Origin of the sequence: Brevibacillus laterosporus DSM 25 (assembly GCF_002706795.1) — a bacterium.
In the GTDB taxonomy this organism is placed as follows: Bacteria; Bacillota; Bacilli; order Brevibacillales; family Brevibacillaceae; genus Brevibacillus_B; species Brevibacillus_B laterosporus.
Genome location: NZ_CP017705.1, coordinates 461373 through 576715, shown reverse-complemented (window position 1 = coordinate 576715; position 115343 = coordinate 461373). Strand labels below are relative to the sequence as shown.

General features: G+C 41.1%; 115 protein-coding genes, 1 other RNA gene, 1 pseudogene and 1 riboswitch (1 of these 118 only partly in view). Of the genes and pseudogenes, 78 read left to right on the top strand and 39 right to left on the bottom strand.

Features of this window, described 5'->3' with window-relative positions; genetic code table 11:
* The first annotated feature begins 49 nt into the window (after positions 1 to 49).
* From BrL25_RS02755 to BrL25_RS26360, 4 genes are all read left to right on the top strand, one after another.
* Positions 50 to 1243, top strand: a complete 1194-nt coding sequence (locus BrL25_RS02755) for an amidohydrolase (RefSeq protein WP_018671831.1) — start codon at positions 50 to 52, stop codon at positions 1241 to 1243.
* 24 nt (positions 1244 to 1267) lie between these two features.
* A complete protein-coding gene (locus BrL25_RS02750; protein ID WP_018671830.1) occupies positions 1268 to 2518 on the top strand; it encodes a M20 family metallopeptidase in 1251 nt (416 codons plus the stop codon).
* 253 nt (positions 2519 to 2771) lie between these two features.
* Positions 2772 to 3206 carry a hypothetical protein gene (locus tag BrL25_RS02745; protein ID WP_018671829.1) on the top strand — a complete coding sequence of 145 codons (435 nt, stop codon included), beginning with the start codon at positions 2772 to 2774 and terminating at the stop codon, positions 3204 to 3206.
* 136 nt (positions 3207 to 3342) lie between these two features.
* Complete coding sequence (locus BrL25_RS26360) at positions 3343 to 3426, top strand: putative holin-like toxin (RefSeq protein WP_018671828.1); 84 nt, start codon at positions 3343 to 3345, stop codon at positions 3424 to 3426.
* Between the two features lie 198 nt (positions 3427 to 3624).
* Here BrL25_RS26360 and BrL25_RS02740 read toward each other — a convergent pair whose 3' ends face one another.
* Both BrL25_RS02740 and BrL25_RS02735 read right to left on the bottom strand, forming a co-directional pair.
* A complete protein-coding gene (locus BrL25_RS02740) occupies positions 3625 to 4107 on the bottom strand; it encodes an NUDIX domain-containing protein (RefSeq protein WP_018671827.1) in 483 nt (160 codons plus the stop codon).
* A 1-nt stretch (position 4108) separates the two neighbouring features.
* Complete coding sequence (locus BrL25_RS02735; RefSeq protein ID WP_018671826.1) at positions 4109 to 5023, bottom strand: NAD(P)/FAD-dependent oxidoreductase; 915 nt, start codon at positions 5021 to 5023, stop codon at positions 4109 to 4111.
* Positions 5024 to 5234: 211 nt separating this feature from the next.
* On the opposite strand from BrL25_RS02735, the gene BrL25_RS02730 reads away from it, so the two are divergent.
* The 16 genes from BrL25_RS02730 to pyrE all read left to right on the top strand — a co-directional run bounded on the left by BrL25_RS02730 (position 5235) and on the right by pyrE (position 26080).
* Positions 5235 to 7496 carry a DNA topoisomerase III gene (locus tag BrL25_RS02730; protein ID WP_018671825.1) on the top strand — a complete coding sequence of 754 codons (2262 nt, stop codon included), beginning with the start codon at positions 5235 to 5237 and terminating at the stop codon, positions 7494 to 7496.
* A gap of 53 nt (positions 7497 to 7549) precedes the next feature.
* On the top strand, positions 7550 to 8728 hold the full coding sequence (locus BrL25_RS02725) for a DUF418 domain-containing protein (RefSeq protein WP_018671824.1): 1179 nt from the start codon (positions 7550 to 7552) through the stop codon (positions 8726 to 8728).
* Between the two features lie 95 nt (positions 8729 to 8823).
* Positions 8824 to 9012: riboswitch (Lysine riboswitch) on the top strand.
* A gap of 222 nt (positions 9013 to 9234) precedes the next feature.
* Positions 9235 to 10635 carry an amino acid permease gene (locus tag BrL25_RS02720; RefSeq protein ID WP_372486631.1) on the top strand — a complete coding sequence of 467 codons (1401 nt, stop codon included), beginning with the start codon at positions 9235 to 9237 and terminating at the stop codon, positions 10633 to 10635.
* Between the two features lie 325 nt (positions 10636 to 10960).
* Entirely contained in the window at positions 10961 to 11620 is a 660-nt protein-coding gene (locus BrL25_RS02715) for a DUF4912 domain-containing protein (RefSeq protein ID WP_018671822.1), read from the top strand.
* 188 nt (positions 11621 to 11808) lie between these two features.
* Complete coding sequence (locus BrL25_RS02710) at positions 11809 to 13236, top strand: phosphoglucomutase/phosphomannomutase family protein (RefSeq protein WP_018671821.1); 1428 nt, start codon at positions 11809 to 11811, stop codon at positions 13234 to 13236.
* Positions 13237 to 13464: 228 nt separating this feature from the next.
* Positions 13465 to 14142, top strand: a complete 678-nt coding sequence (locus BrL25_RS02705; protein ID WP_018671820.1) for a serine/threonine protein kinase — start codon at positions 13465 to 13467, stop codon at positions 14140 to 14142.
* Between the two features lie 98 nt (positions 14143 to 14240).
* Complete coding sequence (gene lspA, locus BrL25_RS02700) at positions 14241 to 14708, top strand: signal peptidase II (protein WP_018671819.1); 468 nt, start codon at positions 14241 to 14243, stop codon at positions 14706 to 14708.
* 42 nt (positions 14709 to 14750) lie between these two features.
* A complete protein-coding gene (locus BrL25_RS02695) occupies positions 14751 to 15683 on the top strand; it encodes an RluA family pseudouridine synthase (protein WP_018671818.1) in 933 nt (310 codons plus the stop codon).
* Positions 15684 to 15955: 272 nt separating this feature from the next.
* Positions 15956 to 16495, top strand: coding sequence for a bifunctional pyr operon transcriptional regulator/uracil phosphoribosyltransferase PyrR (gene pyrR, locus BrL25_RS02690; RefSeq protein WP_018671817.1), 540 nt, complete (start codon positions 15956 to 15958; stop codon positions 16493 to 16495).
* 162 nt (positions 16496 to 16657) lie between these two features.
* The gene (locus tag BrL25_RS02685; protein WP_026315169.1) at positions 16658 to 18022 is read left to right on the top strand and encodes a solute carrier family 23 protein; all 1365 of its coding nucleotides are present in this window, start codon (positions 16658 to 16660) and stop codon (positions 18020 to 18022) included.
* Between the two features lie 39 nt (positions 18023 to 18061).
* Entirely contained in the window at positions 18062 to 19006 is a 945-nt protein-coding gene (locus BrL25_RS02680) for an aspartate carbamoyltransferase catalytic subunit (RefSeq protein WP_018671815.1), read from the top strand.
* On the top strand, positions 18973 to 20256 hold the full coding sequence (locus BrL25_RS02675) for a dihydroorotase (RefSeq protein ID WP_018671814.1): 1284 nt from the start codon (positions 18973 to 18975) through the stop codon (positions 20254 to 20256). The genes BrL25_RS02680 and BrL25_RS02675 overlap by 34 nt, the downstream gene beginning before the upstream one ends.
* Positions 20257 to 20275: 19 nt before the next feature.
* A complete protein-coding gene (locus tag BrL25_RS02670; protein ID WP_018671813.1) occupies positions 20276 to 21373 on the top strand; it encodes a carbamoyl phosphate synthase small subunit in 1098 nt (365 codons plus the stop codon).
* A complete protein-coding gene (gene carB, locus BrL25_RS02665) occupies positions 21357 to 24569 on the top strand; it encodes a carbamoyl-phosphate synthase large subunit (protein ID WP_018671812.1) in 3213 nt (1070 codons plus the stop codon). The genes BrL25_RS02670 and carB overlap by 17 nt, the downstream gene beginning before the upstream one ends.
* Before the next feature lie 101 nt (positions 24570 to 24670).
* Complete coding sequence (gene pyrF, locus BrL25_RS02660) at positions 24671 to 25423, top strand: orotidine-5'-phosphate decarboxylase (RefSeq protein WP_018671811.1); 753 nt, start codon at positions 24671 to 24673, stop codon at positions 25421 to 25423.
* Positions 25424 to 26080, top strand: a complete 657-nt coding sequence (pyrE, locus tag BrL25_RS02655) for an orotate phosphoribosyltransferase (protein WP_018671810.1) — start codon at positions 25424 to 25426, stop codon at positions 26078 to 26080. It abuts the gene before it with no gap.
* A 144-nt stretch (positions 26081 to 26224) separates the two neighbouring features.
* Here pyrE and BrL25_RS02650 read toward each other — a convergent pair whose 3' ends face one another.
* From BrL25_RS02650 to BrL25_RS02625, 6 genes are all read right to left on the bottom strand, one after another.
* Complete coding sequence (locus BrL25_RS02650; protein WP_018671809.1) at positions 26225 to 27907, bottom strand: hypothetical protein; 1683 nt, start codon at positions 27905 to 27907, stop codon at positions 26225 to 26227.
* Between the two features lie 7 nt (positions 27908 to 27914).
* Positions 27915 to 28367 carry a divergent PAP2 family protein gene (locus tag BrL25_RS02645; protein ID WP_018671808.1) on the bottom strand — a complete coding sequence of 151 codons (453 nt, stop codon included), beginning with the start codon at positions 28365 to 28367 and terminating at the stop codon, positions 27915 to 27917.
* Positions 28368 to 28389: 22 nt separating this feature from the next.
* Positions 28390 to 28686, bottom strand: a complete 297-nt coding sequence (locus BrL25_RS02640; protein WP_236848089.1) for an SMR family transporter — start codon at positions 28684 to 28686, stop codon at positions 28390 to 28392.
* Positions 28687 to 28774: 88 nt separating this feature from the next.
* Positions 28775 to 29686 (bottom strand): decaprenyl-phosphate phosphoribosyltransferase, encoded by a 912-nt coding sequence (locus BrL25_RS02635; protein ID WP_018671806.1) that lies wholly within the window; start codon positions 29684 to 29686, stop codon positions 28775 to 28777.
* Between the two features lie 644 nt (positions 29687 to 30330).
* Complete coding sequence (locus BrL25_RS02630) at positions 30331 to 30804, bottom strand: CcdC family protein (RefSeq protein ID WP_018671804.1); 474 nt, start codon at positions 30802 to 30804, stop codon at positions 30331 to 30333.
* A 138-nt stretch (positions 30805 to 30942) separates the two neighbouring features.
* Positions 30943 to 32100 (bottom strand): MFS transporter, encoded by a 1158-nt coding sequence (locus BrL25_RS02625; protein WP_018671803.1) that lies wholly within the window; start codon positions 32098 to 32100, stop codon positions 30943 to 30945.
* Positions 32101 to 32355: 255 nt separating this feature from the next.
* Between BrL25_RS02625 and BrL25_RS02620 the strand changes: the two genes are divergently transcribed.
* Positions 32356 to 33075 (top strand): CPBP family intramembrane glutamic endopeptidase, encoded by a 720-nt coding sequence (locus BrL25_RS02620; protein WP_018671802.1) that lies wholly within the window; start codon positions 32356 to 32358, stop codon positions 33073 to 33075.
* Between the two features lie 79 nt (positions 33076 to 33154).
* Here BrL25_RS02620 and BrL25_RS02615 read toward each other — a convergent pair whose 3' ends face one another.
* Positions 33155 to 33679, bottom strand: a complete 525-nt coding sequence (locus BrL25_RS02615; protein ID WP_018671801.1) for a DUF309 domain-containing protein — start codon at positions 33677 to 33679, stop codon at positions 33155 to 33157.
* A gap of 101 nt (positions 33680 to 33780) precedes the next feature.
* On the opposite strand from BrL25_RS02615, the gene BrL25_RS02610 reads away from it, so the two are divergent.
* Positions 33781 to 34029, top strand: coding sequence for a hypothetical protein (locus tag BrL25_RS02610; protein ID WP_018671800.1), 249 nt, complete (start codon positions 33781 to 33783; stop codon positions 34027 to 34029).
* Between the two features lie 98 nt (positions 34030 to 34127).
* Here the strand turns inward: BrL25_RS02610 and BrL25_RS02605 are convergent, their stop codons facing one another.
* Positions 34128 to 34298: a YjzC family protein gene (locus tag BrL25_RS02605; RefSeq protein ID WP_081621611.1), complete on the bottom strand. Its 171-nt coding sequence runs from the start codon at positions 34296 to 34298 to the stop codon at positions 34128 to 34130.
* 194 nt (positions 34299 to 34492) lie between these two features.
* Here BrL25_RS02605 and BrL25_RS02600 point away from each other — a divergent pair, with 194 nt between their 5' ends.
* Together BrL25_RS02600 and ssrS are read left to right on the top strand one after the other, a co-directional pair.
* Positions 34493 to 34735, top strand: a complete 243-nt coding sequence (locus BrL25_RS02600; protein ID WP_018671798.1) for a hypothetical protein — start codon at positions 34493 to 34495, stop codon at positions 34733 to 34735.
* Between the two features lie 248 nt (positions 34736 to 34983).
* A non-coding RNA gene (gene ssrS, locus BrL25_RS02595) (6S RNA) lies at positions 34984 to 35175 on the top strand.
* A 66-nt stretch (positions 35176 to 35241) separates the two neighbouring features.
* Here the strand turns inward: ssrS and BrL25_RS02590 are convergent.
* Both BrL25_RS02590 and BrL25_RS02585 read right to left on the bottom strand, forming a co-directional pair.
* Positions 35242 to 35730: a hypothetical protein gene (locus BrL25_RS02590; RefSeq protein ID WP_018671797.1), complete on the bottom strand. Its 489-nt coding sequence runs from the start codon at positions 35728 to 35730 to the stop codon at positions 35242 to 35244.
* Between the two features lie 113 nt (positions 35731 to 35843).
* On the bottom strand, positions 35844 to 37574 hold the full coding sequence (locus tag BrL25_RS02585) for an Rqc2 family fibronectin-binding protein (protein WP_018671796.1): 1731 nt from the start codon (positions 37572 to 37574) through the stop codon (positions 35844 to 35846).
* A 171-nt stretch (positions 37575 to 37745) separates the two neighbouring features.
* Between BrL25_RS02585 and BrL25_RS02580 the strand changes: the two genes are divergently transcribed.
* The 4 genes from BrL25_RS02580 to rpoZ are packed head-to-tail and all read left to right on the top strand — an operon-like array spanning position 37746 to position 39747.
* On the top strand, positions 37746 to 38624 hold the full coding sequence (locus tag BrL25_RS02580; protein ID WP_018671795.1) for a YicC/YloC family endoribonuclease: 879 nt from the start codon (positions 37746 to 37748) through the stop codon (positions 38622 to 38624).
* Positions 38625 to 38642: 18 nt separating this feature from the next.
* Entirely contained in the window at positions 38643 to 38903 is a 261-nt protein-coding gene (remA, locus tag BrL25_RS02575) for an extracellular matrix/biofilm regulator RemA (RefSeq protein WP_018671794.1), read from the top strand.
* The gene (gmk, locus tag BrL25_RS02570; protein WP_018671793.1) at positions 38896 to 39540 is read left to right on the top strand and encodes a guanylate kinase; all 645 of its coding nucleotides are present in this window, start codon (positions 38896 to 38898) and stop codon (positions 39538 to 39540) included. The genes remA and gmk overlap by 8 nt, the downstream gene beginning before the upstream one ends.
* Before the next feature lie 3 nt (positions 39541 to 39543).
* A complete protein-coding gene (gene rpoZ, locus BrL25_RS02565) occupies positions 39544 to 39747 on the top strand; it encodes a DNA-directed RNA polymerase subunit omega (protein WP_018671792.1) in 204 nt (67 codons plus the stop codon).
* 174 nt (positions 39748 to 39921) lie between these two features.
* Here rpoZ and BrL25_RS02560 read toward each other — a convergent pair whose 3' ends face one another.
* Complete coding sequence (locus tag BrL25_RS02560) at positions 39922 to 40338, bottom strand: jacalin-like lectin (protein ID WP_018671791.1); 417 nt, start codon at positions 40336 to 40338, stop codon at positions 39922 to 39924.
* A gap of 766 nt (positions 40339 to 41104) precedes the next feature.
* Here BrL25_RS02560 and coaBC point away from each other — a divergent pair.
* From coaBC to spoVM, 17 genes are all read left to right on the top strand, one after another.
* Entirely contained in the window at positions 41105 to 42361 is a 1257-nt protein-coding gene (gene coaBC, locus BrL25_RS02550) for a bifunctional phosphopantothenoylcysteine decarboxylase/phosphopantothenate--cysteine ligase CoaBC (protein ID WP_018671789.1), read from the top strand.
* 6 nt (positions 42362 to 42367) lie between these two features.
* Positions 42368 to 44848 (top strand): primosomal protein N', encoded by a 2481-nt coding sequence (priA, locus tag BrL25_RS02545; protein ID WP_018671788.1) that lies wholly within the window; start codon positions 42368 to 42370, stop codon positions 44846 to 44848.
* A gap of 48 nt (positions 44849 to 44896) precedes the next feature.
* Entirely contained in the window at positions 44897 to 45376 is a 480-nt protein-coding gene (def, locus tag BrL25_RS02540) for a peptide deformylase (RefSeq protein ID WP_018671787.1), read from the top strand.
* Positions 45377 to 45380: 4 nt separating this feature from the next.
* Complete coding sequence (gene fmt / locus BrL25_RS02535) at positions 45381 to 46334, top strand: methionyl-tRNA formyltransferase (protein ID WP_018671786.1); 954 nt, start codon at positions 45381 to 45383, stop codon at positions 46332 to 46334.
* A 4-nt stretch (positions 46335 to 46338) separates the two neighbouring features.
* A complete protein-coding gene (gene rsmB / locus BrL25_RS02530) occupies positions 46339 to 47700 on the top strand; it encodes a 16S rRNA (cytosine(967)-C(5))-methyltransferase RsmB (RefSeq protein ID WP_018671785.1) in 1362 nt (453 codons plus the stop codon).
* Between the two features lie 200 nt (positions 47701 to 47900).
* Complete coding sequence (gene rlmN / locus BrL25_RS02525) at positions 47901 to 48971, top strand: dual-specificity RNA methyltransferase RlmN (RefSeq protein ID WP_018671784.1); 1071 nt, start codon at positions 47901 to 47903, stop codon at positions 48969 to 48971.
* Positions 48972 to 48977: 6 nt separating this feature from the next.
* Positions 48978 to 49766 carry a Stp1/IreP family PP2C-type Ser/Thr phosphatase gene (locus BrL25_RS02520; protein ID WP_018671783.1) on the top strand — a complete coding sequence of 263 codons (789 nt, stop codon included), beginning with the start codon at positions 48978 to 48980 and terminating at the stop codon, positions 49764 to 49766.
* Positions 49748 to 51754, top strand: a complete 2007-nt coding sequence (pknB, locus tag BrL25_RS02515; RefSeq protein WP_018671782.1) for a Stk1 family PASTA domain-containing Ser/Thr kinase — start codon at positions 49748 to 49750, stop codon at positions 51752 to 51754. Before BrL25_RS02520 ends, pknB begins: the two co-directional genes overlap by 19 nt.
* Before the next feature lie 18 nt (positions 51755 to 51772).
* Positions 51773 to 52672 (top strand): ribosome small subunit-dependent GTPase A, encoded by a 900-nt coding sequence (gene rsgA / locus BrL25_RS02510; protein ID WP_018671781.1) that lies wholly within the window; start codon positions 51773 to 51775, stop codon positions 52670 to 52672.
* Positions 52666 to 53313 carry a ribulose-phosphate 3-epimerase gene (gene rpe / locus BrL25_RS02505; protein WP_018671780.1) on the top strand — a complete coding sequence of 216 codons (648 nt, stop codon included), beginning with the start codon at positions 52666 to 52668 and terminating at the stop codon, positions 53311 to 53313. The genes rsgA and rpe overlap by 7 nt, the downstream gene beginning before the upstream one ends.
* A gap of 198 nt (positions 53314 to 53511) precedes the next feature.
* Positions 53512 to 53925, top strand: a complete 414-nt coding sequence (locus BrL25_RS02500; protein WP_018671779.1) for a YjdF family protein — start codon at positions 53512 to 53514, stop codon at positions 53923 to 53925.
* A 588-nt stretch (positions 53926 to 54513) separates the two neighbouring features.
* Entirely contained in the window at positions 54514 to 55326 is an 813-nt protein-coding gene (locus BrL25_RS02495; RefSeq protein ID WP_018671778.1) for a transporter substrate-binding domain-containing protein, read from the top strand.
* A gap of 56 nt (positions 55327 to 55382) precedes the next feature.
* On the top strand, positions 55383 to 56054 hold the full coding sequence (locus BrL25_RS02490; protein WP_018671777.1) for an amino acid ABC transporter permease: 672 nt from the start codon (positions 55383 to 55385) through the stop codon (positions 56052 to 56054).
* Positions 56047 to 56769 carry an amino acid ABC transporter ATP-binding protein gene (locus BrL25_RS02485; protein WP_018671776.1) on the top strand — a complete coding sequence of 241 codons (723 nt, stop codon included), beginning with the start codon at positions 56047 to 56049 and terminating at the stop codon, positions 56767 to 56769. Before BrL25_RS02490 ends, BrL25_RS02485 begins: the two co-directional genes overlap by 8 nt.
* A gap of 263 nt (positions 56770 to 57032) precedes the next feature.
* Positions 57033 to 57749, top strand: coding sequence for a thiamine diphosphokinase (locus BrL25_RS02480; RefSeq protein WP_018671775.1), 717 nt, complete (start codon positions 57033 to 57035; stop codon positions 57747 to 57749).
* A 224-nt stretch (positions 57750 to 57973) separates the two neighbouring features.
* Positions 57974 to 58150: a hypothetical protein gene (locus BrL25_RS24630; RefSeq protein ID WP_018671774.1), complete on the top strand. Its 177-nt coding sequence runs from the start codon at positions 57974 to 57976 to the stop codon at positions 58148 to 58150.
* A 23-nt stretch (positions 58151 to 58173) separates the two neighbouring features.
* The gene (gene spoVM / locus BrL25_RS02475) at positions 58174 to 58260 is read left to right on the top strand and encodes a stage V sporulation protein SpoVM (protein ID WP_035292591.1); all 87 of its coding nucleotides are present in this window, start codon (positions 58174 to 58176) and stop codon (positions 58258 to 58260) included.
* Between the two features lie 279 nt (positions 58261 to 58539).
* Here the strand turns inward: spoVM and rpmB are convergent, their stop codons facing one another.
* Positions 58540 to 58728 carry a 50S ribosomal protein L28 gene (gene rpmB, locus BrL25_RS02470; RefSeq protein ID WP_003341540.1) on the bottom strand — a complete coding sequence of 63 codons (189 nt, stop codon included), beginning with the start codon at positions 58726 to 58728 and terminating at the stop codon, positions 58540 to 58542.
* A 229-nt stretch (positions 58729 to 58957) separates the two neighbouring features.
* Here rpmB and BrL25_RS02465 point away from each other — a divergent pair, with 229 nt between their 5' ends.
* From BrL25_RS02465 to recG, 13 genes and pseudogenes are all read left to right on the top strand, one after another.
* Positions 58958 to 59323 carry an Asp23/Gls24 family envelope stress response protein gene (locus BrL25_RS02465; protein WP_018671773.1) on the top strand — a complete coding sequence of 122 codons (366 nt, stop codon included), beginning with the start codon at positions 58958 to 58960 and terminating at the stop codon, positions 59321 to 59323.
* 12 nt (positions 59324 to 59335) lie between these two features.
* A pseudogene (locus BrL25_RS02460) lies at positions 59336 to 61068 on the top strand (DAK2 domain-containing protein).
* 18 nt (positions 61069 to 61086) lie between these two features.
* Positions 61087 to 61944 (top strand): DegV family protein, encoded by an 858-nt coding sequence (locus BrL25_RS02455; protein ID WP_018671772.1) that lies wholly within the window; start codon positions 61087 to 61089, stop codon positions 61942 to 61944.
* A gap of 254 nt (positions 61945 to 62198) precedes the next feature.
* Positions 62199 to 63107 carry a phosphoenolpyruvate mutase gene (gene aepX, locus BrL25_RS02450; protein ID WP_018671771.1) on the top strand — a complete coding sequence of 303 codons (909 nt, stop codon included), beginning with the start codon at positions 62199 to 62201 and terminating at the stop codon, positions 63105 to 63107.
* Complete coding sequence (gene aepY / locus BrL25_RS02445; protein WP_018671770.1) at positions 63108 to 64286, top strand: phosphonopyruvate decarboxylase; 1179 nt, start codon at positions 63108 to 63110, stop codon at positions 64284 to 64286.
* On the top strand, positions 64274 to 65401 hold the full coding sequence (locus BrL25_RS02440; RefSeq protein WP_018671769.1) for a 2-aminoethylphosphonate aminotransferase: 1128 nt from the start codon (positions 64274 to 64276) through the stop codon (positions 65399 to 65401). Before aepY ends, BrL25_RS02440 begins: the two co-directional genes overlap by 13 nt.
* A complete protein-coding gene (locus tag BrL25_RS02435) occupies positions 65401 to 66135 on the top strand; it encodes a YheC/YheD family protein (RefSeq protein ID WP_018671768.1) in 735 nt (244 codons plus the stop codon). The genes BrL25_RS02440 and BrL25_RS02435 overlap by 1 nt, the downstream gene beginning before the upstream one ends.
* Positions 66136 to 66390: 255 nt before the next feature.
* The gene (locus BrL25_RS02430; protein ID WP_018671767.1) at positions 66391 to 67941 is read left to right on the top strand and encodes a spore germination protein; all 1551 of its coding nucleotides are present in this window, start codon (positions 66391 to 66393) and stop codon (positions 67939 to 67941) included.
* The gene (locus BrL25_RS02425; protein ID WP_018671766.1) at positions 67925 to 69034 is read left to right on the top strand and encodes a GerAB/ArcD/ProY family transporter; all 1110 of its coding nucleotides are present in this window, start codon (positions 67925 to 67927) and stop codon (positions 69032 to 69034) included. Before BrL25_RS02430 ends, BrL25_RS02425 begins: the two co-directional genes overlap by 17 nt.
* The gene (locus tag BrL25_RS02420) at positions 69018 to 70175 is read left to right on the top strand and encodes a Ger(x)C family spore germination protein (protein ID WP_018671765.1); all 1158 of its coding nucleotides are present in this window, start codon (positions 69018 to 69020) and stop codon (positions 70173 to 70175) included. Before BrL25_RS02425 ends, BrL25_RS02420 begins: the two co-directional genes overlap by 17 nt.
* Positions 70176 to 70267: 92 nt before the next feature.
* Positions 70268 to 70933: an L-serine ammonia-lyase, iron-sulfur-dependent subunit beta gene (gene sdaAB, locus BrL25_RS02415; RefSeq protein ID WP_026315162.1), complete on the top strand. Its 666-nt coding sequence runs from the start codon at positions 70268 to 70270 to the stop codon at positions 70931 to 70933.
* A gap of 98 nt (positions 70934 to 71031) precedes the next feature.
* Positions 71032 to 71922, top strand: coding sequence for an L-serine ammonia-lyase, iron-sulfur-dependent, subunit alpha (gene sdaAA, locus BrL25_RS02410; RefSeq protein ID WP_018671763.1), 891 nt, complete (start codon positions 71032 to 71034; stop codon positions 71920 to 71922).
* Entirely contained in the window at positions 71915 to 73969 is a 2055-nt protein-coding gene (gene recG, locus BrL25_RS02405) for an ATP-dependent DNA helicase RecG (RefSeq protein ID WP_018671762.1), read from the top strand. Before sdaAA ends, recG begins: the two co-directional genes overlap by 8 nt.
* A 271-nt stretch (positions 73970 to 74240) precedes the next feature.
* Here recG and BrL25_RS02400 read toward each other — a convergent pair whose 3' ends face one another.
* Positions 74241 to 75527, bottom strand: coding sequence for a hypothetical protein (locus BrL25_RS02400; protein ID WP_018671761.1), 1287 nt, complete (start codon positions 75525 to 75527; stop codon positions 74241 to 74243).
* 273 nt (positions 75528 to 75800) lie between these two features.
* Here BrL25_RS02400 and BrL25_RS02395 point away from each other — a divergent pair, with 273 nt between their 5' ends.
* The gene (locus BrL25_RS02395; RefSeq protein WP_018671760.1) at positions 75801 to 76232 is read left to right on the top strand and encodes a hypothetical protein; all 432 of its coding nucleotides are present in this window, start codon (positions 75801 to 75803) and stop codon (positions 76230 to 76232) included.
* Between the two features lie 258 nt (positions 76233 to 76490).
* On the opposite strand, the gene BrL25_RS02390 is transcribed toward BrL25_RS02395, so the two are convergent.
* From BrL25_RS02390 to BrL25_RS02375, 3 genes are all read right to left on the bottom strand, one after another.
* Positions 76491 to 77156, bottom strand: a complete 666-nt coding sequence (locus tag BrL25_RS02390) for an MBL fold metallo-hydrolase (RefSeq protein ID WP_018671759.1) — start codon at positions 77154 to 77156, stop codon at positions 76491 to 76493.
* A gap of 292 nt (positions 77157 to 77448) precedes the next feature.
* The gene (locus BrL25_RS02380) at positions 77449 to 78498 is read right to left on the bottom strand and encodes a YncE family protein (protein ID WP_018671757.1); all 1050 of its coding nucleotides are present in this window, start codon (positions 78496 to 78498) and stop codon (positions 77449 to 77451) included.
* Positions 78499 to 78682: 184 nt separating this feature from the next.
* Positions 78683 to 79222: a MarR family winged helix-turn-helix transcriptional regulator gene (locus tag BrL25_RS02375; protein ID WP_026315161.1), complete on the bottom strand. Its 540-nt coding sequence runs from the start codon at positions 79220 to 79222 to the stop codon at positions 78683 to 78685.
* 283 nt (positions 79223 to 79505) lie between these two features.
* On the opposite strand from BrL25_RS02375, the gene dinB reads away from it, so the two are divergent.
* Positions 79506 to 80708, top strand: coding sequence for a DNA polymerase IV (gene dinB, locus BrL25_RS02370; RefSeq protein WP_051088590.1), 1203 nt, complete (start codon positions 79506 to 79508; stop codon positions 80706 to 80708).
* Positions 80705 to 81124, top strand: coding sequence for a YhjD family protein (locus tag BrL25_RS02365; protein WP_018671754.1), 420 nt, complete (start codon positions 80705 to 80707; stop codon positions 81122 to 81124). Before dinB ends, BrL25_RS02365 begins: the two co-directional genes overlap by 4 nt.
* A 46-nt stretch (positions 81125 to 81170) precedes the next feature.
* Here BrL25_RS02365 and BrL25_RS02360 read toward each other — a convergent pair whose 3' ends face one another.
* Both BrL25_RS02360 and BrL25_RS02355 read right to left on the bottom strand, forming a co-directional pair.
* Complete coding sequence (locus BrL25_RS02360) at positions 81171 to 82439, bottom strand: MFS transporter (RefSeq protein ID WP_018671753.1); 1269 nt, start codon at positions 82437 to 82439, stop codon at positions 81171 to 81173.
* 12 nt (positions 82440 to 82451) lie between these two features.
* Positions 82452 to 82898 (bottom strand): MarR family winged helix-turn-helix transcriptional regulator, encoded by a 447-nt coding sequence (locus BrL25_RS02355; RefSeq protein WP_018671752.1) that lies wholly within the window; start codon positions 82896 to 82898, stop codon positions 82452 to 82454.
* A 132-nt stretch (positions 82899 to 83030) separates the two neighbouring features.
* Here BrL25_RS02355 and BrL25_RS02350 point away from each other — a divergent pair, with 132 nt between their 5' ends.
* Both BrL25_RS02350 and BrL25_RS02345 read left to right on the top strand, forming a co-directional pair.
* Positions 83031 to 83381: a YolD-like family protein gene (locus BrL25_RS02350; protein WP_018671751.1), complete on the top strand. Its 351-nt coding sequence runs from the start codon at positions 83031 to 83033 to the stop codon at positions 83379 to 83381.
* Between the two features lie 266 nt (positions 83382 to 83647).
* On the top strand, positions 83648 to 83929 hold the full coding sequence (locus tag BrL25_RS02345; protein ID WP_003341509.1) for a hypothetical protein: 282 nt from the start codon (positions 83648 to 83650) through the stop codon (positions 83927 to 83929).
* Between the two features lie 340 nt (positions 83930 to 84269).
* Here the strand turns inward: BrL25_RS02345 and BrL25_RS02340 are convergent, their stop codons facing one another.
* The 4 genes from BrL25_RS02340 to BrL25_RS02325 form a co-directional block, all read right to left on the bottom strand.
* Entirely contained in the window at positions 84270 to 84887 is a 618-nt protein-coding gene (locus BrL25_RS02340) for an ImmA/IrrE family metallo-endopeptidase (RefSeq protein WP_018671750.1), read from the bottom strand.
* Between the two features lie 171 nt (positions 84888 to 85058).
* On the bottom strand, positions 85059 to 85700 hold the full coding sequence (locus BrL25_RS02335) for a GTP pyrophosphokinase (protein WP_018671749.1): 642 nt from the start codon (positions 85698 to 85700) through the stop codon (positions 85059 to 85061).
* A gap of 289 nt (positions 85701 to 85989) precedes the next feature.
* A complete protein-coding gene (locus BrL25_RS02330; protein WP_018671748.1) occupies positions 85990 to 86376 on the bottom strand; it encodes a DUF2500 domain-containing protein in 387 nt (128 codons plus the stop codon).
* A gap of 73 nt (positions 86377 to 86449) precedes the next feature.
* A complete protein-coding gene (locus BrL25_RS02325; RefSeq protein ID WP_018671747.1) occupies positions 86450 to 87076 on the bottom strand; it encodes a stage II sporulation protein M in 627 nt (208 codons plus the stop codon).
* A gap of 447 nt (positions 87077 to 87523) precedes the next feature.
* On the opposite strand from BrL25_RS02325, the gene BrL25_RS02320 reads away from it, so the two are divergent.
* On the top strand, positions 87524 to 88150 hold the full coding sequence (locus BrL25_RS02320) for a hypothetical protein (RefSeq protein WP_018671746.1): 627 nt from the start codon (positions 87524 to 87526) through the stop codon (positions 88148 to 88150).
* An 8-nt stretch (positions 88151 to 88158) separates the two neighbouring features.
* Here the strand turns inward: BrL25_RS02320 and BrL25_RS02315 are convergent, their stop codons facing one another.
* From BrL25_RS02315 to BrL25_RS02300, 4 genes are all read right to left on the bottom strand, one after another.
* Positions 88159 to 89208, bottom strand: a complete 1050-nt coding sequence (locus BrL25_RS02315) for a TolB family protein (protein WP_018671745.1) — start codon at positions 89206 to 89208, stop codon at positions 88159 to 88161.
* Between the two features lie 25 nt (positions 89209 to 89233).
* Positions 89234 to 90070 carry a permease prefix domain 1-containing protein gene (locus tag BrL25_RS02310; protein ID WP_018671744.1) on the bottom strand — a complete coding sequence of 279 codons (837 nt, stop codon included), beginning with the start codon at positions 90068 to 90070 and terminating at the stop codon, positions 89234 to 89236.
* The gene (locus BrL25_RS02305; protein ID WP_018671743.1) at positions 90067 to 90393 is read right to left on the bottom strand and encodes a PadR family transcriptional regulator; all 327 of its coding nucleotides are present in this window, start codon (positions 90391 to 90393) and stop codon (positions 90067 to 90069) included. Before BrL25_RS02305 ends, BrL25_RS02310 begins: the two co-directional genes overlap by 4 nt.
* A 267-nt stretch (positions 90394 to 90660) precedes the next feature.
* A complete protein-coding gene (locus BrL25_RS02300; RefSeq protein ID WP_018671742.1) occupies positions 90661 to 91866 on the bottom strand; it encodes a S8 family peptidase in 1206 nt (401 codons plus the stop codon).
* 1224 nt (positions 91867 to 93090) lie between these two features.
* Here BrL25_RS02300 and BrL25_RS02290 point away from each other — a divergent pair.
* The 5 genes from BrL25_RS02290 (at position 93091) to BrL25_RS02270 (ending at position 98596) form a co-directional block, all read left to right on the top strand.
* Positions 93091 to 94083 carry an ornithine cyclodeaminase family protein gene (locus tag BrL25_RS02290; protein WP_018671739.1) on the top strand — a complete coding sequence of 331 codons (993 nt, stop codon included), beginning with the start codon at positions 93091 to 93093 and terminating at the stop codon, positions 94081 to 94083.
* 527 nt (positions 94084 to 94610) lie between these two features.
* Complete coding sequence (locus BrL25_RS02285) at positions 94611 to 94919, top strand: transposase (RefSeq protein ID WP_099327224.1); 309 nt, start codon at positions 94611 to 94613, stop codon at positions 94917 to 94919.
* On the top strand, positions 94916 to 95794 hold the full coding sequence (locus BrL25_RS02280; protein ID WP_236848055.1) for an IS3 family transposase: 879 nt from the start codon (positions 94916 to 94918) through the stop codon (positions 95792 to 95794). Before BrL25_RS02285 ends, BrL25_RS02280 begins: the two co-directional genes overlap by 4 nt.
* 163 nt (positions 95795 to 95957) lie before the next feature.
* Positions 95958 to 96569, top strand: coding sequence for a YhcN/YlaJ family sporulation lipoprotein (locus tag BrL25_RS02275; RefSeq protein WP_018670757.1), 612 nt, complete (start codon positions 95958 to 95960; stop codon positions 96567 to 96569).
* Between the two features lie 350 nt (positions 96570 to 96919).
* On the top strand, positions 96920 to 98596 hold the full coding sequence (locus BrL25_RS02270; protein WP_018670758.1) for a GGDEF domain-containing response regulator: 1677 nt from the start codon (positions 96920 to 96922) through the stop codon (positions 98594 to 98596).
* A gap of 157 nt (positions 98597 to 98753) precedes the next feature.
* Here the strand turns inward: BrL25_RS02270 and BrL25_RS02265 are convergent, their stop codons facing one another.
* A complete protein-coding gene (locus BrL25_RS02265) occupies positions 98754 to 99203 on the bottom strand; it encodes a MarR family winged helix-turn-helix transcriptional regulator (RefSeq protein ID WP_018670759.1) in 450 nt (149 codons plus the stop codon).
* A 318-nt stretch (positions 99204 to 99521) separates the two neighbouring features.
* Here BrL25_RS02265 and BrL25_RS02260 point away from each other — a divergent pair, with 318 nt between their 5' ends.
* The 4 genes from BrL25_RS02260 (at position 99522) to BrL25_RS02245 (ending at position 102859) form a co-directional block, all read left to right on the top strand.
* Positions 99522 to 99914 (top strand): VOC family protein, encoded by a 393-nt coding sequence (locus tag BrL25_RS02260; protein ID WP_026315083.1) that lies wholly within the window; start codon positions 99522 to 99524, stop codon positions 99912 to 99914.
* Positions 99915 to 100093: 179 nt separating this feature from the next.
* On the top strand, positions 100094 to 100813 hold the full coding sequence (locus BrL25_RS02255; protein ID WP_018670761.1) for a GGDEF domain-containing protein: 720 nt from the start codon (positions 100094 to 100096) through the stop codon (positions 100811 to 100813).
* Positions 100814 to 101244: 431 nt separating this feature from the next.
* The gene (locus BrL25_RS02250) at positions 101245 to 101862 is read left to right on the top strand and encodes a DUF47 domain-containing protein (RefSeq protein ID WP_018670762.1); all 618 of its coding nucleotides are present in this window, start codon (positions 101245 to 101247) and stop codon (positions 101860 to 101862) included.
* Positions 101855 to 102859 carry an inorganic phosphate transporter gene (locus BrL25_RS02245; RefSeq protein ID WP_018670763.1) on the top strand — a complete coding sequence of 335 codons (1005 nt, stop codon included), beginning with the start codon at positions 101855 to 101857 and terminating at the stop codon, positions 102857 to 102859. Before BrL25_RS02250 ends, BrL25_RS02245 begins: the two co-directional genes overlap by 8 nt.
* Positions 102860 to 102892: 33 nt before the next feature.
* Here BrL25_RS02245 and BrL25_RS02240 read toward each other — a convergent pair whose 3' ends face one another.
* From BrL25_RS02240 to BrL25_RS02225, 4 genes are all read right to left on the bottom strand, one after another.
* Positions 102893 to 103132 carry a hypothetical protein gene (locus BrL25_RS02240; RefSeq protein WP_018670764.1) on the bottom strand — a complete coding sequence of 80 codons (240 nt, stop codon included), beginning with the start codon at positions 103130 to 103132 and terminating at the stop codon, positions 102893 to 102895.
* Between the two features lie 162 nt (positions 103133 to 103294).
* Positions 103295 to 104089: a prolipoprotein diacylglyceryl transferase gene (gene lgt / locus BrL25_RS02235; protein WP_018670765.1), complete on the bottom strand. Its 795-nt coding sequence runs from the start codon at positions 104087 to 104089 to the stop codon at positions 103295 to 103297.
* A 132-nt stretch (positions 104090 to 104221) separates the two neighbouring features.
* Positions 104222 to 105118 (bottom strand): non-homologous end-joining DNA ligase, encoded by an 897-nt coding sequence (ligD, locus tag BrL25_RS02230; RefSeq protein WP_018670766.1) that lies wholly within the window; start codon positions 105116 to 105118, stop codon positions 104222 to 104224.
* 31 nt (positions 105119 to 105149) lie between these two features.
* Positions 105150 to 105725 carry a pyridoxamine 5'-phosphate oxidase family protein gene (locus BrL25_RS02225; RefSeq protein ID WP_018670767.1) on the bottom strand — a complete coding sequence of 192 codons (576 nt, stop codon included), beginning with the start codon at positions 105723 to 105725 and terminating at the stop codon, positions 105150 to 105152.
* A gap of 144 nt (positions 105726 to 105869) precedes the next feature.
* Between BrL25_RS02225 and pdxR the strand changes: the two genes are divergently transcribed.
* Positions 105870 to 107333, top strand: coding sequence for a MocR-like pyridoxine biosynthesis transcription factor PdxR (gene pdxR / locus BrL25_RS02220; protein WP_018670768.1), 1464 nt, complete (start codon positions 105870 to 105872; stop codon positions 107331 to 107333).
* Here pdxR and BrL25_RS02215 read toward each other — a convergent pair.
* The 3 genes from BrL25_RS02215 to BrL25_RS02205 are packed head-to-tail and all read right to left on the bottom strand — an operon-like array spanning position 107328 to position 109744.
* Positions 107328 to 108266: an ATP-dependent DNA ligase gene (locus BrL25_RS02215; protein WP_018670769.1), complete on the bottom strand. Its 939-nt coding sequence runs from the start codon at positions 108264 to 108266 to the stop codon at positions 107328 to 107330. The two genes, pdxR and BrL25_RS02215, sit on opposite strands and share 6 nt — an antisense overlap.
* 56 nt (positions 108267 to 108322) lie before the next feature.
* Positions 108323 to 109045, bottom strand: a complete 723-nt coding sequence (locus BrL25_RS02210; RefSeq protein ID WP_018670770.1) for a polymer-forming cytoskeletal protein — start codon at positions 109043 to 109045, stop codon at positions 108323 to 108325.
* Positions 109046 to 109744 (bottom strand): YhbD family protein, encoded by a 699-nt coding sequence (locus BrL25_RS02205; protein WP_181021676.1) that lies wholly within the window; start codon positions 109742 to 109744, stop codon positions 109046 to 109048.
* A 105-nt stretch (positions 109745 to 109849) separates the two neighbouring features.
* Between BrL25_RS02205 and BrL25_RS02200 the strand changes: the two genes are divergently transcribed.
* Positions 109850 to 110395 (top strand): glutathione peroxidase, encoded by a 546-nt coding sequence (locus BrL25_RS02200; RefSeq protein WP_018670772.1) that lies wholly within the window; start codon positions 109850 to 109852, stop codon positions 110393 to 110395.
* 71 nt (positions 110396 to 110466) lie between these two features.
* Here the strand turns inward: BrL25_RS02200 and ku are convergent, their stop codons facing one another.
* Positions 110467 to 111444 (bottom strand): non-homologous end joining protein Ku, encoded by a 978-nt coding sequence (gene ku, locus BrL25_RS02195; RefSeq protein WP_018670773.1) that lies wholly within the window; start codon positions 111442 to 111444, stop codon positions 110467 to 110469.
* 80 nt (positions 111445 to 111524) lie between these two features.
* The gene (locus BrL25_RS25045) at positions 111525 to 111728 is read right to left on the bottom strand and encodes a hypothetical protein (protein ID WP_140575135.1); all 204 of its coding nucleotides are present in this window, start codon (positions 111726 to 111728) and stop codon (positions 111525 to 111527) included.
* Positions 111729 to 112093: 365 nt separating this feature from the next.
* Between BrL25_RS25045 and rsmD the strand changes: the two genes are divergently transcribed.
* Complete coding sequence (gene rsmD, locus BrL25_RS02190) at positions 112094 to 112660, top strand: 16S rRNA (guanine(966)-N(2))-methyltransferase RsmD (protein ID WP_018670775.1); 567 nt, start codon at positions 112094 to 112096, stop codon at positions 112658 to 112660.
* A gap of 1 nt (position 112661) precedes the next feature.
* Complete coding sequence (gene coaD, locus BrL25_RS02185) at positions 112662 to 113156, top strand: pantetheine-phosphate adenylyltransferase (protein ID WP_018670776.1); 495 nt, start codon at positions 112662 to 112664, stop codon at positions 113154 to 113156.
* 92 nt (positions 113157 to 113248) lie between these two features.
* On the opposite strand, the gene ylbJ is transcribed toward coaD, so the two are convergent.
* A complete protein-coding gene (gene ylbJ / locus BrL25_RS02180) occupies positions 113249 to 114466 on the bottom strand; it encodes a sporulation integral membrane protein YlbJ (protein ID WP_018670777.1) in 1218 nt (405 codons plus the stop codon).
* 133 nt (positions 114467 to 114599) lie between these two features.
* Between ylbJ and BrL25_RS02175 the strand changes: the two genes are divergently transcribed.
* Positions 114600 to 115343 carry the 5' portion of a patatin-like phospholipase family protein gene (locus BrL25_RS02175; protein ID WP_018670778.1) on the top strand. Its footprint extends 90 nt past the window's final position, so only the first 744 of its 834 coding nucleotides appear in the window; it begins with the start codon at positions 114600 to 114602; the stop codon falls past the right edge of the window.

Below are 115343 nucleotides of genomic sequence, written 5' to 3'. Positions count from 1 at the left end.
CATATAGTAAAAATGGAGCAAAAATTTTAATGAAAAGGGGAGTATACATATGTCAGCAACAGTAACTATCATTACGAACGCAACAATCATCTTGGGTGATGGACAGCAAATTGATTCAGGTACCATTTTATTGGCAGAAGGCAAAATTAAGGCGGTAGGTACAACAGAAGAGGTTGCAGAGCAAATCAATCAGATAAAAAATCAATATAAAGAGGTAGTTACCATCAACGCAGAAGGTAAGTATGTTACACCAGGAATCATTGATGTACATACCCATCTTGGTGTCCATGAGGAAGGTATCGGAAGGGAAGGGCATGACTATAATGAGACGAGCTCCCCAGTGACACCTTATGTGAGAGCATTAGATGGAATTAATCCTTTTGAGAGAGGTTTTCTTGAGGCTCGAAAAGCAGGTGTAACAACTGTTCAATCCATGCCAGGTAGCGCTAATGTAATTGGTGGCGAGATGGTTGTCCTCAAGACGGTTGGTACGATTGTAGATCAAATGATTGTGCGAGAGCCGTCTGGAATGAAAGCAGCTTTCGGTGAAAATCCCAAGCGTGTCTTTGGCGCTAAAGACAAGGCACCTGTTACGCGCATGGGGACTGCTGCATTGTTCCGACAAGAATTTATTAAAGCGAAAGAATATTTGGAATCTAAAGAAAAAGGAGAAGCCGTGAAACGAGATTTAGGCCTAGAAAATCTAGTAAAGGTGTTGAAGCGAGAGATTCCCCTACGTGCTCATGCTCATCGTGCTGATGATATTGTAACAGCACTTCGTTTAGCGGAGGAATTTGATATTGAAATCACAATAGAGCATTGCACAGAAGGGCATAAAATCACGGATTTCTTACTAGAAAAAGGGGTTCGCGTTTCCGTGGGACCTACTCTTTCCTCGCGGTCCAAAATTGAGCTAGCAGATAAAGGCTTCCATACACACCTTGCCTTAGCAGAAGCAGGTGTACCTTTTAGCATTACCACAGATCATCCTGTGGTAGGAATTGAGTACTTAGTGACGAGTGTAGCTCACGCCGTAAGCGATGGTTTGGATGAAGCGTTAGCATGGCAAGCCATCACACTACATGCTGCCCAACATCTGGGTGTAGAAGACCGTGTTGGCTCTTTGGAGGTTGGGAAGGATGCTGATGTGGTTATTTGGAGTGGACATCCGTTTCAAATACAAAACAAAGTAGAAAAGACATTTATCAATGGCGAAGTGGTGTATGAACGTGTAGAAAAATAAGCAAAATGAAGCAGGTGGATTATTATGACAGTAGATCAGACAAAGGGCATCCAAGTGGGGACGAATGTAACTCAGTCAGAGTTGGAAAATAGAATCATTACCTACGTAGAACAAAACAAGCAGCAATTTATTTCTGTTAGTCATGCCATTCATGAGCATCCAGAGATTGGCAATGAGGAAGTGTATGCGCAAGGGTTGTTAACTACTTTATTGGAAGAGGCGGGCTTTCAGATAGAAAAAGGGGTGGCTGGTCATGCTACAGCTTTTCTTGCACGTAAAAAGTTAGGGCAGAAAACAGGACCTACTATTGGTTATTTAGCTGAATATGATGCTCTACCAGGTCTAGGTCATGCGTGTGGACATAATATTATCGGTACAACAAGTGTGCTTGCAGCCATTGCGTTGGGTGAAACCCTTCAAGAGACTGGGGGAGAGGTTGTAGTGCTAGGAACGCCGGCAGAGGAGGGCGGTCCAAACGGTAGTGCAAAAGGTAGCTTTGTTAAACATCACTTGCTGACAGGGATTGACGCATGTATGATGGTGCACCCATTTAGCCACAATCGTATTACGGGGACAACCCTTGCTGTCATCCCTCTTGATTTTGAATTTATCGGGAAGGCGGCTCACGCAGCGGCTGCACCAGAAGAAGGAATTAACGCACTAGATGCAGTCATTCAATTGTTCAATGGGATCAATGCCCTACGTCAGCATGTGACTGCGGATGTTCGCATTCATGGAATCATTACCCATGGTGGTGACGCACCTAATATTGTACCTGAATATGCTAAGGCTAGGTTTTATATTCGTGCGGCTACGCGTCATAGATGCTTGGAAGTGACGGAACGCATCAAGCACATCGCTCAAGGAGCGGCATCTATGACAGGCGCGACAGTCAATATTATCGCTTTTCAAAATGAAGTAGATGATATGGTGCTAAATCGAACATTCGATGGAGTGTTTCAAGCGCAAATGGAACGGTTTGGTTATACGGTCGATACTCGACATCAGGCTGGACTAGGTTCTACCGATGCAGGAAACATCAGTTATGTAGTTCCAACTATTCATCCATACATTAAGATTGGGTCAGAAGAGCTGGTTTGCCATACAGATGCGTTTCGTGAAGCTGCCAAATCCTCGGAGGGTGACGCAGCACTGATCGTTGGCGCTAAGGTATTGGCTTTGACAGGTTTTACTTTACTGACGAATGAGGCTGTGTTAACAGAGATTAAACAGGAGTTCTCTCAACGAAAACAGGAGTTAGCTCAACAGTCGTAAACGGCTGGGGGGCAGCTCCTGCTTTTTTGTATCTATAGGCTATTCCTGAATTGGGAAATCGTAGGTATTTCATTATAATTCAATAATACAAGTAGACTACCAATTAGATTTCTTTTTCTAAAGTTAGAACACGCAAAGTGGAAGGGTATAGAAAATATTTGTAAAATTTACTGTTTTTTAGAAAGGTGGATGTTAAGATGAAAGGAAAAAACACTTTAAATATTCACATTTCAGGTCTGTAGAGGTGATGTATGTGTTATTGGTCAGGAGAGTAATAGTTGCCTGTCTATCGGCATTTATCTATACATTCTTATTTACTTTTATAAATGAGCTAATTCAAGGTCAATCAGCTGACCCATCTCGTACTATGGTGTTAAGATTTGAATCTATTTATTCAATCGTACTTTTGTTATTTATCACATTCGGACTGTTCAGCTCATTTGTGTTCGATTGGGTGGTGGGACTTGCTCGAGTGGAGAAACAATCTTCTTACCTGTCAAGCCTTGTGGTTTATGCAATTGGTGGTTTGTTTGTTTCACTTCTGATGGAGCTTATATTTTTTAAAAAGCTTGAACTACCATTCTTGTCCTTATTAGCTTTTGGTGTTGCCCCTAGTCTGGTGTTTTATCACATTGATTTGATTTTATTAAAATTCATGCCAATCCTGACAAAAATTACGCAAAAATAAATTTCCTCAAAAAATACGAAGAAATGTAATCCTGTTGTGATGGGGATATGTTATAATTTTCCTTACTACAATAGCCTATTAACTCAAAAGTGGTCGGCTCACCCCTAGATAAGATACGCCAGAAGGGGGTGAGAACATGGAGGTTTATCAAGCGCTGTCCCTGATGTTCATGTTTGGGATGTTCTTGTTAGCTTTGTTAACCTACCTGAAAAAGAAATGACCTCATGCTGTGCACAAAGCACAGGAGGTCATTTCTTGTCTATTGCTGATGAGCTGATCCACCGAAGGGAACCAACTATTGTAGAGGGCTGTGAGTGCGGCAACACTCACGGCTTTTTCTATATTACCATATGCAAGTAACTACATTTTAACACAAAAGGGACAAGGTGACTAAGCCTGTCCTTAAAAGACGTTCAGCTCAGATTTTTGCGATGTAGCCTAAGTCGCGTAATCGAGCGATGGTCAGTGGATAGACCTCATCTTTTAAAAAAGCACTATACCGTCCATCTGAGCGCAACTCCTCGGCAGTTGGAAGTTCATTAGCGAGAAATGCCCCACCAACCGATCCTTCTATAATAGTAGCGACCTGTCGTTCCGCTTCCGCTACATAAATATCTTTGACAATCGAATCTCCGACCGTATACTGACCGATTTTAATGATGGAGGATAAGTGATAGCCTGTCTCTTCATATGTCTCTCTAATGGCCGCAGCAATGCTTGATTCACCAGGTTCTACTTTCCCTCCAGGAAGCTCATACCCTCGTTTAGTATGGATGGTGAATAAAAGCTTGCCTTGATAAAAAGGAAAAACGAGGACGTGCTTAGCCTGTTCCTCCCGAAATTCCGCTGGATCAAAGCTTAACGTCATGGGTACGCCTGTCGTATCGTAAAAATTGTCCATATTAGGCCTCCTTGGCATGTAAAGCAATGTGTTTTGCGGTTTTCATAGCCTGACCGATGGCAAGTGAAAGACTAGCATAATCACTTCCATTTGTAATGTCTCCAATGGCGTATACCCATTCATGAGAAGTACGCAAATGCTCATCAACTGTTAAAAATCCGCCCATTTTATCCACTAATTCGACCACTGGCATACTGTTAGCAGCGATACCAATACGAGGTAAAATCCAGTCCACTTGCAAGCGACGTGTCTCTTTCTGATTCGTTTGTAAGTGAACAGAGCATCTATAGCCTTCCGATTGCGTTGCTTTTACTTCCGTTTCCATCCAAATGGTCACGTTAGGTAATGAAGTGGCTTTTTGCACCCATTCCTGTCTGCCACGAAACTGATGATTACGGACGGCAAGCCAAATATGACGCGCGTAAGCTGACAGATTACAAACACTTTCTAATGCACGATCGCCACCGCCAATAACCAGAATATCCTTTTGATCTAATAAATGAGCCTCCGAGGATGTAGAAAACTCTGGTCCTAACACATGGGTAGGGACATCTGCAAGCTGCGGCAAATGAACAGGACTCACTCCTGTGGCAACGACTATATAATCCGCTTGATACGAGGTTTGATCTGTATGTATAATTTTTGTTTGATAATCAATGCTACGCAGGCTTTCTTGGTAGTGAATTGGTATTTGTAACACCTGCACACTTTCACGCAAGTCGGTCAGCAATTCCTCTCCATTTGCATATAGTTTGGGGGGAAGGTCCCAGATGCGATTATGAATATAGTGAATTTGGCCACCAAGCGTATCGCTTTTTTCTATTACGAGGCAAGAAAGCCCAAGCCGTTTGCACCAAATCGCAGTGGAAATACCTGCCATCCCAGCGCCTGCGATCAGCACTTGAACACGTTTCATTTCATTTCCCCCGCTTCTTGCTAAGATGGTTGCTTCTTTTCATTATAACAAATATCACTGAGCTGGGGGATACATTAAGCAAGTATGACCTTAAACCACAAAGGATTCCTCCTACACAAGATTGTATAAGCGGGCAAAACACGGTAAACTAGAAAACAGTTTTTTTACTAGATCAGAAGAATAAAGCTATTGATAAAAGGGAGTCATTTACATGAAAGTCATTATCGCTGAAAAACCTGATCAGGCATCAAAGCTCTCGGGCCCATTTACACATAAAAAACAACAAGGATATATTGAAATCGCTCCCCATCGCTTATTTCCAAAAGGAGCATTGGTGACTTGGGCTGTAGGTCATATTTGCGAATTAGTTCCACCCGAAGAATACAATCCTACGTGGAAAAAATGGAGCATACAGACACTTCCTATGATACCGGAACGATTTCGCTATCAGGTAATGAGATCAAAGGCCAAGCAATTTACGATTATTAAACAATTGCTAAAACGGACAGATGTCACAGAAATTATCCATGCGGGGGACGCAGGGCGTGAGGGTGAACTCATTATCCGTACGGCTATAGAGCTTGCTGGTGTAAAAAAACCAATGAAAAGACTATGGATTTCTTCCTTAACGGACCGTGCAATTGTGGAAGGCTTTGAGCAATTATTAGATGAAACACACACGCGTAATCTATATTATGAAGCGTACAGTCGCTCCTGTGCAGACTGGCTAATTGGTATGAATGCTTCTCGGATTTATACGATCCTCTTTAAGCAAAAGGGTGTTTCGGATGTGTTTTCTGCAGGACGTGTACAAACACCTACTCTAGCGCTCGTTGTCAAAAGAGAGAAAGAAATTGCCAATTTCAAATCCGAGCCATTTTGGGAAGTGATGGCTTCCTTTAACATAGAAGGAAAGAAATATGAAGGTATTTGGCAAAAGAACGGAGAGTCACGCCTATTTGATGAGCAAATGGCTATTCGCATAGCTCAATTCTGTGAGAAAAAGCCTGTTAGTGTACAGGAGGTCAAGAAAGAACGCAAGGAATTTTTACCACCTTTCCTATTTAATCTTTCCTCCTTACAGGCAACCGCTAATAAGATTTTTAAGTTTTCGCCTAAAAAGACGTTGGATGTAGCCCAGCAATTATATTTGAAGGGATTTTTGTCCTATCCGCGTTCCGACTCCAGCTTTGTTACACCGGGAGAAGCCAAGAGTTTTCCAGAAATTTTGTCCAAGCTCTCTAAAAAGAAGGAGTTTCAATCATTCTTTCCTACACCAATCCAATCAGTAGCGAATAACAAACGCTATGTGAATGAGAAGAAAGTGACGGACCACTACGCCATTATTCCTACGGAGCAAGTGCCCCAGTTGTCCAAGCTCTCTGCTGACGAACGCCATATCTATGATTTAGTGGCACGTCGTCTGATTGCTGCCCATTATGAGCCGGCGATTTTTGACTATACCACCATTACCACTTTAGTGGATGGGCGAGCAACATTTATAAGTAAAGGGAAATGCCAAGTACAAGCAGGCTGGCGAACGGTTTTATTTCAAGGTCAAGAAGAGGACGATAAGGATAAAGACGAAGAAAAACTCCTACCACCTGTTGAAAAGGATGAAATAGGGAAGGTAAGTCGTGTAAAAGTTAAAGCGGGAAAAACACAACCGCCTAAACGCTATACAGAGGGCCAGTTAATTACGCTAATGAAGACCGCAGGTAAGCATTTAGAGAATAGTGAGTGGGAAAAAGTCTTGTCTAAAACGGAGGGACTAGGTACCGAAGCTACACGAGCTGGTATTATTACAATGTTAAAAGATCGAAAGTATATCGAGGTGAAGAAAAACCAAGTATTTGCCTTAGAGAAGGGAAGCCTTTTAATTGATGCCATTGGAGATAAGATTCTCGCCTCTCCAGAGATGACGGCTCGCTGGGAACAACGGTTAGCAGAAATTGGACAGGGACAGGCTTCTGCGCAGGAGTTTATGGAGCAAGTCAAAAAACTTGCTCATAAGATTGTTCAGGATGCTACAGAGCAATCTACTACATGGGATTTTACTGGCATGGATATTGAGGCAATGCCTAAGCAAGCATCCAAGTTTACTGTAGGTAAAAAGGTAGCGATATGTGCTGGCTGTAAAGGCTCTATTGTAGATAAAGGAAATTTCTATGGGTGCGATCAGTATAACAAAACTGGTTGTAAAATTACTCTGCCGAAAAAATTACTTGGTAAATCATTGTCTGCCACCAATGTAAAAAAACTGATGGAAGAAGGAAAAACCGGATTAATGAAAGGCTTTAAAAAAGGTGACAAGACATTTGATGCCTATTTGAAATGGGATTTGGAGAAAGCACAATTTCAGTTTGAATTTGAAGCAAAAACAGCTTCTTCGGATGCAAAGGAGTATAAAAAGGCAGGCTCAAGAGCACCGAAAGGGAAAAGGATTACAGAAGCGCTATATTCTACTGAGTAGAAAAGAATAAAACAAGGCAAAGTAACAAACAAGAAAGGAAGGGGGTGTGATGTATGAATCAAGCAAGACCGATTTCCGTTAACGATCGAATAACATCGATCGATACAGTTAGAGGCATTGCTATCTTGGGTATATTTCTGGTGAACTTCCCAGCTATGCTAGGAATTCAACCTCTAGACACAAGGGGATATACCCAAGGCATGGATGCAGTGTTTCGGTTTGGCTATGACTTATTTATCCAGACAAAATTCTACTCTTTGTTTGCCTTTTTGTTTGGATTGGGGTTTTATCTATTTATGAGTAGAGCAGAAGCGAAGGGATACGCGATGAGAACCCTGTTTTCCAGGCGTCTAACTGTGCTGTTCCTTCTGGGATGCTTACATTTTCTTCTGTTGTGGTATGGTGATATTTTACATATGTATGCATTAGTGGGACTTTTACTGTTATTTTTTTATCGTCAAAAGGCATCAGCATTGTTTGTTTGGAGTATTTTTTTAATGGCTCTGTTTATGTTATTTATCTGGTTTGCTTTTTCCGGTGATGTTGATTTAGGTCAAACCGTTTTATTGGAAGCTCCTTGGTTTAATGGACTAGAAGACTATACACAAAAAGTAAGTCAACGCTATGAAATGTTGAGTGGAATCCAGATACTCAATGTAATCATCTATATTCCTGAATTACTAGGACTTTTTTTGCTGGGATTGTGTGCAGGAAAGATCAACTTTTTTCAACGTGTCCATGAATGGAAACGTGGATTGCGCATCACTCAGATCGTGAGTCTAGTAGTAACGATTCTGTTATTTATTCCGATGTTCCGTTATTATTTCAGCCATGATGTCTATGTGTCTGAAGAAATTCAAAAGTACATTCAATTGACAGGAAAAACGCTGTTTGTCTTTTATCTCGTTTCTATCGTTCTGTTGCTGGAAAACAAACGTTTTCGAGAAAAAATGCAAGGTTTTACATATGTGGGACGAATGGCATTAACCAATTATTTATTGCAGACATTGATAACAGTCATATTGTTTTCCCTGTTTATTCCCAATACGGCAGGTATTCCACTGTGGATTGGATTTATATATTGTATTACGATCTATCTATTACAGGTGATGTTTAGTAAGTGGTGGTTATCTCAGTACGCTTTTGGACCAATGGAATGGCTGTGGAGATGCGCAACTTATATGCAAAAGCAGCCTTTACGGCTGAAAGAACAAAGTCATGGTAGATCATAGTCAATAGAAGGCTATAAAAACTAGTTGAAAACTACTGCTTTATCATCTATAATTACATTATCTTTTTTAATAAAATAGCAAATCCTCATCATATCTGGTGAGGTAGAGGTTGCGGTATTTAAGAGTATGCTGGACGAGACACAGAGAAGTTGTAGACTCCATCAGAAAGGAAAGACCGCCGAAGTTTGTACAAAGACTCTGTAATGTACAGGCTGGGGCTGTTTCCGAAAGGGGCAGAACTGTCACGTTTATTTGCCGAATAAGCGTGTTGTGCTATCTTCATGGAAGGTATGATGCGGGTCATGTATAAATCCGTCGTCAGGTTTTGATTGGCGGATTTTTTATATTCCCACTCCTTCCTTGCATGTATCTATGAACAGACAAAGGAGTGTTTTTTTATGCCACAAGCAACATCAAGGAACGAAAGGTCAACAAACACATCGGCTACTAGAGACGGGGGACAACCACAAGAACTGAAGCGTGGTCTAAAGGCTCGTCACCTTACTATGATCGCTCTTGGCGGTTCTATCGGTACAGGGCTATTCCTTGCAAGTGGTGGAGCCATTTCCCAAGCAGGTCCTGGTGGCGCGATTTTAGCATATTTGGCTATTGGTATTATGGTGTATTTCTTAATGACTAGTTTGGGTGAGATGGCGGCTTTTATGCCAGAGTCAGGCTCTTTTAGTACCTACGCAACCAAGTTTGTAGATCCTGCTCTTGGCTTTGCGTTAGGTTGGAACTATTGGTATAACTGGGCCATTACGATTGCAGCCGAATTATCTGCGGCGACGCTTTTAATGAAATTTTGGTTCCCGGATAGTTCGTCAATGTTGTGGAGCGGTTTATTTTTAGCCTTGATGTTTGGTTTAAACTATCTATCTGTAAAAGGTTACGGGGAGTCTGAGTTCTGGTTCTCTATGATTAAAGTAGCAACGGTTATTATTTTTCTAATAGTTGGTATCTTAATGATTTTTGGTATTATGGGTGGAGAGGCTGTTGGCTTTAAGAACTTTACCGTTGGTGATGCACCATTCCACGGAGGCTTTATGGCAGCCCTTGGGGTGTTTATGATTGCCGGCTTTAGTTTCCAGGGCACGGAATTAATCGGGGTAGCAGCAGGAGAGAGCGATGATCCACGTAAAAACATCCCGAAAGCTATCAAGCAAGTATTCTGGCGTATTCTGTTGTTCTATATTTTGGCGATCTTGGTTATTGGTTTGTTAGTTCCGTACACCAGTCCGAATTTGGTGGGTGGCGATATAGATACGATTGCAATTAGTCCGTTTACGATGGTATTTGAAAAAGCAGGTTTGGCTTTTGCCGCTTCTGTGATGAACGCTGTTATTTTATCCGCTGTACTGTCTGCGGGTAATTCCGGTATGTATGCTTCTACACGTATGCTGTGGGCGATGGCGAAGGATGGGAAAGCACCTAAATTTTTTATGAAACTAAACCGTCGCGGTATTCCGATCTACTGCCTATTGATGACAGCATCAGTTGGTATGGTTGCTTTCTTCGCTTCTCTTTTCGGTGATGGAGTTGTATATACATGGTTACTTAACGCTTCTGGTATGTCTGGTTTTATTGCCTGGTTGGGTATTGCCATTAGCCATTATCGCTTTCGTCGGGCGTTTGTGGCGCAAGGGCATAGTTTAAGTGAATTGCCGTTTAAAGCAAGATGGTTCCCATTCGGTCCGCTGTTTGCTTTTATACTATGTATGGTTGTTATTTTGGGACAGAATTACGAGGCATTTATTGGAGATCAAATTGATTGGAACGCCATGCTGGTATCCTATATCGGTATTCCAATCTTCCTTGCCTTATGGTTGGGATACAAATGGACCAAGAAAACAAAGATTGTAAAATTAAAAGAATGTGATTTTAGCAGTGCGCATGTAAGAGACTAGTATATAGAAATTTTTCATAGCATGATAGATAAATACAGGAAAACCACTTACCAAGCATGAGGGAGAAATTCTGAAGCTTGTGAGTGGTTTTTTGTATATATGTGGGTTCTAAGGAGTCTTTTACCCACTTGGATACCTCGCCTTGCCCTTTTTTAAAAAATTTAGTGAAGATAAAAAGTTTGTCGAACGACCATTCTCTATGCCGAACGTTTTAGATGGTATCGACAAAAGAAGAAAAGTTATGCGTTCAGCGTTCGACATGATTTTAAGATAAGCTCTTTTATACTTAAGAGCAATGAGTTAAGCAGAAAGGAGCACAACCTTCATGATTACAAGAATCCTACAAATGCGAGCGCAGTCCCTATCACTACAAGAGATCGCTACAAGGTGCGAGATGACCATTGGCCAAGTGAGATACCAACTTCACAAATTTGGACTGAAGTCGCAGGCTAACAAAGAGAGCAGCAACGGCGTAGCAGAGGAGTCCTTCGTTAATTTGTTCATGGGAAAGGTTGTAAGCCCACCTTTTTATCCTGCTGTCTATCCATTGGAAACGGACAGAGGGGAGAGCTATACAACTCAGGCGAAAGATTTTTTAGCAGAACAAGCGCAGGGGAGAGCTGCCGATGATGAAAAACGAGTCCCTATCATAGCTGTTATCCCAACGGCACCTGATACTGTGTATATCCATTGGTATATTTCTAAATATCGCCTGCATATGATTGCAGGGTACCTAAATGAAGATTGGGCGAATATTACACAAGGAATTCGTCTTTATGAAGTGGAGGAAAGCATGTCATCTAGTAGGGAAGTGGGGTATAAAGACGTGTACATGAAAGAAGAAGCAGAATCTTGCTATGTTGAACATTTGCAAACCGGCAAACAGTATGTAGCAGAATTTGGGCTTTATGCTTCTGGCCAATTTTGTCCGATCATGCGGTCTGAAGGCGTGACATTGACAGCTTACCGGTACGCTGCATGGTAAAGAATCAGGGGAGGGCACCCCCGATGTCTAGAGAAGAAATAGAGAATACATACATTTATTAAAGGCGGCCAGCGTGCCGCTTTTTTATTTGTTTATGTGCTAAAACCTTCTATCCTACTATTTCCCTTCATAAAGTATAAATGGAGTATTTGACCCGACTATTACTTGTCTAGTGTGGAGGGAATCAAATGGAAAAACAGATTATTTTTGGAACAGATGGCTGGAGAGCTGTGATGGCAGATCAGTTTACGATGGAAAATGTACGGACAGTGGCAAAAGCAATTGCCTGTTATACAGAGGAGAATGGATGGATAGATCGGGGAATAATTGTGGGCTATGATACTCGTTTTATGGGACGAATGTTTGCCCAAGAGGTTGTACGTGTGTTGACAGCTCACAGCATTCTTTCTTTTTTGGTAAGTGAGCCGACACCAACCCCTGTCGTTGCCTTTGGGGTAAAGCATTTTGGAGTAAGCGGGGCGGTGATGTTGACAGCTAGTCACAATTCCGCAGAATACAATGGAATCAAATATATTCCCGAATATGCAGGGCCAGCTTCTCCTGATATTACCCAACGTTTAGAGGTATTGATTCAACAGATTGAGGTGAGTGGAGAACAGGTACAGACACGCTCCATCGAGGAGGCTAAAAATGGTAAGCTATATCAACCCATTCACTTGAAGCCTCACTATGAGGCGCACATTCGCAGGCTTATTCGAATGGATGTATTACAGCGAGCAAACCTAACTGTAGTCGTAGACGCCATGCATGGGGCAGGGAGTGGGTATATGAGTGCTCTATTACAGGAGGCTGGAGTTACGGTTAAAAGCATCCGTGAAGAAAGAGATCCGTTATTTGGCGGAGGTCTACCAGAGCCAAATGAACATCATTTAGCAGAATTGTCTCGTCAAGTGTTGGTCGAGAATGCGGATTTGGGTGTAGCCAACGATGGAGATGCAGATCGGTTTGGAGTCGTGGATCGACAGGGGAGGTATCTATCTCCAAATGAAGTGCTTACGCTACTGACTTATCATATGGTTAAAAACCGAAATGGTCAGGGTAAAGTCATTCGGACGGTAGCAACCACTCATCAACTAGATCGCATTTGTGAACATTATGGATTGGAATTAATCGAGACACCTGTTGGGTTTAAATATATTGGGGCACAAATGCTCAGAGGCAATGTGCTTATTGGCGGTGAGGAGAGCGGAGGAGCGAGTATTCTGGGGCATATTCCTGAGAAGGATGGAATCTTAATGAATTTATTAATTGCGGAAATGTGTGCAGTCGAGGGGAAGAGCTTAGACGAGATTAAAGCGGATATCCACGGCCAATTTGGACGTATGTATAGTAGTAGGCTAGACATTCGCTTTAAACAAAAGGAAGCTTTTTTACTTCGTTTTAAAGAGAAGCCTCCACACACGATCGCCGGGTATGCGGTCGAAGCTATTCATACACAGGATGGGTTTAAGCTCTTACTAGAAGGTGGACACTGGGTATTAATACGCCCATCTGGCACGGAGCCATTATTACGGATTTATTGTGAGGCAACGGGGTCAGAAGAGTTAGAACGGCTGAAAGAGGCTGTGAGGGATTGGTTTGAGGAAACTAATTAATTGACCAAACAGAAGCTTTTAACCACAGATAAGAAAAAATGATTTGAAAGAAACCGGCTTCTAGTGAGTTGGTTTTTTTCTCATGTCAGTAAAAAGTATGCAGGTCAAATGAAATGCATGGCGAAAAGTTCTTTCTAGAAAAAATTACTCTGATAAAAGGAACAATGTTTCTCGCATCTTTCTTTGTTACAATAACAGTTAAGATGTGAAGATGAAGAGAGGGTACCGATGAAATTGGAGCAGGTTCTTTTAGAACGTTTTTTAGAAGAAGTAGTATTGGACTCACCTTCTCCCTATGACCCTGTTCAAGTCCTTTATGCTCCTCATCCCTGGGAGATTGTTGGAACTGGTAATTACGCAGGTGTATTCTGTCATCCTGACTATCCTGACGTTGTTGTTAAACTATATGCACCAGGAAAGCCAGGAATTGAAGAAGAGAGTGAGGTATATCGTCGGCTAGGTGAATCAAAGTATTATCCGATTTGTTATGAGAAGGGGGAAAATTATCTAGTAATCAAGCGTATGAGAGGAATCTCGTTGTTTGATTGTGTACGCTATGGAATCCCTATTCCTGAAAATGTAATAAAAGAAGTAGACGAGGCACTAGATGAAGCGAGAGCGAAGGGATTATACCCTCAAGATGTGCATGGTAAAAATGTTCTGATGTATCAAGGACATGCCTATATCATAGATGTGAGCGACTATATCCATCCGGGGGAAGATCGCAAATGGAAGGATATTAGAAGTGCCTATTATCGTATTTATTACCCTTATCTTAAAGATCGGCGTATCAAAATTCCATTGTGGACGCTTGATCTGGTACGCAAAGGGTATCGCTTTTATCGGAAGCTGAAAGGTTTGACTTCCATGAAACATAAAGAAAGACATAAAAAGAGCTCTATCTAATAAACAAGCAGGAAGTTATTGAAAAAAATTGCCCAACTGATTTTGCCTGTGGTACAATTTGCGGTGTTACTCTACGCCATTTATGTAAGGAGGCTGTTATGTATATATACTACATAATTGCGCTCGCGGTTATTGCCTTGGATCAATGGACCAAGCATCTCGTGGTGAAGTACATGGAATATGGAGAATCAATTCCGTTGATTGAAAATGTGTTCCACCTAACTTCACACCGTAATATGGGTGCTGCGTTTGGCATGCTCCAGAACCGTCGCGTGTTCTTTATTATTATCACTACGCTAGTTGTAATTGGGATTATCTATACTCTTTACAAACAAGGAAAAAGCAATCCGCGTATGTCCATTGCCTTATCACTCGTATTGGGTGGAGCCATCGGTAACTTTATTGATCGGGTTTCAACGGGACAAGTAGTGGACTTTTTACACGCTGTCATTATCAACTTCCCAATCTTTAATGTAGCCGATATGGCAATTACATTTGGTGTGGCCGTGATGCTGATTGATATTTTTATGGAATCTCGCAAGCCATCACATTCTTCCAGCAAGTAAGAGCATACTACAATTAGAATGAATACATTTAGGAGCTTATAGATGACAGAGCAAACTTTTGAACGTTATGATTGGACAGTGGAAAAAGAAGAAGCAGGGGAACGCATTGATAAATTTTTGACCATGCAAGAAGGAGAATGGTCTCGTTCTCAAGTACAAGCATGGGTAAAAGATGGAAGAGTTACGGTCAATGATGCTCCGATTAAAAATAATTATAAGGTAGCAGTGGATGATGAGATCAGTTTGCGTGTGCCACCTCCAAAAGAGTTGAAGATCGAAGCGCAAGAGATGGATTTAGATATTGTCTATGAAGATTCTGATGTCGTGGTTGTAAATAAACCACGTGGTTTAGTCGTGCATCCCGCGTTGGGTCATTATACAGGAACGTTAGTAAATGGCCTCATGTACCATTGTAAGGATTTATCTGGCATTAATGGTGTGATGCGCCCAGGTATCGTTCATCGTATTGATAAAGACACATCTGGGTTATTAATGATTGCCAAGAACGATAAGGCTCATGCGAGTTTGGCTGCTCAATTAAAGGAACATACCGTTAATCGTAAATATGTGGCGCTTGTTCACGGGGAAATCCCACATGAGATGGGAACTATTGATGCGCCAATCGGACGCGATCCCAAAAATCGTCAACAGATGGCAGTTGTTTTTGGTAATAGTAAGCCTGCTGTGACGCACTTTGTCGTGCTGGAGCGGTTGAAGGATTTTACCGTTGTGGAATTAAAGCTAGAGACAGGACGCACTCATCAGATACGTGTTCATATGAAATATATTGGCTATCCGTTAGCTGGTGATCCAAAATATGGACCTCGAAAAACACTGGATATCAATGGTCAAGCCTTGCATGCGAAAACACTAGGATTCATTCATCCAAGTACAGGTGAATACATGGAATTCGAGGCACCAACGCCAAAGGAATTGCAAGCAGAGATTCAGTTCTTACGTGAGCAAAAAAGTTAAATGTGTTGACAGATATAAAAAGGTATGACATAATCATTCGTAACAAAAGGTAACCTTTAAATCCAGTCCCGTGAGGCTGGCAAGGGCGACGGTGAATAACGTAGATATGGTTGGGATAATTATGCCCTTCTTTATGTACGCACGAAGCTTCTTGTCAGTGAGACAAGAAGCTTTTTTTGTGTGTCAAACCACCAAGAAGAACACAAGCTAGCAGATAGTAGCCTCCCGTGTCTTGTAAAGGTCATCTACTTCTGCTGAAAGGAGCAACTCCAATGAACGAAAAAAGCATTATGATGGATGAAGCAGCTATTAGACGAGCCTTAACTCGCATTGCTCACGAAATTATTGAACGTAACAAGGGCGTAGAGGACTGTGTGATCATCGGCATTAAAACTCGCGGTATTTATTTGGCAGAACGCTTAGCCAAACGAATCGAGCAAATTGAGAATGTACAGCTTCCATTTGGTGAATTGGACATTACCCTGTACCGGGACGATTTGACACACAGGTCATCGGAAGCAATTGTTCATGGTGCGAAACTACCTGAGATTACAGGAAAAAAGGTCATCTTGGTGGATGATGTGCTGTATACAGGTCGTACTGTCAGAGCTGCTCTGGATGCCTTAGTGGATCAAGGACGCTCGACGATGATTCAACTCGCTGTATTAGTGGATCGTGGACACCGTGAATTGCCCATCCGACCTGATTATGTGGGCAAAAACATGCCAACGTCCCGTTCTGAAATTATTGCTGTACAATTACAAGAAGTAGATGGAACGGATAAAGTTTCGCTGATGCAAAAAGAAGAATGAATCGACAACTATATATCGCCTCTTTAAGGCTAATCCCGTGAGGTTAGCAAGGGGACACGATCTAACGCTGGAGGTATGCGTACCTCTGTGCTTGGACCTGCCTCTTTGTGTACACACGAAGAGGTTTTTTTGTGCAAAAAATACCAGAAAGCAGGGGAGATAATGAGCAAACAAGACTTTGTAGACGTACATGAAACACCAGCTTTGACTCGTTTATTACCACTTAGTATTCAACACCTATTCGCAATGTTTGGCTCCACAGTACTAGTCCCAATCTTAACCGGTTTAGATATATCAGCTGCATTGATCGCGAGTGGTTTAGGTACTCTAATTTTCATGATGATTACAAAAGGAAAAATTCCTAACTATCTTGGATCTTCCTTCGCTTTCATCGGACCAATCATTACGGTGACTGCAACATACGGGCAAGGAGTTGCCTTATTGGGCTGCTTTTTATCGGGTCTGGTATATATGCTAGTAGCAGCAATGGTACGAAAATTTGGGGTAGGCTGGCTAGATCGATTACTCCCTCCAGTTGTGATTGCATCCATCATCGTGGTTATTGGTTTGAGCTTGGCCGGAGTAGCTGTCGATATGGCTACAAAAGTAACAGTAGAGGGAAAGTCAGTAATCTCGCTCACTTCTATTGAAATCTCTTTAGTTTCACTGCTGGTAACAATTATCGCTGCGGTTATGCTACGTGGATTCTTATCACTGATTCCCATCTTGCTTGGAATCATTGGTGGATACGGCTATACAGCCCTACGACATGCTGAATTGATTGACTGGGCTTCCATTACAAATGCCCCACTTTTCATCAGCTTACCGGAAATGTTTACGCAACACTTGCATGTAGGCTTGCTAACAACTGCCATGATGGATAAAGGAGCATGGTTGTCGGCCCTAATTATTGCACCGATTGCATTTGTCTCCTTAACAGAACATCTGGGTCATTTATTAGTAACAAGTAAAATTATGAATCGTGATTTAATGAAGGAACCTGGCTTGCACCGAAGCTTACTAGGTGATGGTGTAGCTACCGCGGTTGCCGCCTTTATCGGTGGACCACCTAGTACGACTTATGGCGAGAACATGGGTGTTCTAGCAATCACCCGAGTCTATAGTCGAGCAGTCATTGGCCTAGCGGCAGTGTTCGCGATCTTATTCTCCTTCTGTGGAAAAATTAGCGCGTTTCTCTTAACCATTCCAACGCCGGTACTTGGTGGAGTCTCGATCGTACTGTTCGGGATTATCGCATCCCAAGGGTTCCGGATGTATGTTGAAAATAAAGTAGATTTTTCAAATAAACGTAACATGATTATTGCCGCCTCCATTCTAGTAACAGGAATCGGTGGATACAAAATTAGCTTTGAGGGAGTTACCTTCTGGCAAAGCTTCCTGACGAACTTAACGATTGATAATGTAGCATTTGCTACTTTCATAGGAATTTTCCTACATGCGATCTTACCTGGAAAAGAATCTGCGATGGGTGAGGCGCACAAGGATCAAGTAGAGTCGGCAGCATAAGCATTATGACAGACCAGACAGGCGAAGGAGTGGAGGATAATGAAGAATCTGCTGGGAATAAAAAACCTTAGTAAAGGTGATATCGAAGCAATCTTGCGAGAAGCGGAATACTTTGCAGCAAGGCCAAACGAAAATATCAATCTATTGCAGGGACGATTCATAGCTAACCTATTTTTCGAAGCAAGTACGCGAACCCGCTTTTCCTTTGAAGTAGCGGAAAAACGTTTGGGTGCTCACGTATTGAATTTTAGTGATAGCAGCTCTTCCACTACCAAAGGTGAGACAATCTATGATACTTTGCGAACACTTGAATCGATGGGGGTAGAGACAGCTGTTATTCGCACAGGACAAAATGGATTATTCACTGAGCTTGCTAACGAACAAAACTTGAACATGCACCTTGTAAACGCAGGGGAAGGCACGATGGAACATCCAACTCAATGCTTACTGGATTTACTGACAATGAAGCAGCATCACGGGGGCATTCAAGGGTTACAGGTAGCGATCATTGGTGATTTGCGCCATAGCAGAGTGTTCGGTTCGCACTTGGATGCACTACCTAAGCTTGGCGCTAAACTTATGATTTCAGGACCAGATCAGTTGTTGCGTGATCAGACAGCCTTGCCAGAAGGTGTAAGAGTGGTGGGGATGGAGGAAGCCATAGCAAAAGCGGATGTGGTAATGATGCTACGGGTACAACTAGAACGTCATACTGGTCAGCTCTTTTCATCCAAGGAAACGTATCATCAGGCTTATGGACTTACGTTGGAACGAGCTGCCATGATGAAGACAAATGCAATTATTATGCATCCGGCTCCTTTTAATCGAGGAGTGGAGATTGATGGACAACTGGTAGAAAGTAAGAAGTCGGTTATTTTCCCCCAAGTTACAAATGGGGTGGCTGTACGCATGGCCGTAATCGCTAAAATGATGACAGGAGGAATGAGCACATGGGAATCATCCTTAAAAATGGCAAACTGCTAAACGAACAAGGTGAACTTTCGATCAAGGATTTGTTAATTGTAGAAGATCGCATTGTTAAAATCGAGAGTAACATCGAGGTAGAAGCAGATCATGAAGTGGTGGAATTGAATGGACACTTCGTAGCCCCAGGTCTAGTGGATGTACATGTGCATTTCCGTGAGCCAGGATTTGAAGCTAAAGAAACGATTGAAACGGGAGCACGTGCAGCAGTGGCGGGTGGCTACACCACGGTATCCTGCATGCCAAATACACGCCCAGTGATCGACAGTGTTGAAACCGTAGAATTCGTCCTCAATAAAGCAAAGCAAGCGAACATGGCACGTGTTTTGCCTTACGCTGCCATTACAGTACGGCAACTTGGTTTAGAGCACACAGACTTTGCGGCCTTACAACAAGCCGGAGCCTTTGCCCTGACTGATGATGGGGTAGGAGTGCAATCTACTAAAATGATGGTAGAAGCAATGAAACGGGCTAAAGCATTAGGAATGTCCGTCGTTGCACACTGCGAAGACAACGATTTGTTGCCTCCGGGTGCGGCTTTACATGACGGGGTGACAGCAGCCAAGTATGGGCTACCAGGTATCCCGTCTGCATCAGAATCCGTGCATGTCGGCCGAGATATTCTACTAGCAGAAGCAACGGGGGTTCACTATCATGTATGTCATATCAGCGCAAAAGAATCGGTGCGCCTTGTACGCGATGGTAAACGTGCAGGCATCAACGTTTCAACGGAAGTAACTCCACACCATCTGTTGTTATGTGATGAGGATATTCCAGACAGTCTAGATTCTAACTGGAAAATGAATCCACCACTTCGCTCCCGTGAGGATCGTGAAGCTTTGATCGCTGGACTAAAAGAAGGAAGCATTGACATCATTGCTACCGATCATGCACCACATACATCAGAAGAAAAAGCAAAAGGATTGGAGCGTGCTCCATTCGGAATAGTCGGACTAGAAACGGCATTTCCACTCCTTTATACGCATCTTGTAGAAAAAGGAATTTTAACTCTTGCTGAGTTGGTAGACAAAATGGCTACAAAACCAGCCGAACTGTTTGGACTACCCTATGGAAAATTAGAAGTAGGAGCAATTGCTGACTTGGCAGTATTTGATCTTACGACTGAGAGAAGCATTAATCCCGATCATTTTAAAAGTAAAGGCAAAAATACACCATTTGCTGGTTGGGTATGTAGGGGATGGACTGTACTCACGATGGTAGATGGAGAAATTGTATACAACAACAAGTAGGGATAAGGGGGATAACGGCATGAAAGCACGTTTGATATTAGAAGACGGAACGATTTGTATAGGGAAAGCGATGGGGGCCACCAATGAAAGCATTGGTGAGGTGGTATTTAACACTGGATTGACAGGCTACCAAGAGGTATTATCCGATCCTTCTTATTGTGGACAGATCGTCGTCATGACGTATCCCTTGATTGGTAACTATGGGATTAACCGCGATGATTTAGAAGCGGTTCGTCCGTTTATCCATGGCTTTGTTGTACGAGAGCATTGCGATATGCCAAGCAATTGGCGCTCGACACAAACCTTAGATGAACTATTACAGGCCTATGAAATTCCGGGTATTTCAGGTGTAGATACACGAATGTTAACACGTAAAATCCGTCATTTTGGAACCTTGAGAGGATTAATCACTACCAGCGAGCGACCAGCCGAGGAATTGATTGCTCAGTTGAAAAGTACGGATGTAATGACCAATCAGGTTGCCCAGGTATCAACAAAGAGTATTTACTCAAGTCCAGGTAGTGGTGACCGTGTGGTTTTAGTAGATTTTGGTTGCAAGCATGGCATTATGCGGGAATTATCCAAGCGAGGATGCGACATGGTAGTGGTTCCACATAACGTCACTGCAGATGAAATTCGCCGACTGCAACCAGATGGCATATTGCTGTCAAACGGCCCAGGTGACCCTAAAGATGTACCGCAAGCTATTCAGATGGTGAAAGAAATCCTTGGTGAATACCCATTATTTGGAATATGTTTAGGTCATCAGCTGTTCGCTCTTGCAAGCGGAGCTGACACGGAAAAATTGAAATTTGGTCACCGTGGAGGCAATCATCCTGTAAAAGAATTGCTAACCGGACGTACATATATCACGTCCCAAAACCACGGCTATGCTGTAAACGAATCTTCTATTATCGGAACAGAATTAGAAGTAACACATCTCGCGCTTAATGACGGTACCATTGAAGGATTGCGTAATGCTGAAAAGCAAGCTTTCTCTGTTCAATACCACCCAGAAGCAGCACCTGGTCCATACGATTCAGGCTATTTATTCGACCAATTCTTAGACATGATGAAACAATCCAAGGGGGAGAAATGGTATGCCAAAAATAGATAATCTGAAAAAAATTCTGGTGATTGGCTCTGGTCCTATCGTAATTGGACAGGCGGCGGAGTTTGACTATGCAGGAACGCAAGCCTGCGAAGCATTAAAAGAAGAGGGGATGGAGGTGGTTCTAATCAACTCCAACCCAGCTACGATTATGACGGATACCAATATGGCTGACAAAGTATACATTGAGCCAATTACACCTGAGTTCGTAGCTCGGGTCATTCGTAAGGAAAAACCAGATGGATTGTTACCAACATTGGGCGGACAGACAGGATTAAATATGGCAGTAGCTCTAGCAGACATGGGTGTACTTGAAGAAGAGAATGTAAGGCTATTGGGAACAAAACTGACCTCAATTAAACAAGCGGAAGATCGCGACTTGTTCCGCTCTCTTATGCAAGAGCTAAATGAACCAGTACCTGATTCCGCGATTGTTAGTACGGTGGAAGAGGCGCTTGATTTTGCCAATGAAATTGGGTACCCAATCATTGTTCGTCCCGCCTACACGCTCGGTGGAACAGGCGGAGGTATTTGTGAAGATGAGGCTTCGTTGATCGAAATCGTCACAAGTGGTTTAAAATACTCCCCGATTACTCAATGCTTGGTTGAAAGAAGTATTGCAGGAATGAAAGAAGTAGAATATGAAGTGATGCGTGATGCTAACGACAACTGTATCGTAGTCTGCAACATGGAAAATATTGACCCAGTTGGTGTACACACAGGTGATTCTGTTGTTGTCGCTCCAAGTCAAACGTTATCTGATCGTGAATATCAGATGCTGCGCTCTTCTGCATTGAATATTATCCGTGCCTTACAAATTGAGGGTGGATGCAATGTTCAGTATGCGCTCGATCCCGTTAGCTTTCAATATTATGTCATTGAGGTAAATCCACGTGTCAGCCGTTCCTCGGCATTAGCGTCCAAAGCCACAGGATATCCGATTGCTAAAATGGCGGCAAAAATCGCTATTGGCTATACCCTAGATGAGCTAAAGAATCCGGTAACTGGCCAAACCTACGCTTGTTTTGAACCAACCCTAGACTATGTAGTTAGCAAAGTTCCTCGCTGGCCTTTCGATAAATTTCAATCAGCCAATCGCCGTCTTGGTACGCAGATGAAGGCAACGGGCGAAGTCATGGCGATTGGACGTAGCTTTGAAGAATCTATGATGAAAGCGATCCGCTCCTTAGAGATCGGAAGCTACCATTTGGAAATACCAGAGGCAAAAGAGCTTACTGATGAAGAATTAGAACAACGTCTGGTGATTGCAGATGATGAACGCCTTTTCTTACTAGCAGAAGCGATGCGCCGTGGCTATCATATCTCACGAATTCATCAGTTAACCAAGATTGATCTTTTCTTCTTACACAAATTCTGGAATATTGTTGCTTATGAAACAACACTAGCCGAATCTGGCTTGACTCAGGAAGCTCTGTATGAAGCAAAGCGACTTGGCTTTACCGATCGGAAAATCGCAGAATGTACGGGACAAAAAGAAGAGGAGATTTATAATCTACGTACACAATGGGGAATGAAGCCTGTATATAAAATGGTAGATACTTGCGCTGCCGAATTCGAAGCGCAAACACCGTACTATTACTCGACCTACGAGCAAGAAAATGAATTTGTTGATACAGGTAAAAAACGCGTAATCGTGCTAGGCTCTGGTCCAATCCGCATTGGGCAGGGAATTGAATTCGATTACTCTACAGTCCATGCGGTCTGGGCTTTGAAAGAGGCTGGATACGAGGCCATTATTGTCAATAACAACCCTGAGACGGTATCGACAGACTTTAATACCTCTGACCGGCTTTACTTTGAACCTTTGTATATAGAGGATGTCATGCACATCATCGACCAAGAGAAACCAGAAGGTGTCATTGTTCAGTTTGGAGGACAAACAGCGATCAATCTTGCTGATAAGCTTGCTAAACGTGGTGTCAAAATCCTGGGTACAAGCCTAGAAAATATTGATGCAGCTGAGAACCGTGAGAAGTTTGAAGCTCTGCTGCGAAAGCTTGATATAGCTCAACCACCTGGGAAAACAGTGACCTCTGTAGAAGAAGCTGTGGTTGCTGCTGACTCATTAGGCTTCCCTGTGCTAGTTCGCCCTTCCTATGTATTGGGAGGACGAGCGATGGAAATTGTTTATAACGAAGAAGAGCTAATCTCTTATATGAAAAAAGCAGTAAAAGTGAATCCAGAGCATCCTGTACTAATTGATCGCTATATGCTAGGGATTGAGGCAGAAGTAGATGGGATTTGCGACGGAGAGAACGTTTTGATTCCAGGTATCATGGAACACATCGAGCGTGCAGGGGTTCACTCAGGTGACTCTATTGCAGTATATCCGCCGCAATCCTTATCAGAGACAGTGAAGACAGAGATCATCGACATGACTACAAAGCTAGCGCGTGCTCTCTGCATCAAGGGCTTACTCAATATCCAGTTTGTCATCTATAAAGGCAAGCCTTATGTCATCGAGGTCAACCCACGCAGCTCCCGTACAGTTCCATTCTTGTCTAAGGTAACAGGAATTCCAATGGCGAACATTGCGACGAAAGCCATTCTTGGTTACAGCATTCTCGACCAAGGATTTACTACAGGCTATCATCCTGAAGAAAAGATGGTTTCTGTAAAAGTTCCTGTCTTCTCCTTCACAAAACTACGCCGTGTGGACATCACTTTAGGCCCAGAGATGAAATCCACCGGGGAAGTAATGGGACGTGAGACTACCCTAGCTAAAGCTCTTTACAAAGGTTTGCTAGCGGCTGGCATGAATATTCCAACCAAAGGAACTCTTTTGGTAACAGTAGCTGACAAGGATAAGGAGGAAGCGTTGTCGATCACAAAGCGTTTCCAACAGCTTGGTTTTAATCTACTAGCGACGGATGGAACTGCTGACTACTTAGAGCAGGCAGGCTTATCGGTCCGTCGTGTACAAAAGCTATCGGAAGGCACTCCGAACTTGCTAGATGAAATCCGTACAGGTCAAGTAAATCTTGTGCTTAACACCTTAACGAAAGGCAAAACACCACAGCGTGATGGGTTCCGCATTCGTCGTGAGGCCGTGGAGAACGGGGCAGTATGTCTGACATCTCTGGATACAGCAAGCGCTATCTTGCATGTATTGGAAACAATCACATTCTCTACAGAGGCAATGCCGAAACAACAGATGGGAAAGGTACTGGCAACACAGTAATAGAAAAATTGAGTTGACTTAGAACGGGGACGTGCTTATCAAGAGCACTCCCTTCCTGTATGTGGACAATGAGTGGACAACAAAGGAGAGGAGTTTCACACATGGAATCATCCTTAACTCAAAATCATTTGTTATGTAAAGCGGACGAACGGATTATTCTAGCGCTGGATTTTCAAACAAAAGCAGAGGTAATGAACTGCCTTGCTAGCTTAGAAAATCAGGTACGCTACGTGAAAGTTGGCTTGGAGCTTTTTTATGCAGAAGGATCAGCAATTGTATCACTATTGAAGGAACAGGGATTAAAAGTGTTTGTTGATTTGAAAATCCATGATATTCCCAATACTGCTAAAGGCTCGATGAAAAGTTTAGCTAAGCATGGCGCTGATATGGTGAATCTGCATGTAGCAGGCGGCCTAGCTATGATGGAAGCGGCACGAGAGGGATTGGAGCAAGGCGTCTCTGCCGGTAGTAAATCCCCATTACTGATCGGTGTAACCATGCTGACGAGCAGCAGTCAGCAGATGATGAATGAACAAATTCTCATTCCTGGTAGATTGGACGAGACGGTTTCTCACTATGCATCCTTGGCATGTCAAGCAGGTCTGGATGGCGTTGTTGCTTCTCCCTTGGAAGTACCAATCATTAAACAAGCTACTAGAACGGATTTTTTGACCGTAACACCAGGAATTCGTACCGTTGGATCTGCTTTTGGCGATCAAACACGAGTAACTACCCCAGCAAAAGCATTTGAACTGGGTACAGACTATATCGTTATCGGGAGATCCATTACGCAGGCTGAAGAACCAGCCAAAGTATGGGCTGACATGATGGTAAGTATACGGGAGGGAAAATAGATGAGTACAACAATTGCAAAACAAGTAGCACAGCATCTCTTACGAATTGGAGCTGTACATCTTCGTCCAGAAGAACCGTTTACCTGGACATCCGGGATTATATCTCCCATTTATTGCGATAACCGTATTACAATGACGTACCCAGAGGTTCGTAGCTATTTAGCAGATGCTTTTGTTCAGGTAATTCGTGAGCGTTTTCCTGAAGTAGAAGTTATTGCTGGTACAGCGACAGCAGGAATTCCTCATGCAGCATGGATTGCTGATCGTATGGGGTTGCCAATGATTTATGTCCGTGATAAGGCAAAGGGTCACGGTCGTCAAAATCAGATTGAAGGGCATATTGCTGCTGGTCAAAAGGTAGTCGTTATTGAAGATTTAATTTCTACAGGTGGAAGCTCCATCAAGGCAGCAAAGGCTGTTGAATTGGAGGGAGCTGAGGTATTGGGAGTAGTCGCTATTTTTAGCTACCAATTTGCCGATGCAGAACGTGCTTTTACAGAAGCGAACTATCCATTACACACGTTATCCAACTATACAGCACTATTAGAGCAAGCAAAAGATAATGGAACAATCAGTGCTGGACAAGAAAAAGTTTTGTCTCAGTGGAAGGAAAAGCCGCACACGTTTTATAAGGAGCAGGTTTTAAAAACAGAATAGGTTTTAATACAAAAGGACAGTTTTCGAAATGGAAAAAGCTGACGCCCAATGAAGGTTGGGGTCAGCTAATGTCCTAACGAACAGACTTTTCTTGTTGACTACAAAATTGCGCTTATAACTCAATCGGTGTAATGGAAAGCGTACTTATCTTACTAAATACTTTGCCTGTGATGAACCAAGCTTTTTAGCATTTTTATCATCAATCTTTGTTTCAATAAATTCGATCCCCGCTTTTTCCAATCTGATTCGATTTGAATTAAAATGCTGGAAATCAACTAATACAGGCTGCTTACTTTTCTTCATTTCGTGAAGCTGTAGATTTACTTGGACATTGAAGAATGTTTGAGCAATCGTTTGAGTAGCCCCTACTAGCAACAGATTTATGGAAAGAGTACAAATCAAAAACCAACTTGCGTACTTCGTAAATTGCTTATCAGTTTCCAATCCTACCATTGCAATGAGAATGGGTACGAACCACAATTGAGGAACGTATCGCGCCCACCAACATTCAGGATTTATAAATACCGTCAAAAGAATGATTCCACTTACTATTAATACAGGCTTTGCTAATTGTCTACTTCGAAGGAAGAGAGCAAATGAGACAAGGCAGGCTAGTAATACAGCTCCTCCAAACAGAGGACCAAATCCCGCTAAACGAGCATCAGCCCCAATAAAAGCTTGAAATTCCTCAAATGCTACAGTGAACGGCCATTTCATTGTGCTTTCATTAGGTCTTATAATATTTTCTGACTTGGCAAATAAAGATACAAAGAACTTTTCGAACTGATTTTTCCCTTGAAAGTCGGCTGGACTATTAGCTGTCATAATATCTACAGCATGTTCACCGGCTAATGGATAAAATGGATGTCCCTTTGCTAAGAAATTGGTAACGTAGGGATTATAACCAACGATTGCTACCGCTACGAGGCCGCTTGCGACAAGAGAAAGCAGTAGCTTTTTCCAATGTCTATGTTTATCGTACAAGAAAAATAAAACAAGCAATCCACCACATAAAAGAACTGCGTATACAAGAGCGGTGAACTTAATAGCCGTTAGCAGGATAATGGCCGAGCATAGCCCTACTAAAATCCATGGATTAAAACGTTTAAATAAGAGATACCCCAAGGAACAGATGATAAGTACAAGAGATGCTAATTGTCCATCAATATAAAAGGTGACCAGCTGTGTTATCACGACTGGATTGCAGGCCAGAAGTAGTGAGAGGAAGACCGCACGCCTTTTTTTCTCAGGATAGGTATCAAGAATTGCAGCCAAGCAAAGAAAAAACGAAGCAAATAAAAGAATAAAGTTAAACATCTTACTTCCTTCAATTTGATCCGTCAATTTGTACATGACGGTATCAAGCATCCATGGACCTTTTGTGTAATGATTAATCCATAGATGAAAGGGAGTACGGATGTCTTCTCCACTTGAATTATCAAGCTTTTGGGCATCGGTTATGTTTAGTAAAGGTTGGTCATGAACGGGATTCCAGCCATTTTTTAATAGAATAATCGCTTCTTGATGGTAGGTCTGACCATCCCAAGATAGATCATATGTAGCAGTACTAGTATACCAGCTTATTCCAAAAATCAGTCCTAATCCCATTAGCAAAGAAAAAAACATGGTTGCCCTACGAGATGTAAAGAATGTATGTGTCATAACTAGGAGGCAGACAATACTTGCACATACAGCCACCCAGAAGCTAGTCGTTGAGATGGATACACCAAGCAAAAATAAAATCGATGTAGAAAGTACAATTCCTAATAAAAACAGGAGTAAGACAATTCCTATTACAAGAGAGAAGTTAGGTGTTCGGCTCTTCATATCTTTTCTAGTTCCCTCCTAGGCTGAGTAGTCCTGAGACTATTGGTGACAGAAGATGCAATAGCAGTCCTACTAAAACTCCTAAAACAATACCTCCGAGGATTTCCCATTTTGTATGTCCCATACTTTCACGTAAGGTTTCTTTTTCCTCAGCAGTTGCATGGTCTTTTACCAACAAATTAATAGCGGTAGCATGCTTGCCGACAGCTCTCCGCAGTCCGGTCGCATCAATAATAATGATAAAGGTAACAGCGATACCTAGACCGAAAATGGGGTTGGAAAAGCCTTCATTAAGCCCAATTAAGCTGATGGTGGTTACCATAACTGTTGTATGTGTACTAGGAAAGCCACCATTTCCGATTTTCTTTCTTGCTTCTTTCCCAAATTGTACATAGTTGATCATAAATTTAATCGTACCGGATACTAACCAGCCGATAAACGGTGCCAAAACGTATAGCATAAACAATTCCTCCGAATAGATACTAAGAACGTGAAATTACAATGACGCCAATAACAATAATAGCTAAACCAATCAAGCGAACGCCTGAGACAGGCTCTTGAAAAATCCATACAGAAAGCAGGGCTACGAGAACATAGCCCAAAGCAGCCATAGGATAGGCGTAGGAGAGCTGTACTTTTTCAATTGCTGCAATCCAGACAAACGCTGATATTCCATAAAGGGCAAGCCCGACCATAATTGGAATATTGGTTAGATATTGCAATATTTTCATCCAAAACACATCGCTTTTTCCAGAGAGAGCAGAAGCTCCCATCTTCATAGCGACCTGCCCGCATGCACTAAGAATGACTGAAATGAATATAAGAACTTGCGATGGCATAAATGTTTACACAACCTATCTATATTGTTTATTCAAAAATAAGGATAATACTAGCTACTGCAACCACATATAGCAGGACAGTGACAAGAATCGGTTTGTCCTCTAACAATACTTTTTCAGGGCTTCCTCCTTTGTTGCCCATCATAATCAAGTAGAGATAGCGAAAAATACCAAAGATCACAAATGGAATTGTCCACATAAGCTGAATGGTTCGTCCAGAAGTGAAGGTGAATAGGGAGTAACTGATAATAGTTGCTGAAGTTACAATCGTATTTAATTGATTTAATAGTTCTATAGAATAGTTGTCTAATACTTTACGATGACTTCCTTTTTCTTCCTGTAGCAAATAGAGTTCATGTCGACGTTTACTAATCGCCAAGAATAGGGAAAGTAACATTGTGCACAGCAAAAACCACGGAGTAAAAGGAGTGCCAATCATCAAGCTTCCACCGATTGCTCTTAACACAAAACCAGCAGAAATAATCATAACATCCAGAATAACCACATGTTTTAATTTAAAAGAATAGGCAACATTTATCAAAAAATAGAATAATAAAACACTACCAAACCATAAATCGAAGTGAAAAGCAGAAAACAAAGAAGCTATCAGTAGCCCACACCCAAATGCTAGTCCCAAAAATGGGTTTAGTGCGCCTGAAGCCATAGGACGAAAGCGTTTCTCAGGATGATTGCGATCGTTTTTGATATCAGCAAAATCGTTTAGGATATAGACACACCCTGAAACCATGCAAAATAGAAAAAAGGCAATGAGCGACTTGCCAAGCAGATGGATACTTACTTTATGTAGAGAAAATAAGAGGGCAGCAAACACGAGCAAATTTTTTGTCCATTGCTGAGGACGTAACTGGAGAAGTAATAAAAATAAGATATTTTGTTTTGAAGCAACTCTTTCTTTTAATTTAATTGAATTTGATAACACGTATAAATCCCCTGTCTACTTGTTAATGTACCTCTTATAATTGACGAAATTTGTCAAAAAACCGTTACATAAATTGGATTTTGTTGATTCAAAAAAATCGCCAGAGTAAGAATGAATGTTGAAAGTTTTTTATAGTCTTTGTTGTATATATTTTCTGTTTGTGTAGATTTTTGCAAAAGCTTGCTTTACTATTTCTCTAGGTTTTGTAGCCCTAGCCTACACATGTCCTAGAAGAGTAAGATTTTACTATACGACATACGCAAGGACTAGTACAGGTCGATCTTCATTATGTCGTCATGATATGAGATAGGAACGATAATACGGTTGATCGTTGGGGAGGAGTCGTTACCCTTAGCTAGCTATATTCCATGTAGGTGTGGCAGAACCCTACTTGCCAATCTTTGATCGCTATTTGTAAGCACACTACTACAGCTACGGTTCAAATGAAAAAAATTCCATACATCTCTTTATTAAACCACATTGCACATCAAAATCTACACAATATAAAAAAAAAATGGAGTATTTTCTGAAATAACAAAAGCAATCTTCACAGCTGAAGATAAATAAAAAAAGCGGGCTACCATACAGGATAAACCTGCTTTGGATAGCTCGCTTTTGTGTATCTAAGATTGATAAGGACTATCTTATTTAACCAGTCTTTTATACATATACAACATAGCAACTCGCCACGGGAGAATCATCCCATAAGCAAGGACAAAGAATAAACCTGCTGTTTGCATCGGAGTAAACGTATCACCAACCCAGAGTTTAATCACGAGTCGAATTAGCAGCAGAACAAACAAAACAACGATAAACGCATTGGACCGACGCAAAAAGATATGATTTCCTACTTGTTCAAAGCGGGAAGACAAAATAAGTGGAATAGAGAACAAACACCCAATAAAGAAAGCGATAAAATCATAGCTGATAGGTGTGGTCACGCCCGGATAATGAAACATTGCAAAGCCTGTAGCCATAGCAAGGGGTGGGATAATGATCTTACGTGTAGATACAGGTTTTTTTGCTGAACGCAACCGAACAATAATGACTGTGGTTGCCATGAATAGACCAATAAGTATACTAACTACAGTAGGGGAGATGCCAAGAAATGTATTCATCGTTTAGTACGGCTCCCTTCTCGATTCACCCTAAATATTTACCTTTTATCTTACGTCTATACTACAAAAAAAGAAGAGGTGGTGTAAATACACCCCTCCTCCCTAAGTTTTCTTATCTCCACCTGATTGGTAAAATAGTTACGCCATTTTAACAGGGGGTGCCTCTGAAACCTGTCTGACATCCAGGGCATGTCGCTTGCCGTAGTAATAGGAAAGTCCACCGACAACAAGGGAAGCGAAGCCCATTATGAACAAGTAAGCGTGAATGCCCACTAGATCAAGACACAGACCAGTTCCAGCTAATGCTAGTAAAAACCAGGCTCGATCTAGCATGGTTTTAAAGGAGAAGAATCGGCCACGTGATTCAGCAGGCAATTGTTTTTGAAACAGGGTGGCAGTAAGCGGAACAACGGTCCCAAAGCAGAACCCAAATAGCGTATAAGATAAAAGCAATGGTACCAAGCCATACGACAGAGCCATTCCGATTTGGGATAAAGCGAGCAAAAATAGGAAAAGAGTCGACGACATGACTAGGTTTGTTTTTCCGAAAAAGCGCTTGACCAGAATACCGGCAATGAGCGCTGTGAGTCCTTCTGTCGTATAAATCCAGCCCATCAAACCTGGTACTGCAAGCATTTCACTGAAATTGATAACCAATAAATTAGAACCACCAACGAAATATGAGACAACCAAGGCATTCGTAAGACCAAGACTTAACGTCCGATCTGATTTAAGCAGGGAGAAAACCTCTCGAAAAGGCATTTTGATTACCTTACCAGCTGATTTTAATGAGTTGATTACAGGAATATGAACAGGAAGAATAAATAGAATAAGGACAAAATAGCAAGCTAGTGTGATGCTATAAAGCGTCCACAGTTGCATAAAACCAATTAGGATTCCTCCAATCGCCGTTCCACCAATTCTTGCGAGTGTGGAAGCATTTACATAAAATCCGTTGGCGCGAAGTAATTCTTCGTTTGGCACAATTAAAGGTATAGATGCTTGAGCGGCTGGTTGATAGAAGGTGGCGGCCAATTGGATAAAGATTGATGAAGCTATCATCCAGCCTACGGAATCGTAATGAATCGCAAATAGCATACAAATGGGAGCTAAACATCGAATCAAAGTCGCATAAAACAACACGTTTTTTTTCGAAAAACGATCGATCCATTCTCCTGCTTTCGGAGAAAAGAACAGACTGACAAAGAGCCCCACCATTAATAATAAACCCTTCAAAAAATCGGAATCGAATAAATGTTGCAAAAATTTAAGGTTTCCGATAATTCCAATCCACATTCCTGTACCAGCTATAACCTCACCTATAACCAAGCATAAGTAAGATTTATTCCGTGATAAAATAATGACCACCCCTTAACTTGAATGTGTAGGTAAAATATTCAATGTTATTATTATACCAATATTTACATAAATAGGCATATCTTATTTATGGCTTTTTTCTTATCTATGCGAATTAGTTATTTTTCATTCATCACAAATAGAAAGAGAATAAACATCACACACTAGAGTAGAAATCTGGGGGGAGGGAGTGTTTTGGATTTTACAAGCAAAACTGACAAACGAAGAAGACAGCCCTTATTAGTACTTATATGCTATAGTTGCTTTGCCACCCTCACTATATTTTATGGATTGGTTGAAAAGCATAGCTTATTCATTACCTTTGTTGGGTTTCATCTTGTAACCTGTCTAATCATCCCTATTTTTCATGCCTATTGGGAGGGGAACCTTGCGATAAAATGGAGAGAAGCATGGGGCTTGCACAGGCATCAGGAAAGAAAGCTAAAAGGCATTTGGTGGGGCATCATCTCGGGAGTTTTATTGTTTATACTGATTTGCCTTGGTTTTTATGTATTGCTATGGACAGGTGCATCTACAGAGTGGATGCAAAACAAGCTATTTTCTTGGGGATTGACTGAAGAAACAAAGTGGTGGTTTGCCCTATACATGACAATTGGCAACTCGCTGTTTGAAGAAATGTTGTGGAGAGGCTTTCTGCTCGAACGTTTACTTTATAATATGCAGCTATATAAAGCCATTTTACTTAGCAGTTTTTTTTATTCTTTGTATCATTTTATCATTGGAGTTACGTTATTTGGTATAAAGGCTGGTTTGGTTGCTACTTTCCTGGTTTTTTTGACCGGAATGTTTTGGGCATGGTTAAGGAGAAGGTATCAAAGTATCTATCCGACGTGGATCAGTCATTTATTTGCAGACTGGGCTTTAATGTATACAATGTTACGCAATGTACTATAAAAAGAAGTCCCCTGGCCAGGTGTGAGGAAAACTCTCTGGCCAGGGGAACTATTTTTCGATAGACACAGTTTTCACGAGTTTAATCGTTTTGTCTCCTCTTTTGTATGAGGCTGAGATTGCGTTCCATAATAACCTCATTGCGGTCACGTAGGGTATGCTTGTGTACGAGATAATCATCAGCAGGGGTACCGATACTACCAAAAATCAAACCACGACGACTAGCGAGTTCCTGACACTGCTTCAGAAGACTTTTGTCGGTTAAGGGAAGATTCATGCTGTGATACGTTTTTTTCTCCAAAACAGCCTGTATCCGTTCCTGAAGCAGCTGCGTAAACGAATCTACGTTTATGCCTAAGTGATGTAGCTCAGCTTTATTCAAAATTGCTAAGGAGGATGCATTTTGCAGTAATTTTGTTGCCCCGTTAAAGTTACCACGACGATGGTGATAGAGGGCCACAGCAACTTGAATCAGACATACCCAAGTAGACGTACGTTTTTCTGGAGAGAGTGATTTCCAGTATTCCTCTAAAATCTCATGACATTCAAAATAATCTCGATCAGTATGAAAGTGAAGTAGAAATTCTACATATGCAGAAGGATACATTTGATTCGCTCCTGTTAATCCTTGTTTTTCTCTATTATAATAGATGGACTACCCCGGTGTAGAGCGGGAATACAATTCGTTTAGATAAAGGTGGATAAAAAATGACTCAACAAGAAATAGTAGATACACTAAAAGAGAGACGGATGACGGAAATCCTTGAGCTTATTGGTGATGCAAAATCAGGTGAGCTAGAGGAATTAGAACTAGTGGAGAGTCTTGGACTATTGGCAGATGAAACATTAAATAAAGAAGTAATTCGTTTGTTAGAGGAGCTTGGAGTGAACATCATCTATTTGAGCGGTGATGAAGAAGACGAGGAAGAGGAGGACGAGGACGAAGAAGAAGTTTAAGTTTAAGTTTAAGTTTAAGTGCATAGTGTGAGGAGAATGAAAAAGGCACATGCCAAATACTGGCTGTGTCTTTTTCATTTTTATACAATAGATAAAGCTTATTTTTGTGTCCACACTCGATTTTTATTTCGTGTAGCAGGGAATTTCTCCCCTTTTTTTAAGGTAATAATCATTGGGTCCTCTACCCCAGAGCCTGTTTCTCCAATTTCAATATAGACCTGATTTTTCGGTGATTTCTCTCCCTCATGAAACCGGCTATGTTCGCCCATGCCTCCATCACCCCTTTTCCATATGTTATCTATAGTATCTCCTAGAACAAATAGACCCATGTATAAAAAAAGACCCCAAAAAATAGACGATTGTCACCGGTATATTAGCTGATTTTCACTGAACTAGACAGCTGTACCAATCACAAACATCAATCTGTACATAATTTGTTAACGTATCAGACAAAGAAAGGATGATGAGTTTATGGGTTGTGGATGCAGAAGAAGAAGAAGACATGGTTGTGGTCATTGTGGAGGGTTCCGCGATTTCGATGGTGGCTTCGAAAATTGCTTTACTACGAAACATTGGAGAAAAGTTTGCAAATGTGTACCTTTCCACAGAACAGTTTGTGAAGCACCAGCTTTTGATGGAGATGGAGATGGGGACTGCCACGGACATCGCCACCGACACCACCACTGTCATAAAAAATACTAGTTAATTTTGGGGGAGAGAGGCGCTTTTTAGGCGCTTCTCTTGCTTTTTTCGATGTTATTGATGACAGAGATCCCCTCATGATATAGAATCCCTGTCCATCATCTACTATGCATCTGAAATATCCGTAACAGAAGCCTTGTCCAGCAAAAGCAGAAGTGATATGATATACATAAATCCTTAGGTAACATTTCTATAATAAGTTGATTCCGATCAGCATTTGTGATAGGATTTCAAATACATATGATGTGTAGCATATTCCTGCGATGTGCGTTGAGCTAATATGTTTTTAACCTTAAGTGTTTCTAGGGAGACAGAACGCTGTTACCTAATGTCAGGCCCACCTCCTGTATGGGACGCTGGGAAGGCAGAAGGGCGGCTGAGTCACCCACCTGGTCTTTCAGGTTAAAAGAAACATGTATAGCAAGACGGCAGAGCGGGGCGTTATACATACGAAACAAAAAACCTGAAGCAATTGCTTCAGGTTTTTTGTTGTGTAACAAAGTGTTACTCTCATTGATATTGCTGTTTGTTTTTGGCCTTTTGGTTACTATTTTGATCTTTGGATGATTTTTTTGGGGATTTATCCTGTTGTTGCTGATTTTGATTTCCTTGCTGGTTTTGCTGATCGTTCGTATTTTCGATACTTACGATTGTAAGCTGTTGTTCCAAATCGGTTTGTTGTTTAGCATCTGTTACGATTTGGTACATTTGCAAAAATGTAGCCTTTTGCCCCTCAGGTATTCCCTTGATTCGGACAACCATTTCTTGTGGCTCATTTTGCTGCTGAGATTTATTATCTCTTGAATTACCGGTTTCCTGCAAAACATCCCCACCAAGAAAATTGAGAAAATCGTTGTCGTCATCATCGTGGCTATGATCCTGATAATTCTGTCCGGCTCCATTTTGATTTCCTTGCTGGTCTTGCTGCTGTTTTTTATCCGGCTCAAATAGAATACTGAACTCATTCATATCTGTTTGCACGATCCCGATTACTTCCACGTTTTCACCCTCGTTCACTACGTTAATCTACGCTTATGTCATATATGTAGTATGAAACGGAAGCGGTGTAGATATACAGTTCATGGATGAACAAAGAGTCGTGGATCTAGCATTTACTTTTGTTCGTATGCTGAATTATTTTTTAGCTCAGCAACTAAGGTAGCATCTGGAGTAACAAATAACGTCTTTTGTTGCTCATAGGTTACATAGCCAGGTTTAGCACCACTTGGTTTTTTTACATGTCGGATCAGGGTATAATCGACTGGCACTTTACTGCCTTGCTGAGCTTTGCTGAAATAGGCCGCAAGTATGGCTGCTTCATATAAGGTTTGATCACTTACCGTGCGCGATCTGATTACCACATGGGAACCAGGGATATCTTTGGTGTGCAACCATGTCTCAAAGCTAGTCGCCAATTTATTGGTCAGATATTCATTTTGCTTATTATTTTTACCGACTAACAGCGTGGTACCATCTGAAGAATAGTAGGTATCGAGTGCTGGGGCCGTCTCTTTTTTCTTCTTGGAACCGCGTCTGTTTCGATTGCGCAGATAACCTTGCTCCACCAATTCTTCCCGAATTTCTTCTGCTTCGACTAAGCTAGCGTGAGCCAATTGTACAAGAATGCCATCTAGATAGATGACTTCTTGTTCAGCCAAGCTAATCTGCTCTGCTATGAATGCTAGGCTTGCTTTCGCTTTGTTATATTTTTTATAGTAAGCTTGCATGTTTTCCGACGGTGTTTTTAAGGCGTCCAGCGGAATGACAATTGTCTCAGCATTTTCACTGTACCAGTTGGTTGCAATAAGCTCAGTATCTCCTTTTTTTGCTTGATGCATATGAGATAGAATCAGTTCACCATAAAGCCGAAAACGTTCGGCCTCGTGCGCATCCTCGATAGAATGACGTAGCTTTTCAATTTTCTTCTCGTTCTTGTTCTTTTCATTTGTTACCAATCGTAATAGATCCTGTACCTTTTGCTTAACCACGTCTCGCATTGCCTTATGCTCATAAAATCGTTGTAAGCATTCGCTGATCGATGGGAATGTTTCAGTTTCTCTGACTCCCAAATGTGTGAGGGAAGTGATAGAGAAGGCAGCTTTATCACTGGTCGTCTCAATCACAGGTTCATAACGGTGGAGAGTCATTTGTTGCATAAAGCTGGAGAATTCATGCCAAATTGCATCACGTGTAGGTAGTGCTGCACGAGAAACAAGCTCTCTGGCTATCAAGGGGCTAAGCCCGCTAAAACGCTCGACCAGCTGTTTGTCCAATTTTCCTTCGTTCCATTGAAGAGACATCACAAAATCTTGCTCACTTGCGGTAAGTGGGTTCAGCTTATTTTGGGCAGGAGGAGCTACATAGGCTCGACCTGGTAATACTTGTCGATACTGGCTAACTCCATGAGAAACATGGTGAATTCCATCCAGAATCATGTTTGTTTTCACATCTAGCAGAATGATATTACTATGTCGACCCATGATCTCAACCACAATTCGTTTTCTGGTGGTATCTCCCAGTTCATCGCGGGATTTTAGATCAATATAGATTACACGTTCCATTCTATCTTGTGTGATGGCTTCAATTACGCCATTTTCGCAATGCTTGCGCAATAACATACAAAACATCGGAGCTTCCTTTGGATTAATAAATTCCTCTGATGTCAAATGAATGCGTGGATAAGTTGGATTTGCTGAAATTAACAATTTTAAGGTACCTTGGGTTGAACGTACCTGCATAACGATATCGCTTGGATGCGGTTGATGTATTCGCGTAATACGGGCCCCTACGAGCATGGATAGCTCATGGACGACCGCTCTAGTTACTAATCCGTCAAAAGCCACATTCTTCACCTCTTGCTTCCTCTACCTAGCAGTAGCTATTTCCTCAGTGTAGCATACAGGGAAGATCAACCCAAGTAGGAACAGCAATTTTGTAACGGGAAGTCAAGTTGACACTAGGCTGTATTCTCTCCTATAATAAATTAACGATTTTATGTCTGTGGGTGGAACCAGATGATTTCTATGACAGGCTACGGCCGAAAAGAAATAGAACGTGGATCTATGCGTTTAACGGTGGAAATGCGCGCGGTCAATCATCGTTTTTGTGAGATTATTGTTCGTTTGCCCAAAATTTGGACCATGCATGAAGAACGAGTGAAAAAGCGGATTGCAACGAAAGTGCGCCGTGGGCGAGTGGATGTTACCGTCTCGCTAGAAGCCGTTCGGGACGAGTCTTCCGAGGTTCAGATTGATTGGAGCACAGCGCAATTTTATGTTACGGCAGCCAATCAGCTAGTGGAACGTTTTGGTTTGCCTGAGACTCTTCACGTGAAAGATCTGATGCGTATGCCTGGTGTATTGATAGAAGCCAGTGTACCTGAGCTTTCTGATGAAGAGGTGGAACAGTTATTAGATGAGGTAACAGATGCTGCTTTAGCTGAGCTCTATGTCATGAAGAGTACAGAAGGGAGTCTCTTGCAGCTTGATCTGATACGACGCCTCGAATACATTAAGTCAACGACCCACACTTTGCAGGATATTGCTCCTGAAGTACGAGAGCAGTATCGCAATCGCCTGAAAAATCGCCTTGATGAAATCATGGAAGATCATATGCTAGATGAATCTAAAATCTTTCAAGAGGTGGCATTATTTGCTGAAAAGGCCGATATCTCCGAAGAAATTACGCGTTTGTTAAGTCATTGTGAGCAATTTTTGGAACAAATACATAGCTCGGAGATTATTGGACGCAAATTGGACTTTCTATTGCAAGAGATGAACAGAGAGGCTAATACAATCGCGTCAAAAGCGAATCATTTACAGATTCAGCGCTTGGCAGTTGAAGTGAAGACCGAACTGGAAAAAATGAGAGAACAAGTGCAGAACGTTGAGTGAGGAAGGGTGCCAATCTCTATGGGGATTAAGTTGATAAATATCGGGTTTGGAAATATCGTGAATGCAAATCGCATCATTTCGATTGTAAGTCCTGAATCCGCACCAATTAAACGAATTATACAAGAAGCAAGGGATCGCAATATGCTTGTTGATGCTACGTACGGACGCAGAACGCGTGCTGTGATTATCACAGATAGTGATCATGTCATTTTATCAGCGGTACAACCGGAGACGGTTGCCCAACGTCTAACCAATAAAGATGACGAGTCTGATGAATAAGGTAGGAGTTGAAACAAAGATTATGGATAAGGACCACGGCCTTCTGTTAGTTTTGTCGGGGCCATCTGGAGTGGGTAAAGGAACGGTTTGTAAAGCACTTCGTGAATATATGCCGCAACTTATCTACTCTGTATCTGCGACAACCAGACAACCACGTGTGAACGAAGTGGATGGGGTAAACTATTTCTTTAAAGAAAAAGAAGAGTTTAAGCGTATGATGAAAGAAGATGAGCTTCTTGAATGGGCAGAGTATGTTGGTAACTACTATGGAACACCTAGACGTTTTGTAGAAGATACGCTCGCTACTGGACGAGATGTCATCCTAGAAATTGAAGTGCAAGGAGCCATGCAGGTAAAAGAAAAATTCCCGCAAGGCATTTTCTTATTCTTAGCACCTCCTGATCTGGAAGAGTTACAAAACCGCATTGTTGGACGTGGTACGGAAACGGAAGAATCCATTAAGAATCGGATGGCGATGGCGCGTACTGAGATTGAGATGATGAATCATTATGATTATGTTGTCGTTAATGATGAGATCTCACATGCATGTGAAAAGATCAAATCCATTGTAACTGCCGAGCATTTGAAAAAAGATCGTCAGGTTCATAAATTTTTGAAATGGCTTAAGGAGGTATAATACATGTTATATCCATCGATTGATAAACTTGTAGACAAAGTAGGTAGCAAATACACATTGGTGACACTGGCTTCCAAGCGAGCACGTCAGCTTCGTGAAGAAAATGATATGCAGGTTGAAAAACCTTTCTCGAAAAAATTTGTTGGGCAATCGTTAGAAGAGATCATTTCTGACAAATTACCGTACGAGACTCCAGCTGTAAAATAATACTAGAAAAGTCTCTAGACAAAGGTTTGTTATAGGTCGACAAGCTCTCTTTATGTTCAATACATAAAGGGAGCTTGTTGTTTTTGTAGTACTTTTTAGCGTTAATTACTATGAGTATGAAAGTGAGTATGAAAAAACGTTATCAAAAAAATGATAACGTTAAAAAGGCTTATTTTAGGATGTAGGTATAAAAAATCCTATGGCATCAATTTCACTTCCCGATCTTCCAAAGAAACCACCAATATTTGCAGCGTCAATCTCAAAGGGACTTCCCCCGTTTCCACCGTAAGAACCATACGTACGCTTATTTGTCGTAATGGTAAGTTGATCTACACGGCTACCAGTGCGACCAGTAATCCGGATGATATACTCATCATCTTCAAAGAAAACAATGGCTTGAGTGCCTCCATTTCCTCCATGGAATTCTTGTGGGGCTCTTCTTCCATCTAAATAATCGTAAATACCCTGAATAGCATCAATTCTACTGCCATGACGAATGTAGAAGCCTGCTAATCTTTTCACATCAGTATGATCATCATTGAAGGGGCTACCGCCACTGCCACCAAATAGTGTAGATTTTCTCCAAGACATACCTGATCGCTCCTTTTGAAAGTGAACTTTGAATCAATTTAAATATAATCCAATAAATGTAATTTATACATATATTTTCAATTTTATAAATTAGGAGTAATTTTTTACTGTCATTTTTACAAATAAACTGTAACTTTTTTGCTTTTTCTGTGACTAATGTCAGATACAAAAATTCGCAACAGAAATCAGGAGGTACCAATGAATACGTTAAGTATGAATATTATGAACAAACTTTTAATGTGACCCTAAAGCGACTCTATTTCTCCAAAGTTTTTACAAAGAGAAGGCGAGAGCATATAAATTTCAAGAGGTTATGGACTGGTCATATAGTGGAATGAATTACGAAATACAAAAGGGGAGTATGGTTCAATTTTCTCTTCAAGATAAGCAAGATGCTATACGTATAGGGGTTAATGGTAATGGTGAGATTTTTACAATTTTTGTAGACCTTCATAATAAATAAATGGACAACCAAACAAAGTCCTTGCTATTACGCAGGGGTTTTTGTGATTAATCTCAGCTGTGCAAGTTAATGATATGTGAGGAAATTGCTTCATGATGGTGGAGAGGGGAATGTACAATTGGGGCAAAATTGAGACCAAAATAGGTAAAAGAGGTTACAAAAGGTTATAAAAAATATATACTCGAAAGCAGAGAAAGCCAATATAACAATAAAATTTATACGATAACTGTAATGCATGCAAAACACTCAACCACTTTTTGAAGGTTGTTTTTTTGCGTAGGATGGCGTGAAAGGAGCTGTACCATGAGTATCTTACAACATAAAGAGATTGTTCTGGGTGTGTCCGGTGGAATTGCCGCCTATAAAGCGGCGGCCTTAACAAGTAAATTGACACAGGCAGGAGCCAAGGTAAGCGTCGTGTTGACGGCTAATGCTTGCCGATTTGTACAACCGATTACATTTGAAGCATTATCGCATCGCCCTGTTTATACGGATACGTTTACGGAACCGGTTCCAGGAGTAATCTCTCATATAGATGTAGCGGATCGAGCTGACTTGGTCATACTCGCCCCTGCTACAGCTAACATTATCGGAAAATATGCAAACGGAATTGCTGATGATATGCTCTCAACCATGTTATTAGCTACGACTGCTCCCGTCATGGTAGCACCGGCTATGAATGTAAATATGTATAATCATCCTGCTGTCCAAGCTAATATGCAACGCTTGCTTTCCTATGGAGTGACGATGGTAGAGCCTAATGAGGGAATGCTGGCTTGTGGATGGGTTGGCAGAGGGCGCTTGGCCGAACCTGAAGAAATTGTAGAAGCGGCTATTCGTTTTTTTGAACAGAAAGAAGTAACTACGAAATCAGTACATGCAGCATCTCATCAGGACCTACAAGGGAAAAAAATCGTTGTGACAGCAGGACCTACCCGCGAAAAAATTGATCCAGTACGTTATATTTCAAATTACTCGAGCGGAAAGATGGGCTATGCGATTGCAGAAGCAGCTCGTGATCGTGGTGCAGATGTTACGTTAATTAGCGGGCCTACAGCCCTTTCCATCCCTTCTGGAGTTACTTTTGTCCCGGTCGAGTCGGTGCAAGAAATGCTGGATGCAGTCTTACAGGTTTATCCACAGGCGGATGTTGTGATCAAGTCAGCTGCTGTATCTGATTATCGTCCAGAACAAGTGTACACGCATAAGGTAAAGAAAACGGAGAGCGAAGATTTTTCGCTTTCATTAGTAAAAGCTCCAGATATTCTTCGTACGTTAGGAGAACAGAAAACACATCAAATGCTAGTCGGCTTTGCAGCGGAAACGCAGGAGGTCGAGAAGCATGCGCTAGATAAAATGCGTCGCAAAAACTTGGACATGATTGTAGCAAATGATGTGTTACAGGAAGGTGCTGGTATGGGTGTTGATACCAATATTGTAACGATCTATCAACAAGATCAAGCACCTATTCGTCTCAATAAAATGAGTAAGCGGGACGTAGCGGAACGCCTTTTAGATGCAATGAAACAGAATTTGCAAGCAGGAGTTCAAGAGTCGTGATGCCACATGAGTAATCATCAAATGAGAGCAAAAGTCATTGTAGATGTCCCAACAATTCGCACCAATCGACCGTATGACTATGCTGTTCCCTTGTGGCTACAGCCGTTGATTGCAGTGGGAAGCCGTGTTGTTGTACCATTTGGGCCTCGTAAGGTTCAAGGGTATGTCATTGGATTGATACAAGGGCAAGAGATAGATCATGACCCCGATGGTCCGGGCATGTTAAAAATAAAAGAAGTTGAAAAGGTATTAGACGATGTTCCGCCACTCTCCCTTGAATTAATTCATTTGGCAGAATGGATGAGCCATCGCTATTTATGCCCACTTACTATGTCGATTGCTGCGATGTTGCCGGCGGTTTTAAAAGGTAAAACAGAAAAATGGTACATGCTCGCAGATGAAGTGAATGAAGAACTAGTAGCAAAACATCCTTTGTTACACTATTTAGTACATCAAGGAAGCCTGTTGCAAGCAGAAGCAGAGAAACAATTCCCTGTAGATAGCAAGCTAGTTCCCAAATGGATTAAAAGTGGATTAATCGTTAGTGAATATCAGGTGAAAGATCGGCTGACACATAAAAAAGTAGCGCATATACAGCTAGCAATCGATGAGATAAGAGCATGGGAGCTCATGGAGAACATACCAAAGCGTTCCTATCGGATGCGAAATGTACTTGAATTTCTGTTGAATCAGCAACAGGCACAAGAAATAAGAGAGTCATATCCAATCAAGGATGTAATAGAGAAGCTATCTATTACACGTTCGACGCTTACAACGATGCAACAAAAAGGCTGGATAGCGATAGAGCAGAAAGAAGTAGGCAGAGATCCTTACGCCAATCGTACTTTTTCACCACCGCCAAAGCATATATTGACGGAAGAACAGGAACATAATTTAGCGGCCATTTTGCGTTCCATCGAGCAAGAAGAATATCATTCCTACCTGCTACATGGTGTAACGGGTAGCGGTAAAACAGAAGTGTATATGGAAGCAATTGAACATACGTTAGCGAAAGGTCGAGAAGCAATCTTTTTGGTGCCTGAAATTTCGTTGACACCTCAGATGGTAGAGAGAATCAAGGGACGTTTTGGTGATAATGTAGCTGTATTACACAGTGCGTTATCACAAGGAGAGCGATATGATGAGTGGCGCAAAATTTTGCGGCAGCAGGTACAGGTTGTAGTCGGAGCTCGTTCGGCCATCTTTGCTCCTTTTCGTAATCTGGGTCTGATCATCATGGATGAGGAGCATGAGGGTTCCTATAAACAGGAAGAGACTCCAAGATACCATGCTAGGGATGTGGCCATGTGGCGAGCACAAACCAATAAAGGTGTGCTTATTATGGGGAGTGCTACACCCGCTTTGGAAACCTATGCATTGGCAACACGAGGACGCTATGACTTGTTATCCATGAAGTCGCGGGTAGGGAATAGACCTCTTCCAAAAGTACATGTGGTTGATATGCGGGAAGAGATGAGAGATCAGAATCGATCCATGTTTAGCAGGACCTTGCATCAAATGATTGAGGATCGTCTTCAAAAGCAACAACAGATTGTTATTTTTTTGAATCGTAGAGGCTTCTCTACTTTTGTCATGTGCCGTTCCTGTGGATATACATTGGCTTGTCCACATTGCGATATCTCACTTACTTATCATCGAACAAATCATACAGCTCGCTGTCATTACTGTGGGTATACCATTTCTCAGCCAAAGCATTGTCCAGAATGCCAAAGCGATCACATTCGTTTTTTTGGTACAGGTACACAAAAGGTCGAGGAAGAATTGGCTAAATTATTTCCCGGTGTTCGCGTCATTCGGATGGATGTGGATACCACTTCCAAGAAGGGAGCACACGAAGCATTACTGAACAAGTTTCGTACTGGTCAAGGTGATATTTTATTAGGTACACAAATGATTGCGAAGGGTCTTGATTTTCCACGTGTAACGCTAGTGGGAGTAATAGCGGCTGATACTTCCTTATACCTGCCGGATTTTCGCGCGGCAGAAAAAACGTTTCAGCTTCTAACCCAGGTAGGGGGGCGAGCAGGTCGTCATGAGCTTACTGGGGATGTAGTTGTGCAAACATATACACCTGAACATTACAGCATCCAACATGCAACTCGGCACGATTATGAATCCTTTTATCAAGCTGAGATGATCCATCGTAAGAAAACGGGCTACCCGCCATTCTATCGTCTAGTCTTGATTACATTCTCGCATGAAGATGTTCCTATGGTGATTCGGGCTGCGGAACAGTACGCTGCTTATCTACGACCGCGGCTGGCACAGACAACCGTTATATTGGGGCCTGTGGCCTCGCCAATTGCCCGGATCAAAGATAGATTTAGGTTTCAGATCATGTTAAAATATCGTGATGAACCGAAAATATTTGATCTATTGGCGCAAACTACGCTACATTTTGATGATTGGATGAAACAAAACAAAGTGTTGTCCACGATAGATGTCGACCCACAGATGCTACTCTAATCAGATCAAATGCTACTTATGTTGGATATAGATAAAGGAGGCCTTTTTATGGCAATTCGCAACATCGTAAACCATCCTGATCCTATTTTAAGAGAAAAAGCAATACAGGTAACGAAATTTAACAGTAACCTGCACAAATTGCTTGATGATATGAAAGATACAATGTACGAAGCAAACGGAGTAGGGATTGCGGCCCCACAGGTAGGTATTTCTAAAAGAGTATTCGTGATGGATTGCGGCGATTTCTATGTAGAAGCGATCAACCCTGAAATCATTGAGTTTAGCGGTGAGCAATTTGAGAATTATCCGGAGGGGTGTCTAAGCATCCCAGGCCTACATGGTGATGTTCGTCGCCATATGCTGGTGAAAATGCGTGCACAAGACCGTGACGGTAACTTCTATGAACTAGAGGTAGACGATCTAGAAGCTCGTTGTATTCAACATGAACTGGATCACTTGAACGGTGTTTTATTCATTGACATTGCCGAAAAAGTATATCCTGCAACAGAGGGCAAGGAAGGGGTTTAGGGTCTTGAAAGATACTCGAATTCTTTTTATGGGAACCCCTGATTTTTCTACACAAAGCTTGCAAGCCTTAATCACGAATGGCTATCAGGTTGTAGGTGTTGTCACACAACCGGATCGTCCGGTCGGCCGAAAACGCGTGCTGACCCCTCCTCCGGTAAAGGAGCTAGCACTTCGTTATGGGTTACCTGTTTATCAGCCGGAAAAAATTAGGGAGAGCGAAGCCGTTCAAAGCGTGTTGGATGCCACTCGTCCCGATTTGATTGTAACAGCTGCCTATGGTCAAATTTTACCTACCTCATTATTGGAAGCTCCTAAACATGGATGCATTAATATACATGCCTCCTTGCTACCAAAATATCGTGGCGGTGCGCCAATTCATGCCAGCATTATCAATGGCGAGAAAGAGACAGGGGTTACCATTATGTATATGGTACAAGCTCTGGATGCAGGTGACATGATCTCGAAAGTGATTGTGCCGATTGAAGAGCGCGATACAGCAGCTAGCATGTTTGAAAAGCTAGCAACAGCCGGCGCAGATTTATTGATCGATACGTTGCCAAAGCTATTGAATGGTGAGATCACACCAGAGCCACAAAACCATGAGGAGGCTACCTTTGCGCCTAACATTAAGCGTGAGAACGAGCGACTAGATTGGAATAAATCGGCTCAGGAAATTTATAATCAGGTGCGTGGTATGAACTCATGGCCTGTTGCCTTTACTACGTTTGAAGAAAAAGTGTGGAAAATTTGGTGGGCAGAAGTGGTGGAGCTAGCTGGCCAATTAGCTACCCCTGGAACCATCATTGACCGAACAGAAGATGGCCTAATCATTGCTTGTGGAGCAGGAAGTATTATCTTGAAAGAAATCCAACCAGAAGGCAAAAAGCGAATGAGCGTGTATGATTTCTTACGCGGTGCAGGCGCTTCCATTGCTTTAGGTTCGAAAGTAGGAGAATAGATTCGTGTCAAAAACGAGAAGTACAACAGCGCGTGAAGTTGCTCTAGATGTTCTGGTCCGAGTAGAAGAGAACCAATCCTATAGTAACCTAGAATTAAAATATGCTTTAAGTGAAGCAGGTCTTTCCAAAGCAGATATAGGTTTGGTAACCGAACTTGTTTATGGAACAATTCAACGCCGAATGACGTTAGATGAAGTGATTGGTCAATTTGTAAAGGGTGGCACAAAAAAACTCCAGGGCTGGGTTCTACAATTATTACGGATGAGCTTGTATCAGGTTCGTTTTTTGGATCGTGTTCCAGATCGAGCAGCTGTACATGAAGCAGTTGAAATTGCTAAAAAGCGCGGACACAAAGGCATTTCCTCATTGGTAAATGGGGTTTTGCGCAATATCCTTCGCCAACCAGAGGCATGGGAGAAGCTACCTAAAGGTGTAACAAAACAAATTGCGGTAACTGAGTCACATCCAGAGTGGCTGGTAAAGCGTTGGATTAAACAATATGGTGAAGAAACCACCAAAGCAATTTGTAACAGTAATAACCAAGCGCCTATGCCAACCATTCGAGTGAATCGTTTGCAAACATCAGCCGATGCGTTGTTACAAGAAATGAAAGAAGCATTCCCGGAGGCTACAAAATCTGAGCTAACGCCAGATGCCCTGTTGTTACACAGTGGGCATGCAGCAGGCTCTTCTTGGTTTCGAGAAGGATTTTGTACCATTCAGGACGAAAGTTCTATGCTAGTAGCTCCTGCTTTGCACCTTACTCCAAACCTGCGAGTTCTGGATGCTTGTGCGGCTCCAGGGGGGAAAACGACTCATATTGCAGAGCTGATGAGTAATCAAGGAGAGATTCTAGCTTGCGATGTACATCCTCATAAACGCGAGCTAATTGAGCAAAATGCTAAACGCCTAGGAATTAATATTATTACAACAATGGTAGCGGATGCGGCCGATTTGCCAGATCGTAACGTAGGTCAATTTGATCGGATTTTACTAGATGCTCCGTGTAGCGGATTTGGTGTCATTCGTCGCAAGCCTGACCTGAAATGGAATAAGACAACAGAGGATATACGAGCGATCTCTGAGATTCAGTATGATTTACTGGAGCGCGTTGCTCCTTTACTTAAACCAGATGGTTATCTCGTTTATAGTACATGCACGATCGATTCTCAGGAAAATCAAGATGTGGTGGATCGTTTTATCGCTCAATATCCAGAGTTTGAGCTGGACAAAACATTGACAGAAGACCTACCTACAGGCATAACCGAAAAAGTGGATGCAACGAAGGGGTATGTACAGATTTTGCCACACCACTTTAATAGCGATGGATTCTTTATTGCCAGATTAAAACGTGTTCGTACTTAAATTAAATACTGAACTGGTTTAACAGGCTATATCAGGTGGCAGGAATCAGGTCTCTTTGTGAAAAAAAAAGTCAAGTGGAAATCTGCAATTGCGGCTTTCCACTTTTCCTTTTCCGTCACAAAGGGTACAATGAGTGAATGGGGTTTGTTTCTGACTCCCAAATACATGTAGTTACGACTAGTAAAAAGGTGAATCTTACAATGAACATTACGTCATTTACAGACAATAAACCCTTGATCTATAGCTTGCATCTTGAAGAAATGAAACAATGGCTAGAAGAGAACGGGGAAAAAGCATTTCGTGCTGCACAAATTTTTGACTGGTTATATGTAAAACGAGTAACAGAATTTGAAGAGATGAGTAACCTGTCGAAAGCCTTGCGCGATAAATTAAATGAGCAGTTCCGTATCAAAGCGTTAACCGAAATCACACGTCAGGAATCAGCGGATGGAACAATCAAGTTCTTATTCCAACTGATAGATGGTCATGCCATTGAAACAGTAATCATGCGTCACAATTACGGAAATAGCGTATGTGTAACAACACAGGTAGGCTGTCGCATTGGCTGTACGTTCTGTGCATCAACATTGGGTGGCTTAAAGCGAAACCTGGATGCTGGAGAGATTGTGGCTCAGGTATTGCAAGCCCAACGCGCCCTAGATGCAGATGAAGGACGTGTAAGTCATGTAGTTGTAATGGGAATTGGCGAACCATTTGAGAATTTTGAACCACTGTTATCCTTCTTGAACATCATTAATGACAACCGTGGATTAAATATAGGTCAACGTCATATTACGGTTTCCACCAGTGGAATTGTGCCAAAGATTTATGAATTTGCCGAACGTGGAGGTCAGGTGAATCTGGCTATTTCTCTTCACGCTCCTAACACGGAGCTAAGAAGTAAGCTAATGCCGATCAACCGTGGATTCCCATTGGAAAAATTAATGGAAGCTTGTCGTCATTATGTAGCTCAAACAGGGCGTCGTATCTCTTTTGAGTACGGACTGTTTGGTGGACAGAATGATCAGCCGCACCATGCGGAAGAATTGGCTGAGTTAATTGGTGATATGCTTTGCCATGTTAACTTAATACCTGTTAATTACGTTCCTGAACGTGATTATGTTCGAACGGCTAAGAATGATATTTTCACCTTTAAACGCATTTTAGACGATCGCGGTATAAACGTTACAATTAGACGAGAGCATGGCAGTGATATTGCGGCTGCTTGCGGTCAATTGCGTGCGCAACACGCGAAAGAAACGGCAGGGTGATAAAGTATGGAAATAGCGATGAAATCGCATGTAGGATGCGTCCGACAAGTAAATGAAGATTTTTATGCCTGCGCAGTTGACCTGGCTGGACGTGTACTTGCAGTTGTCGCAGATGGCATGGGAGGTCATCAAGCTGGCGATGTTGCGAGCAAAATGGCGGTTGAACGCATTTTAAAAGAAATGAAAAAAGTTGAGCACAACATGGCTCCACTAGAAGAGCGAGAATTATTGATGGATGCTTTACTTCTTGCTAATCAAGAGGTGTACGAGTATGCTGAGGCTCATCCTGAGTGTAACGGGATGGGAACCACGGTCGTTGCTACTCTAGTAGGAAATGATGCCGGGGTCACAGCACACATTGGTGATAGTCGGTTGTATCTTTATAAGGAAAATGAGCTGATTCAGCATACAGAGGACCATTCCCTTGTACAGGAATTGTTAAAAAGTGGGCAAATTAATCAAATGGAGGCGTCCCTACATCCTCAGCGCAACGTCCTGATGAGAGCTCTTGGTACGGAGGATCATGTTCGAATTGATCTCGGACAGTTTGAGTGGTCAGATGGAGAGGTTGTGCTGCTTTGCTCAGATGGATTATCCAATAAAGTACCAGAAGATATCATGGAGGAATGGTTAGCTAAACCGGTACCTCTGCAACAAAGCGTGGACGCACTCGTTCAATATGCTCTGGACGCAGGGGGAGAAGATAATATTACTTGTGTGGCCATACGTAATAGAAAGAAGCCTTCGCAAGTCTGTGAGAAAGAGGGGGGAGGAGAATGCAAGGTCAGCGACTAGGTGGGCGCTATCAACTTGAGGAAGTAATTGGTGGCGGCGGAATGGCTATTGTTTACAAAGCCAGAGATCTTGTGTTAAATCGAATCGTTGCCGTCAAATTGCTAAGACCCCAATTTGGCACGGACGAAGACTTTGTAGAGAGATTTCGCAGAGAAGCGCAAGCGGTAGCAAGTCTTTCGCATCATAATATCGTTAATGTTTATGATGTTGGGCAAGATGATGATATTCATTACATGGTGATGGAATATATCGAAGGCTCAACATTAAAGGAGATTATTACAGCTCAAGGCGGCATGATGATGAGTGAGGCAGTTCGAATTGCGATGCAGGTGTGTGACGCATTAGATCACGCCCATCAAAACCAGATCATTCATCGAGATATTAAGCCGCATAATATCATGATTGGAACGAATGGTCGTGTGAAAGTAACCGATTTTGGGATTGCCCGTGCGGTTACCTCACAGACGATTACACAGACGGGTTCTGTACTTGGCTCAGTCCATTATTTTTCACCAGAACAAGCCCGTGGAGGAATTACCGCGGAGAAATCAGACATCTATTCCCTCGGAATTGTGCTGTATGAAATGGTTACGGGCACGTTGCCATTCTCAGGAGATTCTCCAATTACCGTAGCGCTCAAGCATTTACAAGATCCATTACCAGAGCCACGTAAATTAAATCCAGCTATCCCACAAAGCTTGGAGAATGTTATTATTCGTGCTTTGGCTAAGGACCCATTCCAACGCTACAAATCTGCACGGGAAATGTATGAAGACTTGGAAACGTGCTTGTCAACAGAGAGACGCCATGAATCAAAACTTACGTTTGCAAGTGATATAGATGATGAAGAAACACGGGTCATTTCAGCAATCACGCCAGATATGCTGGTGAAGAATAAACAAGATAGCTATCAACCGAGAACCTATCCTACCCGTACTCCTCAAAAGGTAGGAATCCCGGAGGAGCGATATAGAGACGAGGAGGAAGAGGAGGAGGAGAACGTGGCTAACAAGAAAAAGGGCATCTGGTGGAAACGAAGCCTTCTTTGGTCTGGTATCGCTGTTCTATTCGTTGTTTTGGCCATTTTTGGTTTTAATCTTGCAATGAAGCTACTCACTGTTCCAGAAACAGATGTACCTAATGTGATAGGAATGACGATGGAGCAAGCCGAGACTACTTTAAAAAATGCTGGATTAAGTGCTGCGTTTACTGAGGCCTTTAATGCTGAAGAGAAGGGTAAGGTTTTTGAACAAGACCCAGCGGCAACAAGGCGTGTCAAAGAAAATAGCACGGTAAATGTAATGATTAGTAAAGGGAAACAACAAATTCCGACTCCGAACTACGTGGGTATGTCTCAACGAGAAGCGGAACAAAAGGCGCATTTAGATAACTTTAAGGAAGTAAAAATTGTTACAGAAGAAAGTAGTGATGTGCCAGCTGGTCAGGTAATAAATCAGGATCCGGTTGCAGATCTTAAAATTGCTCCTGTGGATAAAATTTTGACTTTAACAGTTAGTGTAGGGAAAAAACGAACAAAGGTACCTAATTTCGTGGGTAAGTCTTTTGAGTTAGTTAAATTGACGCTTGACAAATCACTAAAAATAGGAGATATCAAGGATCAAGGTTCTTATGAGGTCCGGGAAATGGGTGTTATCCTCTCAACAGATCCACCTGCTGGTTCTGTAGTTGAAGAAGGAACGCAGGTTAACTTTGTCGTAAGTAGTGGACAATGGCCTTCTGATGCTAAGATTGTAAGTGTTCCTGTTCATGTCGAGCATGATCCTGTCGATGTACCTTCTGCAACAATTGAAATTGTTGTGAACGATGCTCGGAAAAAAGAACAGAAACCCATTCATCAAACTATATCAGAAAGCACTGACTTTAACGTTGAAGTAGTCTTATCACCAGAAACGAACGCAAAGATTGAAGTCAAAAAGAATGGTGAGACAATCAATACCGTGGATGTTGATTATCAATCGTATCCGTAAAACGCTGGAGGTACCTGCATGCCAGAAGGGCGAATTGTAAAAGCATTAAGTGGATTTTATTACGTGGCCGATCAAGCGAATCCAGAGCGGATCGTCCAATGCCGTGCGCGTGGCTTGTTTAAAAAGAAAGGGGCAAAGATTACCCCTTTAGTTGGCGATTGGGTCGTATTTGAGGCACCAAATGATCGAGATGGGTATGTGATGGGGATAGGAGAGCGAACAAGTGAGCTGATTCGCCCTTCTATTGCCAATGTTGATTTAGCTGTCTTGGTGTTCTCTGCTAAAGAGCCTGACATGAGTCCGTTGCTATTGGATAAATTCCTTGTGCATACAGAGCATGCTGGCATTGAGGCAATTATCGTTATTACGAAGGCAGATTTGTTGGAAGAGGGAGAATGCAAAAGGCTTGTAGCGGATTATGAAAAGGTGGGATATCGAGTGATTCCCACCTCCATTCTTGACAAGCGTGGTGTAGAACAAGTACGTGAAGAGTTGATCGGAAAGCTAGCGGTATTTGCTGGACAATCAGGAGTAGGTAAATCGTCTTTGCTAAATGCTATTTTTCCAGGAATAAGCCTACAAACAGGAGAAGTCAGCCAAAAGCTAGGACGTGGTCGACACACTACTCGCCACGTAGAGCTACTACCACTAAAGGAAGGTGGCTACGTCGCTGATACACCTGGATTCAGTTCATTAGATTTTATCAATATGACCGAGCTAGATTTGGCGCAAGCATTCCGTGATTTTGAGCAACGAAGCGATGAATGTAAGTTCCGAGGATGTTTGCATATAACGGAACCAAACTGTGCTGTTCAGGCGGCTTTGCAAGCTGGTGAAATCGTTGAACATCGTTATAAACATTATCTACAGTTCATGGAAGAGTTGAGAGAATACCTGAGGAGGAACAAACAATGGTAAAAATCGCACCATCTATTCTATCAGCTGATTTTGCTCGCTTGGGAGACGAAATTAAAGACGTTGAACGTGGAGGGGCTGACTGGATTCACGTAGACGTAATGGATGGTCATTTTGTCCCTAATATTACGATAGGTCCCTTGATCGTGGATGCGATCCGTCCAATCACACAACTCCCACTGGACGTACATCTGATGATTGAAGAACCAGATCGTTATATCGCTCAATTTGCCAAAAGTGGAGCAGATTACATCACGGTTCATCAGGAAGCTTGTCGACATCTACATCGGACCATTCATCACATTAAAGAACAAGATGTAAAAGCAGGGGTTGTTCTAAACCCAGCAACTCCAATTCATACGATCGAACATGTGCTAGAAGATTTGGATTTGGTTTTATTGATGACTGTCAACCCAGGCTTTGGTGGCCAGAAATTTATACATAGCGTATTACCAAAAGTACGTGATTTACGCTATTTATTAAATGAACGTGGTCTCTCCCATGTTGACATTGAAATTGATGGTGGGGTAAATGCCCAAACAGCCCGCTTGTGTGAAGATGCTGGTGCGACTGTACTTGTTGCAGGTTCTGCTGTTTATAATCAAACAGATCGAGCGAAGGCGATTGCTGAGATTCGCGGGTAACAAAAAAAGGATGATTCTCTTGTTTTACAAAAGAGAGCATCCTTTTTTTGTTACTGTTTCACGCACTTTTGACATCGTTTGAGAGTAAAATATATTATAATAAATTATTACCATATTATGGCGATAGGAAAGCGAGATGAATGAGATCAAAATAAACAAACGATGATGACCAGCAATATATTTTGGGGAGGATTGCTTATGAAGCTTACGGTCCTGTATGACGGACAATTTTGGGTAGGTGTCATTGAGTACGAAGAGAAAAACAAGTTGAAAGCAGCTAGAAATTTGTTTGGTGCAGAACCCAAGGATGCAGAAATACTGGAATTTGTACAAAAGGATTTACGGGACTTATTGGATAGGGCGACAATTTCCGCCGTTTTAGCACTTGATAAGAAAGAACGAAGGATAAATCCAAAACGAATGATTCGAGAAGCAAGAAAAGAAATAAATAATCGAGGAGTCTCAACAAAAGCCGAACAAGCCATTCAGCAAGATTTAGAAAAACGGAAAAAAGAAAGAAAGGTTCTCTCCAAGGAACGAAAAGAGGAAATAGCTACATACAAGAGAGAGGTAGCAAGAAGGAAAGCAAAAGAGAAGCATCGTGGACACTAAGAATCTAAGGTTGTATATGCAACTTTAATGAGCAATGAGTTGAAAAAAGCATGGATTGAAGGTAACAAAATTGGTCATTTTTGTACCGGGTCTTTTTTCCTTATCAAGGATCAGGCTAAATGACATTTCAACGGAATGCAATCATAGTTACAGCTTTTGGACAGTGTGAATAATAGTAATGCGCACTTTGAAGCTAAAAGGTGCGCATTTTTATTTTTACATGCATAATAGCTACTATTTTTATGTAGCAATTTTATAAAGAACAGTTATTTATGCATAAATAATGCATAAAAAACAAAAAAATGCATAAAAGGTGCTACTCACGAGGTTATAAAGGCGAGTATATGTGAATAGATGATCAGTTTTGATCGCACACTATACAAAGATTTTGTTAGAAATGAAGCTAGTACATAGAAGAATCATGATCAGATAAATACTTTACTTTATAAAATACAAAAAAATATTATTAAATTTTACTTTCTTATTTTTATACATGTGGTATTATAAATATAAGTTTTCAGTGTTTCGTAAATAATTTGGATTATATACATCGTAGATCATCGGTGTTTCATACTGGAGGGTATTATCATGAGAAAACCTATAAAAACATTTGCAGCACTTGCTTTATCAACTTTATTATCTGTTTCCTTATTAACAGGTTGTGGTTCTGCTAGTCAGGACAATGGAAATACAACTGCTGGAAACACAGATAAAACAGCAGCTAAAACCTTAACGATGTTCACGTCAGCTGATTACTATCCTTATGAATTCCATGAAACAAAGGATGGTAATGATCAGATTGTGGGAATGGACATCGATATTGCTACCTACATTGCAAAGGAACTTGGATATGAATTAAAAGTAGTGGATACAGATTTTAATGGCTTGGTTCCTGCTCTTCAATCAAAACGAGCAGACTTCGTAATGGCGGGTATGTCCACTTCCCCTGAACGTAAGAAGAATGTAGATTTCTCTACTAATTATTATGAAGCAAAAAATACATTAGTGAGTAAAAAAGACTCGCCAATTACCAAGCCAGAACAATTAGCAGGCAAACGGGTAGCCGCTCAAATTGGGTCCATGCAAGAAAAGGCTGCTCAAGTGATTGCTAAAGAGGTTAGTGGTGTTGAGGTGGTTTCCTTAAATAAAATGGGGGAAATCATTCAAGAGGTTATTACGGGACGATCTGCGGCAGCTGTTGTGGAAAATACCATCGCACAAGGATTCCTGGAAAAAAACCCCACTTTACAATCAACAGTTATGACAACTAATAATACAGAAGGTTATGCGATTGCTTTCCCAAAAGGATCAGAACATGTGGAAAAGTTTAATGAAATCTTGAAAAAAATGGAAGAAAACGGTGAAATGGACAAACTGATTAAAAAATGGCTGGGACAATAATCCCAGTCTGCTTTTTTTACAGGGCAAAGATGATGAAGCAGAGGTGAACACAAGACATGAATACTACCGTACCAATAGATTTTTCATTGCTTACACCACATATTCCCTACATGCTGGAGGGTATGGGGATTACCTTACAGTTTACGGTATTATCCGTTTTTTTCGGATTTATTCTAGGAACAATCTTAACCTTATGTAAAATATCTAATAGCAAATTTTTACAGGTATTTGCTGCTTTTTATACAAGCATTTTTCGCGGTACACCTTTACTAGTACAGCTTTTATTAATTTATTATGCAATTCCGCAATTAACGGATTATCAAATCCCAGCCTTATTTGCTGGCGTTCTCGCTTTTAGCTTGAACTCTGCAGCCTATTTGTCAGAGACCATGCGTGCTGGAATTTTGGCTGTAGACAAGGGGCAGTGGGAAGCGGCCAAAGCATTGGGGGTTCCATACTCTCGCATGATGAAGGATATTATTTTCCCTCAGGCGATTCGTAATATTTTACCTGCCATCATGAATGAATTTATTACCTTACTAAAGGATTCTTCATTAGTATCAGTTATTGGAGTGGCAGAGATTTTGCGCCGTGCTGATGTGGTTAAGGGGCAATTGTATATTTACTTTGAGCCTTTGGTGTTTGCAGGCTTACAGTATTATATTTTGGTCATGATTTTAACGCTACTGTCTACATGGCTGGAACGGAGGCTGCGTCGTAATGGTTAAAATTGAGAATTTGCATAAAGCGTACGGCAAATTGGAGGTTCTGAAAGGAATCAGTACCACTATTAAAAAAGGAGACGTAGTGGCTATTATTGGGCCATCGGGTTCGGGAAAATCTACGTTCTTACGTTGCATGAATATGCTAGAAGAGCCGACAAAGGGACAAGTAATGATCAACGGGGTAGATATTACCAATTCTAAGGGGAACATTAATGTCATTCGGCAGAAAGTGGGAATGGTATTCCAGCATTTTCATTTATTTCCTCATATGACTGTATTACAAAACCTGACGTATGCACCAATCAAGGTAAAACGAATGACCAAGGCGGTTGCGGAGAAAAAGGGAATGGAGCTTTTGGAGCGCGTTGGACTATCCGATAAGGCAGGTGTCTATCCAAGTAGCTTATCTGGTGGGCAAAAGCAACGTGTAGCGATTGCACGGGCCTTAGCGATGGAACCAGAGATTATGCTATTTGATGAACCTACATCTGCCCTTGATCCAGAGATGGTAAAAGAAGTCTTGGAGGTTATGAAAAGCTTAGCGCATTCTGGTATGACAATGGCGATTGTTACACATGAGATGGGCTTTGCTCGGGAAGTGGCAGATCGCGTACTGTTTTTGGATGGCGGCCTGCTGGTAGAGGATGCTCCCCCACAGGAGTTTTTTACGCACCCCACAAGTGAACGTGCCCGTCAGTTTTTGGAAAAAGTATTATAGTGGGGCAAGATAAGAGCAATCTACTCAATATTCTATTCGTACTTTACGTTTAAAAAGAAAGTAAAATAAACCTCTGTCTATTTCTTCTTAAAAGAATAGGCAAGAGGTTTTTTTGTTTTTTTCGATTGTTTTATACCAGACTTGCGTTTACTTCCCCTAGTAGCGACCGTACAATATAGAGTAGCTTACTAAAATAGCTAAAAACAAGTTTGATATGAAAAAACGACTAAGAGGCACCTACTAGAGAAAGGGATGTAAAAATAATGATTGATTTTACTATACATATTTGCACAGGCGGAGATCTTGATATGCTTCCGCAGATGGAGAGAGAGGACTTATTAATTGGAGTGGATGGGGGAGCGATTGCTTTACTAGAAGGAGGGATGATTCCACATATTGCCGTGGGGGATTTCGATACCATTCAGGAAGAGGGGCTTAGACTGCTTCAGGAAGCGGGTATTGCTATTAAAAAGTTCTCAGCCATGAAGAATGCCACTGACACAGAAATTGCCGTAGAGATCGCTGTGGAGGCTGCACGAGAACATTTACGTGATCTAGGTTCTACACTAGATAGCGAAGACGGTGTTGTGCATTTATATCCAGCTCATCGCTTCAAAATCGTAATGTACGGGGCGGTAGGTAGTAGATTAGATCATTCGCTCGCAAATTTGTCCCTGTTAAAAAAGGCTCATCTCGAAGGTGTCTGGATGGAGATTGTAAATCGGCACAATCGTGTCATGCTGTTATCGGATCATTTTCCAAGCGTAAATCTTCGCGGACACTCCGGTGAGTTTCTGTCTTTAGTGCCAGCTTCCCTTGAGGTGACCGGCATCAATCTAACAGGCTTTGCCTATCCATTGACGGATGCAACTATTCCATTTGGTTCCTCTATTGGCGTTAGTAATGAATGGGCAAATGAATATGGCAAAATAGAACGTGCATCAGGGGATTTATTTGTAATTGCGGCTAGAGATCGGTAAGCGCTTTGCACAAGTCCTGTTTCTACATACTGCTACGATTTTTCTAGAAAAACTAGCAACAAATGAAATATGGGCGCATATAAATATCAGGTAGGTAGGTATTATTCTTACGTGATGAAGTTTTTCTATTTTTCCCCGGCATACTGGACATATGTTTGACCCTCTTCGGAATATGTATGTAATAGCTTTGTTACGGATTAAGCCTAAGGGGGGTGCGACCTGGTATGAGTTTTCGCTCGTTTCACGTGAAGCAGGGGATGGCAATCAAGCGCGTTCTCGGAGTCATTTTTGGAGTGGGTGGACTTATCCTCATTTTGAATACGATGCCCCTCTGGGTGTGGTATGCCATTTTGGGAACAGCACTCATAGCAGCAGGCTGGTTTTTATTTCATCACAAGTAATTCCGGAGTAAGGAGGGGTCAAAATGCGTTTCTATACGATCAAGTTGCCGAAAATTCTAGGTGGTATGGTTCGCGCCATGATTGAAGCTTTCAATAAGAAAGCCAAGTAAACGCTGAGGATGTGGCTCAGATGAGAGGCGACATTCGATTGCCCATCAGCATTTTAAACCGGCATTCACCCTGTAGTTATGGAAGGTGAATGCCTTGGTATTTATGATGAGTCCCATATTAGGGGATAATAATAGTAAATAAAAAAAGCACCCAAGAAAGGTGCTTTTTTTACATGTTCCATGTAAGTGCAACGTTGTCCTATCCAGTCAAAGACTAGACAGACCCATTTCTATGACGAACCAAAGAACTGATTCGCTTCTAGCTCAGCTTATGCTGAGTTATACGCGAGTTACAAGACCAGATTTCAAAGCTCTAGTGCTTACATAAACGCGTTTTGGTTTCCCGTTAACAAGGATGCGCACTTTTTGAACGTTAACACCCCAAGTACGGCGGCTAGCACGCATAGAGTGAGAACGCGCATTACCAGCTTTCGCTGTTTTTCCAGTAACAAAACATTTACGTGACATTTACATCCACCTCCCTTGAAGCTATTAAACAAGCCCAATACGGGCATAAGAACAGCTTGAATCATAGTATCATAGCAAGCTGTCAATTGCAATACTTGACAGGAAATTCCCTGTGGCTATTTCGACAAATGAAAAAACCTTCAAATCACACTTTACTTATAGTAGAATGGGGTGAAGTACAAGATATACCATTATACGGATTGGTCTTTTGTAAAAGGAGGAACCTTGAATGCCAGTTGAAATGAATACATCTCTTGGAAAAATTGACGTTAGCGAGGAAGTAATTGCTCGCATTGCTGGTGGAGCTGCCATGGAAGTATTTGGTCTAGTGGGCATGGCTTCCCGTAAAGCGTTAAAGGACGGTATTGCTGAACTTCTAAAAAAGGATAATTTGAGTAAAGGCGTCGTTGTTCGCAATGAGAATAACGAGGTTAGCTTAGATTTGCATATTATTGTAAGCTATGGTACAAAGATTTCTGAAGTGGCTGGCAATGTGCAGAGCCGTGTGCGATATACACTCGAGCAAACGCTAGGAGTCGAGGTATCGGCGATTAATATATATGTCCAAGGGGTCAGAACAGACCGTGAACTGTAAGGAGGAAATGTAGTGGTACAAAAGCGTCTTGATGGCGTGCAATTTAGTCAGATGGTTTATCTAGGCGCCAATAACCTGCATACGAACTACAAAATAGTAGATGCTTTAAACGTGTTCCCTGTTCCAGATGGCGATACAGGTACAAATATGAATCTTACGTTTACAGCTGGTGTAGAAGAGCTTTCCCGTAAAGAGTCTGCACACATCGGTAATTCAGCTCAGGCGTTGGCAAAAGGACTTTTAATGGGAGCCCGCGGAAATTCAGGCGTTATTTTGTCTCAATTATTCCGTGGATTTAGCAAGGTGGTAGCAGGTAAGGAATCCATCGATGCTCGCACGTTTGCAGATGCATTAAAAATGGGTGTGGATACAGCATATCAAGCGGTAATGAAACCGGTTGAGGGTACTGTTCTTACCGTAGCGTAGCACGTGAAGCTGCTGAAATGGCTGTTAAAATCTCTCGCACGACAGATGACATCCTCACTGTGATGGACAAAACCTTTGAACAGGCAAAGCTTACATTAAGTCAAACCCCTGAATATCTGCCTGTATTAAAAGAGGTAGGCGTTGTTGATTCCGGTGGACAAGGATTAGTTTACATCTATGAGGGCTTTGTTCGTTCTCTACATGGCGAAAAGGCTGTTGAGCAAAAACAGATGCCTGGTGAAACTACTACGATACAGAATATGAATGATCTTGTAGAAGAGAAGCATAGCGCTCAATCTCAATTAAAAACAGAAGACATTCTGTATGGATATTGCACCGAGTTCATGGTGTATCTGACTGGAAGCACAGAAGCGAATAAAAAGCCTTTTGTTGAAACAACATTCCGTACCCAATTAGATACAATGGGAGATTCATTGCTAGTTGTATCTGATGAGGATGTTGTGAAAGTACATATCCACGCTGAACACCCAGGAAATGTGCTTAATTATGCACAGCAATTCGGTTCCCTACATCGAATTAAAATTGATAACATGCGTGAACAGCATTCTAATATCTTGCGTGAAGAAATAGCTGACGCCACTCCTGAGGAAGCACATGTTGCACGAACACCTGTGGCAGCTATAGAAGAGAAAGCGGCCCCAGTACCTTATGGTATTATTGCGGTAGCGGCAGGGGACGGAATCGTGGAGATTTTCCAAAGCTTAGGAGTTCAAGTAGTGGTACAAGGTGGACAAACCATGAATCCAAGTACGGAAGACTTCATCAAAGCTATTGAAGAACTTCACGCCGAAAAAATAATTATCTTACCAAACAACAAAAACATCATCATGGCTGCACAACAGGCGGCTGTTCTGGCAAGTGTACCTGTGGCAGTTATCCCGACGAAGAGTGTGCCACAAGGGATGGCAGCGTTGGTAGCATTTAATGGCGGAGAAGATTTAGAGAACAATAAAGAAATGATGACAAAAGCGCTGGAGCAAGTAAAAACAGGGCTGGTTACTCATGCGGTTCGAGATACCAAAATGGGGGATGTCGAGATTGCAGAAGGTGACTTTATTGGAATTAACGAGGGAACCATCATTACAGCAAAATCAGACATGATGGCCAGTGCTCAGGAGCTTTTGAACGAAATGGTAGATGAAGAGACTGGGCTAGTCACAATTATCTATGGTGAAGGTGCTTCCGAAGAACAGGGAGCCCTGCTAGAAGAAATGCTAGCGGATTCATTCGAGGATGTGGAAGTTGAGATCCTTTCTGGTAGACAACCACTTTATCCTTTCATTTTTGCTGTTGAGTAAGAGAGGAGTAATGTTACGTTGTCACCTATTGTAATTGTTACGGATAGTGCGTCAGATATTGACCCGGCTCTGGTTACAGAGTTAGGTATTGAGATCGTTCCTTTGAAGGTGAGCTTTGGTGCTGAAACTTTTTTGGATGGGATCACTATGCGTTCTACCGAGTTTTTTGAGCGCTTGCGCTCATCCGATGTGTTTCCAAGAACATCTCAGCCATCACCAGTAGAGTTCTCTCAAAAATTCCAGGACATTAGTGATAAGCATGGTGCGGATGTGTGTATCATTGCTATTTTGTTGTCCAGTCAGTTATCGGGCACGTACCAATCTGCTGTTATTGGAAAGGGTATGCTTGAACAAGAATTGGACTTGACGATTATTGATTCTAAGAAGGGCGCTATGTTTGAGGGACTCCTTGTTGTTGAAGCTGCCAAAATGGCTCGTGCAGGACGCTCTAAACAACAAATTCTTGATGAAGTGGACCGGATGATTGGGCAAATGCAAAATTTCTTTATTATCGACACTCTGGAGTTTCTGCAAAAAGGCGGTCGAATTGGTCGTGCTTCCGCATTTATTGGTTCGCTTTTAAACATTAAGCCTATCCTGTCGTTAGATGCAAACGGTGCTGTGTATGCTTTTGACAAGGTGCGTGGCAATAAAAAAGCAGTGGCTAGGATGATGGACGAACTAAAATCCTATGCTGCAGATGCGAGGGTAAAGGTAGCAATCATGCATGCAAATGCGTTAGAAGAAGCGAAGGCATTAAAAGAGCGAGTCACCCAGGAATTTCAGGTAATTGAAACCTATATATCCGAAATTGGTCCTGTAATCGGAGCACACATTGGACCAGGTGGAATTGCCTGCGCTATGGTAAAAGAGTAGAGATAAAACATTTAGCAAACGTTCACGGACAACAAACCAGAAGAATAAGGGAGCACCTTGCTTGAATCGTGTAGATAGCGATTAGGTAAGGTGTTTTTTGTTGTGTAATCATACAATAAGTTTAAGGGGGGTTATCTAGCATAATAAAATACCGTGAATGAATTCTGAGCTAAACATGTGCGCACACAGATTATAATTACTCATAAGATAAAGATAAAAAATAATAAGATACTCCAAATGGGATGGAGGTTCGTATGAAAAAAACAACACGATTAAAGCATCTTATTCATTCCTCAGAAATTGAATTTTTAATGGAGGCACATAACGGAATATCAGGAAAAATTGCAGAGAATTGCGGCTTTAAAGGAATTTGGGCAAGTGGCTTAACCATTTCGGCTTCCTTGGGAGTGAGGGACAACAATGAGGCCTCTTGGACCCAAGTGCTAGATGTATTAGAGTTTATGAGTGACGCAACTTCTGTACCAATTTTGCTAGATGGCGATACAGGTTATGGGAACTTCAATAATGCAAGAAGATTGGTAAAAAAATTAGAGCAAAGGGGCGTAGCGGGCGTATGCATTGAAGATAAGCTTTTTCCGAAAACCAATTCGTTTATAAAAAGTGAAATGCAGCCGCTTGCCAATATTGACGAGTTTTGCGGAAAGATTAAAGCGATGAAGGATAGTCAAACAGATGAGGATTTTGTCGTTGTTGCAAGAGTGGAGGCTTTCATTGCAGGATGGGGATTGGAAGAATCATTACGAAGGGCAGAAGCTTATCGACAAGCAGGAGCTGACGCTATTCTGATTCACAGTAAAAGAGCAGATATTACCGAAATTGAGGCCTTCATGAAAGAATGGGAGTTCAGACATCCTGTTGTGATCGTACCGACTAAATATTACACGACACCGGTAGACAAATTTGAAGAACTGGGTGTGAGTATGGTCATATGGGCGAACCACAATTTAAGATCTTCGATTGTTGCCATGCAGCAAACATCGAAACAAATCTTTGAAGAGAAAAGCCTCATCCATGTGGAAGAAAATTTGGCAACGCTAGACGATGTATTCCGACTGCAACATGCGGATGAACTGAAGGAAGCGGAAAAGAAATATCTACCCACAAATGACTTTACAAATCCTGTATGTAAAAAGGATGATTGAATGGTGCTAAACACGAACTGGTTTGTGAATGAATTGAGAAAGCGGGGATTCCAATTTTATTGTGGGGTTCCTTGTTCATTTTTAAAGGATTTTATTAACTATGTCAAAAATGAATGCAATTATGTGGGAGCTACCAATGAAGGCGAAGCTATAGCTATTTCATCTGGAGTAGCGTTAGGAGGAAAAAAAGCAGTTGTTTTCATGCAAAATTCCGGTCTGACCAATGCTGTTTCCCCTTTAGTATCACTCAACCATCCTTTTCGTCTTCCTGTTCTTGGTTTTGTCAGTTTGAGAGGAGAAGAGGGAATTCAAGATGAGCCGCAGCATGAATTAATGGGAAAAATAACGACACAGCTATTGGATTTAATGCAGATAAAATGGGAATTTTTATCGATTGATGTAGAGGAAGCAAAGCGGCAGATCGATCGAGCTAATGAATATGTGGAAGATAATCATTCTTTTTTCTTTGTTGTAAAACAGAAGACATTCGAAAAAGTTGACCTGCTCAAACAAGAATCCTTTGTAAAGCACCATTTTCATAAAATCACAAAAAATAAACAAGAGGATGTTCCGAAGCGCTATGAAGCGTTGGCCGTTATTAATTCCTTAAAAGACAGTCAAACGATCCAGCTTGCTACAACTGGAAAAACGGGACGGGAACTATATGAGATTGAGGATGCTAACAATAATCTATACATGGTAGGTTCTATGGGATGCGTTAGTTCTCTGGGACTCGGTTTGGCGCTAACCAAAAAGGATAAAGAGGTTGTCGTCATTGATGGGGATGGCTCCTTGCTTATGCGTATGGGGAGTTTGGCTACAAACGGGTTCTATGCTCCAATCAATATGCTTCATATTCTGCTTGATAACAATGTCCATGATTCTACGGGTGGACAAAGCACGGTATCGAATACGATTGATTTCGTGGAAATTGCTTCTGCTTGTGGGTATATGAAATCCATTTATATTCATAGCTTGGAAGAATTAGAAGGCGCCATCAGAGAATGGAAACAAACGCGAGGCCTGACTTTTCTCTATATGAGAATTTCAAAAGGTTCCTTAGAGCAACTTGGTCGCCCAAGCATAAAGCCTTATGAAGTAAAGGAACGGTTGCAGGCGTTTGTACGCTGCAGCAAGGTATCCCATTTTGTGGAGGGGGATATCATATGCAGATCGTGAAGAGAAATATCTTATTGAATCCTGGTCCCGCCACAACAACAGATCGTGTGAAATTCGCCCAAGTTGTTCCTGATATTTGCCCCCGTGAAACAGAGTTTGGTGATCTGATGGAATACGTATCTACAGAGCTTACCCAATTGGTTGCTGATACCAAGGATTACACTACTGTATTGTTTGGCGGTTCAGGAACGGCAGCTGTTGAAGCTATTATTAGCTCTGTGGTGAGTGATGATGTTGTGCTCGTCATTAACAATGGTGCGTACGGAAAGCGAATGTGTGAAATTACTAAAGCCTACGATTTGCACCTCTTGGAATTCACTAGCCCTCATGATGCTGGAATCGATTTAATTTCATTAGAAAAGCTGATTCAAAACTCCTCTAAAAAAATCTCCCATCTAGCCGTAGTTCACAATGAAACGTCTACTGGTCTCTTAAACGATATTGAGGCTATTGGGGCCATTTGCCAAAAACATCGCATTGATATGATCGTAGATGCGATGAGCTCATATGCGGCCATTCCGATTCATATGGACAAAATGAATATTAGTTTTTTGGCTGCAAGCTCTAATAAAAATCTTCAGAGTGTTGCAGGTGTCGCATTTGTCATTGCAAATCGAAACAAATTGGAATGTATCCGGCACTATAAAACAAAAAATTATTATTTAAATCTCTATCAACAATATCAGTTTTTTTGTGAGTCCCACCAAATGCGTTTTACACCTCCTGTACAGACCCTCTATGCACTAAAGCAAGCGATCGACGAATTGAAAGAGGAGGGAGTAGAGGGAAGATACAAAAGATATGCCGAATCATGGGAAACGTTAATAAAAGGGATTGCCAGACTTAACCTGAAGTATATTGTTCCAAGGAAACATCATTCCAAAATCATTACTTCTATTGTTGAACCTGATTGTAATGGATACGATTTCAATGAAATGCATGACTATTTGTACAAACAAGGATTTACAATATATCCAGGTAAATCTGCAGAGTTAAAAACATTCAGGATAGCAAATATTGGGGATATTACCTATAAGGATATGGAAGATTTTTTGAGTATATTAGAAAGTTACTTAAAAGCCATTCGTTATCCTTTTGAAAAGGAAGATGCCTAATGAGAGCAAGAAATAAATGGTCAAAATATTTATTTTTAAAACAGTTTCGAGAAGTAGCACCGTACTTGCCGGAAACGCAACGGATGACAAAAAGTGCTTTTTGGGATTTTATCAACCAATATGGCAAAGTGATTCTAAAGCCTGTCTTGGGAAAGGGAGGGGCTGGCGTAATTCAAGTATCTTCGTTAGGGAATCGTAAATATAAAATACACAGTGAGAATAAAAAGAAGACAATAAAAGGGAAAAGACGGACTTATCATTATCTAAAAAACAAAATCAGATCGTCTGCTTATATGATTCAACGTCGAATTTCTCTTGCTACAGTCCGCAAACGTCCATTTGATATGAGGATCATTGTGCAACGCAGAAAATATTCTAACTCGTGGAACATTACTGCTAAAGCAGCGAAAGTAGCTGGTAAAGGTTACATCGTCACCAATAATACAAGGAGTAAAGGAAAGATGATGCACGTTGAGACTGCGCTTCAAAAATCTTCTCTTAAAGATCATTCGCGACGACATCTCCTGTCCAATGTTAATAAGGTGGCTTTATTGTCCGCAAAAAGGTTGAGAATAGCATTCCCATCGCATCGTACGTATGGAATGGATATGGGATTGGATAAGAATGGTCGAGTTTGGATTATTGAAACAAATCATTACCCGGCTATTTCTCACTTCCGCAAGCTGGGTGATAAAGCTATGGTTTATCGAATTAGGTCATATCAAAAGGGTTGATAAGTAGGGATTTTGGAAGTAAAGGGTTGGTCTTTCAATGGATCAGATTAGAATAGTAAGGTTCATGTAACGTTAACGTGACAATCTTTTATCAATCAATGGTTGTCACGTTGCTTACCTAAGTGACAGAATAGTCCAACATTCTTTTTTCCTTTCATAAGAGAATCTCTACTCCCTTTTTGGCAAACCATACATATACAGATTGCAATAATAAGCTGGAACGTAGAGGTTCACATTGAATAAAAAGGTGAGGTCATGTCATTCTTCCAACGATATTGGACAACCAGAGAGGGACGGAAAACAGGAGGAAGCGGGACTTCAGATTCTACCTGTATCGACGCTTCTATGTATACCAATCTGACTAAATTAGAGACGATATTCTCTGGAATTCCGGATTTGACCATGCGCGAGATCCCTTTAAAAACAGGAGAGAAGGCGCTTTTGGTTTATTTAGATGGTTTGATAGATAAAACCATTTTGAATCGAGATATTGTTCATCCCTTATTGGTTACAGAATCCGTATATCCCGAACAAATGGAATCCGTATTATCTGTAGGCAAAATCAAACAAATTAATTTATGGGCTGAGATTGAGGAATCCTTGTTTCATGGTTGCTGCATTATATTTATGGATGGGTTTTCACATGCTTTTCTTATTGAAGCACAAGGGTGGCCACAACGTGCTATACAGGAACCGCAGATTGAATCAGCTATTAAAAGTGCTCACCAGGGATTTATTGAGACAGCAAATGCCAATATTGCTATGATTCGACGCTACATTCCTAGCAGTGAGTTGAAGGTGAAGGAACATACTATTGGGGAACGCGGCGGAGTAAAAGTATCACTCTTGTATCTGGAAGATGTGACAAATCCACGTATTTTAGAAGAGCTTGAAACAAGATTAAAATCGATTAAAGTTGATATTGTTTTAAATACTGGGGAACTAGAAGGATATCTGGAGGATCAGGCATTTACCCCTTTTCCTCAATTCTCTATGACGGAACGTCCGGATACGGCTTCTTCTCATATTTTACAAGGTAGAGTCGTCATAGTCATGGATCGCTCACCAGGTGTGTTAGTGGCTCCAATGACCTTTTTTTCCTATTTTCAAACCGTAGACGATTATAGCGTTCGATGGATCGTTGCTTCTTTTATTCGCTTATTGCGTTTTCTTGCTTTTTTTATCGCGATTTTGGCTCCTGCGATCTATATTGCTACCGTATCGTTTCATTACGAATTAATACCGCTCTCCTTGTTGTTAACGATTGGAGAATCGCGTGAAAGAGTGCCACTCCCGCCAATCCTTGAGGCATTTATTATGGAGTTGGTACTGGAAATGCTACGCGAAGCCGGATTACGCTTACCAGCTCCCATTGGGCAAACCATTGGTATCGTAGGCGGTATCGTTATTGGTCAAGCTGCTGTATCGGCTGGGCTGGTTAGTAATATCATGGTGATTGTAGTTGCCCTGACAGCGATTGCTTCATTTATCATTCCGAATTTAGAAATGTCGGCTGGAGTTCGTATGATTCGTTTTCCTATGATGGTGGTTGCTTCTTTATTTGGCATGGTGGGTATCATTTGGGGACTTATCCTGCTAATTTTGCATCTTCTCTCACTAGAATCATTGGGTATACCATATGGATCCTCCTTTTCACCAATGCATTTCTCAGAGCTAAAGGATACCTTCCTTCGTTTACCGATGTGGATGATGAAGAAACGGCCAATAGAGCTCAAACCCAAGCAAGTTGATCGGCATGGAGAGAATGACGGAGGGGAGGGAGGGCATCATGAAAAAACTGACTGATCGAAAAATTTCTCTCCTGCAATTTATTTTTACGATCAGTGGGATTGAGGTAGGTAGTAGTATCCTAAGTCTCCCGGCAGATTTGGCTCGTGTAACCGGTACAGATGGCTGGATTTCTATTATTATCGGATATCTGTTTACGATTCTAATTAGTCTTTGCATTATCGGGATTATGTCTAAACACCCAAATAAAACGATGCTTGATGTGTTGATTTACTATTTAGGTTCTTTTTTTGGTAAATCAATCATGGTGGTCTGGATTCTATATTCCTTGCTTGGGGCTGTCACGATCTTTTATACCAGCATCTACATTATAAAAGAATGGGTATTACCTAATACGATGACATTTCTGATTGTGGCTCTCTTCCTCCTTTGCACATACATAGCCCTACGGGGAGGAGTCAGACTGATTTGCCGATATCAGGTGTTCGTATTTTTCTTTACGTTGTGGATGCCCCTAATTTTACTGTTTTCGCTGAAGCATGGTCATCTTACGTTCTTGCTACCAGTATTGAAGGAGGGATGGCTACCCATTCTACATGGGGTGAAAGTAACGGTATTAGCGTTCCTCGGTTTTGAATGGGTATTTTTGTTCTATCCTTATTTGGAGAATAAAAAGCATGCGGTCAAAGGAATAATTATTGCAAATACAATCACGCTACTGGTTTACTTGCAAATTACGTTTAGTTGTTTTACCTTTTTTAGTCCTGATGAAATCTCAACATTTATTTGGCCTACACTTACTTTGGTCAAGCCGGTCAGATTTTCTTTTCTTGAACGTTTTGAGATCATCTATCTTTCCTTCTATATCTTTATATTTTCTACGTCTGTAATTCCATACTTTTTCTTTGCGATGGAGAATATTGCGCATTTGTTTCATAAACCAGATTGGCATGTACCATACGTTCTCCTGCTGGCATATGCGCTCAGTTATCTCTTTTATCAACCGTCGTATACAGATATTACGTTTTGGAAGGATTCATGGCAATGGATGGGTTACTTCCTAGTATATTTGTTTCCAGTACTCTTTTTATTGTATACCATGCTGGTTGGCCGATGGAGGGGGCGACAATTGAATGAAAAAACAGGGTAAAAGTAAAGTATCTCAGCTTCTGGGCTTCTTCGGTGCATGTGCCTGTTTATTAGGCTTAAGTGGCTGTGGGGATCAGCTCCTGGTGGAGGATATTAATTTAGCGCTGATTTATGCAATGGATAGGGCCCCTGACAAGCAAATGCTAGTCTATGAAATGAGTCCTGTCTTTAATAAAGATGCTAAAAAAAAATACGCTGTCTATGGAGCAAAAGCACATACTATTCGACAAGCGAAGGACGTGTTCAACAGTGTAGCAGAGGGTCAGGTAGTTGTCGGCAAAATACAAGTCTTGCTGTTCGGTGAAGCACTTTTACATGAGGGAATTGCTCCCTCTTTGGACGTGTCCTTTCGTGATTCTAAAAATGTAGCGAATATGGTGATGGCGGCGGTAAAAGGGTCCATGTCTGATCTTGTGAATAGTAATTTTGAGGATAAATCTATCCTGCCTCGCTATATTACGGAATCTCTTCAAAATAGCGCCAAGCTTAATCAAGGAATAGAAACCACCCTCCAAGAATTTCATACTTTACTGTATGACAAGGGAATCACGCCAGCGATCATGGAGGTGAAAAAAGATAAGAATGGGATTGTGGTATTGGGAACGGCTCTCTTGGACAAAGCAGGCAAACAGCAATTATCTTTAAACCGTCGAGAGAATCTGTACCTATTAATGTTGCAACGAAAGGCTAATGCTCCGATCTCTTATACAGTATCAGTTCCTACAGCTTCGTTTTCACAAGAACAGTCTTCAGGTAAAGAAAAAAAAGAAGGCTTTGTTACGATTAACATTCAACAGATACGGCCAAAGATAGAAACCTCCTACCAAGATAATCAATTTGTTTTTACGGTTCATCTAGAAATGAAGGTACGTGTCATTGAACGAACGATCCTGATTGATTTAGAGAAAGAAAAGGACAAACTGGCACATATCATTCGCAACAAAATGAAAGGTGAAATAGAGACACTCATAACAAAGGTACAACAGAAAAAATTGGACCCATTTGGGTTTGGGTGGCATGCAAGAGCGTATCAGTATCCCCATTGGAAGAAAATTCAAGATCAGTGGCCTGCTGAATTTTCAAAAGCACGGGTGAATATCCTGCCAACTATTAATATAGAAAGCCGAGGAGTAATCCAATAGATGAGTAACGTGTGCTTTTAGAAGTAGCCGATTTCCCTAACCTACGATACAATAAGATGTACGAGATTTTTGGGAGAGCGAGGGCTGCTCAAATGAAATTTAAAAGCGTTTTCGATATCATTGGACCCGTAATGGTTGGTCCATCCAGTTCACATACAGCCGGAGCGGCTCGAATTGGACGTGTTGCTCGCACTTTATTCGGGAAGCAACCAAAAAAGGCAGAAATCACGTTCTATGGTTCTTTTGCAAAAACCTATCAAGGTCATGGTTCTGATGTAGCGACTGTGGCAGGAATCCTTGATTTTGATACAAGTGATTTACGATTGAAAGATTCTATCCAAATAGCAAAAGACTTTGGAATTGAAGTTATCCTCACCACCTCAGAGCTACAGACGGAGCATCCTAATACGTCTCGAATTAAGCTCTCAGATGAGCATGATAATGTGGAGATTGTTGGAATTTCTATTGGCGGGGGCAAAATGCTAATTACAGAAATTAACGGATTCCAATTAACATTGTCAGCTAGTGCCCCTACATTATTGGTATTCCATGAGGATCGTTTCGGCATGATTGCTAAGGTGTCAGAGATTTTGGCTGAGCATCGTGTCAATATTGGTTTTATGGAAGTATCACGACGGGAGCGTGGCAGTTTAGCTCTTATGATTATTGAGCTAGATACGCTTGTTGATCAGGCGACGATACAGGAGATGGAGAACTTGTCGTCCATCGAGCGAGTATTATTGTTGCCAACGGTGTAGTTTAGAGCTACTTGTGATGGATTATTTTTGTGAAAAATAAGACCCATTATGGGAATGGAGATAGAACTGGAAGGTAAGTGCTAAAGGAGTTGAGGTCTATGTTTCGCAATGTAGCAGAGCTAGTGGAACTAGCAGAATCACAAGGGAAACCCATTTCTCAAATCATGATTGAGGCAGAAATGAACTTTTCTGAGCGATCTCGTGAGTCTATTATGGAAGAAATGTATCGCAATCTGGATGTGATGGAAAAAGCGGTGCAACGGGGATTGACCGAGGATATTCGTTCACATAGCGGTCTGACTGGTGGAGACGCTAAAAGGCTACAACAATATATCAATGAAAAACCGTTTTTATCTGGTAAGACGTTACTCAATGCTGTAAGTATGTCAGTAGCTGTTAATGAAGTGAACGCAGCGATGGGTACGATTGTTGCCACGCCAACAGCAGGTGCTTGTGGAATTGTACCTGGAACGTTGTTTGCTGTATCTGGAAAGCTAAATCCAACACGCGAGCAAATGGTGAATTATCTTTTTGCGGCGGGAGCGATTGGATATTGCATTGCTAACAATGCCTTTATCTCAGGAGCAGCTGGTGGTTGTCAAGCGGAAGTAGGATCTGCTACAGCGATGGCAGCAGCAGCGATCGTTGAAATGGCTGGAGGTACACCAGAGGAATCAGCACAAGCGGTAGCAATCGCTTTGAAGAATATGCTTGGTTTGGTCTGCGATCCAGTGGCTGGTTTGGTTGAGGTTCCTTGTGTGAAGCGCAATGCAATGGGGGCCGCCATCGCAACAGTAGCTGCTGATATGGCAATGGCGGGCATCAAGAGTGTGATCCCTACTGATGAAGTAATTTTAGCGATGTATCGTATCGGATGTAGTATGCCTAATACCCTGAAGGAAACGGCACAAGGCGGGTTGGCTGATACGAAGACAGGTCGTGCAATTGAAGCAAAAATCTTTGGTGTGCCGGTGAATCAGCATGATTGATTTGTTAGCCGGGCCTGTTAGCAACCTGTATGGAATTGGGGAAGAGCGGGCCAAAGATTTAGAGGCGCTTGGCATCTACAGCATCAAGGATTTAGTAGAGTATTTTCCATCGCGTTATGAGGATTATCGCATCCGCGATTTAACTGAAGTGAAGCATGAGGAGAGGGTTACTCTTGTAGGCACAGTCTACGGCGAGCCCTCTGTTCGCTTTTTTGGCAAAAAGAAATCACGGATCAGTGTCAAACTCGTCATGGATCGCGTAGTGGTTACAGCTGTTTGGTTTAACCAAATGTACGTTAAAACGCAGTTATCTCCAGGTAAAGAGATCGTAGTTACAGGAAAGTGGGACAAGCATAAATTACAAATTACCGTGAGTGAAATGACACAAAAAGATTCACCACGGGCCCAAAAACGCAATGATCTAGTTCCGGTTTATCCTCTAAGTGCAGGAATTAATCTTTTATTTTTACGCAAAATCATTCAGCGTGCTCTTGAAAAATACGGTAAGTTAATTCCGGAAATTTTACCTCAGGAACTAGTAGAACGCTATCGTTTATTGCCACGTCATGAAGCAATTGAGTTGATCCATTTTCCGGGGGATGCACAAGAAGGTCATCAAGCTCGCCGCCGCATTATGTTTGAAGAACTCTTTTTATTTCAAGTAAAAATGCAGGCGTTTCGTCGGATAACACGTCAACAGACAGAGGGGGTTGCACAAGCCATTCCGCTGGAGCTGGTGCGAGAATTCGTGCGTTCCCTACCGTTTCCGTTAACAGGAGCTCAGAAACGTGTGGTAAAAGAGGTGCTAGATGATATGCAGGCCCCCTATGCGATGAATCGTTTATTGCAAGGGGATGTAGGCTCCGGTAAAACAGTGGTAGCAGCTATTGCCCTGTATGCTACAGTGAAAGCTGGTTATCAAGGGGCTTTAATGGTGCCCACAGAAATTTTGGCTGAGCAGCATTTGCATTCATTAACAAGTTTATTAGAGCCATTGGGGCTACAGATCGCACTATTATCAGGTTCTGTTTCAGGGAAAAAACGTCGGGAGTTGCTTGAAGCTCTGCAATCAGGAAGCTTGGATGTAGTAGTTGGTACGCATGCACTCATTCAGGACGATGTATTTTTCTCCAAACTGGGGCTAGTGATAACAGACGAGCAGCATCGCTTTGGGGTCGAACAACGGCGTGTGTTACGTAACAAGGGACTTTGTCCAGATGTCTTATTCATGACAGCTACACCTATCCCACGTACGTTGGCAATCACGGCTTTTGGCGATATGGATGTCTCTGTAATCGATGAGATGCCAGCTGGACGTAAACCAGTAGAGACTTCATGGGCTAAGCATGAGCAGTTTCATCAAGTGCTAGAACGGATGCGAGCAGAACTATCACAAGGTCGCCAAGCCTATGTAATCTGTCCTTTGATTGAAGAATCCGACAAGCTAGATGTACAAAATGCGATTGATGTGCATGCGCAATTAAGTATGTATTTTCAGGAGTACCAGGTAGGCTTGATGCATGGTCGTTTGCCGTCCAAAGAGAAGGATGAAGTCATGCAATCATTTGCTAGTGCAAACACTCAGATTCTTGTTTCGACGACCGTAGTAGAGGTTGGGGTAAACGTGCCGAATGCAACCTTTATGGTAATCTATGATGCTGAGCGGTTTGGTCTTGCCCAATTGCATCAGTTACGTGGACGTGTTGGTCGTGGTGCTGATCAGTCATATTGTGTACTCATTGCCGATCCTAAATCAGAAGTTGGAAAAGAACGGATGCGTGTCATGTGCGAAACGAATGACGGTTTTGAACTATCTCAACGCGATTTGGAGCTTCGTGGTCCAGGTGATTTCTTTGGAACCAAGCAGAGCGGGGTTCCTGACTTTAAGGTAGCAGATTTACTCAGCGACTATAAGGCGTTGGAGGTAGCTCGCCAGGAAGCAGCGGTTATGGTCAATAAGGATGAGTTTTGGACAGAGCCTGCTTATGAATATTTGCGCTCCTATTTGCGAGAGCAAGGAATTTTAGATGGTACCGTTTTAGATTAGACAAGCAAAAGGCGTTCTTTGTTCTTTTTTGGGGATAACGAATGTAGATGATTTTGAGTATTGTCTTATACTTATAGGACGAAAAAGATTATAAATAAGAACAATGATTTGTGATGTAAGAAACCCCCTCCCGCTTCTAGATTTTAGAAGGGTGAGGGGGTTTTCGTGTGGAAAACGACGAAATATGAGTCGTTTTGATCGTACTTGTGTTCATTTACAAAAATCTTTTGTTTAGAAACCAATCGATGTAGAGGAAATCAAGGTCCCTTGACTAGTCGATGGAATCTAACAAAATTACTTCACCATTCGTTGCCAGTACTCCATAATGACAATCTAGTTTCCCACACAATACATAATGGGTTTTCTCTGGATGCAATACATATATGGGCGTTAAAGTGAGGTGCTGTTTAAGCCGTTCGAAGGCAAGCTCTTTGTCAATTGCTATAGGTTCAGCTTGCGCTAGATTTCCATATACGTCTTTCCAAAAGAACTGATTATCAAAATAGGAGACGATATGCAGTTGTTTCGGGTCTAAGAATAAGGTGATTTTAGCTGATATCACTTTGGTGCTAGAAACAGGTCGGAGTATTGCCTGGATATAGCTATTTTGCCGGTACAGATAGGTTAGTTTCCAGCGTCCTGACTCTGTTGGATACATAGAACGTAAAAAGTCGGAGATTGCCTGAATGGCTCGCTGCTGCTCAGCCTGTGTAATTGGTAACATATCTGGATGTGGTTCGTTAGCAAATGCTTGCTCGGCTGACACTTCCGCTTGGTTCTGAAACAGGGTAAGTTCTTGTCCCTCATACGTAAGCGTTAATGGTGTGTCCCATTGAAAAACATGGTCGATATTCAATCGAAACCGATTATCTACTATAACTTCAAAAGGATAGGTTGTTGATAAATCATTGGTTATATAAATTTCTTCGAGCGCATAAGCCGGTATCCATTTGTTTTGCTCTGTTGAAGGGAAATCGAGTAAGCTAACCTGTTCGTTTGCGATTTGTATTACATCTTCATCTAGGACAATTGTATAGGGCTCTTCTTTTATCATTTCTTTTGTAGGAAACGATCCACTTACTGAAAAAGAAATAAGCTGTCCTTTATCATTATGTTCTACCGTAATCATTCCACCTGGGGAGAAAGGAACTCCATTATGGCAGGCTGTAAAATTGTAGGTGGTTGAGGGCTGTGTCCGATCATTTAGAATGAACTGCTCTTCATGACGAAGTCCTGTTTCTGTTTCTACCCACTCTATTATTTCTGAATACGTTGAGAAGCGTGTGGAGCTTGTGGAAAAATTTTCTCCTCCGACAAAAATGACACTGGTAAAGCGCTTAGAGCTAATATCATATTCGATTACGGCTGTACCGGGTGGATTCAAATCATCCTCAGTACGTTCTGTCACCCCGTTTACAAACCATTCCATGCTTAATTGATAGGTTGTACCACGAATAGTATCCGCCGTTGCATATAAACGGCTCGTATGTAAGTGATACGTATGCAGACCAAATTTTTCATTTGTAGCAGTAATAATCTCTTGCACTCGTTTATCCACTTTTGATCACCTCTATAGTAAGTTACGTAATTTGGTCGGGATGGTTTCACGGGAAACGTACATAGAGTCAAATGGTGGGGGAATTTTCTAAGGCAAATGCTTATAGTAAAGGATAAAATGAAAAATGAATAGTTGTTCGTTACCATTATAGGATGAAAGCGTTTTTAATTATGGCAAAGTTTCGTCATTTCAAGGAAAGAGTTGGCGAAAGATTCTTTTTTCACTATGATGATTCTTAGTATCTACAGCACGAGGAAAGAGGAGCAGGGCAGCATGTCTTTTTTGCGCATCATCACTGGCTTGTGGGAAAACCAGGAAGAAACATATGAACAGGCTTGGGACCCCATGCTAGCCACGCGTTATTTTGAGATGGATCAGTCTGAGTTAGTACCGATTGTGCTTTGGACTTTAGAACACTATTTACCCAAGTGGAAGATCATTCATTTAGATCTGGAACGAGGTGAAATCATGGTAGAGACCATAGAGTGGTTTCATCAATATGATGTGGTTATCTCCGTTTACCCGTTGTTTACAGGCAAGAGCACAGTGGATATAGTATCAGCTAAACGCTCCTGTATGGGTGATCTTGGTGCCTGTTATCGGCACGTTTCCCACTTCTTTGGTGCTTTGCAGGCAGCGCTATCCTCACGAGAGGAAGAGTATGAAGCTCATGAGCTTTTACAAAAAAGATTACTTCAAACATAGAACCAGTCTAAACCTAAAAGAGGGGTAGACTGGTTTTTACTTGATAGGCTAGGGTATTTTTGTGTATACAACAATGGCAGTCAGAAAGCTCCAGTGTTCAGAGAAAATAAAGTATTAGACTAATCAATCTCCCTACAGAAAAAGCCAGTCGTAACACGAAAATGAAGTGATAGACTGGCTTTGGTTTATTTGAAATATCGATCCCCGTTAGCGTAACAACATCGTTTCACCAAAAGATAATCCGCTGAAACTTTAACTTTATAATCCTTGGCTAAGTCCTAATATTTGATCATTACCATTTACATTACTTAATCCCCCGTGATAACAAACCACGGATGCAATGTCGAGGTCTACATACTTTTTTAAAGAGAGACGAGCTGCATTCATATCCGGTGTGGTCGGGACATGAATTCCCCCCAGAATCCCGTTTACACTGTACATCGAATCCCCGGCAATGAGAGTCTTACTTTGTCTTAAATAAAGGCTGATATGCCCGGGAGTATGCCCAGGAGTATGGATGACGCGAATCCCGCCGCAAAACGGCAGTTCCTGACCGTCAATCAAGGTATCGTCCACTTTGCCTTTCGGGGGATTCTCAAGGTGCCCGTCTTTTAAAAGCGGTATCTCCCCCTGAATATACGGCTTATCCAGTTCGTGTGCATAAACTTTAACATTATTACCACACTCCTGCAAAATCTCAGGAAGACTGCCTATATGATCCACATCCTGATGCGTCAAAATCACAACTTTTAGTTTGTCGAACGACACTTCTACCTTTTCCATGGCCACGCGTAAATCTTCAATTTGCCCTGGGAATCCTGTGTCTATTAAAACAGCCATTTCTCGATCCCACAAAAGAATTGGGTGAATAATATTCCCATGAAAATCTAGATGAAGCATTTCTACTCCCTTTGAAATTTCCATAATATCGGGCCTCCGTAAAACAAAATTTTTACGCAAAATAATATTATTCTGTAGGTTTAGTTGTTGTCAACATCTTCTCTATAAATCGCTCTCTTTTGCCTCTTGGGTGCTCATTGCTTGAATATCTGGTGAAATATAGATTTCCGTATAGTTTCCATAATGTTCAAAAAAGTAACAAAAAGGTAACGAAAAAATAACAGCTAAATGAATTCTTTTATTGGTATACAGGAAGTAGCAAAGGAAAGATAACTGTGTCATATACACATCGTTAGCTTTCCTTTATTACATCATTCTATATTTCTATATAGGCGATACCATGAGCATTTGGATGTATAGAAGGAACAGACTGATCTTGCTGATCTAGTTTAAGCGTATGAATTTTCTTGTAATGAATCAAATCTAATACACTTACTGTGCCTGATTTAAAATTGGAAACATATCCAATGGTTCCGTCAGAGGAGGAGCGAATGTTGAGAGGAAATAAATCTATTTCGACCGTGCCTAAGACTTGTAATGTTTCCCCGTCGAGAATCGATACATATCCTGGTACTGAATCAACGATGTCCTTCGTAATAGCTGAAGGTTTTTCTTGATAGCGTAGATGGCCGAGTAAAACCTTCCCGTCAATTGTCACATGAACAGGATGAATGATATCGGAAAAGGCTATCGTTTTGATAATGACATCTGTTTCTGTATCAATCATACTAAGGGTAGGCTGTTCGTTTTTATGATCACTTGAGAGACTTGGGAAAGGGACATAAACTCGGTGACCGTTAGGCGAAATGGCCAGCTCTTCACTACCAAATGGAATAGAAATTTTCTTCATTAGCTCTTTTTTACGTAAGTCTAAAACAGAAATAAATGGCGCTTCTTTATTAGCGGAATATCCTTTTGTACCTTCTGGATGAATCACAAACCAATGAGAGCCTTTTGCCCCAGTAGATATCCGATTGAGGACTTGTCGCGTATCAGGATGAATAACGATAACGCCCCCACCATTTGATTCTACACTGGCATACAATAAGTCGTTGCGCTCATCAAAAGCTAATCCATGAGGAGCAAACTCGGGTGATATATCAATTGTATCCAGTAAGGTAAAAGTAGGGATATCGATAACCAGGATTTCATGACCGTTTTCTTTCGCATGACCATAAATTCCAGAACGGTAGGTAATGCTTACATATAACAGTTGACGTCTAGAATCAATACACACCTCATGTGGTTCAGGAATAGGAGATGTTACTTTCCCTACCTTTTCGTATGTTTTTGCATCAAAAAAATGAATATTGCGACCGTTTGAGCTAACGACTGATAAAATAGCCTGATTTTTAGTAACGTTCATTACGATTGACCTCCTTGTTTGTGTAACGTTCATGTTTTTAAAAAGTTCAGCTTGGAAAACAGTGTAATAGAGATCTACTAGAGGACATCACCTCCTTTCATATAATTAACTATCCATATAATAAGGTTATCTAACTATATAGAGAAAAAAATAAGGGAGCTGTATGATTCATTTATTTATCTCTCTATCTATCTTTCTTTAGCTTTGCCCTTGTACTTTCATGCATTTTCGTTAGGACTTTCTCTAAAACTCGACATTCTTCTTTGGTAAATTCCTCCACTAAAGAGGCACAAGAGGACCAGAAAATCGGTAACGAGCGAAACGTAATCTCTCTTCCTTTTTCCGTGATCTTAATGATTAATCGTCTGCGATCTTGTGGGTGGTGATCGCGTATTATCAATCCTCGTTTTTCCATCCAATCGAGTATGCTTGTGACGGAAGCTCGTTCGATCCCCAACCGATCAGCTATAGCTGATGGACTCATACTAGCTTCTTTCTCGTTTTTTTGATCTAAAATAAATAACAACAAGAAGCCTAATTTACTTTCCGAGATTCCCAGAGGGGCCAAGTCTATATCTATGGCATCTAATACATTATCGGATACCCATAGTGTGATTAATCCAAGCTTAGCTAGCATAGGGTCCGTGTCCTTCGATATCGTCTGCTTTATTAGCTCTTCGTATGCTCCTATTTGCATGGACAGGGATTCATTATTCGATATCATTGCTTCTGAGTGGTCTTTTTTCATGAGCGTGCTCCTTTTGAGACTACATATCCATATAGTTAGGTAGGCTAATTAGAATGTTGCTATCATAGCATTAATTTCAAATAAATGCAATTATATGGTAAATGATATTTTTTATCCCGATGCACTTGATCACTGTATAAAATTACCTTCTGGTTCATAGTATAAATAAGAACAAGTGTTTGGTATACTATTCGACGAGAATATACGTTCGATAGGAGTGTTTGAGGTGCACAAGAAGCGGGTGATTTTTCTAATTGATATGCAAAGCTTTTACGCAAGCGTTGAGAAAGCGGCTAATCCAGAACTTCGTGATCAAGCTGTCGTGGTGGCTGGTGATCCAAAGAGGCGGAGCGGTGTGGTACTAGCTGCTTGTTCGTTAGCGAAAGCATATGGTGTGACCACAGCAGAACCCTTGTGGAAAGCTGAACAAAAATGCCGACATCTTGTGGTAGTACGCCCCCGCATGCAACGTTATTTGGAGGTAGCAGCGCAAATTACGACTATCTTTGAATCCTTTACCGACTTAGTGGAGCCTTTCTCGATTGACGAACAGTTTCTCGATATTACGGGTAGCTTGCGATTATTTGGGAATGATCCAGAGGCGATTGCGACTAAGATTAGACAGCGTGTTCTCATGGAGACAGGAGTAGTCTGCCGAGTAGGAATTGGCGAAAATAAGGTTTTGGCTAAAATGGCTTGCGATATGGCTAAAAAGCAAGGGGATGGGATTTTTTGGCTCAAAAAAGAGAGGCTATCTGATACGCTGTGGCAGTTACCCATCGAAAAGCTGTTTGGCGTAGGTTCACGGATGAAACGTCATCTTCATCGGATGGGTATGTACAAGATTGGCCAGTTAGCAGAAACATCGCTTGATGTCATGATTAAACGTTTTGGAGTAAATGGAGAAGTGCTCTGGCGGACTGCACATGGCATTGATGAGTCACCTGTATCGGTTAAGGCGCATGATGTTCAGAAGGGGGTTGGTCATCATATGACATTACCACGTGACTATCATACAGCAGAAGAGATTAAGGTGGTTTTGTTGGAGTTATGTGAAGAAGTGTGTAGAAGAGCTAGAAGCAAGCAACTAATGGGCGGGGTCGTAGCTGTAGGATGCCGAGGAGCGGATTTTGACGTGCCGACAGGTTTTTTTCGACAGATGAAAATGCCAGAGCCAACCAACGATGTGATGACGATTTATGCAGTTGTCTTAGAATTGTTTGAGCGTCATTGGGAGCATTCCCCGGTACGTAGCGTGGGCGTTCACATTGGACAATTGACACCAGATGATGTTTGCCAGCTTAGTTTATTTGAAGACAAAATGAAAAAGCGATCTCTTGCCTACACCATGGATGGCATTCGATCTCGCTTTGGCAATGATGCGATTATACGCGCAGTATCGATACTCTCGGCTGGTCAAGTGAAGGAGAGGGCACACAAGATTGGGGGGCACTATAAATGAGTCAGCCAGCCGTTCCACTTGAGTGGCAGGAGCATGTGCGCGAATCTATTTTATTTGGTTTGTTGTTTAAAGTAGCGATGGTGGACCAGCAGACTTTGCGACAGATTCCATTGTCTCTCTCCTATGTTCATTTATTGGATCACCTGTCTCGTTGGGCAGAGCGTAGACATCATTATCTGCGCAGAGCCCTACTAGACAGAGGATGCGAAGTGATTGGCACACAGACCAAAGGGGGCTTATATCGAGTACAGGTTAGGCTCAACGGCTATGTACACGAGCTACGCTATTCCCCCGAATTATTACGGGCAGAATGTCAGGCACGTGTCCAACAATGGCTGACGGGAGAGAAGCAACCAGATGATGTAGGAAAAGGTAGCACAAGCAGGGGCTTGGTTAAAAACCAAAGATTGATATGAACCTGTATGCTACTACCATCTACCTGCATGCTCTTACTCTCTACGGTTAAATCTTTACGTTCTCAGCATGCTTAGCTAGCTCTCTTTTCATGCGCTTTCCACGTGTCATTAAAAAGAACAAATAAACGAGCAAATAGGTAACCATAGCTAAAGCAGAGATGCGATACATGATTGCATAATTGGCACTCGATGCTACTACGCCGAGCAACATAGAACCGATGGCAACTCCTAAGTCAATGGAGTTGAGAAAAGCAGCATTAGCCATTCCTCGCTTATCTGGGCTTACTTCCTTAATGATCCAAGCCTGCATGGAGGGTTGCAAGGTTCCGTAGCCTAATCCATACAACACAGCCGAACAAATCAAACCTATCATACCAGTCGTGAAGGAGAGAGCAAGTAGACCAGCGATTACGAACAAAGCACCAGGAATCAGAACGGATACATGCCCTTTTTGGTCAAAAATCTTGCCGGATAGAGGACGAATACACAGAATAGCTAAGGCATTAAACAAAAAGAAGTTACCTACATTGTCAATTTGTATTTCCTTTCCAAATAAGGCCAAAAAGCTAAGTAAACCTCCATAAGTAACTGATAGCAAAAGATTTAGCAAACAGGGAAGCAAGACGTTCTTATCCAGAAAGGGAGAGCGACTATTGGATGGCACGGATTCTCGCACCGATTGCGTAATGGACGCCTTAGCATCTGTTGGCATAGTAGGCTCAGCATTTCCAGCTGCAACTGATTCTTGCTTAGGTAAAACAAGGTACAGCAAAGGAAAAATCAATAAAATCAACAGGGTAGAAGAGGCGGTCAATGCACCAAAGCCATACGTTGCTAACACCCATAATCCAATCATCGGCGCAATAGACATAGCTAGGCTGGTAGATAGACCGAAGTAACCCATACCTTCTCCCATACGGCGAATTGGTATGACATGAGAAACCATTGTGGGAAAGGTGGTACTAGACATCCCAAAGCCAATTCCATAACAAACGCGCATAACAAGCAAGACGGCAATAGTTCCACACCAATAGTATCCGGCTGTAGAGAGGGCAGCAATTACTAATCCTGTGAATAGTAGGAAAGAGATCTTCCCCCGCTTCAAGAGTTCCCCTGCGAATAACCGCGTCACAATGGCAGACAAGGCAAAGAGACTTGTTACTAGACTGATCGTAAAATCAGTAGCATAGAAGGTCTCTTTGACATAGGCCGGGAAAGCGGGAAGGATCATTTGTAAGTTAAGAAATAACAACAGATTACAGACTGTTAACAGTATAAATTTTTTGGACCAAAGTTTCTCTTGTTCTCCTATCAAAACGTACCACTCCTAAGACTCTATCTGTTTTTGAGCATTCTCACTCATTTGTTGTAAAAGCTGTTTCATAAACGCTAGATCAGCATCCGAGATGTTGTGGAGTGCTTCCTGAATCGTTTGTTGCTCGATGGGGAGTGTCTGTTTGACCATTTCCTTGCCAGCATCGGTTAAGAAAAGCAAAAAAGCACGACGATCATTTTCAGACGTTTTTTTGTGAATCAAGCCTTTTTTATATAGTGCATCTAAAATTCGGGTTGTTGTTGGCTGATCTTTGGATGTACGGTGTGCTAGTTCTTTTTGATTAATACCGTCTTGTTTATCCAATTGATACAAAAGTGAAAATTGCTCGGTAGTAATGTCAAATTCCTTTAAGCGTGAAGAGAGCAGATAAACGATCTTGCGGTAGGTCTGACCCAGCATAAAGCCGATAGAGTCCTCAGAAACAATTTGTTTACTCAAAGGGGCTCCTCCTTTCTTAGGAAAAATACTTGCTACAACAATTATATGTAAGACAATTATTCTTGTAAATATATGTAGTTGAAACAAATTTTTAGTATCATTGAAAAATGAAAAAAGAAAGCAGTGACAATCATGAAAAACAAGCCTGTTTCCAGGAAAGAAAATCTTTTTGCGTCTAGCCGATTTATCTTGCCAGAGCATCGAGACCTATATTTACGAATGAAAGCAGAGCAAGAAAGATACTGTCCACCTGACTTAGACGAGGAGGAGCGTGCCACTATTAGTGCCATATTATTTCAAGGTTTACAACAAAAGCGTTTGCTGACACTGCGTTATTACGATGATAAGGGAGAACAACGTATTATCGGGCATGCTCTGCATGTTGATCCTGTGTCACAACGACTTAAGCTACAGACACAGAACGGGGTGTCTTGGATTAGCTACCAGACTATTTTGGCTGCTGAAGTGGAGGATATCTGGTGAAAATTTGTGAGGATCGGAAAATAAATCGAGGAAAAAAATAAAATAAATGTGAGTAAATATCATGGAAATAGAGAGAAAATGAGTAGTAACGCAAAAAATCATGATCCGCCAAGATTGAACGATCTATTTTACGTTTCCAACTGAATTTATAGATTTTTCGCTGGAATTTTGCGTGAAAATGCATTTTGCATTGGAAAGCGTTTTGGCTGTATTGTATGTAACGTGAGATTTTTACGAAAACACGTGAGCACAAAAGGGGATTACAAATGTTAGCACAAGAGATGGGCATGGTTTTAACCAAGCACGCGGAAGTAATGGATGCGAAGCGCTGGGCGAATCTGATTGAACAGATGGAAAAGAAAGGTTTGTACGTCGTGATCGAGACAGATACCAACTGCCGCATGCTCAGTCCACTAGGTGGATTGATGCCGATGCCTTCAAAAAATCAACAGCTGACGGTTTTGACAGAAGAAGAATTGCTAGCAAAAGGCCTAGATATTGGCCATCATATTGTAAAAAAGCAAGTAGATGTCGCTAGCGGATCATAAAAAGGATCAAACGAAAAAACAACAAACAATGAAACCCACAAACAATGAAACCCACAAACCCACAAAATGAAACTAATGACACCAATGCAGCTGCCATAGGGCTCTCTTTCTTAGGAAGAGAGCTTTTTATTCCTGCTCTATTGACCGCCTTTTCCTCCTGCCGACATTAGTCATAAGCGAGTTGTAGATTGTTGACATACTCCTAAAAAGGAAAACAGACTGACTCAGATGGGCCAGCCTGCATGCGTGTTTTTGATAAAATGTATACATCCAAATAAAATACTAAGTTAGTTACATATAAATAAAAAATATGAATAAAAAATATGAATGACAAAGTAGCCTAGTTTTGTTTCCTCGATAGCTGTTGCTGCAATTGGCTAAGCAAGCGTTTCGTTTCGGGAGTCAGAGAAGGTAGTTCAGGAGCTAGCCTTCGTTTTTGCCGATACATAATCATACTCCATTCTTGTTCTTGTGCTAGCCAGATTCGACGTTTGATCTGCTCCCATCGTCGGGACGCCAATGAGATCGGTACGCGAAAAGCTTGAGCTAGCTGGTTTAACCAATCCCTTTCGTATGTAGGCATAGGTAATGTTTGAAGTAAATAAAAGGGCATAGCTGCGTACAATTGAAAGTGCCCTGCTTGCATTTCCTGTAAGTCACGTAGAGCGGGTGGCAATGACAATTGATTGCCAGAATGGCGCAATGGATGACATAATTCATGAAAAAATTCGGCTCGTCGTTCTACTTCTGACAAATGCTGATGTAAAAAAATCAGAAAGTCTCCACTATTCTCGCACCATCTTACGTGGGATGGTAATCTTGTAAAAGCAATTTCGCCTCCAAATAACTCTGCAATCTCTTCTAGGTGTAATTCCTCAGGAGCTAGAAATCCATGTCGTTGATACCTAGCTGTAATCCATTCCTCTAAGGGTGTCATTTGATATAATTCGAGATTCATGAAAACCTCCTCCTCCTAAATTATAACTCAAAAATAAGAATATTTGTTCGTATTCCAAAGAAATATCCTTCATAATTTTATATTGTGATCGTATCTAAGAAAAAAAAGGATAATTGCAAGCGTACGGGACGCATCCAATTATCCTTTTTCTTTTTGTATGGGGAGAAACAGCTATGCTTTGGCTCCCGCAACTACTTTAAATTCTTTCCCATTTAAGATTTCTTTGCGTAATCTCAACATTTTCTGGTCTAGGCTATTGGCTGCTTCAGCTGCTTCAGTCAATTCATGCAAGACATAAGGTGGTACTTGTTTATCGTACTTATAAAACAAAATATGCTCTAGGCTGGCCCAGAAATCCATGGCTAAGGTCCGTAGTTGAATTTCTGCGTTTACCCATTGTATTCCTTCATTTAAGACGAGAGGGACCTGAACGATGAGATGCAAGCTTTGATAGCCATTTGGTTTTGGAGAGGCTATGTAATCTTTGATCTCTACAAGACGCAAATCTTCTCGTTGTTTAAAATGGTCCGCAATGCGATAGATGTCTTCAACAAAGGCACAAACGATCCGAACACCAGCTACATCAAACAGCTTGTCTCGCACGCTTTCTAAAGTCTTTGGCAATCGTTTACGCTCCAGCTTTTTCATGATACTAGCCGGCTCTTTTAAACGTGTTTTGATATGTTCAATAGGGGAGTATCCATCTTGCAATTTCCATTCTGTATTCACAATCATGATCTTCGTTTCCAATTCACGTAAAGCGAATTGATAATGAAAGGCCATGTTTTTCCAAACATCCATATTTTCTAGCATAGGTACGCTCCTTGTATTTCTGTGACTTTGACGCTAAGCCTGAATGCAGTTCAAGGCATGGCATGGTGAGCAATATTAACTTTATTGTACCTGATGGTTGTGGGAGAAATATGTAAGCGGCGAAAAAGGACGTTGCTGATCGAAAACAGCAACGTCAGAAAAGGATATATGACATCATTTCAAACGAAACGGCTCTCGGCCCTTGGTAAACAACGGTCTCCATCATTTAAACAATATTTTTACGTAGAAGCAATAACAACTTCATGTGTTATCAATGTAAGATGAATGATTAAGCCGAAGTAGTTTGACGCTGAAAGCCTTTAAATCGTGTTCCTTGATAAGAAATAATACCATGGTCTCCTTCGACTAACAGCCCATATTGCGGTCCAGTCAATTGAAATTCTTTGCGCTCGCCATTCTCCAATTCAAATGTGACATAATATGAGGTGTGAGAAGCATGATTTTCAGAGCGACCAGACACTTGAAGACGCTTTGAAATAATATGAGCTTGTTTATTTTCGACAGGAGAATTATTATTTTTCGTCCAAATAAATAGGGCACGACCAAAAACGAAAATAAAGCCACCAATCACAATAACAGGAATAACGTTAGACATAAAAGAGAACATGAAACCAAACATGGGTGATCCAGGCTCGAGCGGATTAGAAAAGAACAAAGTGGAATCCTCCTAATTACAAAAATAGAGAATATTCACTTGTATTATAGCATAAGTATCAGTTTTTTACAGTTTATACCACCTTGTGAATTAGAATAGGTGTCACATAGCCTTCAATAAGTGCTGCAAGTAACACAAGCGGTAAAATGACCAAAATATAGGTTTTAAGTGACTGGATGATGGCTTTTTTAACGGAATAATGATGGCGATTGCGTGAAAATAAACGGCGAAATACAGTAAGACTAAGAAAAATACCAACACTCCCACTTAAAAAGATAGCAATCATCTCAATAATACCGTGGGGGAGGATTCCGTAAACTAAGATATTTATCCAAGGTTGATTCTGAATAGCAACGGAAGCAAGTAAAATACTAATCGTGCTAATTGTGATGATCGCTGAGAAAGCAGGTAAAATAATCAGCGGAATAATTCCGACTAAGACAGATAGGAAGGTCGCTTGAACATTATTTTTAAAAATAGTCCAGAAAAAATATGTGGATGTACCGCCTGACTTGATCCCTTTTGCTTCAAAGGCTTGAGCGAGTGTTGCCAACAGCTCTTTGACCGTTTGCGGATTTTTTACAATGAGCATATAAAAAACAACAGCGATGACTAAGGATACCAGCATAATAGTCCAAAAACTTTTCTTGTAATCTTGACGGAAATGTTCCCATTCTTGGGCATACAAATCACGTAGCATAGCACTTCTCCCCTTATCAGTTAAGAATAATGGTTTGTCTACTTGGTTATGTACACCTACAATCATGAACGAAACAATAATAGGTAAATAGCATGGTCAATGCTCACCTCAGTTCTGTAAAGCTCTACATGATTCGTGGGTGTGGATCTTATTTTCCTTTCCTAAAGATTTATAACGATATTATTTATATTACCATCCAAGTAAATTTAAGAACACGTCGAGCATGAATTCCTATGGTACGAAATATCGTTCTGGTTTTATAAGGATGTAAAGCTAGGCAAAGCACCTAAAAAATATTTTTCTATGAAAAAGAAAGGCAGAAGATGATGTCATGATTGGGAAAACAATGGTAAAATGAAAGGAACAAAGCCTTCTCCACCTAGAATGTAAGCTTAAAACGTCACAATTTTAAGCTTACAGTCCAAGCCAAGAGAAAGGAGTGTTTCTTTGATCAATCAAAAAAATCAAAAACTACGCTGGGCGGCTTGGATTAGTTTATCTTTGTTTCTTCTTCTGAAAGCCTCCTTTCCACATAACACCACGCTCCTATACCGCCTTTTACAGCAGATAGGAATTCCTACCAGAATAGAGACATTTCATGTAGATGGTATATTGCTTTTATTATTATTTTTCTTCGTACTTGCTCTTTTCCTGAAAGAATACGGGACAGGTAAAACAATTTTGACACTATGGATTGCTGTACCAGTAGCAACATACCTTCTTGTAGGTGGTTTTCAATATTTTATTGCCACTGGTGTCTACGCTCTCGATTATGAGAAGAAAAGAAGCTCCTGTCACTACCAAAAGGAATCAGATGGATTGGTTAAAGGAAGCTGCCAATTTCGTATCAAAAATTATGGTGGTAAAGAAGTCCATTTCTCAATAGATATGCCGTTTCGTCTATTCGATGATAACTATATTCAGTCGGAACCGTTGCGAGCAGAGTATGTGATTCAACCACGTGCAGAAGAGATTTTTGAAATGCCGTTTCAAATCCGTCTAGCTCAAACAATTCCAACCGATGAACCGGAAAGAATAGGGGGAGGCAGCATTTCAAGTCCAGTCCTTTGGTGAAAGAGTTTTTATTTTGGCAGAACGATCTGTAACGTTTGCAAATTAGAGCCGTCTGTGTTCACTGTTCTAAGCTGATAAGAGGGTTCAGCAGGCCAGCCAATATCCTCTAAGAAAAGTAGCTTGTTCTGTTTATGAAAATAGACAGGTGAATTAGCATGTTTTTGTAAAGTGGTGATTTGCTTGGCTTGTTTGGTTTCTAGATCCATGGTGAACAATTCGTATTCATACGTTTTGTTTGATGAAGCAAGTGAAACAGCCACAAAGGAAATCTGCTTCTCATCTGGTGAAAAATGAACGTCATACATCTCAGGTGTTCCAAGTGCATCGTTTACTGGTAAATAGCTAGCCAGTGTCTTTCCTTGAGGATCGGTAGCAAATAGTGACAGTTTATCTTGACTAAAGTCGCGCTTGTCAGATGAATTTGTAAATTTGGTGAAGAATAACTTTTGTCCGTCTGATGATACTGACAAGTCTGTCATCTGATATTCTTTATCATGTGTAATTTGTCGTTTGTTCTTCCCCTGTACATTAATAGAAAAAAGATCATATTCATGAGGGCGTTTAGAAGCGATTGGAGAGTAGTTTTTAAATACTCCAGCTTTTAAATAATAGATTGTTTGATTATCAGGAGTAAAAACGGCGTCCGTGATCAGCTCATCAGGCTCAGATAAAAGATGTAGTTCAGAGCCATCTGCATTCATAACGTAAAGTGCTTGTTCAGTGGTCTTTTTTTCTGCTTCTGTACGTCGAGCCAGAGTAAGGATCTTTTTCCCATCGCTTGAGTAGACGGGCTGAAACAAAGAATGACCAGAAAGACTTGCTAGCTTTTTGACGTCTGTTCCATCTGGATTTGCTGTATAAAGACTAGCTACCCCATTCACGGAGTAGGAAAATAGCAACCGAGAGTCATCGGGAGCAATATCAACCCCTGCTTCCAAACCTGTTTTTCCCGCATCCATTCCAGTGGTAGATGCATACAGAGAACCTGTCGCCCAAAGACCGATTGTTAGACAAAATGCAATCCCTAAAAATAACCAATTGCGCGTTTTTTTGTTCATTTATATCACCTCTTGTATTTTTTCGTTAGAAAGAACAAAGAAAGCCGACAAAAACAGCAGAGAAAACCCCGAAGAGCAATCCTAGAAATGGCATTCTACCAATTAACTTGTACTGAAGCCAATAGAGACAGGCCCATCCGAGGAGAAAACATATAGGAAAAATAGTGAAAATCCAGCCGAAAAATAGAATACCACTTGACCATTTTATAATCGGATATAGCAATACTAACAGTAAGGTTACATTTGCTGTATGAATTACGTTTCTTTGTTTACGCTCCGAGAGGGCTAAGTGTAAAGGTTTTTTCCAAGCCGTCATCAGGAGTGTAAGCCAAGAGAGAAGAAGTAATAAAGCAGTGTTAGCCAACAATAGATTACGCATCCATTTTGTTCCTAAAAAAGCGACATATGACCAATACAAAAAGAGTAGAGTGAGTAAAATGAGAATCGTGCTGATCAAAAGTTTGCGCAGGAAAATATGCTCTGGATTCCAATAGAACCAAAGTAATGAACTACCAAGTAGCATTCCAATTACCATAGGGAGAGGAATATATGCCTGTAAAATAAACAGGGCGTATAAGTAATGAAGAATGGTGAATAAAATGGAGCCTGCTCCCACAAGCAATAACAATAGACGATAATGCGGAGCTTGGGATTCTTGTAATTCTTCACCAATCTCCTGCTCACCACCAAAATCACGAATGGCTAACTGTTCAGCCTCCTCAGGTGAATAACCAGCTTGCAGATAATCACGTTGTAATTGGTGCAGATGGTCCAGAAACTCTTCTGCTAGCTCAATTCGATCCTGCTCACTAAATTCTCCATGTGATAAAATAGAGGAGACATACTCTTCCATTCGATTCATACAAAACCCTTGGATACCTTACTCACCAGTGAGTGAATCGTGTTCCACTCCGATACTTTCCGCTGTAATTCCTCTATGCCAGCATCTGTAATTTGATAATATTTGCGTCTTCCTTGAGCCTCATTGTCTCCCCAATACGAGGTGACCCATCCTTTTTTATGTAGTCGATTTAAGGCCGGATAAAGAGTACCCTCACTCATGTGATACAAATTATCACTTTTTTCCTTTAATTCTTTTGTGATTTCATAACCGTACATATCACGTTCAGAAATTAAAGAGAGTAACAAAATGTCGATGCTTCCTTTCATTAGTTCCTTATCCAATAAGCTCAGCCCCTTTTATTTTTTTACATTGTATAACGATGTATCTTGTATTGCAATACGATGTATGTAATTTATTCATAATGAAAACAGCCCTTTCTTGGAATGGCGTAATACCATCCAGTAATAGGGCTGTTTTAGATCAAACATTCAGCTTGATTGCTTGTCGCCATGCTGTTGGTTCGCTCCCATCTAGCTGTGTTTTGGAAGTAACAGATTGTTCAAAGACAGAGGATTAGCTTCCATTAGTAGATCACGTTGTGCAGTTAATTAAAATCCGTTAACTGCTTTGTATGCATTTACGCGACCATTTAGGTAGCTAGAGCCTGTAACAGGTGTTTGATCAGCTGTAGATAGTACACGATCAACGATTTGTTGGTTTGTAGCACCAGGTTGTTTACCCCAAGTTAATGCTAGAACAGATACCGCAACTGGAGTAGCCATGGACGTACCAGACATATTGGTGTAGCCACTGTTTTTGTAAGTGGAGTATACAGATACACCAGGAGCAGCAATGTCAACCCATTTTCCGTAGTTGGAGAAATAAGCAAGTCCATCATTAGAATCAGTAGCTGCTACAGCAAGTACGTTGTTGTAGGCAGCTGGGTAGGTAAGAGAGGAGGATCCGTTGTTACCTGCGGCAGCTACGATGATTTTGTTTTTGCCCCAAGCATAGTTAATGGCATCTTGGAAAGATTGTTGGAAAGAACCCCCACCAAGTGACATAGAGATGATGTCAGCTCCATTATCAGTAGCCCATGTTACACCATTGATGATGTCAGCCGTGTAGCCTGAACCTTGAGCATTTAGAACCTTTACCGGAATAATTTTAGCTGAACCATCAACACCGCTAACCCCAATACCATTGTCACCGATAGCTGCAGCTAGACCTGCGCAGTGCGTACCATGACCATGGTCATCATTAGGAGAAGTTACACCAGGGACAAAGCTCTTACCAGATAATAGGCTATTTTTTAGATCAGGATGGTCTAATTGAACACCAGTATCTAAGATAGCTATTTTCTTTTGGGACCCTTTAATAATATCCCATGCACCATATGAGTTAATTTTGTTGTGGTGCCATTGGCTACTGATTAGAGGATCGTTTGGTGTGTAATCTACATGATACAGCATGTTGTATTCAACGGATTCTACGTTTGGATCAGCTAAATACTTTTGTTTGAAATCCTCAGCTTGTCCATCTGGAACTTTTACTAGTTGCCACTCTGACTTTCCATTGCCCAACTCCTCTACTTCTTCAGCACCTAAAGTAGAATGAATTTGTTCTGTGTTAATAGGTTCTAGTGTGTGTTTAAATTTTACCAATATTTCGTCATCTTTAAATTCACCTGTTGCGGGAGCATCAGCGGTTTGTACTTGATGCTCAACTTTTTCAGTCATTGAAGCGAAAACATTGATAGGTAAGATAGTGGCTAACGCGGTGCAAAGAGATAGGACTTTTAGTGATTTCTTCATTTTTAACAACATCTCCTTTTAAAATATTTTGTTACTAGTCTAAATTATACGAAAATTACGAAAAAACACAATATATAACTTATCGACAAAAAATGTCTAAAAATATCATTTTATGTCAGAATGTTAATTTTAAAATAACAATCAAATTCATTATTATTTTAAGGTAGGCCTTGCTTTTCTGTAAAAAAATAAATAAACACATATAAAAGTTTGATATATCCGTTTATATTAGGACAAGCTATATTCGTAAGCAACCTCGGACTGTAGAAACAATTTAGTAACATGTTAGGGAAATAAAGAAAAAATGGACTGAATTCGTTGAAATAAATTTATGGAATAATCAAAAAATATTAGAGCGAGCAGTGCGTCAGTGGATCTAAAAAACATAAATTGTAAATTTTAGAAAAATCAGGTTATTATTTACTTTCCATTCACGATGGCTAGTATCAAATAAAGGATGTCCTGAATTGCTGTAACGATTCAGATTGTATGGTGCATGATTATCCAACAAATCAATATATGTCATGCTGACGCCTGATGAAAGTGGGAGATGGATCAGCTTCGGACAACGATAGGATTTTTCCTGTTCCATTGTCAGAGACTTCCATGTAAAATCTGTGAGGTTCTTCGTTTAACGAATCTATATATATTCAGCCGGTGTTTTTCTTAGTAGACTATCATAGGTAAGAAACGGTAAAAAAACATGATTAGTACCTCATCTTGTTTGCCGTTCTGGAGGCTATAGCTCGCACTTTTCTCACTTTGTTTGTGAGAGGAAAGAGCCTCTGTGGTCAAGTGAGGAGCTTTAAGGCTAATAGACTGAAAAAAGAATAAAAAAGCAATGATGAAAAAATACGGAAAGTAAAAAATCGTGAGCAAACACTCACAGCATTCACACTGATAATTGCATAGCAAGATACGAAGAGGAAAAGGTTAATAATATCCATTTTTTATTCGTTATAAATACTTATCGAAGTGCCAAGTTTGTTACGTGTAAAAAATGGTAATGAATCGACTGAAATGGCGTTTTGTTAGGCAACATGAGTGGATTGGTACCATTTGAGAGCCTGGGATTATGGTGGGACGACTGTGCTTGAAATTGGAATTCTTCTACCGAACAAAACGAATTATGATTGAATATCCAGCAGGAAAAGTCATTGCTTTTGCACAAATAGTAAAAAAGAGACGAATGGGTGGAAATTTTACAATCAAGGAGAGGATAGAATGCTGATTTTAAGGCAACAGGAAGTGAAGCAGTTACTTAGCATGAAAGAAGCCATTGAAGCCGTAAAAAATTCTCTGATTGAATTTTCTAATAACAGAACCGTTAATCCAATTCGATTGTCTGTACCTGTGAAACAGGGAAACGGTACGGCCTTGTTCATGCCTGCTCTTGTACCAGCTATGGAGAGTCTTGGAATGAAGTATGTTTCGGTTTTTCCTGATAATAAGACAAAGGGGAAGTCTACCATTACAGGGCTCATGATCCTCTCTGATGTGAAGACGGGTGAACCACTTATGTTGTTAGATGCTTCTTATTTGACAATTGTACGTACGGGTGCGGCATCCGGTCTAGCTACCCAGTATCTAGCGCGTCAGGATGCCAGCATTCTTGGTGTGATTGGAACTGGGGCACAATCGCAGGGATTGATCTCTGCTATGCTAGCGGTTCGCCCGCTTAAGGAGATTCGGTTATATAATCGCACACAGCAAAAGGCAGAACAATGTAAAGCAGAGCTACAGCAGTCCCCACAAGGAAGAGATTTGCTGATACAAGTGGTACCAGAGGCAAATCAAGCTGTTGTGGGCGCAGATATTGTAATTACAGCAACCAATGCAATGAAGCCAGTTTTTTCGGCAGACGCAATATCGGCAGGGATTCACATCAATGCAGTAGGATCTTTTCAACCTAATATGCAAGAGATTCCTACAGAAGTAGTTACGAAGGCAAGTAAAGTGATTGTAGAAGCTAGGGAAGCCGCTTTAGAGGAAACGGGAGACTTGTTACTTCCTATACAGGAGGGAGTTTTTTCTAGCCAACATGTGCATGCAGAGTTAGGTGAGATTGCAGCCGGTCAAAAACCTGGGAGAGAAAAAGCGGATGAGATTACATTATTTAAATCAGTAGGCCTAGCTGTAATGGACGTGGTTTTGGCTCAGGCAATGTATAAGAAAGCGAAACAGGCGGGCGTAGGTCAAGAAATTGAGCTTGTGTAGACAACATGTGTAATCGCGAAAAGGAAAGGAAGTTAACTTGTACCTAATAGTACCAGAAAAGCTCGGGATGTAATGTACACAAAGGAGGAGCAAATCATGGATAAACTAGGAAAATTCGAGCATCAATGGAGGTGCTTGGTCTTAATATTTATGAACTATTTTTCTCGCAAAAAGCGGAAAACATCCTGATGTAACCTAACAAGGTTGTAACGATCGAGCCAGGGATATATCTACCAGGCGTCGGAGCTGCGTATTGAGATGGTGTGTGGGTAAGAGAAAGTGACAGCTTCATTATAACGAAATCTCTTCGTGACTTCATTTATCCGTAAACATTATATTTCTTGCAAAATGATGCCTGTATAAATATAACTAAAAAAGCTTAGAGAATAGGGTAATACGTGAATGTTAGTATCGTGTAAACAAAGAGAATCGAAATGAAGATAGACCTCCTTTAGTGATATTATCCCCTTTTAGTAGACAGTAAGAAGCAAGACCCCTTACTGTATTAACTAGGAGGGGAATTTTCTATGGGGGAAATTAGAAAAACATATTCAAAGGATTTTAAGTTAAAAGCCGTACGGCTTTATTTGAGCGGTGAACAAGGGTACAAAACACTTACAAGGGATCTCGGCATTAGTGACCCTTCTATTTTAAGAAGATGGGTTGATCATTATAGAAAGGAAGGTATACAGGGACTAGATGAAAAACGCGGGAGAACAAAAAATCCTCTTAGAGGAAGACCACGAATAAGGCCAGAGAGTACGGAGGAAGAGATAGTTCGATTACGTGCAGAGAACGAATTCTTAAAAAAGTGGCTAGGTCTAGAAAAGAGGTGAAACCGAAAGATAAATGCTGTTTTTTCGAGCTTATTAAAGAATTGTCTAAAAAGTATTCTATTACTTTATTGTGTAAAATTACGAAAGTATCTCGTAGTGGTTTTTACAAGTGGCTTTCTCGTGAGAAACACCCCACCTCAAAACAATTGGTAAATGAAAAATTAAGAGAAATGATCATGGAGTGTCATCAAGAGGTCAAAGGTATTTACGGGTATCCCCGAATAAAAGTGTGGTTATTTAGAAGGTACGGGCTAAAAGTCAATCATAAACGTGTGTATCGCATTATGAAGGAACTTGGGATACAAGCGCTAATCCGTAAAAAACGAAAATTCTTTGGGCGCAAAGAGAAGGTTGTCATCTCCGAAAACAAGCTGAATCGAAATTTTTGCGCCTCACGGCCAAATGAGAAATGGGCTACAGATATTACCTACATACTATTTAATGGTCGCCGTCTTTATCTGTCTGTCATATACGACATGTATAACAACGAAGTTGTTGCCTACAAAACAAGCAAACGTAATGATTTACGACTCGTAATGGATACCGTAAAATTAGCGATTAAAAAGCGGGATGTAAGCGGAGTCCTCCTACACAGTGATCAAGGATACCAGTACACCTCAAAGCAGTATAACCAGTTCCTTCAGCAATATAAAATCGTAGCAAGTATGTCTAGAAAAGGTAACTGTTTAGATAACGCCTGTATTGAGGGGTTCTTTGGGCATTTAAAAACAGAGTGTTTGTACCTTCATTCGTTTCAAACAGATAAAGAAGTGGAAGAAGCTCTTCACGGTTACATTAATTTCTATAATCAGCAACGGTTTCAATCTCGATTAAAAAACCTGAGTCCGATAGAATACCGAACTCAGGTAGCCTAGATGGGGCTTGTTTAAAGTTGTCTACTTGACAGGGGCAAGATCATAGTAGCATAATTAGGGAGGTCTACTTGTTACATACTGGTTTCATAGAACTTTTACCATTCCTGTGAATCGAGTAAAACCCCCTTAAAACAAGCATGCTATAACTACTGGGGGTGTTAGCATGAAACAAATCTATACAGGCATTATATGGAGCTCAGCAATGGTACTGACCCTATCTTTATTGGGATGTTCTACTCATTCTCCAGGTGGCACGAATACGCAAATTGGCATTCAGGATTACAAAAGTGATCGTCGCAATAACCATGAGTTTGTAGAACCTGGACCAGTGAAGATGATGTACCAAGGAAAAAATACAAATAGCTATCAGTTAACCGCCGTGGAAGAACGCGCAAAAAAAGTACCTGGAGTTCTTGATGCAAAAGCGATTATTTATGGAGATACCATGGTAATCGGTGTGATCACGGATGGAACTCCTAACGGAAAGTATGAACGAAAACCGATCCAACGTGATCCAACGAGTGAACTTCGACCAAAGCTAAGTTTAAAATTAAATGTTGATGGACACGACAATCGCATTATTCGTGGAATACGAGACACATTAATTCGTCAGGATAAGGCACGTCTCGTCTTTATTACTCCTGATTATAAAATGTACAAGCGAATTCTATCTATCCATGACAGATTGTTGGCAGGCCAGTATGTTGACGATAGTGAATTCAGACGTTTAATCAACGATGTAGGCGCATATACAGAAGGGTTCAGTGCTTACTAGAGATTGATAGGCATGCGGGTACTTGGTAAAGTACCTGCTACCTTGCTTTTAAGGGAAAGATACAGAATGATATCACACTTCACAAAAGTGATAAGAACATAGAGGGATTGATTGTGCGATTGGATATGTATTACAAGTAACAAAAATAACAATCAACTCGTCATATATTTGACAGCCAATACCCAGCAGATAAAACAATTACGACAGTTCCCACTTAAAAACAAGTAACACTTTTATTGTAATGGTACCGTTCATTGAGTCTCACAATCGGTAACCAGTTTTACACAATGAAAGTCTCCTTGAACTGAAGGGGGAGCGGGAGCGGATGGAAGTGGATGTGACATGTTGCCATGACTACGAATAAAAATCAAAAACAGTTACATGAGGCCCGTAGGCTGTTTTTGCATGAATTAACAAATCAACTAAAGAGCATAGAGGAGCACCTGGGGCATTATGTGTATGAACAAAATTGGCAGTCGGCCCAAGAAATCTACCGCATTGCCCATACCTTGAAGGGGAGTGCACCTATCTTTGGATTAGTGGCAATTGGGAAAGTAGCTGATTTATTGGTGAAGGAATTTGAATGGACACAATTAGATTGTAGAATAAGATTAGCTCCGGAACAGTTTGGTATGGCTCACATGCTAATTAGTCAATTAAAAATGGAACAGAGCTTTAGTAAGGAAGAAATGTTACAAGAAGAGAAACAATGGAATGAAGAGGATCAGCTAGTAAATAAACAAGCATATCGATTACTTCTAATTGATGACGATGATGTTTTGCGAACCTATCTGGTCAAACGTCTCTCTCAAGAGGGATATCTAGTGGAAGCGGCAGCCAATGTGGAAGAGGCGAAGCATTTATTATGGGAGCGGGCCTTTGATCTCATCATGTTAGATCTAATGATGCATCCTCAATCTGGATATGAGATTTTTGATTATGTGAGAAATGATCTCGTTTTAAAGTGGATTCCACTCGTCGTATTATCTGGAAAGAAAGATAGCAAGGATAAGATTAGGTGTTATCGGATGGGGGCGGACCATTACGTAACCAAACCCTTTCATTTTGAAGAACTGGAGGCCTGTATTTATCGCTTGCTTACCAGAACCCAGCACTATGAACACATGGCTTTCCGTGACCCGTTAACAGGAGTGAACAATCGACGTTATTTCGATCATCAGTTGCAGGTTGAATTGGCTCAAACCCGCAGGAAACAGGAACCCATTTCTATTGCTTTTATTGATATCGATTATTTTAAAAAGATTAATGATATATACGGACATCATATTGGTGACTTAGTATTACAAGGTTTAGGTCGTATCATACAGCAAAATTTACGTGCAACAGATTTATTAGCGCGATATGGCGGAGAAGAATTTGTAATCGCCTTCCCTGGTACATCTGCTGAACAGGCTACAATGGTGTTAGAGCGAATCCGAGATCAGTTACAACAAGCTCCTGTTGTACAAATAGATGGGCAAGATTTTCATATTACTTTCTCGGCAGGTGTTGCAGATTGGGACAAAATGATGCCAAACCAAAAATGGTTGGAGCAGGCTGATCAAGCTATGTATGAGGCAAAGCGTCAAGGACGTAACCAAATTGTTAGGGTTAAGCTCGATATGGATGAACCTGAGAATGATTTGGAAGCAAATCAGAAAAAATGTTTGCTGATAGCTGACGATGATCAAATGATTCGTTCCATAATAAGAACAAAGCTTGCTCATCTAGGAGTAGATATCATAGAAGCAACAGATGGGGAAGAGGCGCTGGAAGCTATGAGAAATAAGCGACCACAGCTTTGTATTTTGGACGGAATTATGCCTAAAATAGATGGATTTTCATTGTTGAAGATAATTCGACAAGATCAGAATTTACGCAAGATGAGAATTATGATGCTTTCAGCACGAAATACGGAGAAAGATATCGTACAAGGATTGTCGTTAGGGGCAGACGATTATATGTCGAAACCGTTTTCAATGCTTGAATTGGAATTACGTGTAAAGAGATTGTTGTATGTCGAGTAATAACAAACATATATGTGTATAAAAAAGAGTAAGAGGCTTACTATCAAGAGATTCTTACTCTTTTTTCTGTAATAAAAAAGCATCATAAAAAAGTAAAGGCATCATTTCCTTGGAAATAATACCTTTAATCGACAAAAAGTAGCATGAAACCTAACGTTTATAAGTCGCCGGCACCTTTACGTAATTTAACTAACAAATGTAATAATTGTTGTTGTTCATCTTTTGATAGAGGAGCAAAAAAACTATTTTGATAGTGCTCACGGATTTTAATTAATGATTCTTCTACCATGCTCTGATACTTATCTACTAGTTTAACCACATAACTACGGGAATCTTGGGGATGTGCTTCCTTATAAATAAATCCCTTTTTAAATAAACCTGGCAAAATGCGGGAGATAGTCGTTTTGTCACGTAAGGTAATCTCCCCTAGTTCCGTTGGGGTAACACCATTTGTTTTATATAATACAGCAAGCATTTGCCACTGTTCAGGGGTTAGATCGTAAGGCTTTAATACCTTATTGGTTTCCTCACGGGTAAGCTGACCAATTCGGTGAAGATTATGACCTAAACTATTACATACATCAGCTAAGTACGAGCTAGGATTCATAAACAGGGTCCTTTCCATTCAAAAAGCATTTTCTTTTTATATAACCACAGATAGAAAACTTCGTCAAAGCGAGACACATAACGACTTTGTGTATAGTATAAGAAAACAGAAAAAGAAAAAGCGGATAAGATCGTATGATTTATAAGTACATTTCCTTCATCCATGAACAAATGCTTGTTTAAAAATCGTTGCATTTTAGAAGGGATTTATGAGATTGATGCTAGGGATTTTAAGCTTGTAGAACATTATCATAGGGAAAAGAAATGATGATGGGGGAGCGAGTAAAGCATGAATGAAAATGCAAATTTACATGTAAATATGAGAGTCACAGGCTTTAGTCATATCACTTTACAGGTCTCAAATCTGGAACAATCTCTACGTTTTTATTGTGAGAAATTGCAAATGAAACTGGTGCATCAAGGCAGAGCAGATGCTTACTTGGAATGGGGGAGTGCTTGGATATGTCTATTGGAAAGGACGGAAATATTTCCGATCGAATTAGAACGGCAGTATTTTCATCATTGTGCTTTCTATATGAACGAGGAGGATTTTGACAGAGCAGTGGAGTTGCTACGTATGAAGGAAATCACGATAGTAAAAGGTCCTATCCTTCGTGGAGGCGGCAAAAGTATATATTTTCATGATCCCGATAAGATTATGCTAGAACTACATACAAGCACTTTACATCAAAGGATGAGCAATTGGACCTAATTCGTTATTTTGTGCCTTATTTTGGGAAAGGAACAGAATATCCTTTTTCTGGGATGCTATAGGGAATGTTTCAACTTGAAATGAGTAGTATCAGTGGGTAAAATGAACTAAAGAATATGGTTCTAAAGATTTACTCCTGATTGATATGAAACAGCGTCCAGCTTGGGGGAGGTATCAAATTGAGATATCGATATGGAGGAGCAGGTCTTGGATTTCTGCTCGGTTGCTTGTGGTGGTGGCTTGGCGCCGTTTCTCAGGTCTCTTTTCAAGCTGTCTATGTTCCATTTTTTTTAGCAGTTCTTCAGGGGGCAGGGGGCTTTTATTTTGGAAAAATACTTGAGGATTACAAAAAACAGGCTCATCATGATTCTCTAACAGAGGTTCTGGTTAATCGACAGTTTTTTAAGATGATGGACAGGGAAATTCAGAAAGCGAAAATCTACGAATATTCAGTCACATTGCTGGTTATTGATCTGGATCATTTTAAAAAATACAATGATGAACATGGTCACTTGGAAGGCGATAAAATCTTGAAGCGATTCGCAAGGTTTTTACGTGAAAATGTAAGGGGAAACGATCTGGTTGGACGTTGGGGAGGAGAGGAATTTGTGGTTCTACTTCCGCATACTTGCCTAGAGGCAGGAGTGGATGTAGGTCTACGTTTGCAAAACAAAATTAGACAACAAATAGGTGAAGTGACGGTTAGTATAGGAGTGGCTTCCTATCCAGATCATGCTACTACAGCTGCCGAACTTACTGCCTATGCAGACCAAATTATGTATCAAGCAAAAAAACAACGTGATTGCTTATATTGTGGTCCAGTGGGTGGCGAGATAAAATTTTGGCATCGAGATACCAACCCCGTTCCATTACATGAACATATACATGAATGTATGTAACAACGTACACAATAGAAATGAGAGGATGAAACCAGGATACTCTCTGGTTTTTTTAATGACATAAAAGAATGGAGATCATCTGATACGAATGACCTATTGATTTGGCAAGCAAACATTTTGTTAACAATCTGTTATCTAATACCAAGAAATATCTAAATGATACCAGTTAATCTATGTATAAATTATAAATAAATGTAAATGAAGGTATTTTTTATTTATTTTTCATGAAGGAAAGAAAGGATTTTTTTACAAAAAAACAGGAAATGAAATCGCTGAAAACCCTGTCATCTAGCGGTTTATGAAATCTTATTAATATCTTTACAAAAACTTAACATAGTTTTGTCGAATTTTGACTATAAATCAATTTACGTAGAAATACATGTTTTATATAATCGTAGAGGTGATAATTCTGAAGGAGTGAGATTTCTTCCATGATCAAATCTAACAAAACAACATTCTTCGATCTTTTTGAACAGCAAGCTGCGACTGTACATAAAGGTTCCCATCTCTTTTTTGAAATGGTTAGCAACTACCAAAATTTACAGGAGAGAGTAGCTGAAATTAAAGCAGTTGAAAAAGAAGGCGATGCTGTTGTTCGTCAAATAATGAACCAGTTAAACTCAACATTTATCACACCGTTGGAACGTGAGGATATTCACGCGTTGGCTCATACACTGGATTCCGTTATTGACTTGATTGATAGTACTGCAGAATGCATGTATCTCTACCAAGTGAAACAAGTAGACAAGCGTGTTCTAGCTCAAGCTAACATCTTACACCAACTAACCTCTAAACTAATTGAATTGATTCGCACTCTACGTAAGCTGGATCATAAAGTGGTAGAGGGTATCGCAAAAGATATTAAAGCTCTTGAACATGAATCAGACGCGAATTATCGCAAAATGGTATCTGAGCTGTTAAATACACCAGGGCAAGACCCAATTGAAGCGATTAAGTTGAAAGAGATTTATGAGAAACTGGAAGACTGTGCTGATTTTGCTGAGGATGTTTCTAATCTGGTTGAAGGGATTGTGCTGAAGAATGCTTAATCTGTCGCCAGAATTAATCATCCTGATTCTTGTGGTGATTATGGCTTTAAGCTTTGACTTTATCAATGGATTTCACGATACAGCCAATGCAATTGCTACCTCGGTGTCAACTCGTGCACTAAGCCCGCGTACGGCCATTCTTATGGCTGCTATCTTTAACTTGGTCGGTGCACTTACTTATACAGGTGTTGCCAAAACGATTGGTAGCGATATTGCTAATCCATTTGAATTGCAAAATGGTTTAGTCGTAGTACTTGCTGCATTGGTCGCTGCGATTCTTTGGAACCTGATTACTTGGTTTGGGATTCCGAGCTCTTCATCGCATGCGTTAATCGGCGGAATTGCGGGTGCGGTTGTAGGAGCTGAAGGCTTTAGTGCGGTTAATTATGGTGGCTTTATAAAAATCATTCAGGGCTTGATTTTTTCCCCGCTTATTGCCTTTGTGATTGGATTTATTGTTATTAAGCTCGTTTCCAAAATCGTTGCTAACATGCCTTATCACAAGACTAATAGAGGCTTCCGTTATTTACAGGTGCTGTCTGCTTCTTGGCAAGCATTTAGCCATGGTGCGAATGATGCACAGAAGACGATGGGGATCATCACTTTTGCAATGGTTTCTGGTGGATTTGCTACAACAACAGATATTCCTCTATGGGTTAAGGTATCCGCCGCTCTTGCAATGGCATTTGGTACTTCTGTTGGTGGATGGAGAATTATCAAAACGCTAGGTGGAAAGATTATGAAGATCAAGCCGATTTCCGGTTTTTCTGCTGATATTTCCTCTGCGTTTATCATTACTCTATTTACGATCCTGAAATTGCCGGTTAGTACCACTCATGTTATTTCCTCCGCTATTATGGGGGTGGGTGCCTCGCAGAAATTCTCTGCTGTTAAGTGGGGGGTTGCGGGACGTATCGTCTTCACGTGGGTGATTACACTTCCAATAGTAGCTCTATTAGCTGCCATCAGCTATCGTGTTCTTGATGTATTTCTATAAGATTTTACAATAGTTAGGTTATAAAGCTAAAAGCTAGGACACTCCTGTTAAGCGTTGCCAGAGAGTGGGCCTAGCTTTTATTTCGATTTTTTGGATAGAATGAAAAGGAATATAACACAAGTTATTTTGACGGAGCAGGATTCCAGCACTGTCAAAATCATAAAACACTCCTTCTTCCGTATGATGGGAAGTAAGAGGATTCGAAGTGTTGGTTTGTTGATAATACACAATAACAAAGTGATCCAGATATTCCTCTAAAAGTTCACTGGTCATTCTTTCAGCCCTCCCTTATCAGAAATGCCTGTCGATTATGACTGTATATCCAGTATGACCTTTTCATATTTTTTTTAAACGAGCAAAAAACCCTTTAAAAAACAAAAGCATCCTGTCCCTCTTACGAAGAGACAAGGATGCTTTATTTAGTCATGGGTCTTGCTACATACTATCTTTTTGCTTGGAGCCAATCTTTTTTTGTCTACGATAGCAGTAAACCAGTACAATTAGACCTACAACCATCAGGGCTAGGCTCATTATTTGAGCAATACGCAAAGGTCCGAGATACAAAGAGTCTGTACGCATTCCTTCAATAAAGAAACGGCCAAATGAATATAAAATGAGGTAGCTACCTAAAATTTGACCATCAAATTTTTTGAACTGATACAGCATCAATAACAGTAGAGCTAGCACAAGCAGATTCCACAAGGATTCATACAAGAAAGTAGGGTGGTAGTATTGACCTTCAATGAACATTTGTTCGCGAATAAAGGCCGGGAAGTTAGACATGAATGCGGCAGAAGCGACATCGCCATGAGCTTCCTGATTCATAAAGTTACCCCAACGACCGATGGCTTGACCCAAGATAACACTTGGCATCATAGCATCTGCTAATGTAAGGAAAGGCAGATTGTATTTTCTTATATACAGAGCACCGGCGATAAATCCGCCAATTAATCCTCCGTGGATTGCCAGACCACCATTCCATACCTTAAAGATATCGAGCAAGTTATCTTTATACGTATTCCACTCAAAGGCTACATAATAAAGACGAGCACAGATGATAGCGGCAGGAATAATCCAGACCACCATGTTTAAAATGTGATCGGGATCTATACCAGAGCGCTTGGCATTATAACGCGCGAGATATGTTCCTAGTAAAAAAGCAGTTCCCATAATAAGTCCATACCAATGGACATCTAAGCTTCCGATGGAAAAGGCAATCGGATCATACAAAGTGAATCTCCTCCTCATGTTTACTCATGGGGAAAGTATAACATAGAATACGCACGTATTTCCTCATGCATTCTCATGAAAGTTGTTTTTCTGTAAAGATAAGGATTAAAACAAAAAATGCCTTTCAATATCTTACTTTAAAATATCTAAAATATGTGCTAGAGAGGATCGATTTTCTTGCTGTTGCAGAGGAAGGAATAAATCTCCTTTTTGCTTGACACGTTTAGGCATTGTATGGATGGTAAAATCACTGGGGTGTACACTCTCTATTTCTGACCAGCTTAAAGGGGCAGAGACCGTTGCTAGCTCCTTGGCTCTAGTCGTGTAGGGAGCGGGTAATGTTTTTCCACGCCAATGCTGTAAGTAATCGAGATATAACTTCGTTCCTCGATTCTTCGTGAGACGTTCAATTGTTAGTTTTTGAGGATACTTTTGCGTTAGATAGTTACAAATAAATTCTCCTACCTTTCGAGTCTGTTCAAAAGCATAGCCTGGCTGAATAGGAATGTAGATTTGAATACCACTTGCCCCCGATGTTTTGGGATAGCTGTTGAGCTGTAACTCATCAAGTATTTCTTTTACATACAGGCTAGCCTCTATTGCATCTGTAAAATCGGGAGTGGATGGGTCGAGATCAAAAACTAACTCGGTAGGCCACTCCTGTTGGTAGGTATGAAATGCAATATGCCATTCTAACACAGCTTGATTGGCCATCCAGATTAGGGTGGCTGTATCATTTAACAATGCATAGGTGATGGAGCCATCCACAGCACGTAAAATCCAATCTGGTGCATAGTCTGGAAGATTTTTTTGATAAAAGGATTTATCCTCGACCCCATGTGGGTAGCGGATCACAGTTAAAAACCGATCAGTTGTATAAGGAAGCAAATAAGGCGCCATTTGTATGAGATATTGTAAATAAATGAGTTTGGTTACACCGGCTTTAGGCCATAGAGGCTTATTTGGATTTGTGATAACTAGCTCTTTTCCTTCGATGTCTATACGATACTCTGTTGTAGCAATCGCCAAGAATAAACCCCTCCTGCTATTCGGATGTGCCTTATTCTTCCCGATTTTTCTGTGATTTCTTCACATCATCCGTTACTTTTTTGCCGGGATAAAAGAGTTTATGTTCTTTTAGTGGGTTTTCTTTGGCACTAATATGTGTCGGAACAATTTTAAACACGCCAACCGCACTGCCCAAAGGAGAGCGATATTGGGTGACGTGAGCCTCAGATAGGGAACGGTCAAAATAACCAGGTACATATTTGTCTAGCATAACTTGTAAAACTCCTGTAGCTTCTTTCGGATCGGTAATGAGTTCGATTTGTCCAAAAACAAGAACACTAAAATAAGCGGTATCCACGTGAGCGGGGATCGGATCTGATAGAGTGCCCCTCTCATGGCTGACGGTAAAACAAACCCGGGGATTCTTAGCCATCAACGTATTTTTTCGCCCTTCCATTGATCCATGAAAATAAATACAACCATTTGTCCAGACAAAATTGACAGGAATTACGTATGGTTCGTCATGAAGGGAAAAGCCTACGTGACCGATAGGAGTGGTTTCTAAAAAATGCGTAATTGTTTGCTGATCATGAACTTCTTGTAGCGATCTTCTTAATGGATAGGACATGGTTTTTCCTCCTACTGAGTAAAGAATTCTTGACATACCAATTTGGATTACTTCATAATTGTCGTGAAAATCTGACCCTTTTCATAGAGCCAAAATGAGAATTAATTATAGGTACAGATTTAGCTGGTATTCGGGGGTGTCCATGTGTTTCCTACCAAGAAAAAGATGCAACAAAAAAAGCCAATGTATCAGCGGTTATATGAAGCCATTAAAACTGAGATTGAAAATAATAGGTTAGTGTCCGGGAGTAAACTTTTATCAATTAGACAGATGGCCCAAGAGTGGCAGGTGAGTCGAAATACAGTAGAGGCAGCTTATCATCAATTACTTGACGAAGGCTACGTGAAAAGCAAAGAGAAAAGCGGCTATTATGTGGAAGATTTATTGGCTGATGGGTGGGCCAAGGATGTGACACTGGAAGTAGTGGATCATTCCGCAAGGTTGGTGGATGAGCCAGATGATGTAGTAGCCCCTGCTCGATATGATTTTGTATATGGTAAGGTGGATGGAAATGTATTTCCATTAAAACAATGGAGAGCCTGCATGCAGGAAGCGATGCAATTCGAATTAGATCGAACGGATGCATATGGTGAATATCAAGGCGAATCTCCGTTGCGGGAGGCATTAGTTACGTATGTATATCAGGCCAGAGGTATTAGATGTGGAGCAGAGCAAATTTTTATCGGATCAGGAACGCAACAGCTATTAAGCTTATTATGCCAGACTGTCTTTCGTGATAAATCTGTCGTAGCGATGGAAGATCCAGGGTATGATCGGGTGCGTCATGTATTTCATTCACATGAAATGTCAGTACTACCGATTCAGTTGGATGAGGATGGTATTCGCTTAGATCAATTGATGGCAAGTAAGGCTGATATTGCCTACGTCACTCCATCTCATCAATACCCCTATGGGATGGTCATGTCTATTGTGCGACGACTGCAATTAATTGCTTGGGCAAACGAAACGGGGGCTTATCTGATTGAAGATGATTACGACGGAGAATTTCGTTATGGCACGAAGCCTATCCCAGCCTTGAAAGCGTTAGATAACAATGAGCGGATCATTTATTTTGGCACAGCCTCTAAGGTGTTATTGCCATCCCTGCGAATTAGTTACATGATCTTACCTCAAAGCTTGGTTACCCAGTACCAGGAGATATGGAAAAAGTATCTACAGACTGCTCCAAGAGTGATTCAATATGCACTTGCCTTGTTCCTACAAAAAGGGGAGTGGACTCGGCACATCAGACGTATGCGAAATCTGTATGCAAAAAAGCATCGCATTTTGCTTCAAACGCTAACGAAAACAATGGGGGAGCATATCGAAATTATCGGGAGTGAAGCTGGTTTACATATCTTGATTCGCATCCATACAACTTATACAGAGGATGAATTGATTCAACGGGCTAGGAAACAGGACTGTCAGGTCTATTCCATCAAGCAGTATTATCAACATGGGGGACAACGAAAAAACTCAGAAACATCTGAGTACCCTGTACTTCTGTTAGGCTTTGGTGCCATTCCAATCGAAGAGATAACACCAGGAATAGAAGCACTATATAAAGCTTGGTGGGGAAGTGAATCATACACCAGCGAGCCATCATAAATCAAACTGACATGACTGGGGAGGTACTTCGACAAAGGCTTGAATACTTGGTTGTCGTAATGTTAAACCGTCTGTCCACTCAGCAAAATGAACTTTTACAGTTAGTTCAGGTGCAATCCAACTAGCATCTTTATAGCGAACAGGGCGATTTATGAAAGGCATTTGTTTTTGAATGAGTGGCTTGATAAATTGTGTTAATGCTAGCCAATCAGCGTTTGTCAGTTTTCCTGTACCAGCATGACCAATATAGTTCAAGTGACCATCAGGTGTGTAGAGACCTAGAAGAAGGGAGTTGACTACTTGATCGCGAAACGTAACACCGCCGACAACTGCAAGTAGGTCACGGTAATATTTTTTCTTTTGCCAACGCTTATCTTTTCCATTGATGAGGTAGCTACTCGTTAGATCTTTTAATACAACCCCTTCTAGTTGATGCTGTTGCACGACCTTATACAGCGCCTGTCCGTCGGGATGGCTGGTTACGAGTTGAATATGTTCGGTAGGCTCGATCCACTGTTGTAACAGTTCTAGCCGATCGCGGAGGGGGAGGTGATTGACCCAGTCCCCATTAACAAATAGGATATCAAAGATCATATAAGTAATGGGCACCTGGGATTGTACATGAGGTACTTTTTCAAGACGACGAATTCCGTCTCTACGCATTACTTCATGAAAGGATGGCTTTCCTGTAGAACCAAGGGAAATTACTTCACCGTCTAGAATAATGGAACTGGCTGAACAATACGTAGCGATATTTGTGATTTCAGGATAGTGCCAGGTTCTTTCATTATTTCTTCTGTTAAAAAGCTGCACCTGTTGACCGTCAAAATAAGTTAAGATGCGAACACCGTCCCATTTAATCTGGGCTATCCATTCAGAGCCTTGAGGAATGCTTTCACAAATGGTTGGTTCAAACGGAATGATTGGGTTCATATGCCACCTCGTAACAATGGGATGATTGGATATACAGATCGCTTTTCTAATAGATATTATTGTTGTTGTACCTTTTCCTTCACGGTTGCTTTATCGTCGCAAATAAGGCTAGTTTTATATTCTACTAGCTGAATTTCGCATCCAGGACCCAAGGTGATATGATTGCCTCGGACAATGGTTGCTTTGGTATCTTCAAGATAAATATCGTCACCTTCAATAATATGCGTAGTTAGGCAGTTGGTAAAAAACGGGCGAAGTAGGGAAGGGAGGAAGGAGCCTTTTCGTCTTACTTCAATATGCTCTCCACCTATTTCCTTTGCTCTGCATTCACCACTTGGTTGAATATAAATTCGTCCAGCGTTCAGTAATCCGTCGATTTGAAAGCAACCATATGTCTGAAAAGACTCCGCTTCACAATCACCAGCAATTTTAGTATAACCACGTACTCTCATCTCTTCCCCATGGCAAGAGCCTTCCACGAGAATGCTACCATCAATGTTAATTTCTTGACCTTTAATCTGACCATTTACTTTTGTATTTCCACTAATTTTCATGATTTGGCTTTCAACGTTTCCATGAATAGAGGAGTTACCTCGTACGACGAAGGTTTCGGACTCTACATCTCCATCCACAGTGGCGTGCCCTGCGCAAGAAAATTCCCTACATACAAGATCAGTCGTTATTTTTGCACTACCTGCTATTTTGACGGAATGAAATGTTCCTCCAGGCACTTTCATAGATCCATTGATTACGAGATCATCTGGTTCTCTTTTTACCATTTACAACTCCTCCTTGAGTATGTCCCATTTTTGTTTTAAATTTTCGAGTAAAACGGGAAGCGAAAGACGTGCAACAATTCGAGCATGCTCTTCCCAATATATTTCGTCAGGGGACATTGTGAATAAACAGATTGACATGCCCATTTTTCTAACGAGAATGAGTTCAGTAGCTTTTCCCTGTAAGGAAGCATAGTTAGCTGCATAGGTACGTAGAACGGTTTTGGCTTCTTCCTGACTACACTCACCACTGAGAAGTAATTGATCAACAGTGTACAAGGATAGGACTATTTCAAAAGGATATTCCTGCTGTTGATCAAAAGATTCTTCATATAGCTGAAGTGAAATTGGTGTAACAATGTTTCGTGAAAGGATGCTTTGCCGGCTGATTGAATGATTTAAGGGAATGGGTGAGAACATATCTGCCAATTCATCCAGTGACAGATCATCTTTCATGCTTAGAATTTTGTTCACTCGATGAAGGATTTCTTGTTTAGGAAAAAAAGTCTCTTGCCCTGTAAAGGTTGATTTACGAATAAACCAGTCCTCGGGAATTAAATTTTTTCGTTTCCAGCGGTAAAGCTGACCATAGGAGATTCCGGTTTGCTCTAACAATTCTTTTTTTGAAAGCAATTCCTGATTAATCGGGGTGACCTCCTTATATAAGGATGATATTTTATTTTGTGTAAATGATCGTAACATAACAATGTTACGTTGTAAATGCAAAAAAACTGTATCAAAGTGCAAAAGTAATTGCGAGATTTTATTTAGAATGATTATAATGTAATGGAGAGGATGGTGAAGAGTTTGAGCATATTTAACTTTTCCGTACAAACGATGAATGAGGAAACAGTGTCATTAGAACGTTATAAAGGTAAGGTTTTACTCATTGTTAATACAGCTAGCAAATGTGGCTTTACACCTCAATATACAGATTTACAAAAGCTGTACGATCGTTACCAGGACCAAGGCTTAGAAATTTTAGGATTTCCTTGCAATCAATTTGAGCAACAAGAACCAGGAAATAACAAGGAAATTGCTCAGTTTTGCGAGTTAAATTATGGAGTGAAATTCCCTGTATTTGCAAAAACGGATGTAAAGGGAACGAATGCGAGCCCACTATTCCGCTACCTATGTCAGGAAATTCCGTTTGCTGGTTTTGATGAGTCACAGGCATCTGGTCGGCTTTTACATATGTTTTTGCAAGAAAAGTTTCCTGAGACATTGATGGATGACTCCATAAAATGGAATTTCACAAAATTTTTAGTGGATCGTGAAGGGAATGTAGTGGACCGTTTTGAGTCGCCAATTGAGCCAATGGATTTGGAAACCCCAATTAAGAATTTATTATAGAAATAATAGTCAATAGAAAGTAAAAACGAAAAAGCTGAGAGCAACCAGCTGAGCCCTCAGCTTTTTCGTTATTAATTAGAAGTCGGTGTTTGTGTTTTTTTGCGTCGTAGGGCTTTTGTTACGGTAGTTGAGCTGGTATCAGGAGACAGCTCTGTTGTAGCCGTAGTCGCAGATGCTCTACCTTTCTTTTTGGGGTTCTGAGCTATAGGGCGTGGTTCAGGATAACGTTCCACTATGTCACGGTTCTCTTTTGTTTCTTTCGTAGCCAAGTCTGGTGGTGTTTCAGCTTGTGCCAAGCTTTCTTTTAACGCCTGCATGAGATCAATGACATTGGCTCGTGGTGCGGAAGGAGCCGTTGCCACTTCTTTACCTTCCAGCTTTTTCTGAATGAGTTCTTGTAAATGTTGTCGGTACGTATCTTGGTAATGTTCAGGATGGAAGGGACGAGACATGCTTTCGACTAATTGAATGGCCATAGCTAGCTCACTCTCGACTAAGGGGGCATCAGCTTGAGGGAGAGCTGGTACTTGAGCTAAAGAGCGTACCTCATCTGGATAAAAGATCGTTTCTAACACCATACCGTTTTCGTATATACGTAATACGGCCAAGCTTTCTTTATTACGTAAAGTGATTCTAGCGATTGCAATTTTACCTGTCTGTTGTAGAGCGACTCTTAGTAGGGAATAAGCTTTTTCTCCCGTTTCCTGTGGGGAGAGATAGTAGCTTTTATCAAAGTAAATTGGGTCGATTTCGGACAACTGAACAAAATCGACAATTTCAATAGCCCGTTTTGTTTCTGGGGCAATCTTGTCTAAATCTTCCTCTTGAATCATAGCAAAATTACCTTTTTCATATTCGTATCCTTTTATGATTTCATCGGAAGTTACTTCACGATCACATGTCGGGCAAACCTTGGAGTACCGAATCGGCGTGTGGCACTCCTTATGCAATTGACGAAACCGAATATCTCGATCTTCCGTTGCTGTAAACATACGCACAGGGATGTTGACCAAACCAAAACTAATGGAACCTTTCCAAACGGTGTGCATAAAAAACGCCTCCTTATAAAAATAGTATCCACAAGGAGGCATGATGTATTGGCATGTAACTTTTGGGACGCCTATAATAATTATTGGTTATGCTTTTTGACGTCAGCAAGATCTGCTTGCGATTGCATATCACGGGCACGTTCAATTCCAACACCAGTGCGATCTGCTTGCGATTGAGCTTTAGAAGCTTTAATTTTACGTTCTGATGGATTTTTAGCAGCCATGTTGGCCTCCTTATATTCTTTATGAATGGGGACGTTTACTAATATCCCTGTTTTGAACAAAAAAATACCCCACTTCTTCTTAAGAAGAGTGAGGCAGTCATTCAAGCTGTTTCCACACGGGGAAACCTGTCACCATCATGCTCCTATCTACATGAGGTGCCAACTGAACTGACTTCAATTATGGGAGAGGAGAAACCGGAGGAAGAGCTTATGGGGAAACGTAAGTCTTCTCCGCGGTTGTCAGCGACACCATAGCATCGCTTGTAACACATTTTTACCAGCAAACTGGTAACTTATACATTCTGATTTATATTTTTTATCGGTAGCGAAATTTTACGTTTTTCCTACCTATATGGTAGTATGAAAACTACTGTCTCACAAAAAAGTGTGACAACGGATATGTATACAAGTTAGGTGAAGAGAAAATGAGAGTGATTTCAGGAGAACACAGAGGTCGTCCGCTAGCCACTGTACCTGGTACAAGTACAAGGCCCACAACAGACAAAGTAAAGGAATCCATCTTTAACATGATAGGACCTTATTTTGATGGGGAATGGGCTTTGGATCTATATGCAGGGACAGGGGGCTTAGGGATTGAAGCTCTTAGTCGCGGTGCTGCTAAAGCGATTTTTGTAGACAGTGATAGTAAAGCTTTCAGCACGGTCAAACAAAATCTTAAAACCATGCGATTGGATGAGCAGTCAGAGGTTTATAAAATTGATTCAGCACGTGCCCTTAAGGTACTTTCTACTCGTGGAGTACAATTTGATCTGGTATTTCTCGATCCTCCTTATGCGAAGCAAAAGCTTGAGCAAGAGATTGAACAACTACAACAGTTACATTTAGTAGCCGCTGATGCTTGGATTGTGACGGAGCATGACTCAAAGCTAACCTTGCCTGAGCAAATTGGATTGTGTGAGCAATATCGCTGCTCTACCTATGGAGATACTAAGGTTACCATTTATCGCTATACAGTGGAAGGAGATTCCTAGCATGAGAATAGCAGTTTGCCCAGGCAGTTTTGATCCGGTTACATATGGGCATTTAGATATCATTAAGCGTGGAGCTAAAATTTTTGACAAGGTAATTGTAGCTGTACTGGTTAATTCAAATAAAAAACCATTATTTACACTAGAAGAGCGTATGGCATTATTACGTGAGGTAACCGCTGAGTATTCTAATGTAGAAGTAGATACATTTAATGGTTTGTTAATTGATTATATGCAAAGAAAAGAAGCACGGGTTTTGTTAAAAGGCTTGCGAGCAGTATCTGACTTTGAATATGAAATGCAAATGGCCTCGATTAATCGTAAGCTAGATGACGAGATTGAAACACTATTTGTCATGACAAATAATCAATATTCTTTCTTGAGTTCAAGCATTGTAAAGGAACTCGCCAAGTACGATGCCAATGTAACTGATCTGGTGCCACCGATTGTAGAGCAATCAATGCGGTTAAAATTTCAGGAATTACAGGGAAATAGCTAGAAACTTTGCTAACCAGTAAGGTAAGCACAAACAAATGGGTAAGGAACATGAGTTTCTTACCCTTCCTTGTGTTTGCCTAAAGATAGGTTACATTATTGCTTCCATAGCTTGTGTAGTAAGAAACATATTAGAAATAAGACGATTGCGATACAAGCTGCAATGGTGCTCATTTGTGAAAAGATTAACCACCACGACTTAGCTTGTAGTAAGTGTTCACTAGGTAAAAATGCTGGGATGCTCGTATTTACATTTTGAGTAATGATAGTAAGTGGCTTCCAGAAAACGATAGTTAAAAAAGCTGCTAAAGTAGCGTGTATAGCTCGACCGATGAGATAAGGCTTTACACTAATATCCGTTTTGCTCAATATGCTTGCAACTTGGGCATGGACGCTTAGACCACCCCAAGATATGATGGCAGCCGTAATAGCTGCTTTCGTCATCATAGAGATATCCTGAATTTCACTAGTGTTTTGGGCACCCATTGTTACTTCAAACAACCCAGCCAAACCAGCTTTACCCATCGCATCCGTAAATCCAACGGGACCCAATAGTAAAAAGAGAATCCGGTTTAATAAATTGGTGATGCCAACTGTCTGCATCATTTGAAGTAAGACTGAGAACATGATGATAAACCCCCCGACGACCATCAAGGTTTGTAGAGCGGATTGCACTGCATCTCCCATTAGCTTGCCAAAGGGACGATTGTCACTGATTCGGGCGCGATGCATAGCTTGTAAGGCCCGGTAAAGTAAGGGATGCTGTGATTTTTCATAAGTAGCTGTAATGGAGGAAGCAGGGGAGTACATACGATAGAGAATGCCAAGCAGGATAGCAGCACTATAATGGGTAAAGGCGATTACATATCCAAGCTGTTCGCTGTTAAAAAAACCAACAGCTACTGCTCCGATAACAAATAGCGGATCTCCTGTGGTAGCAAAGGTAACGAGCCTCTCTCCTTCTACTTTTGTAATGTGGCCTCTCTCCCGTAATCGAGTGGTTAAATTGGCAGCGACTGGATAGCCAGAAGAGAACCCCATTGTCAGTACGAACCCTCCTGTACCAGGTACATTAAATAGAGGACGCATCAGTGGCTCCAGCAATACCCCGATAAAATGAACAACACCAACTCCCATCAGAACCTCCGATACAAATATAAAAGGGAGAAGAGCAGGAAAGACAACTTCCCACCAGATGTTTAATCCGCGAACAGCAGCTTGAAAGGAAGGCTCCGGATTAATAATAAGCACGAAAACCAAAAGGAGCGACAAAATCGCCAAGCTAATTGTGAGATAAGGAGAACGATGCGACATATAACCCTCCCGGATGTAAGCGTTAGTACATGTCTACGTTGGAAAGGTACAAACTATTCATCTTCTCTTATAGCTAAAAAATGAATGGAGAAGTGGGCTGTTTTCATATGATGAGGGGAGGAGGCGTTTTTTCATGACAGACAAGAAACGACCAACCATTGGTTTAGCACTTGGTGCTGGTGGTGCACGTGGTTTTGCTCATATCGGCATCCTAAAAGTACTTGAAGAACATGATATTCCTGTTGATTATATAGCAGGGAGTAGTATGGGGAGCTTGGTAGGGGCCTTTTATGCCAATGGGATGAAACCAGACATGATGGAAAAATTGGCGATAAATCTAAAACGCAAGCACTGGCTAGATTTGGTTGTCCCTCATATGGGATTAGTAGCCGGTCAAAAGATAAAAGAAATCATTCGCTTATTGACTCATGGCAAAAATATTGAAGAACTACAAATCCCCTTGGCAATCGTAGCAACAGATATAGAAACGGGAGAGCGAGTTGTTTTTACAGAGGGACCGGTGGATATCGCTGTTCGTTCCAGCATTGCTATGCCAGGAATTTTTGTACCAGAACAGGTAAACGGCAGGATGCTGGTGGATGGTGGTGTTATTGATCGGGTACCGATAACAGTTACGAAAGAAATGGGTGCTGATCTAGTCTTGGCAATTGATGTAGCCAATTTTGATACTAAAATGAAAGTGTCAACCATCTTTGATGTGATTGCCCAGACGATTGATGTAATGGAACGGGAGATTTTGCGCCACCGGATGCTATCCGCAGATTTGGTTATTCGTCCAGATGTAGGCCACATTGGTAGCTTGTCGTTTACACAAATAGATTCTATTGTGGAATTAGGAGAGCTAGCGGCTCGTATG

Excerpts from the sequence above, each read along its gene's own strand:
- BrL25_RS02420 (WP_018671765.1), top strand. The coding sequence starts at position 69,018 with ATGAAAAAACAGGGTAAAAGTAAAGTATCTCAGCTTCTGGGCTTCTTC.
- sdaAA (WP_018671763.1), top strand. The coding sequence starts at position 71,032 with ATGTTTCGCAATGTAGCAGAGCTAGTGGAACTAGCAGAATCACAAGGG.
- BrL25_RS02290 (WP_018671739.1), top strand. The coding sequence starts at position 93,091 with ATGCTGATTTTAAGGCAACAGGAAGTGAAGCAGTTACTTAGCATGAAA.
- lspA (WP_018671819.1), top strand. The coding sequence starts at position 14,241 with ATGTATATATACTACATAATTGCGCTCGCGGTTATTGCCTTGGATCAA.
- dinB (WP_051088590.1), top strand. The coding sequence starts at position 79,506 with ATGCAAAGCTTTTACGCAAGCGTTGAGAAAGCGGCTAATCCAGAACTT.
- BrL25_RS02730 (WP_018671825.1), top strand. The coding sequence starts at position 5,235 with ATGAAAGTCATTATCGCTGAAAAACCTGATCAGGCATCAAAGCTCTCG.
- BrL25_RS02605 (WP_081621611.1), bottom strand. The coding sequence starts at position 34,298 with ATGGGCGAACATAGCCGGTTTCATGAGGGAGAGAAATCACCGAAAAAT.
- BrL25_RS02630 (WP_018671804.1), bottom strand. The coding sequence starts at position 30,804 with ATGAATACATTTCTTGGCATCTCCCCTACTGTAGTTAGTATACTTATT.
- BrL25_RS02315 (WP_018671745.1), bottom strand. The coding sequence starts at position 89,208 with ATGAACAAAAAAACGCGCAATTGGTTATTTTTAGGGATTGCATTTTGT.
- def (WP_018671787.1), top strand. The coding sequence starts at position 44,897 with ATGGCAATTCGCAACATCGTAAACCATCCTGATCCTATTTTAAGAGAA.
- BrL25_RS02325 (WP_018671747.1), bottom strand. The coding sequence starts at position 87,076 with ATGCTACGTGATTTGTATGCCCAAGAATGGGAACATTTCCGTCAAGAT.
- BrL25_RS02705 (WP_018671820.1), top strand. The coding sequence starts at position 13,465 with ATGAAATTGGAGCAGGTTCTTTTAGAACGTTTTTTAGAAGAAGTAGTA.
- rpmB (WP_003341540.1), bottom strand. The coding sequence starts at position 58,728 with ATGTCACGTAAATGTTTTGTTACTGGAAAAACAGCGAAAGCTGGTAAT.
- BrL25_RS02245 (WP_018670763.1), top strand. The coding sequence starts at position 101,855 with ATGCTTAATCTGTCGCCAGAATTAATCATCCTGATTCTTGTGGTGATT.
- BrL25_RS02520 (WP_018671783.1), top strand. The coding sequence starts at position 48,978 with ATGGAAATAGCGATGAAATCGCATGTAGGATGCGTCCGACAAGTAAAT.
- BrL25_RS02485 (WP_018671776.1), top strand. The coding sequence starts at position 56,047 with ATGGTTAAAATTGAGAATTTGCATAAAGCGTACGGCAAATTGGAGGTT.
- pyrE (WP_018671810.1), top strand. The coding sequence starts at position 25,424 with ATGAGTACAACAATTGCAAAACAAGTAGCACAGCATCTCTTACGAATT.
- BrL25_RS02615 (WP_018671801.1), bottom strand. The coding sequence starts at position 33,679 with ATGTATCCTTCTGCATATGTAGAATTTCTACTTCACTTTCATACTGAT.
- BrL25_RS02265 (WP_018670759.1), bottom strand. The coding sequence starts at position 99,203 with ATGAATCCTAGCTCGTACTTAGCTGATGTATGTAATAGTTTAGGTCAT.
- BrL25_RS02495 (WP_018671778.1), top strand. The coding sequence starts at position 54,514 with ATGAGAAAACCTATAAAAACATTTGCAGCACTTGCTTTATCAACTTTA.
- BrL25_RS02270 (WP_018670758.1), top strand. The coding sequence starts at position 96,920 with ATGACTACGAATAAAAATCAAAAACAGTTACATGAGGCCCGTAGGCTG.
- BrL25_RS02430 (WP_018671767.1), top strand. The coding sequence starts at position 66,391 with ATGTCATTCTTCCAACGATATTGGACAACCAGAGAGGGACGGAAAACA.
- BrL25_RS02625 (WP_018671803.1), bottom strand. The coding sequence starts at position 32,100 with ATGTGGATTGGAATTATCGGAAACCTTAAATTTTTGCAACATTTATTC.
- recG (WP_018671762.1), top strand. The coding sequence starts at position 71,915 with ATGATTGATTTGTTAGCCGGGCCTGTTAGCAACCTGTATGGAATTGGG.
- rlmN (WP_018671784.1), top strand. The coding sequence starts at position 47,901 with ATGAACATTACGTCATTTACAGACAATAAACCCTTGATCTATAGCTTG.
- BrL25_RS02740 (WP_018671827.1), bottom strand. The coding sequence starts at position 4,107 with ATGGACAATTTTTACGATACGACAGGCGTACCCATGACGTTAAGCTTT.
- aepX (WP_018671771.1), top strand. The coding sequence starts at position 62,199 with ATGAAAAAAACAACACGATTAAAGCATCTTATTCATTCCTCAGAAATT.
- rsgA (WP_018671781.1), top strand. The coding sequence starts at position 51,773 with ATGCCAGAAGGGCGAATTGTAAAAGCATTAAGTGGATTTTATTACGTG.
- BrL25_RS02580 (WP_018671795.1), top strand. The coding sequence starts at position 37,746 with ATGATTTCTATGACAGGCTACGGCCGAAAAGAAATAGAACGTGGATCT.
- BrL25_RS02395 (WP_018671760.1), top strand. The coding sequence starts at position 75,801 with ATGTCTTTTTTGCGCATCATCACTGGCTTGTGGGAAAACCAGGAAGAA.
- coaD (WP_018670776.1), top strand. The coding sequence starts at position 112,662 with ATGAGAATAGCAGTTTGCCCAGGCAGTTTTGATCCGGTTACATATGGG.
- BrL25_RS02365 (WP_018671754.1), top strand. The coding sequence starts at position 80,705 with ATGAGTCAGCCAGCCGTTCCACTTGAGTGGCAGGAGCATGTGCGCGAA.
- BrL25_RS02350 (WP_018671751.1), top strand. The coding sequence starts at position 83,031 with ATGAAAAACAAGCCTGTTTCCAGGAAAGAAAATCTTTTTGCGTCTAGC.
- BrL25_RS02340 (WP_018671750.1), bottom strand. The coding sequence starts at position 84,887 with ATGAATCTCGAATTATATCAAATGACACCCTTAGAGGAATGGATTACA.
- BrL25_RS02310 (WP_018671744.1), bottom strand. The coding sequence starts at position 90,070 with ATGAATCGAATGGAAGAGTATGTCTCCTCTATTTTATCACATGGAGAA.
- BrL25_RS02645 (WP_018671808.1), bottom strand. The coding sequence starts at position 28,367 with ATGCTATACGTTTTGGCACCGTTTATCGGCTGGTTAGTATCCGGTACG.
- BrL25_RS02640 (WP_236848089.1), bottom strand. The coding sequence starts at position 28,686 with ATGAAGATGGGAGCTTCTGCTCTCTCTGGAAAAAGCGATGTGTTTTGG.
- BrL25_RS02755 (WP_018671831.1), top strand. The coding sequence starts at position 50 with ATGTCAGCAACAGTAACTATCATTACGAACGCAACAATCATCTTGGGT.
- ylbJ (WP_018670777.1), bottom strand. The coding sequence starts at position 114,466 with ATGTCGCATCGTTCTCCTTATCTCACAATTAGCTTGGCGATTTTGTCG.
- rpoZ (WP_018671792.1), top strand. The coding sequence starts at position 39,544 with ATGTTATATCCATCGATTGATAAACTTGTAGACAAAGTAGGTAGCAAA.
- BrL25_RS02260 (WP_026315083.1), top strand. The coding sequence starts at position 99,522 with ATGAGAGTCACAGGCTTTAGTCATATCACTTTACAGGTCTCAAATCTG.
- BrL25_RS02650 (WP_018671809.1), bottom strand. The coding sequence starts at position 27,907 with ATGAAGAGCCGAACACCTAACTTCTCTCTTGTAATAGGAATTGTCTTA.
- rsmD (WP_018670775.1), top strand. The coding sequence starts at position 112,094 with ATGAGAGTGATTTCAGGAGAACACAGAGGTCGTCCGCTAGCCACTGTA.
- BrL25_RS26360 (WP_018671828.1), top strand. The coding sequence starts at position 3,343 with ATGGAGGTTTATCAAGCGCTGTCCCTGATGTTCATGTTTGGGATGTTC.
- BrL25_RS02500 (WP_018671779.1), top strand. The coding sequence starts at position 53,512 with ATGAAGCTTACGGTCCTGTATGACGGACAATTTTGGGTAGGTGTCATT.
- BrL25_RS02335 (WP_018671749.1), bottom strand. The coding sequence starts at position 85,700 with ATGCTAGAAAATATGGATGTTTGGAAAAACATGGCCTTTCATTATCAA.
- BrL25_RS02300 (WP_018671742.1), bottom strand. The coding sequence starts at position 91,866 with ATGAAGAAATCACTAAAAGTCCTATCTCTTTGCACCGCGTTAGCCACT.
- BrL25_RS02490 (WP_018671777.1), top strand. The coding sequence starts at position 55,383 with ATGAATACTACCGTACCAATAGATTTTTCATTGCTTACACCACATATT.
- BrL25_RS02720 (WP_372486631.1), top strand. The coding sequence starts at position 9,235 with ATGATCGCTCTTGGCGGTTCTATCGGTACAGGGCTATTCCTTGCAAGT.
- priA (WP_018671788.1), top strand. The coding sequence starts at position 42,368 with ATGAGTAATCATCAAATGAGAGCAAAAGTCATTGTAGATGTCCCAACA.
- carB (WP_018671812.1), top strand. The coding sequence starts at position 21,357 with ATGCCAAAAATAGATAATCTGAAAAAAATTCTGGTGATTGGCTCTGGT.
- BrL25_RS02225 (WP_018670767.1), bottom strand. The coding sequence starts at position 105,725 with ATGTCCTATCCATTAAGAAGATCGCTACAAGAAGTTCATGATCAGCAA.
- BrL25_RS02215 (WP_018670769.1), bottom strand. The coding sequence starts at position 108,266 with ATGAACCCAATCATTCCGTTTGAACCAACCATTTGTGAAAGCATTCCT.
- BrL25_RS02210 (WP_018670770.1), bottom strand. The coding sequence starts at position 109,045 with ATGGTAAAAAGAGAACCAGATGATCTCGTAATCAATGGATCTATGAAA.
- BrL25_RS02275 (WP_018670757.1), top strand. The coding sequence starts at position 95,958 with ATGAAACAAATCTATACAGGCATTATATGGAGCTCAGCAATGGTACTG.
- spoVM (WP_035292591.1), top strand. The coding sequence starts at position 58,174 with ATGCGTTTCTATACGATCAAGTTGCCGAAAATTCTAGGTGGTATGGTT.
- BrL25_RS02375 (WP_026315161.1), bottom strand. The coding sequence starts at position 79,222 with ATGATATCGAATAATGAATCCCTGTCCATGCAAATAGGAGCATACGAA.
- BrL25_RS02715 (WP_018671822.1), top strand. The coding sequence starts at position 10,961 with ATGATTACAAGAATCCTACAAATGCGAGCGCAGTCCCTATCACTACAA.
- BrL25_RS02600 (WP_018671798.1), top strand. The coding sequence starts at position 34,493 with ATGAGTTTATGGGTTGTGGATGCAGAAGAAGAAGAAGACATGGTTGTG.
- BrL25_RS02725 (WP_018671824.1), top strand. The coding sequence starts at position 7,550 with ATGAATCAAGCAAGACCGATTTCCGTTAACGATCGAATAACATCGATC.
- aepY (WP_018671770.1), top strand. The coding sequence starts at position 63,108 with ATGGTGCTAAACACGAACTGGTTTGTGAATGAATTGAGAAAGCGGGGA.
- BrL25_RS02465 (WP_018671773.1), top strand. The coding sequence starts at position 58,958 with ATGCCAGTTGAAATGAATACATCTCTTGGAAAAATTGACGTTAGCGAG.
- BrL25_RS02240 (WP_018670764.1), bottom strand. The coding sequence starts at position 103,132 with ATGACCAGTGAACTTTTAGAGGAATATCTGGATCACTTTGTTATTGTG.
- remA (WP_018671794.1), top strand. The coding sequence starts at position 38,643 with ATGGGGATTAAGTTGATAAATATCGGGTTTGGAAATATCGTGAATGCA.
- pknB (WP_018671782.1), top strand. The coding sequence starts at position 49,748 with ATGCAAGGTCAGCGACTAGGTGGGCGCTATCAACTTGAGGAAGTAATT.
- rpe (WP_018671780.1), top strand. The coding sequence starts at position 52,666 with ATGGTAAAAATCGCACCATCTATTCTATCAGCTGATTTTGCTCGCTTG.
- BrL25_RS02685 (WP_026315169.1), top strand. The coding sequence starts at position 16,658 with ATGAGCAAACAAGACTTTGTAGACGTACATGAAACACCAGCTTTGACT.
- BrL25_RS02250 (WP_018670762.1), top strand. The coding sequence starts at position 101,245 with ATGATCAAATCTAACAAAACAACATTCTTCGATCTTTTTGAACAGCAA.
- BrL25_RS02695 (WP_018671818.1), top strand. The coding sequence starts at position 14,751 with ATGACAGAGCAAACTTTTGAACGTTATGATTGGACAGTGGAAAAAGAA.
- BrL25_RS02380 (WP_018671757.1), bottom strand. The coding sequence starts at position 78,498 with ATGAACGTTACTAAAAATCAGGCTATTTTATCAGTCGTTAGCTCAAAC.
- BrL25_RS02390 (WP_018671759.1), bottom strand. The coding sequence starts at position 77,156 with ATGGAAATTTCAAAGGGAGTAGAAATGCTTCATCTAGATTTTCATGGG.
- BrL25_RS02610 (WP_018671800.1), top strand. The coding sequence starts at position 33,781 with ATGACTCAACAAGAAATAGTAGATACACTAAAAGAGAGACGGATGACG.
- BrL25_RS02205 (WP_181021676.1), bottom strand. The coding sequence starts at position 109,744 with ATGTTACGATCATTTACACAAAATAAAATATCATCCTTATATAAGGAG.
- BrL25_RS02440 (WP_018671769.1), top strand. The coding sequence starts at position 64,274 with ATGCAGATCGTGAAGAGAAATATCTTATTGAATCCTGGTCCCGCCACA.
- BrL25_RS02285 (WP_099327224.1), top strand. The coding sequence starts at position 94,611 with ATGGGGGAAATTAGAAAAACATATTCAAAGGATTTTAAGTTAAAAGCC.
- gmk (WP_018671793.1), top strand. The coding sequence starts at position 38,896 with ATGAATAAGGTAGGAGTTGAAACAAAGATTATGGATAAGGACCACGGC.
- BrL25_RS02675 (WP_018671814.1), top strand. The coding sequence starts at position 18,973 with ATGGGAATCATCCTTAAAAATGGCAAACTGCTAAACGAACAAGGTGAA.
- BrL25_RS02435 (WP_018671768.1), top strand. The coding sequence starts at position 65,401 with ATGAGAGCAAGAAATAAATGGTCAAAATATTTATTTTTAAAACAGTTT.
- pyrR (WP_018671817.1), top strand. The coding sequence starts at position 15,956 with ATGAACGAAAAAAGCATTATGATGGATGAAGCAGCTATTAGACGAGCC.
- BrL25_RS02750 (WP_018671830.1), top strand. The coding sequence starts at position 1,268 with ATGACAGTAGATCAGACAAAGGGCATCCAAGTGGGGACGAATGTAACT.
- BrL25_RS02425 (WP_018671766.1), top strand. The coding sequence starts at position 67,925 with ATGAAAAAACTGACTGATCGAAAAATTTCTCTCCTGCAATTTATTTTT.
- sdaAB (WP_026315162.1), top strand. The coding sequence starts at position 70,268 with ATGAAATTTAAAAGCGTTTTCGATATCATTGGACCCGTAATGGTTGGT.
- BrL25_RS02345 (WP_003341509.1), top strand. The coding sequence starts at position 83,648 with ATGTTAGCACAAGAGATGGGCATGGTTTTAACCAAGCACGCGGAAGTA.
- BrL25_RS02670 (WP_018671813.1), top strand. The coding sequence starts at position 20,276 with ATGAAAGCACGTTTGATATTAGAAGACGGAACGATTTGTATAGGGAAA.
- ku (WP_018670773.1), bottom strand. The coding sequence starts at position 111,444 with ATGCACACCGTTTGGAAAGGTTCCATTAGTTTTGGTTTGGTCAACATC.
- coaBC (WP_018671789.1), top strand. The coding sequence starts at position 41,105 with ATGAGTATCTTACAACATAAAGAGATTGTTCTGGGTGTGTCCGGTGGA.
- BrL25_RS02680 (WP_018671815.1), top strand. The coding sequence starts at position 18,062 with ATGAAGAATCTGCTGGGAATAAAAAACCTTAGTAAAGGTGATATCGAA.
- BrL25_RS02735 (WP_018671826.1), bottom strand. The coding sequence starts at position 5,023 with ATGAAACGTGTTCAAGTGCTGATCGCAGGCGCTGGGATGGCAGGTATT.
- BrL25_RS02710 (WP_018671821.1), top strand. The coding sequence starts at position 11,809 with ATGGAAAAACAGATTATTTTTGGAACAGATGGCTGGAGAGCTGTGATG.
- BrL25_RS02480 (WP_018671775.1), top strand. The coding sequence starts at position 57,033 with ATGATTGATTTTACTATACATATTTGCACAGGCGGAGATCTTGATATG.
- BrL25_RS24630 (WP_018671774.1), top strand. The coding sequence starts at position 57,974 with ATGAGTTTTCGCTCGTTTCACGTGAAGCAGGGGATGGCAATCAAGCGC.
- pyrF (WP_018671811.1), top strand. The coding sequence starts at position 24,671 with ATGGAATCATCCTTAACTCAAAATCATTTGTTATGTAAAGCGGACGAA.
- BrL25_RS02560 (WP_018671791.1), bottom strand. The coding sequence starts at position 40,338 with ATGTCTTGGAGAAAATCTACACTATTTGGTGGCAGTGGCGGTAGCCCC.